Annotated in this window: 94 protein-coding genes and 1 tRNA gene (1 of these 95 only partly in view); 30 read left to right on the forward strand and 65 right to left on the reverse strand. The window is 66.3% G+C overall.

Annotated features, from left to right (window positions below):
* Positions 1-976: the 3' portion of an efflux transporter outer membrane subunit gene (locus tag FOZ70_RS12575; protein WP_219705972.1), read on the forward strand. Its footprint begins 461 nt before the window's first position; the window shows 976 of its 1,437 coding nt (coding positions 462-1,437); its start codon lies beyond the left edge, outside the window; the stop codon is at positions 974-976.
* Between the two features lie 50 nt (positions 977-1,026).
* Here the strand turns inward: FOZ70_RS12575 and FOZ70_RS12580 are convergent, their stop codons facing one another.
* From FOZ70_RS12580 to FOZ70_RS12640, 13 genes are all read right to left on the reverse strand, one after another.
* Positions 1,027-1,209, reverse strand: a complete 183-nt coding sequence (locus FOZ70_RS12580; protein WP_021157313.1) for a hypothetical protein — start codon at positions 1,207-1,209, stop codon at positions 1,027-1,029.
* 7 nt (positions 1,210-1,216) lie between these two features.
* Positions 1,217-1,840 carry a LysE family transporter gene (locus tag FOZ70_RS12585; RefSeq protein WP_219705974.1) on the reverse strand — a complete coding sequence of 208 codons (624 nt, stop codon included), beginning with the start codon at positions 1,838-1,840 and terminating at the stop codon, positions 1,217-1,219.
* 147 nt (positions 1,841-1,987) lie between these two features.
* Positions 1,988-2,620 carry a glutathione transferase gene (gene yfcF, locus FOZ70_RS12590; protein WP_219705976.1) on the reverse strand — a complete coding sequence of 211 codons (633 nt, stop codon included), beginning with the start codon at positions 2,618-2,620 and terminating at the stop codon, positions 1,988-1,990.
* 144 nt (positions 2,621-2,764) lie between these two features.
* The gene (locus FOZ70_RS12595; protein ID WP_048022468.1) at positions 2,765-3,175 is read right to left on the reverse strand and encodes a TIGR02594 family protein; all 411 of its coding nucleotides are present in this window, start codon (positions 3,173-3,175) and stop codon (positions 2,765-2,767) included.
* Positions 3,176-3,500: 325 nt separating this feature from the next.
* Positions 3,501-3,725, reverse strand: a complete 225-nt coding sequence (locus FOZ70_RS12600; RefSeq protein WP_021157316.1) for a hypothetical protein — start codon at positions 3,723-3,725, stop codon at positions 3,501-3,503.
* Between the two features lie 280 nt (positions 3,726-4,005).
* Complete coding sequence (locus FOZ70_RS12605) at positions 4,006-4,209, reverse strand: cold-shock protein (RefSeq protein ID WP_006485974.1); 204 nt, start codon at positions 4,207-4,209, stop codon at positions 4,006-4,008.
* A 266-nt stretch (positions 4,210-4,475) separates the two neighbouring features.
* Positions 4,476-4,931 (reverse strand): GNAT family N-acetyltransferase, encoded by a 456-nt coding sequence (locus FOZ70_RS12610; protein WP_059591647.1) that lies wholly within the window; start codon positions 4,929-4,931, stop codon positions 4,476-4,478.
* Between the two features lie 181 nt (positions 4,932-5,112).
* Positions 5,113-5,901, reverse strand: coding sequence for a hypothetical protein (locus FOZ70_RS12615; protein ID WP_104766472.1), 789 nt, complete (start codon positions 5,899-5,901; stop codon positions 5,113-5,115).
* Between the two features lie 104 nt (positions 5,902-6,005).
* Positions 6,006-7,868, reverse strand: a complete 1,863-nt coding sequence (locus FOZ70_RS12620) for a methyl-accepting chemotaxis protein (RefSeq protein ID WP_048022416.1) — start codon at positions 7,866-7,868, stop codon at positions 6,006-6,008.
* Positions 7,869-8,026: 158 nt separating this feature from the next.
* The gene (locus FOZ70_RS12625) at positions 8,027-8,692 is read right to left on the reverse strand and encodes an OmpA family protein (protein ID WP_219705977.1); all 666 of its coding nucleotides are present in this window, start codon (positions 8,690-8,692) and stop codon (positions 8,027-8,029) included.
* A gap of 39 nt (positions 8,693-8,731) precedes the next feature.
* Positions 8,732-9,496 (reverse strand): flagellar motor protein, encoded by a 765-nt coding sequence (locus FOZ70_RS12630; RefSeq protein ID WP_021157322.1) that lies wholly within the window; start codon positions 9,494-9,496, stop codon positions 8,732-8,734.
* 14 nt (positions 9,497-9,510) lie between these two features.
* Entirely contained in the window at positions 9,511-10,755 is a 1,245-nt protein-coding gene (locus FOZ70_RS12635; RefSeq protein WP_219705979.1) for a cyclic nucleotide-binding domain-containing protein, read from the reverse strand.
* 237 nt (positions 10,756-10,992) lie between these two features.
* Positions 10,993-11,655 (reverse strand): glutathione S-transferase family protein, encoded by a 663-nt coding sequence (locus FOZ70_RS12640; RefSeq protein WP_021157324.1) that lies wholly within the window; start codon positions 11,653-11,655, stop codon positions 10,993-10,995.
* Between the two features lie 288 nt (positions 11,656-11,943).
* Here FOZ70_RS12640 and phaZ point away from each other — a divergent pair, with 288 nt between their 5' ends.
* Entirely contained in the window at positions 11,944-13,299 is a 1,356-nt protein-coding gene (phaZ, locus tag FOZ70_RS12645) for a polyhydroxyalkanoate depolymerase (RefSeq protein WP_059859293.1), read from the forward strand.
* A gap of 108 nt (positions 13,300-13,407) precedes the next feature.
* Here the strand turns inward: phaZ and FOZ70_RS12650 are convergent, their stop codons facing one another.
* The 12 genes from FOZ70_RS12650 to kdpA form a co-directional block, all read right to left on the reverse strand.
* Positions 13,408-13,875: a hypothetical protein gene (locus FOZ70_RS12650; RefSeq protein WP_219705981.1), complete on the reverse strand. Its 468-nt coding sequence runs from the start codon at positions 13,873-13,875 to the stop codon at positions 13,408-13,410.
* A 61-nt stretch (positions 13,876-13,936) separates the two neighbouring features.
* Complete coding sequence (locus tag FOZ70_RS12655) at positions 13,937-14,074, reverse strand: HHHH-motif protein (protein WP_021157327.1); 138 nt, start codon at positions 14,072-14,074, stop codon at positions 13,937-13,939.
* A gap of 333 nt (positions 14,075-14,407) precedes the next feature.
* Complete coding sequence (locus FOZ70_RS12660; protein ID WP_021157328.1) at positions 14,408-14,842, reverse strand: cupin domain-containing protein; 435 nt, start codon at positions 14,840-14,842, stop codon at positions 14,408-14,410.
* A gap of 74 nt (positions 14,843-14,916) precedes the next feature.
* A complete protein-coding gene (locus tag FOZ70_RS12665; protein WP_042973307.1) occupies positions 14,917-15,684 on the reverse strand; it encodes an ATP-binding cassette domain-containing protein in 768 nt (255 codons plus the stop codon).
* Positions 15,685-15,717: 33 nt separating this feature from the next.
* A complete protein-coding gene (locus FOZ70_RS12670; RefSeq protein WP_011355969.1) occupies positions 15,718-16,431 on the reverse strand; it encodes an ABC transporter permease in 714 nt (237 codons plus the stop codon).
* Positions 16,428-17,117: an ABC transporter permease gene (locus tag FOZ70_RS12675; RefSeq protein WP_048022423.1), complete on the reverse strand. Its 690-nt coding sequence runs from the start codon at positions 17,115-17,117 to the stop codon at positions 16,428-16,430. The genes FOZ70_RS12670 and FOZ70_RS12675 overlap by 4 nt, the downstream gene beginning before the upstream one ends.
* A 175-nt stretch (positions 17,118-17,292) precedes the next feature.
* A complete protein-coding gene (locus FOZ70_RS12680) occupies positions 17,293-18,066 on the reverse strand; it encodes an ABC transporter substrate-binding protein (protein ID WP_021157330.1) in 774 nt (257 codons plus the stop codon).
* 300 nt (positions 18,067-18,366) lie between these two features.
* A complete protein-coding gene (locus FOZ70_RS12685) occupies positions 18,367-19,119 on the reverse strand; it encodes a response regulator (protein WP_021157331.1) in 753 nt (250 codons plus the stop codon).
* Positions 19,116-20,822 (reverse strand): DUF4118 domain-containing protein, encoded by a 1,707-nt coding sequence (locus FOZ70_RS12690; RefSeq protein ID WP_219705983.1) that lies wholly within the window; start codon positions 20,820-20,822, stop codon positions 19,116-19,118. Before FOZ70_RS12690 ends, FOZ70_RS12685 begins: the two co-directional genes overlap by 4 nt.
* An 80-nt stretch (positions 20,823-20,902) precedes the next feature.
* The gene (gene kdpB, locus FOZ70_RS12695; protein WP_059484196.1) at positions 20,903-22,927 is read right to left on the reverse strand and encodes a potassium-transporting ATPase subunit KdpB; all 2,025 of its coding nucleotides are present in this window, start codon (positions 22,925-22,927) and stop codon (positions 20,903-20,905) included.
* 83 nt (positions 22,928-23,010) lie between these two features.
* The gene (gene kdpC / locus FOZ70_RS12700; protein WP_196486195.1) at positions 23,011-23,709 is read right to left on the reverse strand and encodes a potassium-transporting ATPase subunit KdpC; all 699 of its coding nucleotides are present in this window, start codon (positions 23,707-23,709) and stop codon (positions 23,011-23,013) included.
* Between the two features lie 10 nt (positions 23,710-23,719).
* Entirely contained in the window at positions 23,720-25,423 is a 1,704-nt protein-coding gene (gene kdpA, locus FOZ70_RS12705; protein ID WP_021157335.1) for a potassium-transporting ATPase subunit KdpA, read from the reverse strand.
* On the opposite strand from kdpA, the gene FOZ70_RS38055 reads away from it, so the two are divergent.
* The 4 genes from FOZ70_RS38055 to hutC all read left to right on the forward strand — a co-directional run bounded on the left by FOZ70_RS38055 (position 25,403) and on the right by hutC (position 28,449).
* Entirely contained in the window at positions 25,403-25,768 is a 366-nt protein-coding gene (locus FOZ70_RS38055) for a hypothetical protein (protein ID WP_244114592.1), read from the forward strand. The genes kdpA and FOZ70_RS38055 overlap by 21 nt on opposite strands.
* 208 nt (positions 25,769-25,976) lie before the next feature.
* Entirely contained in the window at positions 25,977-26,291 is a 315-nt protein-coding gene (locus tag FOZ70_RS12715) for a hypothetical protein (RefSeq protein ID WP_081071587.1), read from the forward strand.
* Between the two features lie 152 nt (positions 26,292-26,443).
* Complete coding sequence (locus tag FOZ70_RS12720) at positions 26,444-27,571, forward strand: porin (RefSeq protein WP_060217920.1); 1,128 nt, start codon at positions 26,444-26,446, stop codon at positions 27,569-27,571.
* A gap of 182 nt (positions 27,572-27,753) precedes the next feature.
* The gene (gene hutC, locus FOZ70_RS12725; RefSeq protein ID WP_048022472.1) at positions 27,754-28,449 is read left to right on the forward strand and encodes a histidine utilization repressor; all 696 of its coding nucleotides are present in this window, start codon (positions 27,754-27,756) and stop codon (positions 28,447-28,449) included.
* Between the two features lie 15 nt (positions 28,450-28,464).
* Here the strand turns inward: hutC and FOZ70_RS12730 are convergent, their stop codons facing one another.
* Complete coding sequence (locus FOZ70_RS12730) at positions 28,465-29,706, reverse strand: glycosyltransferase (RefSeq protein ID WP_219705985.1); 1,242 nt, start codon at positions 29,704-29,706, stop codon at positions 28,465-28,467.
* A 94-nt stretch (positions 29,707-29,800) separates the two neighbouring features.
* Between FOZ70_RS12730 and FOZ70_RS12735 the strand changes: the two genes are divergently transcribed.
* Both FOZ70_RS12735 and FOZ70_RS12740 read left to right on the forward strand, forming a co-directional pair.
* On the forward strand, positions 29,801-30,421 hold the full coding sequence (locus FOZ70_RS12735; RefSeq protein WP_060309665.1) for a TetR/AcrR family transcriptional regulator: 621 nt from the start codon (positions 29,801-29,803) through the stop codon (positions 30,419-30,421).
* 250 nt (positions 30,422-30,671) lie between these two features.
* On the forward strand, positions 30,672-31,025 hold the full coding sequence (locus FOZ70_RS12740; RefSeq protein ID WP_021157344.1) for a hypothetical protein: 354 nt from the start codon (positions 30,672-30,674) through the stop codon (positions 31,023-31,025).
* A 106-nt stretch (positions 31,026-31,131) separates the two neighbouring features.
* On the opposite strand, the gene FOZ70_RS12745 is transcribed toward FOZ70_RS12740, so the two are convergent.
* From FOZ70_RS12745 to FOZ70_RS12785, 9 genes are all read right to left on the reverse strand, one after another.
* Entirely contained in the window at positions 31,132-32,103 is a 972-nt protein-coding gene (locus tag FOZ70_RS12745) for a hypothetical protein (protein WP_219705987.1), read from the reverse strand.
* Positions 32,090-32,692 (reverse strand): hypothetical protein, encoded by a 603-nt coding sequence (locus tag FOZ70_RS12750; protein WP_124468644.1) that lies wholly within the window; start codon positions 32,690-32,692, stop codon positions 32,090-32,092. Before FOZ70_RS12750 ends, FOZ70_RS12745 begins: the two co-directional genes overlap by 14 nt.
* Positions 32,693-32,764: 72 nt before the next feature.
* Entirely contained in the window at positions 32,765-33,667 is a 903-nt protein-coding gene (locus tag FOZ70_RS12755) for a hypothetical protein (RefSeq protein WP_059622305.1), read from the reverse strand.
* Entirely contained in the window at positions 33,664-34,224 is a 561-nt protein-coding gene (locus tag FOZ70_RS12760; RefSeq protein WP_046549398.1) for an NlpC/P60 family protein, read from the reverse strand. The genes FOZ70_RS12755 and FOZ70_RS12760 overlap by 4 nt, the downstream gene beginning before the upstream one ends.
* Complete coding sequence (locus tag FOZ70_RS12765) at positions 34,224-37,118, reverse strand: type VI secretion system Vgr family protein (RefSeq protein ID WP_081057292.1); 2,895 nt, start codon at positions 37,116-37,118, stop codon at positions 34,224-34,226. Before FOZ70_RS12765 ends, FOZ70_RS12760 begins: the two co-directional genes overlap by 1 nt.
* A 437-nt stretch (positions 37,119-37,555) precedes the next feature.
* Positions 37,556-38,401, reverse strand: coding sequence for an alpha/beta hydrolase (locus FOZ70_RS12770; protein WP_219705988.1), 846 nt, complete (start codon positions 38,399-38,401; stop codon positions 37,556-37,558).
* Positions 38,402-38,510: 109 nt separating this feature from the next.
* Complete coding sequence (locus tag FOZ70_RS12775) at positions 38,511-39,428, reverse strand: LysR family transcriptional regulator (RefSeq protein ID WP_021157347.1); 918 nt, start codon at positions 39,426-39,428, stop codon at positions 38,511-38,513.
* Positions 39,429-39,613: 185 nt separating this feature from the next.
* The gene (locus FOZ70_RS12780; RefSeq protein ID WP_042973317.1) at positions 39,614-39,859 is read right to left on the reverse strand and encodes a DUF3717 domain-containing protein; all 246 of its coding nucleotides are present in this window, start codon (positions 39,857-39,859) and stop codon (positions 39,614-39,616) included.
* A gap of 264 nt (positions 39,860-40,123) precedes the next feature.
* Positions 40,124-41,659: an amino acid permease gene (locus FOZ70_RS12785; RefSeq protein ID WP_042973318.1), complete on the reverse strand. Its 1,536-nt coding sequence runs from the start codon at positions 41,657-41,659 to the stop codon at positions 40,124-40,126.
* A gap of 599 nt (positions 41,660-42,258) precedes the next feature.
* Here FOZ70_RS12785 and FOZ70_RS12790 point away from each other — a divergent pair.
* The 5 genes from FOZ70_RS12790 to FOZ70_RS38060 all read left to right on the forward strand — a co-directional run bounded on the left by FOZ70_RS12790 (position 42,259) and on the right by FOZ70_RS38060 (position 47,596).
* Positions 42,259-43,791: a sensor domain-containing diguanylate cyclase gene (locus FOZ70_RS12790; protein ID WP_048022430.1), complete on the forward strand. Its 1,533-nt coding sequence runs from the start codon at positions 42,259-42,261 to the stop codon at positions 43,789-43,791.
* Positions 43,792-43,955: 164 nt separating this feature from the next.
* The gene (locus FOZ70_RS12795) at positions 43,956-45,026 is read left to right on the forward strand and encodes an FUSC family protein (protein WP_021157352.1); all 1,071 of its coding nucleotides are present in this window, start codon (positions 43,956-43,958) and stop codon (positions 45,024-45,026) included.
* A gap of 328 nt (positions 45,027-45,354) precedes the next feature.
* On the forward strand, positions 45,355-46,689 hold the full coding sequence (gene argG, locus FOZ70_RS12800; protein WP_021157353.1) for an argininosuccinate synthase: 1,335 nt from the start codon (positions 45,355-45,357) through the stop codon (positions 46,687-46,689).
* Positions 46,690-46,912: 223 nt separating this feature from the next.
* The gene (locus FOZ70_RS12805; protein ID WP_059814923.1) at positions 46,913-47,410 is read left to right on the forward strand and encodes a hypothetical protein; all 498 of its coding nucleotides are present in this window, start codon (positions 46,913-46,915) and stop codon (positions 47,408-47,410) included.
* A 51-nt stretch (positions 47,411-47,461) separates the two neighbouring features.
* On the forward strand, positions 47,462-47,596 hold the full coding sequence (locus tag FOZ70_RS38060; protein WP_258025616.1) for a hypothetical protein: 135 nt from the start codon (positions 47,462-47,464) through the stop codon (positions 47,594-47,596).
* A gap of 67 nt (positions 47,597-47,663) precedes the next feature.
* On the opposite strand, the gene FOZ70_RS12810 is transcribed toward FOZ70_RS38060, so the two are convergent.
* Both FOZ70_RS12810 and FOZ70_RS12815 read right to left on the reverse strand, forming a co-directional pair.
* Complete coding sequence (locus FOZ70_RS12810; protein ID WP_219705990.1) at positions 47,664-48,974, reverse strand: MFS transporter; 1,311 nt, start codon at positions 48,972-48,974, stop codon at positions 47,664-47,666.
* Between the two features lie 208 nt (positions 48,975-49,182).
* Positions 49,183-50,265 (reverse strand): tartrate dehydrogenase, encoded by a 1,083-nt coding sequence (locus FOZ70_RS12815; RefSeq protein ID WP_021157358.1) that lies wholly within the window; start codon positions 50,263-50,265, stop codon positions 49,183-49,185.
* A gap of 108 nt (positions 50,266-50,373) precedes the next feature.
* On the opposite strand from FOZ70_RS12815, the gene FOZ70_RS12820 reads away from it, so the two are divergent.
* The 3 genes from FOZ70_RS12820 (at position 50,374) to FOZ70_RS12830 (ending at position 53,272) form a co-directional block, all read left to right on the forward strand.
* The gene (locus FOZ70_RS12820; RefSeq protein WP_048022435.1) at positions 50,374-51,294 is read left to right on the forward strand and encodes a LysR substrate-binding domain-containing protein; all 921 of its coding nucleotides are present in this window, start codon (positions 50,374-50,376) and stop codon (positions 51,292-51,294) included.
* Positions 51,295-51,491: 197 nt separating this feature from the next.
* A complete protein-coding gene (locus FOZ70_RS12825; protein WP_219705992.1) occupies positions 51,492-52,004 on the forward strand; it encodes a helix-turn-helix transcriptional regulator in 513 nt (170 codons plus the stop codon).
* Positions 52,001-53,272 carry a HipA domain-containing protein gene (locus FOZ70_RS12830; RefSeq protein ID WP_021157361.1) on the forward strand — a complete coding sequence of 424 codons (1,272 nt, stop codon included), beginning with the start codon at positions 52,001-52,003 and terminating at the stop codon, positions 53,270-53,272. The genes FOZ70_RS12825 and FOZ70_RS12830 overlap by 4 nt, the downstream gene beginning before the upstream one ends.
* A gap of 25 nt (positions 53,273-53,297) precedes the next feature.
* Here FOZ70_RS12830 and FOZ70_RS12835 read toward each other — a convergent pair whose 3' ends face one another.
* The 3 genes from FOZ70_RS12835 to FOZ70_RS12845 form a co-directional block, all read right to left on the reverse strand.
* A complete protein-coding gene (locus FOZ70_RS12835) occupies positions 53,298-54,299 on the reverse strand; it encodes a LysR family transcriptional regulator (RefSeq protein ID WP_219705994.1) in 1,002 nt (333 codons plus the stop codon).
* 99 nt (positions 54,300-54,398) lie between these two features.
* Positions 54,399-54,818 carry an ATP--cob(I)alamin adenosyltransferase gene (locus tag FOZ70_RS12840; protein ID WP_069254284.1) on the reverse strand — a complete coding sequence of 140 codons (420 nt, stop codon included), beginning with the start codon at positions 54,816-54,818 and terminating at the stop codon, positions 54,399-54,401.
* 131 nt (positions 54,819-54,949) lie between these two features.
* Entirely contained in the window at positions 54,950-55,750 is an 801-nt protein-coding gene (locus tag FOZ70_RS12845; RefSeq protein ID WP_042973320.1) for a helix-turn-helix transcriptional regulator, read from the reverse strand.
* A 192-nt stretch (positions 55,751-55,942) separates the two neighbouring features.
* On the opposite strand from FOZ70_RS12845, the gene FOZ70_RS12850 reads away from it, so the two are divergent.
* Both FOZ70_RS12850 and FOZ70_RS12855 read left to right on the forward strand, forming a co-directional pair.
* Complete coding sequence (locus tag FOZ70_RS12850) at positions 55,943-56,569, forward strand: LysE family translocator (protein WP_021157365.1); 627 nt, start codon at positions 55,943-55,945, stop codon at positions 56,567-56,569.
* A 13-nt stretch (positions 56,570-56,582) separates the two neighbouring features.
* Complete coding sequence (locus FOZ70_RS12855; RefSeq protein ID WP_219705995.1) at positions 56,583-57,347, forward strand: class I SAM-dependent methyltransferase; 765 nt, start codon at positions 56,583-56,585, stop codon at positions 57,345-57,347.
* A 19-nt stretch (positions 57,348-57,366) separates the two neighbouring features.
* Here FOZ70_RS12855 and FOZ70_RS12860 read toward each other — a convergent pair whose 3' ends face one another.
* The 4 genes from FOZ70_RS12860 to FOZ70_RS12875 form a co-directional block, all read right to left on the reverse strand.
* The gene (locus FOZ70_RS12860; RefSeq protein ID WP_219705997.1) at positions 57,367-58,056 is read right to left on the reverse strand and encodes a DUF2848 domain-containing protein; all 690 of its coding nucleotides are present in this window, start codon (positions 58,054-58,056) and stop codon (positions 57,367-57,369) included.
* Positions 58,057-58,127: 71 nt separating this feature from the next.
* Positions 58,128-58,514: a hypothetical protein gene (locus tag FOZ70_RS12865; protein WP_059554557.1), complete on the reverse strand. Its 387-nt coding sequence runs from the start codon at positions 58,512-58,514 to the stop codon at positions 58,128-58,130.
* A gap of 48 nt (positions 58,515-58,562) precedes the next feature.
* Positions 58,563-60,041 (reverse strand): 4-hydroxyphenylacetate 3-hydroxylase N-terminal domain-containing protein, encoded by a 1,479-nt coding sequence (locus tag FOZ70_RS12870; RefSeq protein WP_048022441.1) that lies wholly within the window; start codon positions 60,039-60,041, stop codon positions 58,563-58,565.
* A gap of 36 nt (positions 60,042-60,077) precedes the next feature.
* The gene (locus tag FOZ70_RS12875) at positions 60,078-60,605 is read right to left on the reverse strand and encodes a flavin reductase family protein (protein ID WP_021157370.1); all 528 of its coding nucleotides are present in this window, start codon (positions 60,603-60,605) and stop codon (positions 60,078-60,080) included.
* A 276-nt stretch (positions 60,606-60,881) separates the two neighbouring features.
* On the opposite strand from FOZ70_RS12875, the gene FOZ70_RS12880 reads away from it, so the two are divergent.
* Complete coding sequence (locus FOZ70_RS12880; RefSeq protein WP_059493664.1) at positions 60,882-62,093, forward strand: IscS subfamily cysteine desulfurase; 1,212 nt, start codon at positions 60,882-60,884, stop codon at positions 62,091-62,093.
* A gap of 39 nt (positions 62,094-62,132) precedes the next feature.
* Here FOZ70_RS12880 and FOZ70_RS12885 read toward each other — a convergent pair whose 3' ends face one another.
* Positions 62,133-62,675: a MarR family winged helix-turn-helix transcriptional regulator gene (locus FOZ70_RS12885; protein ID WP_059484198.1), complete on the reverse strand. Its 543-nt coding sequence runs from the start codon at positions 62,673-62,675 to the stop codon at positions 62,133-62,135.
* Positions 62,676-62,803: 128 nt separating this feature from the next.
* Here FOZ70_RS12885 and FOZ70_RS12890 point away from each other — a divergent pair, with 128 nt between their 5' ends.
* Positions 62,804-63,394 carry a nuclear transport factor 2 family protein gene (locus FOZ70_RS12890; RefSeq protein ID WP_219706000.1) on the forward strand — a complete coding sequence of 197 codons (591 nt, stop codon included), beginning with the start codon at positions 62,804-62,806 and terminating at the stop codon, positions 63,392-63,394.
* Positions 63,395-63,419: 25 nt separating this feature from the next.
* Here the strand turns inward: FOZ70_RS12890 and FOZ70_RS12895 are convergent, their stop codons facing one another.
* Positions 63,420-63,935: an SUKH-3 domain-containing protein gene (locus tag FOZ70_RS12895; protein WP_346656401.1), complete on the reverse strand. Its 516-nt coding sequence runs from the start codon at positions 63,933-63,935 to the stop codon at positions 63,420-63,422.
* Positions 63,936-64,011: 76 nt separating this feature from the next.
* Complete coding sequence (gene rtcR / locus FOZ70_RS12900) at positions 64,012-65,631, reverse strand: RNA repair transcriptional activator RtcR (RefSeq protein ID WP_219706001.1); 1,620 nt, start codon at positions 65,629-65,631, stop codon at positions 64,012-64,014.
* Positions 65,632-65,967: 336 nt separating this feature from the next.
* Here rtcR and FOZ70_RS12905 point away from each other — a divergent pair.
* The 6 genes from FOZ70_RS12905 (at position 65,968) to FOZ70_RS12930 (ending at position 72,368) form a co-directional block, all read left to right on the forward strand.
* A tRNA-Cys gene (locus tag FOZ70_RS12905) sits at positions 65,968-66,040 on the forward strand.
* A 258-nt stretch (positions 66,041-66,298) separates the two neighbouring features.
* Positions 66,299-67,438: a slipin family protein gene (locus FOZ70_RS12910; RefSeq protein ID WP_048022446.1), complete on the forward strand. Its 1,140-nt coding sequence runs from the start codon at positions 66,299-66,301 to the stop codon at positions 67,436-67,438.
* A 62-nt stretch (positions 67,439-67,500) separates the two neighbouring features.
* Positions 67,501-68,724, forward strand: a complete 1,224-nt coding sequence (locus FOZ70_RS12915) for an RtcB family protein (RefSeq protein ID WP_059554548.1) — start codon at positions 67,501-67,503, stop codon at positions 68,722-68,724.
* Between the two features lie 55 nt (positions 68,725-68,779).
* Positions 68,780-69,592 (forward strand): nucleotidyltransferase domain-containing protein, encoded by an 813-nt coding sequence (locus FOZ70_RS12920; protein ID WP_219706003.1) that lies wholly within the window; start codon positions 68,780-68,782, stop codon positions 69,590-69,592.
* A gap of 261 nt (positions 69,593-69,853) precedes the next feature.
* Positions 69,854-71,002: a DUF1176 domain-containing protein gene (locus FOZ70_RS12925; protein ID WP_219706005.1), complete on the forward strand. Its 1,149-nt coding sequence runs from the start codon at positions 69,854-69,856 to the stop codon at positions 71,000-71,002.
* 61 nt (positions 71,003-71,063) lie between these two features.
* Positions 71,064-72,368 carry a nitrite reductase gene (locus FOZ70_RS12930; RefSeq protein ID WP_219706007.1) on the forward strand — a complete coding sequence of 435 codons (1,305 nt, stop codon included), beginning with the start codon at positions 71,064-71,066 and terminating at the stop codon, positions 72,366-72,368.
* Positions 72,369-72,404: 36 nt separating this feature from the next.
* Here FOZ70_RS12930 and FOZ70_RS12935 read toward each other — a convergent pair whose 3' ends face one another.
* Positions 72,405-73,073, reverse strand: coding sequence for an O-methyltransferase (locus FOZ70_RS12935; RefSeq protein ID WP_219706009.1), 669 nt, complete (start codon positions 73,071-73,073; stop codon positions 72,405-72,407).
* 132 nt (positions 73,074-73,205) lie between these two features.
* On the opposite strand from FOZ70_RS12935, the gene FOZ70_RS12940 reads away from it, so the two are divergent.
* Both FOZ70_RS12940 and FOZ70_RS12945 read left to right on the forward strand, forming a co-directional pair.
* On the forward strand, positions 73,206-74,501 hold the full coding sequence (locus FOZ70_RS12940; RefSeq protein WP_060376321.1) for an aminotransferase class I/II-fold pyridoxal phosphate-dependent enzyme: 1,296 nt from the start codon (positions 73,206-73,208) through the stop codon (positions 74,499-74,501).
* Between the two features lie 182 nt (positions 74,502-74,683).
* On the forward strand, positions 74,684-75,409 hold the full coding sequence (locus tag FOZ70_RS12945) for a hypothetical protein (protein WP_219706011.1): 726 nt from the start codon (positions 74,684-74,686) through the stop codon (positions 75,407-75,409).
* A gap of 22 nt (positions 75,410-75,431) precedes the next feature.
* Here the strand turns inward: FOZ70_RS12945 and FOZ70_RS12950 are convergent, their stop codons facing one another.
* Together FOZ70_RS12950 and FOZ70_RS12955 are read right to left on the reverse strand one after the other, a co-directional pair.
* Positions 75,432-75,935 (reverse strand): hypothetical protein, encoded by a 504-nt coding sequence (locus tag FOZ70_RS12950; protein WP_060058990.1) that lies wholly within the window; start codon positions 75,933-75,935, stop codon positions 75,432-75,434.
* Between the two features lie 65 nt (positions 75,936-76,000).
* Positions 76,001-76,276 (reverse strand): DUF4148 domain-containing protein, encoded by a 276-nt coding sequence (locus FOZ70_RS12955; RefSeq protein ID WP_021157383.1) that lies wholly within the window; start codon positions 76,274-76,276, stop codon positions 76,001-76,003.
* A gap of 317 nt (positions 76,277-76,593) precedes the next feature.
* Between FOZ70_RS12955 and FOZ70_RS12960 the strand changes: the two genes are divergently transcribed.
* Positions 76,594-77,754 carry a porin gene (locus FOZ70_RS12960; RefSeq protein WP_219706013.1) on the forward strand — a complete coding sequence of 387 codons (1,161 nt, stop codon included), beginning with the start codon at positions 76,594-76,596 and terminating at the stop codon, positions 77,752-77,754.
* A gap of 311 nt (positions 77,755-78,065) precedes the next feature.
* Here the strand turns inward: FOZ70_RS12960 and FOZ70_RS12965 are convergent, their stop codons facing one another.
* On the reverse strand, positions 78,066-78,368 hold the full coding sequence (locus FOZ70_RS12965; protein ID WP_346656402.1) for a hypothetical protein: 303 nt from the start codon (positions 78,366-78,368) through the stop codon (positions 78,066-78,068).
* A gap of 251 nt (positions 78,369-78,619) precedes the next feature.
* On the opposite strand from FOZ70_RS12965, the gene FOZ70_RS12970 reads away from it, so the two are divergent.
* Positions 78,620-78,907: a DUF4148 domain-containing protein gene (locus tag FOZ70_RS12970; RefSeq protein ID WP_219706015.1), complete on the forward strand. Its 288-nt coding sequence runs from the start codon at positions 78,620-78,622 to the stop codon at positions 78,905-78,907.
* A gap of 79 nt (positions 78,908-78,986) precedes the next feature.
* Here FOZ70_RS12970 and FOZ70_RS12975 read toward each other — a convergent pair whose 3' ends face one another.
* The 14 genes from FOZ70_RS12975 to FOZ70_RS38065 form a co-directional block, all read right to left on the reverse strand.
* The gene (locus FOZ70_RS12975; protein ID WP_219706019.1) at positions 78,987-80,411 is read right to left on the reverse strand and encodes a heavy metal sensor histidine kinase; all 1,425 of its coding nucleotides are present in this window, start codon (positions 80,409-80,411) and stop codon (positions 78,987-78,989) included.
* Positions 80,408-81,091 carry a heavy metal response regulator transcription factor IrlR gene (irlR, locus tag FOZ70_RS12980; RefSeq protein WP_021157388.1) on the reverse strand — a complete coding sequence of 228 codons (684 nt, stop codon included), beginning with the start codon at positions 81,089-81,091 and terminating at the stop codon, positions 80,408-80,410. Before irlR ends, FOZ70_RS12975 begins: the two co-directional genes overlap by 4 nt.
* Positions 81,091-84,315 (reverse strand): CusA/CzcA family heavy metal efflux RND transporter, encoded by a 3,225-nt coding sequence (locus FOZ70_RS12985; protein ID WP_219706021.1) that lies wholly within the window; start codon positions 84,313-84,315, stop codon positions 81,091-81,093. The genes irlR and FOZ70_RS12985 overlap by 1 nt, the downstream gene beginning before the upstream one ends.
* A 209-nt stretch (positions 84,316-84,524) precedes the next feature.
* A complete protein-coding gene (locus tag FOZ70_RS12990) occupies positions 84,525-86,000 on the reverse strand; it encodes an efflux RND transporter periplasmic adaptor subunit (RefSeq protein ID WP_060050773.1) in 1,476 nt (491 codons plus the stop codon).
* Positions 86,001-86,034: 34 nt separating this feature from the next.
* Positions 86,035-87,375: a TolC family protein gene (locus FOZ70_RS12995; RefSeq protein ID WP_219706023.1), complete on the reverse strand. Its 1,341-nt coding sequence runs from the start codon at positions 87,373-87,375 to the stop codon at positions 86,035-86,037.
* 370 nt (positions 87,376-87,745) lie between these two features.
* Positions 87,746-88,498 carry a hypothetical protein gene (locus FOZ70_RS13000; protein WP_219706025.1) on the reverse strand — a complete coding sequence of 251 codons (753 nt, stop codon included), beginning with the start codon at positions 88,496-88,498 and terminating at the stop codon, positions 87,746-87,748.
* A 13-nt stretch (positions 88,499-88,511) separates the two neighbouring features.
* Positions 88,512-89,198 carry a M35 family metallo-endopeptidase gene (locus tag FOZ70_RS13005; protein ID WP_081058622.1) on the reverse strand — a complete coding sequence of 229 codons (687 nt, stop codon included), beginning with the start codon at positions 89,196-89,198 and terminating at the stop codon, positions 88,512-88,514.
* Between the two features lie 5 nt (positions 89,199-89,203).
* Positions 89,204-89,746 (reverse strand): hypothetical protein, encoded by a 543-nt coding sequence (locus tag FOZ70_RS13010; protein ID WP_059484173.1) that lies wholly within the window; start codon positions 89,744-89,746, stop codon positions 89,204-89,206.
* A complete protein-coding gene (locus FOZ70_RS13015; RefSeq protein WP_219706027.1) occupies positions 89,743-90,426 on the reverse strand; it encodes a PAAR domain-containing protein in 684 nt (227 codons plus the stop codon). Before FOZ70_RS13015 ends, FOZ70_RS13010 begins: the two co-directional genes overlap by 4 nt.
* Positions 90,427-91,016: 590 nt before the next feature.
* Positions 91,017-92,207 (reverse strand): phosphotransferase, encoded by a 1,191-nt coding sequence (locus tag FOZ70_RS13020; protein WP_219706028.1) that lies wholly within the window; start codon positions 92,205-92,207, stop codon positions 91,017-91,019.
* A 36-nt stretch (positions 92,208-92,243) separates the two neighbouring features.
* Positions 92,244-92,876 carry a nicotinamide riboside transporter PnuC gene (pnuC, locus tag FOZ70_RS13025; RefSeq protein ID WP_021157393.1) on the reverse strand — a complete coding sequence of 211 codons (633 nt, stop codon included), beginning with the start codon at positions 92,874-92,876 and terminating at the stop codon, positions 92,244-92,246.
* A 59-nt stretch (positions 92,877-92,935) separates the two neighbouring features.
* The gene (locus FOZ70_RS13030) at positions 92,936-95,167 is read right to left on the reverse strand and encodes a TonB-dependent siderophore receptor (protein WP_219706029.1); all 2,232 of its coding nucleotides are present in this window, start codon (positions 95,165-95,167) and stop codon (positions 92,936-92,938) included.
* Positions 95,168-95,785: 618 nt separating this feature from the next.
* On the reverse strand, positions 95,786-95,989 hold the full coding sequence (locus tag FOZ70_RS13035; RefSeq protein ID WP_021164122.1) for a DUF2970 domain-containing protein: 204 nt from the start codon (positions 95,987-95,989) through the stop codon (positions 95,786-95,788).
* 123 nt (positions 95,990-96,112) lie between these two features.
* The coding region (locus FOZ70_RS38065; protein ID WP_258025619.1) for a 2Fe-2S iron-sulfur cluster-binding protein at positions 96,113-97,190 on the reverse strand (1,078 nt) is incomplete at its 5' end.

Genomic DNA, 97,190 nt, shown 5'->3' on the forward strand with positions numbered 1-97,190 from the left:
GAAGCATGCGGAAGACGCGATGCGGCTCGCGCTCGCAGCGGATGCGGCGTCCGCGTATGTCGATCTGCGCTGGGCACAGCAGGAACTGAAGATCCTTCAGGACAACGCGAAGATCCGGCAGCATGCGCTCGAACTCACGCACAAGCGACAGGCGTTCGGGCTGTCGACGGAACTCGACGTCACGCGTGCGCAGAACCAGCTCGACGCGCTCGAAGCGCGGATTCCGCCGACGCAGGCGCAGATCTCGCATCAGCTCAATCTCATTGCCGTGTATTCGGGGCGCACGCCGGAATCGGTCGATCGGCTCGTGCTCGCGCAGGCCGGCGACATTCCCGCGCCGCCGGCCGGCGCGCCCGGTACGTTGCCTTCGCAGGCGTTGCTGCGACGGCCCGATGTGCTGACTGCGTATGCGCAGGTCGAGCGGCGGGCGGCGCAAGTCGGCGTGGCGAAGGCCGAGCGGTATCCGAAGTTTTCGTTGAACCTGACGGACGGGATTCTCGCGGCTTCCTATCTCGGGTTGCCGACGTTGACCGACAACCTGTTCAGCGCGGCGTTGAGTGCGACGAGCCCGATCTTCAATGCGGGGCGGATTACGGCCGATATCTCGCAGAGCGAAAGCCGGATGCGCGAGTCGGAACTCGGGTTACGGCAGACGATGCTGCAGGCGTTGCGGGAAGTCGAGGATGCACGCGCGAATCTCGTCAGCGCCGACGAGGCGACGCGGCGGCTCGACAGTGCGCTCGCTGCGTCGGACAAGGCGCTCGGGCTGGCGAATCAGCTCTACAAGGGTGGCGCGACGGATTTTCTGGATGTGCTGTCGGCGCAGGAGGTGTATCTGCGCGATTCGGATTCGCTCAACCAGGTCAGGCGCGAGCATGCGCTCGCGGCGGTCGCGCTTTATCGGTCGCTTGGGGGCGGGTGGAGCAGGAACGACGCGACGGGTGGGCCGACGGTGGAGGCGGTGGCGAAGAACTGAACGTGATCACGATACGACGCCGGCCTCGACACTTGCCGGCGTCCCGCTCGTCAACCGCACGACCCCAGACATCTGACCGACGACAACGCGATCAGGTAAACCGCCAGCCACGCAATGCCCAGCCCCGCGATGACGGTGACGATACGCGTGATGCGCTTGTGCCAGAACCGGATCGCAGCGAACACGCCGGCAGCCAGCAGGAGCCCGATGAGGATCGGGCCGAGCACGTTCATCGCAGCGTTACCGATCCAGCGCCAGCTTCGCGCCGAGCCCCAACAGGATCGTCCCCATCACCGCATCGATCGGCTTGCGCAGTTTCGCGTAACCCGTCTGCACGCGGTTCGTCGAGAACAGCACGGCCACCGTGCAGAACCACGTCAGCGATACGGCGACGACCACGGCCAGCGTCGCGCCATGCACCCATGCCGGCGCATGCGCGGGCAGCAGCGTGACGAACAGGCTGCCGAAGAACGCCGCGGCTTTCGGGTTGGTCAGGCCGACCAGCAGCCCTTTCCGGTATGCGTGCACGCCGCCGCGAACGAACGGCTGGCTTGCCGCTTCAGCCTGCCTTGCCGACTGGCGCAGGCCCGACAGCGTCCTGATGCCCAGGTAAATCAGGTAAGCCGCACCGGCGATGCGGATCGCCTCGTACAGCCACGCGAGCTTCGCGACGATCAGCCCGAGCCCGAAAATCGCCATCGCCGCCCACACGGCATGCGACGACGCAATGCCCAACGCGGCCAGCAAACCCGCACGGCGATTGCCGAGCGCATGGGACGAAACAGCGATCAGGTCGGGGCCGGGGCTGACGCACGCCAGCAACATCACGCCGCCGACTGCGGCGAGTTGGGGAAGATAGCTCATGGCGGTTCGGGAGGATTCAGGTGAGGAGGAATGCCGGCTAACTCTAGCACGCCGACTTTGGTTGCATGCGGGACGATCTGAAACGCGGCGCGCCGGCAGCCGGCACACGTTTTTTCATGCCGCTGCCGCGCGCCTTGCACCCGCGGATTACAGCGGCGGCCGCTTCAGCTTCACCCAGCGCTGCACCGACGGCCGCTCCCACTGCACACGCGCATAGTCGGCGAGGCGCTGCGGCACCGGATCGTCATTCAGCACCAGACGGTTCAGCATCACCGCGAGGTCGACATCCGCGATACTCCACTCGCCGAACAGGTTTGCCGCCCCCGGTGCGAGCAGCTTGCCGGCGGCCGCGAACAGCTTCTGCGCGGCCGCCTGCGCCAGGCTCGACAGCGGCTCGCTCGACGGCCCGTAGAACAGCACTTCGGTCGACCGTTCCGTGCGGATCGCCATCAGGTCGCTGCGCAGCCACGCCTGCACCTGTCGCGCCTGCGCGCGCTGGCGCGGATCGGCTGGATAGAGCCGTGTGCCCGGGAAGATCTCGTCGAGATACTCGGTGATCGCCGACGATTCCGACAGCGCGAAATCGTCGTGCACGAGCGTCGGTACGCGTTGCGTCAGCGACGTCGCCGCGTAGTCGGGTGCGAAATGCGCGCGGTTGCCGAGATCGACGGTCACCCGTTCGTAGGTCAGCCCTTTTTCCTCGAGGGCGACGAACACCGACATCGCGTAAGGGCTCGCGTATTGCGTATCCGCATAGAGACGGAGATTTCCGGTTTGCACAACAGGCTCCTTGTCAGGGCGGAGATCGGCGACCGTGCGACGAGCGCGTCGGCGGGCTCCGCGTGGATCGATGCGGCGTGTGCGACGGATCAGCCGCCGCTTGAAAAGCGATGTTCGAAGTTTTGTTTGCGCTGCAGCGGTTGGTCAGACGGCGTGGGGCCAGCGGTAGCCGATCACTTCGTTCAACGGGTACGCGAGTTCGCGCACCTCTTCCAGTTGATTGCCGCCGAACAGATGTACGTGCTCGTCGTCGTGACGCAGGTAGAAACCGACATGCCCTTTCCAGCTCGCGGGATCGTCGCGCGTCAGGATCGCGATGCAGCCGTACACAGGGCGCTCCAGCGGCCGGCCCCATTCGAGCCACGAACGCGCGAGCGCGGAGCCCGTGCCGCGAATGCCGGCGTGCGTCATGCACCAGTTGACGAACGACGAGCACCAGGAAATCTTGTCATCGTAGCCGACCAGGTTCGTCTGGTTGTTGTATTCGACGATGCGCGGATTGACGCTGCCGGGCGGATGGCGGCGGATGCCGAGTTCCGCCATCGCGACGGGCATCCAGGGCGGGGGGGCGGTGTCCGGTTTGCGCTCGGGGTTGAATGAGGTCACGTCGTTCTCGGGCAGGCGAGTGTGATGTGCGGTCAATCTTCGCACGAATGATGCGCGGCGACGAGCACCTGTACGCGTGACCTCGCGTTGAACGAGCGCGTTCAAGTGTTCGCCGACCATGCTCGGCGACTGGCCGGCTTCGGAACCGGGAGAGCGTGGCGCGCCGATCGAATCGAAGCGTAACGAATCGATCGCGCGCAAGGGTTGGACGCGCATTGTCGTGCGCGCCCGGGTGACTCATCTGCGCGGGGTGTCGGCTACCGCGGCGTTACCGTTAACCGCGTGTGTCGATCCAGCGCCGTGCCCAGCGGGCCGAGTGCCGCAGTGCCTGCGCTTCGCTCGCGAAGTAATCGAGCGAATAGAACTGGTAGCGGCCTTCCGCGGGTGTGCTGTCGGTACGTTCGAGCACCAGGTTGGATGAAAAACTACCGTCGGGCAAACGATGCGCCGAGGGTTGGACGGCATAGCCGTTGTATTGTTGAATTCGTTTGTTTTGCATTTTTAATTTTAGTCATGTTCGAGTGCGCGCATGCCGTGCGCAATATGCACGGACGCGCCGATTCAAAGCCATTGCCAGCTGAATCTGAAGCTTTCGGAAAGCGAAAGTGCGGCGTTGCTGCCGGAGGGGGGAATGAAGTGCAACGAGGCGTGTGGCGCTTGGCGAGCTGCTGAATGAACAGATGCAGCTAAGAGCAATCGCGCCAACTTCAGGAGACGAAGCTCCGTGGGGGTGTCGCTGCGACCCGGCGTCCGTCGTGGGAGGCCGGGCCCTTCAAACTTTACAGCGGCTTGATGTTGGCCGCTTGCAGACCCTTCGGGCCCTGCTTCGTTTCGAAGCTCACTTTCTGGTTTTCAGCCAGCGTCTTGAAGCCGTCGGCACGAATTTCGGAGAAATGGGCGAACAGGTCGTCGCCGCCGTTATCCGGCGTGATGAAGCCAAAACCCTTGCTGTCGTTGAACCACTTGACGATACCGGTATCCATGAAGATTCCTTGAGAAAAAAATAGAGAGATGTGCGCTGTTGAAGAGCGCGTGAAGCGTCAAGGAGGGAGAGGACAACGAATACCGCTGCGGAGAGCGAGCAATTGATGAACAGCAATCGGACTTCTTGGACTTCGATGCGTACACTAACCGCCGGGCCGGCGCGCGTCAACTGCTAACTTGTAACTGTTTCCGCTGGCGCCCCGTTTTTCGGACAAAGCGATGCGACCCTACAGGTCGCCATGACCTGACCGTGCGAACCGAACGCTCAAGCCGCGATGGGTTTTTGCATGAACACGCTCAACGGGTCGTTCGTGTAACCGCCGAACGGCCCGCGGCGCTGATACCCCGCGGATGCATATAAAGCCAGCGCCTCGTGTTGATAGGGTCCGGTTTCGAGCGTGAGCAACGTGCAACCGAGATCGATCGCCCGTGACTCGAGCAGCGCCATGAGTTTTCTCGCGACACCCTGCCCGCGACCTTGCGGGCTGACGTACATCCGCTTCAGTTCGCCGAATTCGGGGTTGAGGACAACCGCGCCGCAACCGATCGCCTTGCCGTCGCTATCCCGCGCGACGGCAAACAGCACATTGGATTGATTCAGCGACGCGATATCCAGAGCGTGCCGGCTCTCGGGCGGGTACAGGGTGTCCTGATACGCATCGAGATCGGCGATGAGGGCGATCACGTCAGGCTGATCGGGGGACTCGAAGGCAATGGTCATGGCTGACGAAGCTGGGCACAGAAAAGGGAAACTGAAGTACCCGGCGACGAAGCGGTATTCGACATCGATGGCTGCCTGATCTTCAGTCGCCGATTGTCGGCGATGCTTCCGGTGCTGTCGAACGTGTCAAAAAGCGGGCGAATCCGATCGCCTCGCGATTCCGAGGCAATCGCATTCCGTCCTATTGAACGACGGCATCGACCATCGCTTGCGCTTCGGAAAGAAACCGCGAAAAGCGCCGCTGTTTGGGCAATTGCTGCGCGAAGCAGGCTGGCCGCTGTTCCTCTGGCACGTGCTCCGCACTGCAGGCGACGATCTTCGGCAATGTCGCGTCCCGCCACAGGATATAAATCCGCGCGCCCTGCCTGATCGACACGGCCAGCGTATTCGGGCCGTCCGGCATCCCGTCCTGGCTTTCCCCGAGCAACAACGCCTTCACCACCGCATCGGCCGGCTTCCGCTTCACCGGCAATTCGGCGAACCGGAATGCCGCGGCGTCGTGGCCGAACACGTCGGTGTAAAACGTCGCGTTATCGAAAATCGACGCGACATCATCCGTCGACCTGATCCCCGCATCCGCCGTCCTGGCCCAGGCCGTCAAAAGCGGAACCGTCGTCACGACGAGGTTCACCTTGCCGTCACCCGACTTCAGGAACAGTCCATCCGGCCCGGGCGTCATCCCGTCGTCGATGGAGAGACCGTCGACGGTGCTCCCCGCCGTCGCGGAAAAGCCTCTCGCCCTGACCTTCCCGACAAGCCTGGCCAGCCGCGCATTCACCTCCGACGTGTACTTCCTGTCCAGTTCCGCCTTGTCGTCCGGTTTGGCCGCCTCGATCGCGTCGACAGCGTGCTTCCGATACGCCAGGTAGGAATCGGTCGGCGACGCAATCACCTTCGCCCCCACACCGGCGATCACCGCAACGAGCACCACCGCCCCCACCCCGATCTTCCACCTGGAAAAACGCTTCATTTTTATGGACGTCACCGAATCCCGCACCGACATGCATAACGGCTGCCGTGAACCCACGGCAGCCGTCCCTCAGACACGCTCCATTCTAAAACGCGAATCAGCCTTTATTCATCCACCTTGAAAGCCGACACGAGCCTCGTCAGCTCCGCCGCCTGCTGTTTCAAGCTCGCCGCCGCCGCCGCGCTTTCCTCGACCAAAGCCGCATTCTGCTGCGTCATCTGATCCAATGACTGCACCGCATCGCCGATCTGGTCGATCCCGGCGCTCTGCTCCAGGCTGGCTTCGGCGATCTCGCTCATCATCGCGCTCACGCCCTGCACCTGCGACACGACATCGCTCATCACCTTCCCCGCCTCGCTGACCAGCCGCGATCCGGTATTCACCGTGCCCGCGCTGTGCTCGATCAGCGCCTTGATCTCCTTGGCCGCCTGCGCGCTGCGCTGCGCCAGATTCCGCACTTCCGAAGCCACCACCGCAAACCCGCGCCCCTGCTCCCCCGCCCGCGCCGCCTCGACGGCCGCATTCAGCGCGAGAATGTTCGTCTGGAACGAGATGCTGTCGATCATGACGATGATCTCGGAGATCCGCTGCGACGCGTTGCTGATCTGCTCCATCGTCGTCACGACCTCACCCACCACCTGCCCGCCGCGCGCCGCCGTATCCGACGCGCCGTTGATCATCTTCGCGGCCGTCGTGGCCGTCTCGGTGTTGTTGCGCACCACGGCCGTGATCTCTTCCATCGACGAAGCCGTCCGCTCCAGGTTGCTCGACTGCCCTTCGGTACGTTCGCTCAGATCGGCATTCCCCGACGCAATCTGCGCCGACCCCGTGGCAATCGACGCGGACGCCGCGCGAATGCTGTGCACCAGCGTCGACAGCGACGACACGAACCGGTTGAACGCATCCGACAACTGCCCGATTTCGTCCTGGCTCTCGACCGTCATCCGGCGCGTTAGGTCGCCCTGGCCGCTGGCGATCTCCGACAGCAGCGTCGCCGCGCGGCGGATCGGCGCGGCAATCGCGCGGCCCACCAGCCAGATCACGAGCAGCGCGACCGCGAGGCCCACCACCGCCGCGACCAGCGCCGCGCTGCGGATCGCGCGTGTCACCGGACCGAGCAGTTCGGCCTGCGGCACCTCGACGACGACATACGCGTTCAGCTCCGGAATGAACGACGTCGCGATGAAACGCGCGCCGCCGTCGCCGTCGTAGCTCAGGTACGCATACGGCTTGCCGGCCAGCAGCGTCGACGACGCATCGCCGGGCAACCCCTGCTGGTCCTTCATGAAATGCTTGCCGTCGATCAGCGACGAATCGCGATGCATCATGATCGCGCCGTCGGGACGCACGAGATACGCGAACCCGGTCTCGCCGATCCGGTAGGCGGCGATCCCCTTCGCGAGCGCATCGACGGACAGGCTCATGCAGGCCGCGCCGATCGGCACGCCGTCGAGCTCGACGCGGCTGTTGATGAACATCATGTAGCCGCCGACCGTCACCTCGCGATCCATGTTCACGTCGAACGCCTTGCCGGACGACAGGAAGCCGGTCAGCCACTGATCCTTGTCGGTCACCTTCCGCTGCAGGCCGGATTCGTTGTAGTAGTTGCCGCTCTTCACGGACACCCACTGCACCGACGCGGCCTTCTGCTCGTCCTTCACGTTCTTCGCGAGCTGGATCCAGTTGCGCGTGCCGGCGTCGGGTTCGCCGTCGGCTTCCCATTGCAGCAGGAACGCGTCGCGCGCGAGAATCCGCGACGCGGCGATCGGCCCGGCCATCTGCCGCTGCACGTCGGCGCGGATGCCGTTCACGGCCGTCGGCAGCTCCTCGCGGACGACACGGTCGCGCACCGCGTTGCCGATCAGACGGATGCTGAGTCCGCTCGAGATCGCGACGAACACGAGCAGGCAACTCGTCATGCTGAGAATCAGCTTGTTCTGAATGGAAAGCTTGCGCCAGAAATGCATGGGGAACCCTCGATAACCGCTCTGTCTGAGCCAGTTTGGGTTATCGGCATGCACGCGCGGAACCGCATCGCGGATTTCAGATGTTCATCATGCGAGATTCGTTATGTCGTTGTCAGGCGGGCATAACCGGCCGCCTGTCGACTCGCGATCAGCGCAGATCAGTATGCGACGAAGATCGTGACACGCCGATTCCGCGCCCGCGAAGCCGCATCGTCGCCCGCGACGAGCGGCTGCGTATCGGCCCGCCCGATCGCCGCCAGGCGATGCGGCGCCACGCCGCGCTCGGTCAGGTAGCGCACGACGCTCCCCGCACGCGCGGACGACAGCTCCCAGTTCGATTCGTATTTCGCGTTCGCGATCGGCAGGCTGTCGGTATGTCCTTCGACGAGGATGTCGCCGGTCGCGTGCTCGCTCAGTGCCTGCGCAATCTGGTTCAGCACCGGCGACGAATCAGGCAGCAAGCGCGCATCGCCGACGTTGAACAGGATCTTCGCGTCGATGCCGATCTCGACACCATGCGGCGCCTTCACGAGCGAAATCCGGCCGTTCGACTTCAACGAATCGAGCAACGCGAGCCACGGCGGCGCACGGTCGGGCGCAGCCGCATCGGCAGCGCTCGCGGCACCACCCGCCTGCCGCGCAAGCGTCTGGTACCGCGCGTCGAGCGCGTTGTATTTCGCGAGCTGGAGCACGTACAGCGCGAGAAACAGCACCATCAGCGTCGTGATGAGATCCGCGTACGAAATCAGCCAGCGGCCGGACTGCGCGCCTTCGAGCTCGTCGTCGCGATCGACGGCGGAAGCACCGTCAGTTCGAGCAGTCATGTTGTTGGGAATCCGGGTTGATCGTCCGACACACGCGCGTCACGCAAGCGATTCCACCGCGCGCCCGCGCACGTCGCCGGTCAGGCGCGTTTCGATCGTATGCGGCGATTCCTTGCGCGATATCGCCAGGAAACCGTCGAGATACAGCTTGCGAAACCGCAGCTCGCTATCGATCTGCGCGCGCAGCTTGCCGTAAAGCGGCAGGAACACGAGGTTCGCGAACGCCAGCCCGTACAGCGTCGCGATGAACGCGACCGCGATGCCCGGCCCGAGCTGCGCCGGTTCGAGGATGTGGCTCGTCACCTGCACGAGCCCGAGCACCGACCCGAGAATGCCGAACGTCGGCGCATATCCGCCCGCCTGCTGCCACACGCGCGCGGCCGCCAGGCGGCTGCGTTCGTAGGCATCGAGTTCGCGCTGCAACGCGTCCTCGAGCACGGCGGTCGACACGCCGTTCGCCAGCAGTTCGAGCCCGCGGCGCGCGAACGGATGGATGCCGCTCACGTCCATCGATTCGAACGCGAGCAGCCCGTCGAGCTTCGCGCGGTCGCCCCATTCGAGCAGGTCGGACAGGTTCTTGCGATCGACCTCGCGCGCCCGCACGAACGCGAGCCGCAACTGTTTCACCGCGTCGAAGAAGCGTGCCCAGGTGTTCTGGATCATCACCGCGCCGAGCGTGCCGCCGAGCACGATGACAAGCGCCTCGAACTGGAACAGCATCGGGAAATGCCCGCCTTCGAGCGCGAAGCCGAACACGATCGCCGCGCCGCCAAGCACCACACCGGCCAGGGTCAACAGATCCATGCGCGCCCCCTTGGTCATGCATCCGATGCCGATGTGACGGGCGCGGTGCCCGCCGCCGGCGCCTTCGCCGCGCGAACGGCATCCAGCACGCGCCGCTCGATGTCCTCGATCTCGACCGGATCGAGCTTGAGCTCGCGACGCATCACCCACGACACCTCGTTGCGCCGCGCCTCGGTCATCACGGAGAACAGCTTGTCGGCCACCGCGCGATCGTCGAGATTCGCGATCAGCTTCGCGAGATCGTAGGTGTCGAACGCGCTGATGACGTCGAACAGCGTGCGCGGGTCGATCCACACGAGATCCTCCAGCGCGCGCACGTCGCCTCCGCGACGCGCATTGCGCCGCGAGAAGTACGCGACGCCCTTCTGTTCGACGTAACTGAGCACCTTCGATTTGCGGAACGCGAACACTTCGTCGGCAATCTCGCCGTTCGACAGCTTGTTGAGCAGCATCGTCTTCTCGACGCCGATCAGCGATTCGAGATCGGCGAGCTCGATGAGCTCGAGTTCGCTGTTGATCGACAGGTCGAGATCGTGATCGGCCACCTGCTGCGCGCGATCGATCACGCGCGCGGCGTCGAACGTGACGACCTGGCGCGCATCCGACGACGCCGCATAATCGGTCGCCCCGCCGGCGTGGTCCGCCTGCGCCGCTTCGATCGTGACGAGATTGAGCTTCTCCATGCGTCGCAGCATCGCGAGCACGTGCGGCCGCGAGTGGCCGGCGATCGCGCGGCATTTGCGGATCACTTCGGCGAGCGGCACCGACGTTTCGGCCGCATGCGCCTGCATCGGCCGGCGCGTCCATGAGTCGCCGGCGTCGCGCGCGTCGGCGCCCGCCATCAGCGCCAGCACATGCGCATACGACAGCACGCCCGGCATGAAGTCGGCATGCGTGTAGGTCGCGAGCTGGTCGTCCTTGCGCTTCACGCGGCGGATCATCGTGCGCACGATATGACGCAGCAGCGCCGACACACGCTCGATTTCCTCGTCGAGCATGCCGGCCGGCACGACCGTCAGCTGGCAGAATGAAAGCGCCTTCGCGGTATGGGCACGCGGCTCGGCCGCGAGCAACGCCGATTCACCGAAGAACTCGCCCCGACCGAGCGTCGCGACGACGACGCGCTTGTCGTCGCATCGCGTGGACAGTTCGACCTTGCCGTCGGTGATCAGAAAGATGACGGGCTCGCCCGCAAAACCCTCGGAATAAATGATTTCCCCGGGCGCCGCCGTACGCGTCCACGATTGCTGACGATTCAAGTCGATTCCCCTGCTGCGCTGATTGTTGCGGACTGCGCGTCGCACGTCGGAAGCGTGCGATCGCGAGTCGTCCCCGTGACTCGTTTACGTCATCGCGCTCAACATCCTTTAGGGCATTCGTCCTCGCGTCGAACCGAAATCAAGGTAAAACGTTTGCGCGTTACGCGGCCAGATCGAAACGTTCGTTTCGATGCCGGTGCGTGTAGTGCAATTGAAAGCGACGGGCGATCCCGCGCGTCAGAACTCCATGTCGAGTTCGTCGATGTCTTCGTGCTCGGCCTTCGCCGCATCGATCCACTCCGCCACGAACGGATGCGCGAGCACCTGCATGCAGTACTCGGCGATATCGGGCTCCAGCTTCACGTCGTAGGTCAGGAAGCGCGTGACGACGGGCGCATACATCGCGTCGGCAATCCCGATCTCCGCGCCGAACAACCAGGGGCCGCCGTACGCGGCCAGGCACTCGCGCCAGATCGTCACGATCCGCTCGATGTCGTGCTGCGCGCGCGACCAGATCCGGAAGCCGGGGAAATGCGCGCGCAGGTTCATCGGCAGCGCGGATCGCAACGCGCTGAAACCGGAATGCATCTCGCCGCAGATCGACCGGCAGTGGGCGCGCGCGCGCCGGTTCTCGGGCAGCAGCCGCGCCTGCGGCCGGATCTCGTTCAGGTATTCGGCGATCGCGAGCGTGTCCCACACCGTGTTGCCGTCGTGCGTCAGGCACGGCACGAGAATCGACGGCGACAGCAGCAGCAGCTCCGCGCGCGACGCGGCATCGATCGGCACGCTGACCGTCTCGAACACGAGCCCGCTCAGCTTCGCGAGCAGCCAGCCGCGCATCGACCACGACGAGTAATTGCGGCTGCTGATGGTCAGCGTCGTCTGTCCGGTGGATTCCATGTCGCTCCCCTGCTGGTTGCCGTTCGTGCCCCTGCACCGAAACGGACGCGTCACGCCGTTACCCGCACCATGCCTGTGCGGCCCATTCGCCGAACTGGCGCAGTGCCGCACGGTGGCGCGCCATGAGTCATGCGCGGAACCGGTTCGGCAGCATGTCTCCTGCCCCCGTCCGTCGTCACGTGCCGCCTGCGCCGCCGCGTTCCCGAACTGCGTGCAACGCGCGTGCCAGCCGCACGCTGGCACACGGCTTGCCTCGTTCCCTGCATCGCGGCGCAACGAGCGACGGTCATGAACCTGCTTGCCTATCCGTTTTATCAATGGTCTGCGGAATGCCTGCGCCCGGCGCGTGCATGGGCGGCCACCACGCGCGCGACGATGTCGCTGTGGCCGCCCGCGACGTCGACGCCGACCGGCCGCATGCTCGACGCGCTGTGCGAACTGCTCGAGTGCTGCGCGTTCTCGCACCGGCGTCCGCCGTTCGGGATCGAATCGATCGTCGTCGACGGCGACACGGTGCCGATCGTCGAGGAAGCGGCGGCCGTCACGCCGTTCGCGACGCTGCTGCATTTCCGCAAGGCGCGGCCGGTCGCGCGCCAGCCGCGCGTGCTGATCGTCGCGCCGATGTCCGGGCATTTCGCGACGCTGCTGCGCGGCACGGTGCGCACGATGCTGGCCGATCACGACGTGTACATCACCGACTGGCACAACCCGCGCGACATTCCGTTGACGGCCGGGCGCTTCGGCTTCGACGAATACGTCGCGCACGTGATCGACTTCATCCGCCAGATCGGCCCGGACGCGCACGTGCTCGCGATCTGCCAGCCGACCGTCGCCGCACTCGCGGCGGTCGCGCTGATGGCGGCAGGCAGCGATCCGGCGCAGCCCGCGAGCCTGACGCTGATGGCCGGCCCGATCGACTGCCGCGTGAATCCGACCAAGGTCAATGCGCTCGCGACGAGCCAGCCGATCGAATGGTTCGCGCGCAACCTGATCAGCGTCGTGCCGCCCGGTTTCGTCGGCGCGCAGCGGTGCGTGTATCCGGGCTTCGTGCAGGTCGGCGCGTTCATGTCGATGAACCCGGACCGGCACGCGGCGTCGTTCGCCGACCTGTATTACGAGCGCGCGAAAGGCGATCCCGCGAAAGCGGACACGCTGCGGCACTTCTACGACGAATATTTCGCGACGGCCGACCTCACCGCGGAGTTCTACCTGGAAACGGTCGAGAAGGTGTTCCAGCAATACGCGCTCGCGCGCGGCGAGCTGACGGTCGGCGACCGGCTCGTCGAACCGGCGGCGATTCATCGCACCGCGCTGTTGACGATCGAAGGCGAGAAGGACGATATCTGCGCGGTGGGCCAGACGGTGGCCGCGCAGGAGCTGTGTTCGGGGTTGCCGCCGTATCTGAAGACGCACCACGTCCAGACGGGTGTGGGGCACTACGGCGTGTTCAACGGCAGCCGGTGGGAAACGCAGATCTATCCGATCGTGCGGGCGACGATCCATGACAACGAGCCGTACGATCGCACCGCGGGCGCGGAAGGCGATACGGACGGCACCCACTACGTCACGCTGCGTGCACTGCTCGATGCGCGCGCCACCGGGAGCGACGCGGCGGCGGAAACACGCTCGCATCACGCGCACTGAGCGCGGTTGGCGGCACAAATGCAGCGCCCCGCCGCAGAGGCGGGGCGACGTTGGCGGCTGCGTCCGGCCGACGCGCGCGTGCATGCACTCGCGCGCCGGCCCTGCGCGTTACGAGCAGGCCTTGCCGTGCGACGCGTGGTAGCCCTTCGCCTTCGCGTCGGCTTCCGACATGTAGCTGCCGTGCTTCGTCTTGCCGTAGTACTTGTCGGTCGAGCAGTGGTAGACCTTCGTGCTGTCGTTCGCCCACACCTTGCCCGCGCCGCCGCCCGGCGCTGCGGCCGCGGTCGTCGCGGCGGCGCTCTTCGCGGGAGCGGTGCCCGATGCCGGCGTAGCGGAAGCCGCCATGGCCGGCGCCGCGGCCGGTGCGCTCGCCGCCGCGGTGGCCGATGCGCCGTACCAGGTCTTCACGCCCTTGTGGCCCGCGCATGCGCCCTTCTTCGACGCGCCCGAGTAGAACGAGCCGTCCTTGCACAGACCGGTCGTGCCGGCCGGCGCGCTGGCCGGAACCTGCGCGAACGCACCGATCGACACACCCATGCCGGCGACCAGCGCGGCGATCAACATCGTTTTTTTCATGGTCCTCTCCTGATTTGCCTGACTGAAGAATGCATTCCGGGTCGCCCCGGATAATTCGCGCTTACCGCACCCAGCGGCACACGCGATGGTGGTGATGATCGACGTGGCACACACGATGCGAATGCGCTTCGGCAAGCGCCGGAACAAGAACCGCACATGCCACTGCGGTAGCCGTCAGGATCTTCGCGATGCGCTTCATGAAACTCTCCCGGGTAAGGTCAACCGGCGATCCGGCTGGTACCTCCTTAACGCCGGCCGTCGGCAAGCCGTGCACCGCCACCCCGCGCAATTGACGATCTTTGACATCGCGGCACGGCCAGCGCCTCGAAACTGACGAATGTCTTTCTTTTCTTTCCGGATCTTCAGCTTCCCAACCGTTCGGAATTCGAAAGAATGTTTCCGGGAAAGGGAAAACATGCAGCAGGCGTGATCGGTACGCACGGAAGCTTCCGGGAAGCGCTCAACAAAAAAACCGCCCGAAGGCGGTCCGATGCAGGCGTGCGCGTGACGCGCGCCCAGGGCAACCGGGCAGCTACGCGCCCGCTTCCCCCCACGGCGTCGGCGGTGGCACCGCGCACGGCCCGTCGACGTCGATCGACTTGAAATCGGCGGGCCCGACGATCTCCAGGTATTCCATGTCAGGCGAGTAGTCGAACAGGTAGTGGACGATCCCCGGCGCCTGATGCACGCAGTCGCCGGCCGCCACCAGCGTCTCCTGTTCGCCGTACATGAAGCGCGCCCAGCCCTTCAGCATGATCACGATATGGAACTCGGCCTCGTGACGGTGCCAGCCGGTGCCCGCCTCCGGTGCATGATTCGCCCTGACAAGCTGCGCGACGACCTTGCCGTTCGTCGCAGCCGCGATGCCGAGATCGCGATACAGGAAGAAGTCGCGCAGGCCTTCGCCGCGATACGCGGTGTCCTGCGGCTTCACATGGGAAAAAGCGGTGGTGGTCTGCTCGCTCATCGCGGTGCTCCTTCATCGAAAGGATTCCGCGTGACAAGCATTTAGCGTTCCACCCTGCACCACCGCCCGCCTGCTTACTTCAGCCGCCCCGACAGGAACTGCCCGAGCCGTTCGCTCTTCGGATTCACGAGAATCTCCTGCGGATTCCCTTCCTCCTCGATCTTTCCCTGATGCAGGAAGATCACGTGATTCGACACGTTGCGCGCGAAGCCCATCTCGTGCGTGACGACGACCATCGTGCGGCCTTCCTCGGCGAGCTTCTGCATCACCTTCAGCACTTCGCCCACCAGCTCCGGATCGAGCGCCGACGTCGGCTCGTCGAACAGCATCACCTCCGGCTCCATCGCGAGCGCGCGCGCAATGGCCACGCGCTGCTGCTGGCCGCCCGACAGGTGAGACGGATACATGCCCTCGACGCGCGGCGCGAGCCCGACCTTCTCCAGGTACTTGCGTGCGCGGGCGATCGCTTCGTCCTTGCCGATCCCGAGCACGGCCATCGGCGCTTCGATCACGTTCTCGAGCACCGTCATGTGCGCCCACAGGTTGAAGTGCTGGAACACCATCGACAGCTTGGTGCGCATCCGCTGCAGCTGCTTCTGGTCGGCCACGCGCAGCGAGCCGTTGCGGTCGCGCGTGGTCTGGATCGGCTCGCTGCCGATCGTGATCTGCCCCGAGCACGGCTGCTCGAGGAAGTTGATGCAGCGCAGGAACGTGCTCTTGCCGGAGCCGCTCGAGCCGATGATGCTGATCACGTCGCCGGCCTTCGCCTTCATCGACACGCCCTTCAACACCTCGTTGTCGCCGAACTTCTTGTGCAGGTTGTCAACGGTAAGCTTGTACATGCTGGGTCCTTCCTTGCGAATCTTGCGAATGCGTTAATGGCCGCGCGGCGAGAGGTACGCGAGCCAGCGCGTCTCGAGCTTGCGGAACGCCCAGATGAGCGTGAACACGACGACGGCGTACAGCACGGCCGCGATGCCGTAGGCCTGGAACGACATGTACGTCGCCGAATTGACGTCGCGCGTGACCTTCAGGATGTCGGGCACGGTCGCGGTGAACGCGAGCGTCGTCGCGTGCAGCATCAGGATCACTTCGTTGCTGTAGCTCGGCAGCGAGCGGCGCAGCGCGGACGGCAGGATGATGCGCGTATAGAGCTTGAAGCGCGACATCCCGTAGGCCATGCCGGCCTCGATCTCGCCGGCCGACGTCGCCTTGATCGCGCCCGCGAAGATCTCCGTCGCATACGCGCATTCGTTCAGCACGAACGCGAGCAGCGTGCAGTTCATCGCGTTGCGGAAGAACGTGTCGAGCAGCACGTGGTTGTGCACGACCTGCAGGCTGTAGATGCCCGTGTAGCACATCAGCAGCTGCACGTAGAGCGGCGTGCCGCGGAACACGTACGTATAGAGCCACACCGGGCCCGAGATCCAGCGGTTCGACGACGCACGCGCGATCGCGAGCGGCACGGCGAGCGCGAAGCCCAGCGCGATCGACACGACCAGCAGCCACAGCGTGATCGCGAGGCCGCTGAAGCGGTAGCCGTCGGTGTAGAGATAGCTTTGCCAGTACTGGCTGACGAGTTCGATCACAGTGCGAGCCTCCGGACGCCGACGGAATAACGCTTCTCGAGGTGATGCAGCACGACGTTCGACACCGTCGTGATCGCGAGGTAGATCGCGCCTGCCGCCAGCGTGAAGAAGAAGAAATCGAGCGTGCTCTTGCCCGCGTCCTGCGACGCCTTGACGACGTCGGCGAGGCCGATGATCGACACGAGCGCGGTGGCCTTCACGAGCACCTGCCAGTTGTTGCCGATGCCGGGCAGCGCGAAGCGCATCATCTGCGGGAACAGGATGCGGCGGAACACGCGCCAGCCGCTCATCCCGTATGCGAAGCCCGCTTCGAGCTGGCCGCGCGGCACCGACAGGAACGCACCGCGGAACGTCTCGGTGAAGTACGCGCCGTAGATGAAGCCGAGCGTGATGACGCCCGCCACGAACGGGTCGATGTCGATCTGGTCCCAGCCGAGCGCGTCGGTGACGTTGTTCAGCAGGATCTGGATCCCGTAGAACAGCAGCAGCATCAGCACGAGATCCGGCACCGCGCGGATCAGCGTCGTGTAGAAGGTGCCGATCGACTTGAGCACGCGGTTCGTCGACAGCTTCGCGCTCGCACCGATGAGGCCCAGAACGAGCGACGCGGCCAGCGACAGCACCGCGAGCTTCACGGTCTCGACCGTGCCGGCCCACAGAAGCGGGCCAAATCCTTGGAAGATCATAGAAGGGATCCAGAACGAAGTGGCTGGATTGTCAATAGCCATTAACCGCGCATCAAACGATATCTGCGCACTACCTGATGCGACCAGCTCATCAAGCCGGGTGCATCCCGCGAAGCGGATTGCACCCGGCAACGGATGCGGCGCGCGCCGCAGGCGATGCGCGCCGCACGAAAGGTCAGCCGCCGTAGACGTCGAATGCGAAGTACTTCTTCTCGAGCTTCTTGTACGTGCCGTCCTTGATGATGTCGGCGATCGCGTGGTCGATCTTCGCCTTCAGGTCGGCGTCGTCCTTGCGCAGTCCGATGCCGGCGCCGTTGCCGAGCGTCTTCGGATCGTCGATGTCCTTGCCGGCGAAATCGAAGCTCGCGCCGCGCGGCGTCTTCAGGAAGCCGATGTCGGCCTGCACCGCGTCCTGCAGCGCCGCGTCGAGGCGGCCCGACATCAGGTCCTGGTACACGCCGTCCTGGTTCTGGTAAGGCACGACCTGCACGCCCTTCGGCGCCCAGTACGTCTTCGCGTAGGTTTCCTGGATCGTGCCCTGCTCGACGCCGACCGACTTGCCCTTCAGCGATTCGGCCGTCGGCTGCAGGTTCGCGCCCTTCTTCGCGACGAGGCGCGTCGGCGTGTTGAACAGCTTGTCGGAGAACGCGATCTGCTCGGCACGCGCCGGCGTCATCGACATCGACGACAGCACGCCGTCGAACTTCTTCGCCTTCAGCGCGGGAATCATCCCGTCGAAGTCGTTCTCGATCCACACGCACTTCGCCTTCAGGCGGGCGCAGATCTCGTTGCCGAGATCGACGTCGAAGCCGACGACCTTGCCGCTTGCGTCCTTCGATTCGAACGGCGGGTAGCTGGCGTCGACGCCGAACCGGATCGTCGACCAATCCTTGGCGTGGGCACCGACCGCGATGCAGGCAAGGGCAATACTGAGCGCGAGTTTCTTCATGGCGTTCCTGTCGTAGGCGAACTGGGCAAGGGTCCCGTCGGACGGCCCGCACCGGCGCGGCCGGCACGGCGCCCCGCCGTGAACCCTTCCAACCCGGGTATCGCCTCGTCCGGCGACCGCCCAAGTTGTACATACAACTTTGCCCGCGCAGGCGCACCACCAGCAATCCGTGTTTATCTCTAATTGTCGGCGGATTGTGGCTGTGGGTCGCAAATTTCCTTCAATTTCAATTAATTACGAATTACATCAAGCTAAACAACGGCTTTCTCCGCGTGCAGGTTGGTGGCCGGGAGCGGGTTTTCACCTGTCTAGACCTGTCGACGCCGCATCACGCTGCCCGTCCGTCATGCCGACCGTTTCCAGACCGACCAGCCGGTAGCCGAACTGCAGTTCCGTCAACAGGTGCCGCGGGCGCGCCGGCACCGGTTCGAGCTTCTGCCGCAGGTTCGTCATGTACACGCGCACGTAGTGCGCGCGCTCCGCGTCGTGGATCCCCCACACCTCGGCCAGTAATTGCCGCGCGGCGACCACGCCGCCGCGCGCGCGAATCAGCGCGGCGAGCAGCCGGAATTCGAGGCGCGTCAGATGAACCGGCTCGCCGCCGCGGGCGACTTCGTGCTTGCCGAGGTCGACGGTCACGTCGCCGAAGCGCACGATCGACGACGATTGCCCGTCGGCCGACACGAACGCCGCGCGCCGCAACTGCGCGCGCGCCCGCGCGAGCAGTTCGGGCACGCCGAACGGCTTCGGCAGGTAATCGTCCGCGCCCGCGTCGAGCGCCGCGACCTTCTCCACCTCCTGCTGCCGCGCCGACAGCACGATCACCGGCACCGTCGACCATTCGCGCAGTTCGCGGATGAACGTCTTGCCGTCGTCGTCCGGCAGCCCGAGATCGACGATCACGAGATCGGGCTTGCTGCTCGACGCGTACATCCGCGCCTCGCGGGCCGTCGACGCCTCGCAGGTGTCGAGCCCCTCCTGTTCCAGTGCCATCCGCACGAAACGGCGGATGTCCGATTCGTCCTCGACGACAAGTACGCGCGATCTGATCATGTCCGGCTCTCGTGTTCGATGTCGGGTGGCGCACCCAGTGGCAGGCGAATCTCGAACCGCGCGCCGTGCGGATCGAGCGGCACCGCGCGGATCGAGCCGCCGTGCGCGTTGACGATGCTGCGGCACAGCGCGAGCCCGAGCCCCACGCCGCTGATCGACGATTCCTTGCGCTCGCGCTCGAACGGCTCGAACAGCGGCTCGGTGTTGCGCGCGACGAAGCCGGGCCCGTCGTCCTCGACGAACACGTACAGCGTTTCGCCGAACACGCGTGCGCGCACCACCACGACCGCCTCCGCGCCCGCGTACTTCGCCGCGTTGTCGAGCAGGTTCATCAGCACGCGCTCGATCAGCAGCGCGTCGACGTCGATCAGCGGCAGGTCGGCCGGCAGGTCGGCGCTCACGTCGCGGCCGGCCAGCACGCCGGCCGAATGCGCGAGCGCGCTGCCGACGATCTCGTCGAGCATGTGCCACTCGCGATTCAGCCGCACACCCTCGCTCTGCATCCGCGCGAGGTCGAGCAGGTTCACGACGAGCCCATGCAGCGCCTCGGCCTGGTTGCGGATCCCGTGCGCGAGCGCGGCCGGCTGCCCGTCGGCCAGCCGCTCGGGCCGCTCGAGAGTCTCGGCGAGCCCGCGGATCGCGGTCAGCGGCGTCTTCAGGTCGTGCGACACGGCGGCGAGCAGCGCGTTGCGCAGCCGCTCGCCTTCGATCCGGACGAGCGTGTGCTGCGCGACGCCGACGTAGTGCACACGTTCGAGCGCCATCGCGATCGACGAGCACAGCGCGTCGATCAGGCGGCGATCGTCGGGGTCCGTGGGTACCGGCTGCGCGTCGCCGAACAGCACGAGCACGCCGCGCACGCGCATCGGCGCCTTCAGCGGCAGGTACTGCGCGGCCGCGCGCTCGAACGGCGGCAGCCCGCACCCGGCTCCGCGCGCATGCTCGTAGGCCCAGCGCGCGATCGGCGCTTCGACGAACGCGGCGTGCGGCGCCGGCATCAGACGGTCGTCCGCGTCGGGCAGCACGAGCGCGACGCGCACGCCGAGCAGCGGCGCGATCGTGCCGGTGCAGATCGACGCGATCTGTTCGGTTTCGATCGCCGCCGACAGGTCGTGCGCGACACGCGCGAGCGCGGCCGAGCGCTTCTCGTTCGCGCGCGCGGCCCGCGCCTCCGCGCGCAGGCGTGCCGCGAGCTGGCCGATCGCGAGCGCGACGGCGAGCATCAGTGCGAACGTGAACACGTACTGCGTATCGGACACCGCGAACGACAGCCTCGGCTCGACGAAGAAGAAGTCGAAGCAGCCGACGCAGACGAACGCGGCCCACGCACCGGCCAGCCGGCCGAGCCGCAGCGCGATCAGCACGACGGTCATCAGGAACAGCATCACGACGTTCGACAGGTCGAACACGCGCAGCAGCGCGCTCGCCGCCAGCGTCGCCAGCGCGCACACGAGCGTGGCGAGCAGCAGCGGCACCGCGTACTGCGACACCCACGCGTGTGCGCGCGGGTACGCCTCGCGCACGGCCAGCGCCGGCCGCGTATCGGGCCCCGCGCCCGCGATGCGGTCGGCCAGCGCCGCGCACGCGCGCAGCACGGCTCGCCAGCGGTCGCGGCGCGCGCCGGCCCCGCTGCGGCGGGCAGCGGTGTCCCGCCGCCTCGTTGCCCGTCGATTCGCATCCTTCACGTTCACATTCACATCCATGATCGCTTCCGGCAATTGAAACGCCGAACGGCCCCGCGCACGCCGCGAAGGCGTGAGCGGGGCCGCGACGGCGCGTTCGGTCAGATAAACGGCGTCAACAGCATGTCGATCAGCTTGATGCCGATGAACGGCGCGACGATTCCGCCCACGCCGTAGATCAGCAGGTTGCGCCCCAGCAGCTTGGCGGCCGGCTCCGCGCGATACTTCACGCCCTTCAGCGCGAGCGGGATCAGCGCGACGATGATCAGCGCATTGAAGATCACCGCCGACAGGATCGCCGACGTCGGGCTGTGCAGGCCCATCACGTTCAGCGCGCCGAGCGCCGGATAGGTCGCGACGAACGCGGCCGGGATGATCGCGAAATACTTCGCGAGATCGTTGGCGACGCTGAACGTGGTCAGCGCGCCGCGCGTCATGATCATCTGCTTGCCGACCTCGACCACCTGCATCAGCTTCGTCGGGTTGCTGTCGAGGTCGACCATGTTGGCCGCCTCCTTCGCCGCCTGCGTGCCGCTGTGCATCGCGACGGCCACGTCGGCCTGTGCGAGTGCGGGCGCGTCGTTGGTGCCGTCGCCCGTCATCGCGACGAGATGGCCCTTCGCCTGGTGCTCGCGGATCAGCCGCAGCTTGTCCTCGGGCGTCGCTTCGGCCAGGTAGTCGTCGACGCCGGCTTCCGCCGCGATCGCCGCCGCGGTGAGGCGGTTGTCGCCCGTGATCATCACGGTCTTCACGCCGACCTTGCGCAGTTCGGCGAAGCGCGCGGCGATCCCGTGCTTGACGATGTCCTTCAGCTCGATCGCGCCGAGCACGCGGGCGCCGTCGGCGACGACGAGCGGCGTACCGCCGCGCCGCGCGATTTCGTTGACGGCCGTCTCGACCGCCTGCGGAAACGCACCGCCGAGCGCATCGACGTGCGCGCGGATCGCCGACGCCGCGCCCTTGCGCACCTGCCGCCCGCCGATATCGAGGCCGCTCATCCGCGTGCGCGCGCTGAACGGCACGGCAAAACCGCCGTCGATCGTCTTGCCCTCCAGCGCGAACCGCTGTTTCGCGAGCGCGACGATCGAACGCCCCTCGGGCGTCTCGTCGGCAAGCGACGACAGCTGCGCGGCCTCGGCCAGCGCACGCTCGTCCACGCCCGGCGCCGGCCGGAACTGCACGGCCTCGCGGTTGCCGAGCGTGATCGTGCCGGTCTTGTCGAGCAGCAGCACGTCGACGTCGCCGGCCGCCTCGATCGCGCGGCCCGACGTCGCGAGCACGTTCGCGCGCATCATGCGGCTCATCCCGGCGATGCCGATCGCCGACAGCAGCGCGCCGATCGTCGTCGGGATCAGGCAGACGAGCAGCGCGATCAGCACGGTCAGGCTCACCGCCGAACCCGACGCGTTCAGCAGCACGCTGAACTGCGAGAACGGCAGCAGCGTCGCGCACACGAGCAGGAAGATGATCGTCAGCGCGACGAGCAGGATCGTCAGCGCGACTTCGTTCGGCGTCTTGCCGCGCTTCGCGCCCTCGACCATCGCGATCATCCGGTCGAGAAAGGCCTCGCCCGGCTGCGCGGTGATCTTCACGACGATCCAGTCGGACAGCACGCGCGTGCCGCCCGTCACCGACGAGAAATCGCCGCCCGACTCGCGGATCACGGGCGCGGATTCGCCGGTGATCGCCGATTCGTCGACCGACGCGACGCCGTCGATCACTTCGCCGTCGGCGGGAATCGTGTCGCCGGCCTCGACGAGCACGATGCTGCCGGCGGCGAGTTCGTCGCTCGGCACGCGATGGCTGGTGCTGCCGTACCGCTTCGGCTCGTCGAGCACCTTCGCGTACACGCGCTTGCGCGCCGCGCGCAGTGCGTCGGCCTGCGCCTTGCCGCGCCCTTCGGCCAGCGCCTCGGCCGCGTTCGCGAACAGCACGGTGAACCACAGCCAGCACGCGACCGCGAAGATGAAGCCGGCCGGCGCATCGCCCGTGCCGGTCAGCGCCTGCAGCCACAGCACGGTCGTGACGATGCTGCCGAGATAGACGACGAACATCACGGGATTCTTCAACTGCACGCGCGGCGCGAGCTTGCGGAAGGCCTCGCGCAGCACGGCCGTCCGGCGCATCGGCGGCACGGCGCCGACCGGGATCGCCGCCGGATTGATCGGGGTTTCGATATGGGACATGAGTGACTCCGTGGTTCCTGCCATTACTTCGCGCCGGCCGCCTGGCCGAATGCGCGATCCAGCGCGAGGTTCAGGTCGAGCACGCGCACGCGCGGTTCGCCGAGCACGCCGAGCTGGCGCGGCGATGCGATGCGTTCGACCAGCGCCGCGACCTGCGCGGCATCGACGCCGCGTGCCTGCGCGACGCGTGCCGCCTGCAGCCGCGCGTTCGCCACCGAGATCTCGGGATCGAGCCCCGATGCCGACGCGGTCACGGCATCCGCCGGTACCGGCGTGCCGGCGGCGAGCGCGTTCTCCTGCCGGTACGCCCGTACCCGCTGCGCGATATCCGCGAGCAGCTTCTTGCTGGTTGCCCCCTGGTTGCTGGCGCCGCTGCCGGCCGCGTTGTACGGCTGGTCGACCGTCTTCGACGGATCGGCCGGATCGGTGCCGGTCGTCGCGCTCGGCCGCCCATGGAAGTAGCCGGCACGCGTGAAGTACTGCCCGATCACCGTCGAGCCGATCGTCGTGCCGTTGCGCTCCACGAGACTGCCGCGCGCCTGCGACGGGAACAGCACGTTCGCGACGCCCGTGGTGAGCAGCGGATACGCGATGCCCGTGACGAGCATGAACAGCACCGACGATGCGATCACGGGCCGCACGAGGCCGCGCGTCGCCGCGCCGAACGAAGAACCGGGTGCCGGCGCGGCCGCGGCCGCTGCCTGGCGATTGCCTTGCATCATGATGTTTTCCTCAGAACAGTTGGCCGCCCGACATCAGCAGGTGCTCGACGACCGGGCCGAGCGCGAGCGCGGGCAGGAACGTGAGGCCGCCGACGACCAGGATCACGAAGACCAGCAGGCCGGCGAACAGGCCCGTCGACGTCGACAGCGTGCCCGCGCTTTCCGGCACGCTCTTCTTCGCGGCGAGGCTGCCCGCGACCGCGAGCATCGGCAGCAGCGTCAGGTAGCGGCCGATCAGCATCGCGAAGCCGATCGTCGTGTTGAAGAACGGCGTGTTCGCGTTCAGGCCCGCGAACGCGGAGCCGTTGTTGGCGGTGCCCGACGTGTACGCGTACAGCACCTCGCTGAAGCCGTGCGGGCCGAGGTTCGCGAGGCTGTCCATCGTCGAGTGCAGCATCGCGGCCAGCGCGGTGAAGCCGAGGATGCTGAACGGATGCGCGAGCACCGCGAGCATCACGAGCTTCATCTCGCGCGCCTCGATCTTCTTGCCGAGGAATTCCGGCGTGCGCCCGATCATCATCCCGACCAGGAACACCGTGAGGATTGCGAACGTGAACAGGTTGATCAGGCCGACGCCGTCGCCGCCGAACACGTTGTTCAGCATCATCTGCGCGATCGGCACGAGGCCGCCGAGCGGCGTCAGCGAGTCGTGCATCGCGTCGACCGAGCCGGTGGTCGCGGCGGTCGTGACGGTGGCGAACAGGCTCGTCTGCGCGATGCCGAAGCGCATCTCCTTGCCTTCCATGTTGCCGCCCGGCTGCGCGGCGCTCATCTGCTGGTCGACGCCGAGCCCCGCCACGAGCGGATTGCCGTGCTGCTCGGCCGAATAGATCACGGCCAGGAAGCCGACGAACATCACGACGAACGCACCGAGGATCACCCAGCCCTGACGGCGCCGGCCGATCATCGTGCCGAGCGTATAGGTCAGCGCGGACGGAATCAGCAGCATCGACAGCATGTGCAGCGTGTTGGTGAGCGGCGTCGGGTTCTCGAACGGATGCGCGGCGTTCATGCTGAAGAAGCCGCCGCCGTTCGTGCCGATGTGCTTGATCGATTCGAGGCTGGCAACGGGCCCCGTCACGATCTGCTGGCGCGCGCCTTCGAGCGTGGTCGCCCACGCATCGGACGCGAGCGTCTGCGGCATGCCCTGCCACACGTACACGAGCGCCATCGCGAAGCTGAGCGGCAGCAGCACGCGATAGGTCACGCGCGTGAAGTCGACCCAGTAGTTGCCGATGTCCGCCGCGCTCTTGCGGCTCAGCCCGCGGATGAAGCCGCCCGCGGCCGCGACGCCGGTCGCCGCGCTGGCCACCATCAGGAACGTGATGACGGCCATCTGCGAGAAGTTCGACAGGCTGCTCTCGCCCGCATACGCCTGCCAGTTCGTGTTCGTGATGAACGACGCGGCGGTGTTGAACGCGAGGTCGGGGCTTTGCGCGGCGCGCTGCAGTGCGTCGAACGGCAGCGTGTCCTGGATGCGCAATAGCAGATAACCGAGCAGCATCATCCCGGCATTGCTGAGCAGCAGCACCATGCCGTAGCGCTGCCACGACATCGCTTCGTCGGGATTCACGCCGAGCAGCGCATAGGTACGGCGTTCGACCCACGCGTGGCGCGGGCTCGTAAAGGCGTGCGCGAGCCATTTCCCGACGACGGGCACCAGCGCCAGCATGATCGCGAGAACGATCGCGAATTGAATGAGATTGTTGAACATGTCGACGCTCGCTCAGATCCGGTCAAGGCCGGTGACGAAACCGGCCGTCAAGGCAAAGAACGCGAGCGTGAACAGAATGAAAAGCAGATCGCTCATGACATCCACCGATATTTTCGAATTCCTGTTGAATCGCGCCGATCAATACCGCTCGGGTTTGATCAAGGCATGAAACAGATAGATAAAGAGCGCGAGCGACAGCGCGCCGGTGATCCACAACATGGCTTTCCCCTTTTTTCGTATGCGCGGCGACGCCGCGCGATCGTCGGCGTGGCGGGCCTTGCCTTGCCGGCGCAGGCCCGTGTGACGCCCCCATGCTCGTCTGGCGAATGGGATGCGACAGTGTAGAAATCCGCGTATCAAAGCGGTGTTCAATTTCTTTACAGGGAATAAAAAAGCCGTAAAGACGAAAGCCGGCCGACGGGGCATTTTTATGCGTTCTTTTCAGGGCCCGCGCGAGTCTATACACCGTATCGTCACCGCGATTCCTAGAATGGGCGGCATGTTCAGGACGAGATCTCCGCGGTGCGGAGCACGATGTGACCGGGGTGCCAGCATGAAACCGACCAGAACCGAAACCACCGCTTCACGCGATCTGCCGCCCGTTCGTTCGCGGCGCCGGTACCCCGCCGACGAACGCGTGCTGCTGTCGATCCGCGTCGAATCCGACAACCTCGCCGTCGTGCGGCGCCTGCTGCACCAGGCGGTCGGCACCGCGCTCAATTTCTACACGGCCGCGATCGACGAGCGCACCGGGCGCGCCTGCATCGAGCTCGAGGTCGCACGGTCGCAGGCATCGCCGGCCATCCTGTCGATCCTCCGCCTGCTGCCGGCCGCCGAGTTCGGCACGATCCGCCTGTTGCAGCACTAGCGGCGTTCGCCGCGGCCGCGCGTGACACGCGTCACGCGCCGCCTCCCCTTTTCAACGATTCATCGATTCATCGATTCGAACGCGTGTTCCGGTGCGAACGCGCGACGAATCGTCGTTCCCGTCGCGACGGGCCTTTCCAGGAAGCACTCACAATGAAAAAAGCAGTCGTCGGTACCCTTTCCCTCGCATTCTTCGGCGCCGCCGCGCATGCGCAAAGCAGCGTCACGCTCTACGGGATGCTGGATGCGGGCATCGTCTATACGAACAACCAGTCGGGTAAAAGCGCGTGGCAGCAAGGCAGCGGCCTGCTGTCGAATACGGTCTTCGGCCTGAGCGGCAACGAGGATCTCGGCGGCGGCCTGCATGCACTGTTCCGCCTCGAGAACGGCTTCAACCTGAACAACGGCACGCAGTCCTACCGGAACACGATGTTCGGCCGCCGCGCGTACGTCGGCCTGCAGAGCGACCGGTACGGCGTGCTGACGCTCGGCCGCCAATACGATGCCGTGGTCGACTACCTCGGCCCGCTCGCGATGGCGAACAACGGCGACGGCAACAATCTCGCGTCCCATCCGTTCGACAACGACAACATCGACGATTCGTTCTACATCGACAACGCGGTGAAATACACGAGCCCGACGCTCGCCGGCTGGCAGTTCGGCGGCCTGTACGGGTTCAGCAACGCGGCCGGCGGCTTCGCGAACAACCGCGCGTACAGCGCGGGCGTGTCGTATGCGAACGGGCCGGTCAACCTCGGCGCCGCGTACCTGCAGCTCAACCGCGGCGGGCTGACGGCCGGCGGCGCGCTGTCGACGAACGACGGCCCGAACTTCCCGGCCGTGCGCCAGCGCGTGATGGGCGCGGGCGGCAGCTACGCGTTCGACCGGCTGACGGTCGGCGCGCTGTGGACGCACTCGATGTTCGACGAAACGGCCGCGTCGTCGCTGCCCGGCGCGCTGAACGCGCTGCGCTTCGACAACTTCGAGGTCAACGCGCGCTACACGCTGACGCCGGCCGTCTCGCTCGCGGGCGCCTATACGTTCACCGACGGCCGCTACGACGACGCCACCGGCAGCCACCGGCCGAAATGGCACCAGGTGACGCTGATGGCCGACTACGCGCTGAGCAAGCGCACCGACGTATATGCGGAGACGGTCTACCAGCACCAGTTCGGCGTGCCGTCGGGCGCGACGCTCGGCTTCGCGAACGTGACGGGGCTCGCGGCTTCGTCGACCAACACGCAGGTGGTCGCGACGGTCGGCATCCGGCACCGGTTCTGACCGCGCGCGGACTGCCGCGGGCCGGCCGCTCTGTGCAATCCCGCATGGACGCGCGCCGGCCGAACAGGGATCATTCGGGAAATCCGGGCCCGCACGCCCGCGAAACCGGTACACTCGGCGCCGGGCGCGCGCCGGATCGGCATTCGGCGGCGGGCCGCCGCCGACTCTCGAACCGTGATCCCATGACCACACCGATCTATCAGGAAATCAAGGACTTCATCCTCGCGCGCATTCATGCCGGCGAATGGGCGGAAGGCGACCAGGTGCCGTCGGAGAACGAACTCGCGCGCGAATTCAACGTCGCGCGGATGACCGTGAACCGCGCGCTGCGCGAACTGACGGCCGAGCAGGTGCTCACGCGCACGCGCGGCTCCGGCACGTACGTCGCGTCGCCGAAGTACGAATCGACGCTCGTCGCGATCCGCAGCATCTCGGACGAAGTCGCCGCGCGCGGCCACGGCTATCGCGCGCAGGTGCTGCTGGTCGGCGCGGCCGTCGCCGACGCGAAGCTCGCCGACGAACTGCAGCTCGACGCGGGCAGCCCGATCTTCCATTCGCGCGTGCTGCACTTCGAGAACGACACGCCCGTGCAGCTCGAGGAACGCTGGGTCAATCCGGCCTGCGCGCCCGAATACGCGTTGCAGGACTTCACGACGACGACGCCGAACCAGTACCTGACGCGCGTCGCGCCGCTGCAGCGCGTCGAATACCGGATCGAGGCCGCGATGCCCGACGCCGAAACACGCCGCCACCTGACGATGGACGACCGCGAGCCTTGCCTGCTGCTGCATCGGCGCACGTGGTCGCAAGGGATGGTCGCGTCGGTCGCCAACCTGTGGCACCCGGGCAGCCGCTATCGCTTCACCGGGCATTTCTGACGTCGACGCGCGGGCTCAGCGCGCGCCCGGCCGTCCCCAGCGCTCGATCGCGCTGACGGCCAGCGTCAGGCCGTCGTCCTGCGCGATGCGCGCGCCGAGTTCCGTTGCGCGCGCCTTCGTGTCGCCGCGCTCCGCGAACGCAATGGCCCGCGCCAGCGCGGCGGCGTCCACGCGCCGCCCCGCGACCGGCGCATCCGCGACGCCGAGCCGCTGCAGCCGGTTGGCCCAGAAGAACTGATCGCCCGCGAACGGCACGACGACGGACGGAATGCCGGCCCGCGCAGCCGAATGCGTGGTGCCCGACCCGCCATGATGGATCGCCATCGACACACGCGGGAACAGCCGGTCATGCGGCGTATCGCCGATCACATGAACGTGCGCGGGCAGCATCGACGCGTCGATGCCGCTCCAGCCCGGATGGAACAGCGCACGCCGGCCGCCGAGCGCGCGCACGAGCGCATCGACCATCCCGGCGCGATCGAAGCCGGCCATGCTGCCGAAACCGATGTACACGGGGGGATCGCCCGCGTCGAGAAACGCCGCGAGATCGGGCGGCGGTTCCCAGTCACGTGCATCGATTCGCCACTGGCCGCAGGCCAGCGCCTGCGACGGCCAGTCGGCCGGGCCCGACAGCAGTGCCGGCGACACGCCGTACAGCATCGGATGATCGGTCCACACCCGCCTGCGCGGCGGCAACGCGCACACGCTCGCGCGCGCCGCGTTCGTCGACTTCCTGAACGCCCGCCACAACAGCGCGTTCACGAACCGGTGGCTCGTGCGGTTCAGCCAGCGCGGCACCTTCCCCGGCGGCAGGAACGGCGACGCGAATTCCGCGGTGGGCGTAATCGGGATCATGCCGGCGCCGATCGCCGGCACGCCGCGATACTCGGCAACCGACAAGCCGACGAACGATACGAGCCCCGACACGAGGATCGCGTCGCACCCGGCCGACGCCTCCGCGACCTGCCGCATCCACGCGGCCGTGTTCGCGTTGGCGATCGCCGCGAGCGCCTTCGACGTGTCGTTGAAGCCGCCGCGCCCGCGCACCGCATCGGCCAATGCACCCTCCGGCGCAATCGCGCGGCGGATATCGCCGGACAACGCCGCCGACGGCACGCCGAGCATGGCGGCCGAGCCGAGCGTTGCCGCGTCGGCCAGCAGCCGGACGTCATGGCCGGCATCGATCAGCGCACGACCGAGCGCCGCGAGCGGGCGCGTGTCGCCTTCGGTGCCGTAGGTGGCAATGACGAGCTTCATGCGTGACTCCTTGCACCCGACGGAGGCAGGTGGATTCATAAAAATGCACGTCGTATACTAATGCAATTCGTGCACTTTTATCCGATCCCTCGCCATGCCGACTCCGACCGACGATCCGGGCCGCCGCGCGCGCAAGCGCATCCAGATGCTCGCGCATCTCGCCGCCACCGGCGCACGCCTCTTCGACGCGCACGGCTACGAAGCCGTCACGATGGAGCAGATCGCCGCGCAGGCCGATGTCGCGAAGCGCACGCTGTACAACCACTTCGCAACGAAGGAAGCCGTGCTCGCGCACTGGCTCGAAGGCGAACTCGCGCGCGATCTCGCCCATCTGCAGCGCGATGTCGCGCGGCGCAAGACGTTCGTGTCGCGCATCGGCTGTGTGCTCGATGCATCGGCCGCGTGGTGCGAGCAGCATCCCGCGTACCTGCTCGCGTATCTGCGCCATCGCTTCCTGAACATCGGCGTGACCGAACCGGAAAGCGGCAACGAGAACGGCAGCGATATCGCGTTCGTGTGGCAGCAACTGATCGCAGCCGGGCAGCAATCCGGAGAACTGAACGGCACGCTGCGAGCCGACCAGCTCGCGACGTGGTTCCATCACCTGTATCTCGCGGCGATGCTGCGCTGGCTGACCGTGCCGGGGCTGTCGCTGAAACGGGAGTTCCAGGCGGTCGCGAAGCTGTTTGTCGAGGGCGCGGAAGCGAAACGCTGAACGGCGCCGGTGATGCATCGAGCACGACAGAACCGGCCAGCGCAGCGCCTACGGTGAATACGGTGCGATAACCGCGTCGCGCGGCGCATACGCATTTTTACGACGAACACATGCATCGCATGCCAAATTTCCCGCGCGGCAGTATGCTGGCGACGTACGGCTGCGCACGACGCTTCGGGTAATCCCTGTATCGGCACATCGTCGCGCGGCCGTCGCGACCGCAATCATGCGTTGCAAGGAGGGATTCGTGATGGCAACCACGCATCAGCACTTCCACCTGGAACTACGGCACGCCACCGCGCCGACCTATTTCATCAGCTACCTGTTTCCCGCCTTGCTGTTCGTCTACGAGCTGCTGCGCGTGGGCCAATGGATCCGCGATCACGGGATGCAGTTCGGCGCGTTCAAGCAGATGGGTTACGAGTATCTGCTGATGCTGCTGTTCGTCGGGCTGCAGATCTTCGTCGAGGCGATCTTCCTGCTCGGCGCCGCGATGCGCCGCGACAATCGCGACTTCGAGCACCGGCTGCCGAACGTGATTCTCGGCATCGGTCTCTCGATCGCGCTGCTGGCGATCGATCTCGCGATCCAGCTCGCGTTCTGAATGCACGCTGCCCGCTCGGGGGCTCAGGCGCCCGAGCGGTGCAGGAGTTCGCAGACCGCGGCGAGCACGTCGACCGTCCGCCCGCATCGTCGCTCGATGACTTGTGTCAGCGAGTCTTGGACTCGTTCATGACAGGCTTGCTTCTAGAACGCATTTGCCCTTCCAGCCAGTATGGCGGGATACGGGACATCAAGCTGCTCTGCCACGTGAGCGGCGTCCATGTCTTGCCACCATCCTCCGAATACACGATCTCGGGATTGTCCTTGTCCGCCATATGCGCATAATTGGCTGCGAGCCAGACATGGTTCGGATCGGCAACGTACGCACTGACAGCCTGGGAAATCGTATCAGGCAATTGGGTCGTGACCCACGTGATGCCATCAACGGAGCGGATCAACGTTCCCTCGGTCGTGCCCGTTATCCACCAATGTCCGTTCGGTGTCCAACCCAGTTCAAACAGATAATCCGGGTTGCCGAGATCGGTCGATTTTACGGCGCATGTCTCGGGCGAAATACGGACGGCAAGATAACGAGTATCGCCGGCCTGATTGCCGCCCAACGTTACCAGGCCGACCAGCGGCCCGTCCGCATCAACGAAGCGGACGGCACCGCGCAGAAACTCGCTGGCACTTCCGTCTGCCGGATCAAGGCCCAGTTTCCTGACATTGACTTCGCACTCGTGCCCACCACGCCGGACCTTCACCGAATGACGAACATCGTCAGCAGACACGGTGTAATGAGCGCCGAGGACGATGGCTCGTCGATCTGCGTCGGCTTTTACCACACGACCATTGGCGCTATCGATGACCCTGTTGCCGATGTAGAAGCGCCCCTGCGTGTCGGCGCTCACCAATGGCCAATAGTAGCCCGCCGTATCGGTCACGGCGATTTGCCTGTCATCAGCCAAGACGAACCGCAGGTACTCCGAGTACTTCTGGAAAATCGTCAGCCGACCGATCTCCAGCTTGTGTACCGGATTGTCTGCGCCTGAATTCGCCGCATCAGCGACGCTTGCCGCGCCCCCGAATGCAAACAAGGCTGCAGCGAGCGTAGTCTTGATCCATTTAGCGCACTGCATCGGATTCTTCCTTACCCAATTCCGAAAGCCAAAACTTTGAGTTGCCGATAATCGTGCCACTATGACGCGAGGAGCGGGATCTGAAGTTATCGTATATATATTTCGAGTTCGGCCCACCTGCAATGAAAGCCTTCACTGCGTCGATCGATTCCTGCAAATCAGAACACTCGCTCTTCCCCAACGCCTTATACTTCGGATTTCCGGAATTAATGAATTTCGGCCTCGGCTTCGGCTGCAACGAGTCAAATTGACCAGCAGCATTGCAAACCATGGAAAACGTCTTAGCAATATAATCGTTTCTTGGATATCCCTTTCGATTCAATCTGAAATAGAAAACGTTCAACAGAGCCTCTTTCTCGATCCGGCGATCGCTTTCATCGGGCAGTATCCCTGCTCCGCTCGACTCCGCATACAACACCCGGGCCAGGTAATTAAGGTCTGCCCCAGAGAACGTCAGATTTGCCGTACGCGGAGGACTGTTGGCGATCTTGAACGTTTCTTGCTCATCGATCCATTGGGGCTGACAAATATTGACCTCAACGCCTGCCGAATCATTTTTAGGGGTGACCTTTCCTTGTGCCTGGGCCATTGCCTGTTTCTCCTGATGCACTTGCAGAACTGTAAGCCGTTCGTCGTACGATTTTTTGATTTGCAGCGATAGTTAACGTGCCGGGCTCGAAATAACCAGAATCGATAAATTCGCATCCGAATCGTCGATCCGGCCTGTTGCAGGAAGCGACGCACCGTCGCGCGGGGTCAAGCCGCACGTGAGCGACAACAACGGTCGTCCGCCCATCCAGTCGGGGCTTGGCTGCGACAGGCTCACTTTGACCGGCGCCCTGTTTATGAAGGAAACGGGCACCACGTATCGCTGAACCAGAATCTGTCCGGATCCCGCATCCATCGCGTGCAGCCTTTGTGTCACTTGCGCGACGTCGCCGCAGTGCTGCTCGACGAGACGGGCAAAACGCGCACTCGTCACCTCATCGAGACTGAACTGCGGCAGTGCCTGATAGCGGATGGTCAATACGCCCGTCGAATCAGCCGGCACTGGAATGACCCAGGAGTACGACACGAAACCTTCCCAATCGCGGCCATCGCTCAGTTTCATTCCCAACTGAGGTTTAATTCGAGCAACTTTCGCGAGATCGCTCTCTTCACTCGGAAGCGGATCCAGGCCTGCCGCCCTTACCTCGCCTGTCACGTCCTTGCCGAGAAAAAACGCGCGCCGCCCAGTGACGAGCGGAATCGCTTTTCCGTCGAAGGTCACCTTCAAATCAGAAAAGCTTTTGTCATAATTCTCCTCGCCAGCGCCAAGACGGTGAAACAGTGGTGTGTATGCGTAATACCCCCTCTTCACCAAAGCATGCGTTTCATTACTCAATCGTGCGGAAACGGTGACTGTTTTCCCATCCAGCGACACCTCGACGTCAGATGGCCGGGCGTTGCCCTGTATCGCGCCGATCGTCAGCGGCACCGCATCTTCGAACTCGAAGGCCTGTGTGCATGTGGCCGCCATCGTCATAATCGCCCCGATCAAAAATCGCTTCGCACTCTTCATCATTTGCAATCGTCGGCAGACGGTAGGATGTAGTATCGATACACCGTGTACGGATCGCTCCGAAATACTTCGATGTTGTACGGCCCGTATGGGTGGTGAGTCCGGCCATTGAACGCAGTGTACATGTTGTTGTACTTTTTCTGCCCGCGCTTGTACAGGTTTCCGTCATATTTCGGGCTGTCGGGCGTAAACGGCGCATAGATTGCCATATGGCCATCCCAGAGCAACACGTCTCCCGCCTGCAACTTCTGTTTCGCCGGATCAATTTTACGAAAGCGATTCGTGGTTCGCGCAAAAGCCGCAAATGACGCAGTCGTCTGATATGGATAGGGAAATCCGGCCTCCACATAAATCTTGTTCGTCGACCCCGAACAGTCTCCGAGAACGGACTTTTCCGACGCAGCGCCAACCATGCGATATGGCGTACCTTCCCATGTGGCCGCCACGTTCACGACTTTCCAACCTTCGTCTTCGGTGATGAATCTGCCAGCCGTGCAATCCTTGCCCGCTGTGATGGTCGTATCACTCGTCGCGGATGAGCTCAATGTAACTGGATCCATTAGTTCACTCCGGTGTCTGCGGGATAGTCATCATGATTGCCGGGCCTATAGAGCAAATCCACTTTTACGATCTTTTCGCTGGTAAACAATGAGGTTTTGCCTTCGTCATCGGTCATGCCCTCGATGAGGCGACCGTCCTCCGCACGTATCTGATAGGGCATGTTCGCGATCGGCTCGCCAAAAGCATCTCGCACGACGAAATGCTCGTCGTAGACGTCATCCACGATTTCAAAGTGGACGGGCTGTCCGACGTAGCCTTCCACGACTTGCGTTTTTCCGCTCGCATCGGTCGTGCCTTCGATTACGTCATCGCCGATCGACATTCGGTATTTCTGATTCGGGACGGGCTTACCGTCATGCGATCGAAGCACAAAGTGCTGGTCGCCGGATTCCTGCTTCGTTATTGGCATGACAGGCAGGGGCACCGTTGCGCTTGCTGCGCCAGTCTTTTCCCACGATGCACACTTCTCCAGGATCTGCCCGGGCGTGCCGTTTTCGATCCCGCTACCGCTGATCTTGATGTATGAGCCGCCCGCTCCGACCCAGATCTCCTTTTCAGCTGACAGCACTACTCTTCCATTGCTGCTTGTGATTGTGACGTCCTTGAGGGCGGCGAGTGCCATGGCATTTCCTTGCGCCTGGAGTTCCACCTTCCCGTGGGCCGCAAACAGCTTCATGCCAGCGTTCTGAACAAAGATACTGAGCTTTTCACCGATGGTCGCAAGCAGGGATTTGCCGGCCACAACGTGCGTACTTTCGCCGCTGACGAGGTTAACGTGCTGATCTGCTGCAACTTGCGTTGACTGTTGAGTGGACAACGCAATGCCCGCCGGGCTCGCCATCAGCAATATCGGCTTCGAGAATCCATTTGCATTGCCCATTCCGCCACCCGCAGTTCGACCGCCCGTCGAAGCGCCGGCGGTATTCTGCTCCATCGCAGCACTGAAGGCCTTGAGCGCACCATACCCCTCTTTCGTGCCTTCCGCGCGAGCCTGGACACTGGCATCCGATAAAGTCTCCATCAGACTCTCGGCGTTCACGAGTTGTCCTCGCGATTCGCCTGCATCCAATGCCTGGCTGCTCATTTCCTTCGAGTGTGTGCTCACGTAAAGCCCACGATTCGCTCGCACAGCACCGTAATGGTCCGTCTTCAAGTCAAAGCCGCTGCCGAGATACGAGCCGCGCATATTGCCGCTCTGCTCAACTAGGTACCCGAGATGCAACAGGCTGTTGCCGGTGCTGCTCATCAGCCGAACGCGGTTTTGTCCAGTAGCGTCGTCCAACGCTAGTTCGTTAAAGCCGGCCCCGGCGTATTCCTTAGTCCGGTAACCCGACAGAATGCCGTTGCTGTGCCACTGAGGCCGGACGGCGCCATTGAATACGCGATGCAAAACAATTGGGCGATCACAGTCCCCCCCGACATGCCCTACGATGACCTCTTCGCCGACACGCGGAACGTGAATACCGCCGTACCCTCCGCCTGTATCCGATTGCGCAACGCGCACCCAGCAAGAGGCCTTCTCGTCGCCAGGGTTGAGACGATCCCAAATGAACCGGATCTTGATCCGGTTGAGCGCATCCGTATAAACCTCTTCACCCTTTGGTCCAACCACCATCGCCGTCTCCAGATGCATCACCGGCTTCGTGTGCTCAAACGGACTGCGGTACGGGACCGTGACACGCTGCGCTTCGACCTGTACTAGGAAGAAACCTTCGCTGCCGTCGGAATGGCGAATCGTGAGCGACGCGTCGCCCGAGTAGCCGGCCATGGCTTCATCGACCCGCCCCTTCAGGCTATGCGGAAAGTTCTTTTCTTGTCCGGAAAGCGGCAGATTATTCTCGATATACCGGGAAACCTTGATCGCAGCGAATTCCCGTTGGCTCTCCGAATCGCTGTCGTGCTCGGGGTGATTCTCCAGACGGAAACGAAGCCCAGCATCAATGCCACGGACACCGCCCGCGCCATGGAAGCGCTTTGCGCGCGATTCCCATTCTTCAAGATGGATTTGGGTCAAATGATCGCCACGATCCTGATCCGAATAGGTGTACGCGCCCGTGTACGAATAGATCTCGAGCTGGCTGGGCAAGTCGCCTTGATCCAGCCGCGACGGCAACGACGTGCCTTTCGGGCTGAACGACGACGCGGGGGCCTTGTAGTCGAATGTTCGGGTCGTGTAGGTCACGCTTTGCAGCGTGCGCGATCCGGACCACTGGGTGAACGCGTTGGCCTCGCTATTCGCGCCTGAGCGGTAGAACCGCACGGTCTCCGGAGACATCTTGTCCAGATTGTGGATATCGTCGACGATCACGAACGTATGCGACTTGCCGTCGTTCGCCTGTCGCCAGAAGCCGTACAACCCCTCGGACTCCAGCAGCCGATGCACGAAATTCCAGTCCGTTTCGCTTTGCCGGCAATATGAGCGCGATGGCAGCGGCTTGGACAACACGAACTGGAATTGCCCTTGCGCCTGAGGATGCGCGTTGAACACATCCGTGACGATCTCGTCGACCGGTTTGTCCTGCCAATGCCGCATATCACTGCGGAACTTCAGGAAATGCATCCACGACGCGAAACTCAACTGATAGGCAGTCAAGCCGCCATCGGCGCCCAATCGGCGGGCCGTATGGATATAGCCGTTGATCGGCAGATAAGATTTGTCCTCTTGCTGAATCCACAACGTCATCTGTTGTGCGATAAGCGTCTTCAGTTCGATGTCGCCAGCCGTTGATACCATGTCAAGCTCGACGGCGAAATCCCGGCCTAATTCGACATGGGTAACCGCCCTGCGGGGTAATAACGTATTGCTGGGTAGACTCGGAATTTCAGATTTCAGCAGCCGGTCTTGCTGAATCAGGCCACCGCGAATGGCCTGTGCCAGTTCGATCATGTTCATGCGTCACTCGTTCGACATTCTTATTGGATACGCCCGCGCCCATGCCCGCACTTTGCTGCGAACAAATGGTTCCCCGACCTCACGTGCCGCCACAGAACCACCCCGGAAAGACTGGGAATTTACTACATGTTGATTCTTAAAGAAACGCTCGAGCGACATCTCCGGCCCATTTCCATTAGAGATCTAGCCCTAACTGCTCACAGCAAGGTAAAAACACCATCCGCTCAATATCGATTCAGAAAAAATACCGACACAGTGCGGTCACATACTCAACTCGGCGTCCGTGAGGTCGCCATTTCTTGTTTCAACCCGATGGTTGTCGTCTTATGCAGTCCCCCTCGTCGGTCTCGCGCGGGTCAACTGCACAGGCGCGAACGATTCCTCTGTTTTCAGGCCAGGACGGCGGATCAACAACTCATCGCACGACCATCCTGCGCTCACACCCCATGCCGCGTCAGGAAATCCTTCACCGCGTCGAGCACGTCGTCGGTCCGCTCGCGGTGCGGCATGTGCCCGCACCGGCCGAGCAACAGATAAGACGACGGCCCCGCGACGCGCGCGGCGATCCGCTTCGGATGCACGTCGGACCCGTATTCGTCGTCTTCGCCGTGAATCGCGAGCGTCGCGCATTGCACGCGCGGCAAATCCGCGTCGAGACTCCAGTCGCGAAACGCCGGCGACAGCCACGTGTCGACCCACGCGCGCAGCACCCATTCGGCCTTGTCGCCGTGATAACGCGCGAGCCGGTCGAGCTGGCCCGGTTCGTCGAACTGCTGCCCCGCATCGCGAATGCCGGCCAGCGTGCGATCCTCGACGAATGCCTGCGCGGCGATCGTCACGAGCGCACGGCAACGCGCCGGATAAGCGGCGGCACACCCGACCGCCATCCCGCCGCCGACGCTGTGCCCCAACGCGACGAACGCGTCGACATCGAGTTGGTCGAGCAATGCGGCGAACGCATGGTCGGCCTCGTCGCGCACGAACGTCGTGCCGAGTTTCCCCGGGTACCGGTCCGAGCGGCCGAAACCGAGGCGGTCGTAGGCGATCACGTCGCGCTGCGTGACGCTCGCGAGCTGCGCGGGGAAGTCGCGCCACAGGTCGACGCAGCCGAGCGAATCGTGCAGCAGCACGATCGGCGCGGCCGGCTTAGGTGCGGCCGGCTCAGGCGCGGCCGGCTCGCCCGCACCCGCTGCCCGTTGCGCCGGGCCACCGCGCCAGCGTTTCACGAAGAGGCGCCCTTGCGGCGTCTCGACGGTTGTCTCCTCGATCGGAATGTCGGTCATGTGCCTGTCGTCTGCATGAAAGCGGCCGCGCCTCGGCGGCCTTGCCGGATCCGGCGATGTTGGCCCGCGCCCGCGCCCAGCGTCAAGCAAGCCCCCACCGCCCGCGCGTTCATTCGGGCTGCGGCGGCAGATACTCCATCTGCGCCTCGTCGTACAGCCGGTAGATCAGCGCCTGCATCGCGCGGATGTCCTCCGATTCGTCGAGCATCCGCATGCTCATGATGATCGGCGACACGAGGTTCGGATCGTCGAGCGGCTTGTAGCTGATGTCGTCGCGCTTCAGCCCGTACACGCTGTGCGGCACCACCGACACGCCCTCGCCCATCGCGACGAGGCCGAGCGCGATCTGCAGTTCGCGCGTCTCGTAGATCTTGCGCGGCTGCAGCGCGCGATCGTGAAAGGCCGCGAGCACCTGGTCCGCATAACTCGGGCGCGGCGCCTTCGGAAAGATGATCAGCGTGTCGTTGACGAGATCGTGCAGCGACAGCACGGGCTTCGCGCTGTCGAGCACATGGCCGACCGGCAGCGCGACGATCATCCGCTCCTCGCGCAGCACGACGCGCCGCACGCTCGGGTCCTCGTGGCGGATGCGCCCGAACCCGACGTCGATGCGCCCTTCCTTCAGCGCCTTGATCTGGTCCATCGTCGACATCTCGTGCAGGCTCAGCTCGACGGCCGGATACTCGCTGCGAAAGCGCCGGATGATCTTCGGCAGCATCCCGTACAGCGTCGAGCCGACGAAGCCGACCGACATGCTGCGTTCGATCTTGCCGACCCGCTTCGTCATCGATTCGAGCTCGGTCGTCTGGGCGAGCAGCTGCACCGCGTGCGAATAGAAGAAGCGCCCCGCGTCGGTCAGCTTCAGCGGCCGCGCGTTGCGCTCGAACAGCGGCACGCCGAGCGCTTCCTCGAGCTGCTGGATCTGCCGGCTCAGCGGCGGCTGCGCGATATGCAGCCGTTCGGCCGCCCGCGTGAAATTCCGCTCTTCGGCAACCGCGACGAAGTAGCGGAGGTGTCTCAACTCCATGTTCGATGTCTCCCGGACAGCGATCCGGCGGTCAACCCCGGCCGGACGATGTCGTCACGATACCGCAGGCGGCGCAATCCGCCACGCACTGCCCCCGCCCGGCGCCGCCCAAAGCAAAACGGGAAGCCCGCGAGCTTCCCGTTGCCTGATCGACGCCGCGGCATGGCGACGTCACGCGCCGTCCGTCACACCTCGGTCGCGTAGAGCGCGTCGCGCTGTGCGTCGCTCAGCGAGTCGAGCGGCACGTCCGGCAGCTGGTAGCAGATCATCGTGCCGTACAGTTCCGCGAGGCAATTGCTGCCGGCGTCGAGCGCGTAGCCGTCCTCGCCGTCGGGGGCCGGCGGGTACACTTCGCGCCACGCGTTGATCGCGGCTTCGATTCGCACGATGGAAACGGGTCCGGCCTTCCGCTCGGCGGGTGATGCGCTCATGGATTCCTCTGGGTTGCGCGCTCCGCGGGCCGTATCGGCCCGGATGGAACGATGAAAACGCCGGGCATCTCGCCGGCCGCCGCACCGCGCGCGCGCCGGATACCGATCCGCGCTGCGCGCCCCGCGCCGGCCGGGCCATGGCCCGGTAGGGTCGGGCAATATAACCGGCTTTGACCCCGTGCAGGCAAAAGCCGGGCAAAAAAAACGGGAAGCGCGCGGCTTCCCGTTTCATCGCATGCCGCGCGGCTGTACGCCGCGCCCGCGTCAGCCCGCGGTTTCGCGGTTCGCCACCGGCTGCCGCTGCGCGCCGCGGCTCGCGGCGATCCACGGCGCGATTTCCATGTCCTCGTAGCGCACGAAACGGCTTTTCTTCAGGAACCGGAAGCCGAGCCACACGACGAGGAACAGCGGAATGCCGACATAGGTCGCGGCCACGCCGGCCCAGTCGATCCGGTTCGCGAGGAACGCCTGATAGTCCTGCCCGAGCGCGATCACGAGGCACAGCACGAACGCGAACAGCGGGCCGAACGGGAACCACTTCGACTGGTACGGCAGCTGGTCGAGCGCGTAGCCCTGCTTCACGTAGCCCTTGCGGAACCGGTAGTGGCTGACCGCGATGCCGAGCCATGCGATGAAGCCCGTCATCCCCGACGTGTTCAGCAGCCACAGGTACACGGTCTTGTCGCCGTACAGCGACGTGAAGAAGCACAGCGCGCCGACGGCCGTCGTCGCGTACAGCGCGTTGCGCGGCACACCGCCGCGCGACAGCTTCGCGAAGATCCTCGGCGCACGGCCTTCGGTCGCGAGGTTGTAGAGCATCCGCGTGGACGCGTACATGCCCGAATTGCCGGCCGACAGCACGGCCGTGAGGATCACCGCGTTCATCACGCCGGCCGCGAATGCGAGGCCCGCGTGGCGGAACACGAGCGTGAACGGGCTCACGCCGATGTCGGTCACGTCCGTCTTCAGCAGGTTCGGGTCGGTGTAGGGAATCAGCACGCCGATCACGAAGATCGCGAACACGTAGAACAGCAGGATCCGCCAGAACACCTGGCGCACCGCGCGCGGGATCGTCGTGCGCGGGTTTTCCGATTCGCCGGCCGCGACGCCGATCAGCTCGGTGCCCTGGAACGAGAAGCCGGCGATCATCGCGACGCCCATCAACGCCGGCAGGCCGCCCGCGAACGGGGCGTCGCCGATCGTCAGGTTGCCCCAGCCGTTGCTCGGCGCGCCCTTCAGAATGCCGAAGATCATCAGCAGGCCGACGCCGATGAACGCGACCACCGTGACGACCTTGATCAGCGCGAACCAGTATTCGGCCTCCCCGAAGCCGCGCACGGTCAGCGCGTTGAGCAGGAACATCACGCCGAGGAACGCCGCGCTCCACCACACGCCGGGCACGTCCGGAAACCAGTAATGCATCACGAGCTGCGCGGCGACGAGCTCCACCGCGATCGTCACCGCCCAGTTGTACCAGTAGTTCCAGCCGAGCGCGAAACCGAAGCCCTCGTCCACGTATTTCGCGCCGTAGGTCGCGAACGAGCCCGACACCGGCATGAACGCGGCCATTTCGCCGAGGCTCGTCATCAGGAAGTAGACCATCAGGCCGATCAGCATGTACGCGACCATCGCGCCGCCGGGGCCGGCCTGCGAGATCGACGCGCCGGACGCGACGAACAGGCCCGTGCCGATCGAGCCGCCGATGGCGATCATCGTCAGGTGGCGCGCCTTCAGCGCGCGATGAAGCTTGGGTGGGTTCGCGGACGAACCGGGTTGGTCGGATTTCGGAAGTGCGGACATAAACGAGACGAACGTTGAGCGGGCCGGCATCCGTAGCCGGCGCATGCGGAATCGGAGCGCGGGGCGCGTCCTGCGATGCATTCGATGCGGCCCCGATACGCGTTGCGCGGCGGGCGCCTGCGGCGAAGCGCGGATTCTACCTGATTCGTCACGGGGGGAGCTCAGGTGCCGCCGCCCGCGGCCGCTCCGGAGATTTCGCAGAATCAAGGGGTTGGCCGCGTCGCGACCGGGCCGGCCCGGCCGTCGCCGCGCGCCGGTGCAAAAAACCATGCGCGCGGGGTGGTCATCCGGTTTTCCGCTGCCACGGTGTTTCTCCGCCACCTTGTCGCAATCCGCCAGCTACCGCGGCGGCACACATAATCGCCGGGTAATCACGGGATTATTCAGACAAAATGACCGATATCGGCAATTGATTCAAATCAAATCACCCGCACCTAAAGCGGTAACGATGCGTAACCGTTTCAAATCGCCGCCCGGGCATGCATCTTTTGCATGCGCACACGAATGCCGCGAATTCGCGAGATAATGCGGCCCGATTCGAAATCAACAGCGAGCGGAATCGCCAACGACGCGATATCCGCCGCCCGCCGCCCTCGAGGATGAAGTCATTCACGCTGCCCGCCACGCTGCGCCGCCATACGGCGTCGATCGTGGCACGCATTCTGTCGCCCCGCGGCGTGCTCGTTGCGGGGATTTTGCTGCTGATGTTCAGCTGGGGGCTTTCCACGGCGCTTTTAATCGAGGCGCGACGCGATGCATATGACCATGCGGTCGAAAATGCACGCAACCTGATGCTGCTGATCGAACGCGATATCGCGCGCAATATCGAGCTCTACGATTTGTCGCTACAGAACGTCCTCGACGGCGTGGCCGATCCGGAACTGACCACATTGCCGCCCCGCCAGCGCCATCGGCTGCTGTTCGACCGCGCCGCCACCGGCGAATATCTCGGGTCGCTGTTCGTGATGGATGCGCACGGCAATATCGTGATCGATTCGAGCGCATCGCCCGCGCGGCAAGGCAACTTTGCGGATCGCGACTATTTCGCCGTGCACCGCAACGATGTCGCGCAGGGCCTCTATATCAGCCGGCCGTACGCATCCCGGCTGCGCGGCGGCGCGCTGACGATCGCGCTCAGCCGCCGGATCACGCTGCCCGACGGCTCGTTCGGCGGCATCGTCGTCGGCACGCTCAGCATCGACTACTTCCGCGCGCTGCTCGACGGCCTCGCGGTCGGCAAGCACGGGAGCGCGGCCATCGCCGAGCTCAACGGCACGCTCGTGAGCCGCCTGCCCTACGACGCGCGCGTGGTCGGCATCGACCTGCGCGGGTCGCCGCTGTTCATCGAGGCGCTGCGCAGGCGGGAAGGCGTGCTGTCGGGCGTCGGCAGCATCGACGGCGTGCGGCGCGTCTATGTTTACAAGCATCTTGCCGGCCTGCCGCTGATCGTCGACGTCGCGCCCGCCGAGGTCGACATCTACGCGTCGTGGCACCACCGCGCGATCTGGACCGTCGTGCTGATGTGCCTGTTCACCGGGTTCATCGCGTGGGGGTCGCTGGCGCTGTCGCGCGAACTGAAGCGCAGGCAGGTCGCCGAATCGAAGCTGTACCGGCTCGCGCACACCGATGCGCTGACGGGCCTCGACAACCGCGGCACGTTCGACACGGTGCTCACGAAGGAGGCGCAGCGTGCGTCACGCAGCGGCCGCCCGCTGTCGGTGCTGTTCGTCGACGTCGATCACTTCAAGGCGTTCAACGACTACTACGGCCATCCGGCCGGCGACGACGTGCTGCGGCGCGTCGCGCAAACCGCGTCGCGCTGCCTGCGTCGCGACAGCGATCACGTCGCGCGCTACGGCGGCGAGGAATTCGTCGTCACGCTGCCCGACACCGATGCGCAAGGCGCGGTGACCGTCGCCGAAGGTATCCGGCGCGCGATCGCGGAGCTCGGCATCGAGCACGTGAAAAGCCCGTACGGACGTGTCACGGCGAGCATCGGCGCGGCGACCGCGGCCGACGGCCGCCTGAATGCCGCGACGCTGCTGCAGCGTGCCGACGAGGCGCTGTACCGGGCGAAGTCCGGCGGACGCAACCGCGTGCTGGAAGCGCAGCCGGGCACCGCGGACGCATGACAGCGCGCTGACGTGACGCGAAGCCGCGCGGCGGCCGGCCCCGCCGGACGACCGCGCCCGTGGACAGCCCTGCCGCGTTCGGCTAGCGTTACGTCTGCTGCGCACGCGGCGCGGCGCCTGCCCGCGCAGGCCGCGATGCGCGTTCCGGCCACTCCAGCTCCGCCATGACCACCCCGTTCCCTGCCCGGCTGCCGCCGCTCCTGCGCAACGCGCTCCGCCCGCTGCTCGACCCGTACCGCCGCTACCGGCACGCGAAGCTGATCCATGCGGCGCGCGTCGCGCTCGCGATTCTCGTGTCGATCGCGCTGTCCACCGGCCTGAACGTGCCGCACGGCGAATGGTCGACGATTACCGTGCTGATCGTCGTCGGCGGGCTGCAGCATCACGGCAACATCCGCAAGAAGGCGGCCGAGCGCGCGCTCGGCACGTCGATCGGCGCGCTCGCGGGGCTCGGGCTGATCCTGCTGTATTCCGCCGCGCACGCGCCGATCGCGATCTACCTGCTGATGGCGCTCGCGTGCGGCGTCTGCGCGTATCACGCGATCGGCAAGGCCGGCTACATCGCGCTGCTGTCGGCGATCACGATGGTGATCGTCGCCGGGCACGGCGACAACGAGATCGTCGACGGCCTGTGGCGCGCGGTGAACGTGCTGATCGGCATCGCGATCGCGCTGGCGTTCTCGTTCGCGCTGCCGCTCTATGCGACCTATTCGTGGCGCTACAAGCTCGCCGACGCGCTGCGCGCGTGCGCGGCCGTGCATGCGCGGGTCGCGGGCGACCGCCAGGTGAGCGACGACGCGCACCTGAAGGAAATGGCCGCGCTGAGCGCGCTGCTCGTGCAGTTGCGCTCGCTGATGCCGTCGGTGTCGAAGGAATGCGAGACGTCGATGACGCAGCTCGAGGCGATCCAGCGCAGCCTGCGCCTGTGCATCGGCTACCTGGAGATCCTGTCGAGCGCGGTGCCGGCCCGCGACGACCTCGCGGCCCGCGAATACATGCGCGTCGACATGAAGGCCGTGAACCGGCGCATCCGCGATACGCTGGTGGGCGCGAGCCGCGCGCTCAAGTTCGGCACGCCGAGCCGGCTCGCGCCGCGCCGCCGGCCGGCCGAGCCAGCGCACGACGCACCGCCGCCGCAGCTGTCCGGCTACGTGTCGATCACGGCCAAGCTGGCCGGCGAAGTCGACCAGTTGCGCGAGAAGCTGCTCGATACCGCCCAGTCGTGGAATATCTGACGCTCGCGGGCATCCGGGCTTTACGCCGGCGTCTTTCATATTCCTTTCGACGCGACACACCGGCATCCCGACCGCCGCAGCCCGGCCATCCGGCCGATCCGGCCCCGGAAACACGGCCGGCGTCCGCGCTCATCGGCGCCTGATTTGCCGCGATTTCGCGCCGTCCCGGGCGGCGTTCTCCACCCGGTTAACCGCCCGTCAGGCCCGCCGCGACAGGCCCGGCGACGGTTCCGGACAAAAATCAACCCTTGCCCCAACCTCCCGGACAGCCGATACTCGCATATTCCGCGAAATACGATCCCACCGGCTTCAATCCACGGTAATTCCTATGAGCACGATTCTCGAAAGCCTCCCGACCGGCCAGAAGGTCGGTATCGCCTTCTCCGGCGGCCTGGACACCAGCGCAGCGCTGCACTGGATGAAACTCAAGGGCGCCGTCCCGTACGCATACACGGCGAACCTCGGCCAGCCCGACGAAGACGATTACGACGCGATCCCGAAACGCGCGATCGAATACGGCGCAGCCGGCGCCCGCCTGATCGACTGCCGCGCGCAGCTCGTCGCAGAAGGCATCGCGGCGCTGCAAAGCGGTGCGTTCCACATCACGACGGCCGGCGTCACGTACTTCAACACCACGCCGATCGGCCGCGCCGTGACGGGCACGATGCTCGTCGCCGCGATGAAGGAAGACGGCGTCAACATCTGGGGCGACGGCAGCACGTACAAGGGCAACGACATCGAGCGCTTCTACCGCTACGGCCTGCTCGTGAACCCGGATCTGAAGATCTACAAGCCGTGGCTCGACCAGACGTTCATCGACGAGCTCGGCGGCCGTGCCGAAATGTCCGAGTTCATGAACCAGGCCGGTTTCGCGTACAAGATGTCGGCCGAGAAGGCCTACTCGACCGATTCGAACCTGCTCGGCGCGACGCACGAAGCGAAGGATCTCGAAAGCCTCGAGAGCGGCATCAAGATCGTGAACCCGATCATGGGCGTCGCGTTCTGGCGCGACGACGTGAAGATCGCCGCGGAAGAAGTGACGGTGCGCTTCGAAGCCGGCCAGCCGGTCGCGCTGAACGGCGTCGAGTTCACCGACCCGGTCGAGCTGCTGCTGGAAGCGAACCGCATCGGCGGCCGTCACGGCCTCGGCATGAGCGACCAGATCGAAAACCGGATCATCGAGGCGAAGAGCCGCGGCATCTACGAAGCCCCGGGCCTCGCGCTGCTGTACATCGCGTACGAGCGTCTCGTCACCGGCATCCACAACGAAGACACGATCGAGCAGTACCGCGAGAACGGCCGCCGTCTCGGCCGCCTGCTGTACCAGGGCCGCTGGTTCGACCCGCAGGCGATCATGCTGCGTGAAACGGCCCAGCGCTGGGTCGCGCGCGCGATCACCGGCGAAGTGAAGATCGAACTGCGCCGCGGCAACGACTACTCGATCCTGAGCACGAAGTCGCCGAACCTCACGTACCAGCCGGAACGCCTGTCGATGGAGAAGGTGGCATCGACGTTCTCGCCGCGCGACCGGATCGGCCAGCTGACGATGCGCAACCTCGACATCACCGATACGCGCGACAAGCTGCGCGTGTATTCGCAAGTCGGGCTGCTGACGCCGGGCGAAGCATCGGCGCTGCCGCAGATCAAGGGCGACGACAAGTAAGTCGCGTCGCTCGACGCCGTGCCGCATCGCTGGATGCGGCACGGCCGGGCAGGCTGCGCGGGTCGATCCTCTTCTTCACGCACGCAGCCTGCCGCTCCCTTCCTCTCCCCCGCCTTTCCGCTTCCCCTTCCGCAGTTGCATCACGCCGCGTAGCGCACCAACGGCACTGCGCCGCCGCACCAATCGTGGCAAGCTGCGAGTCGTTCGATTTCTTCGTCGACTCATGACCACCCTGACCGTCATCCACCTGAACGGCCCGATCAACAGCGGCAAGACGACGATCGGTCTCGCGCTCACCCGCATGCTGCCCGATGCGCGCTTCATCGACGGCGACGATCACGACGCGCCCGAAGACGCACCGTTCGACGTGCAGTGGGCGATCGCGCTCGAGCGTCTCGTCACGCAGATCGCGAATGCGCGCGAGCGTCATCTGGTCATCGCCTATCCGATCGGCGACATGGAATTCGGGCGGCTGCGCGCCGCCTGCGAGGCGCGCGATGCGCGGTTGTTCGTCGTGACGCTTGCGCCGCCCGAAGCGATCGCGTCGTCGAATCGCGGCTCGCGCGCGCTGACTGACTGGGAGCGGAGCCGGATCGCCGAGATGTATCGCGAAGGTTATGCGTCGCGGCCATTCAGCCAAATGGTGCTCGATACGTCGGACGCGACGCCCGACGCCTGTGCGGCGCGTATCGCGCGGCACGTCGCTGCGACGGCGTCGTAGAGCGGCACGACGATCACCGTCACGGCGAACGGCACGACCGGGACCTTCACGATGGATTCGAGCTTCGTCGGCGAGCGCTTCTGTTTCAGGGCCGGCGACGTCGACCGGACGGTTGTGTCCGGCACGCCGCCGACGACGCCCGGCACGGTCGTGAAATTCCATGCGCTAACGTTCACGCACAGCTGATCGCGCCTCTCGGTGCACGAAGCCGGGCGGGCTCGCGATACGCGCCGTCCCGGCGCACCGGCCGCGCCTACGAGTGATGCCGCACGCCCGGCACGGCCGCTTCCTTCTCGCCCTTGCGGCTCAGCATCAGCGTGACGACCGCCGACACCGCGAGCGTGCCCGCCACCACGTAGAGCCCCGCGGCATAACCACCCGTCACGTGCTTCAGCCAGCCGATCGCGAACGGCCCGACGAACCCGCCGAGGTTGCCGATCGAGTTGATCATCGCGATGCCGGCCGCCGCGCCGGCCCCCGACAGGAACGCGCTCGGCATCGCCCACAGCGGCGCCTTCGCGGCACTGATCCCGATGTTGACGACGACCAGCGCGAGCACGGTGAGCAGCGCGGTGCCCGCCTGCCCGGCAAACACGAAGCCGATGCACGCGAGCACGCACGGAATCACGACGTGCCAGGTGCGCTCGCCGCTGCGATCCGAATGCCGCGCCCAGGCGATCATCGCGACGACCGCGGCGATGCTCGGGATGCCGGTGAGCAGGCCCGTCTGCAGCGCGGTGAAGCCGAACTGCTTGACCATCAACGGCGCCCACAGGCCGAGCGTGTACAGCCCCGCCGACGTGCCGAAATAGATCAGCGCAAGCGCCAGCACGCGCGGATCGCGCAGCGCCTGCCACGCGCCGGCGGTATGCCCGGCATGCGTGTGGCGCGCATCGGCTTCGGCTTTCAGCTTCGCGACCAGCCAGTCGCGCTCGTCCGCCCGCAGCCATGCGGCCTGCGACGGCGAATCGGTCAGGCACCTGAGCACGACGAAGCCGAGCGCGACCGCCGGCAGCGCTTCGACGATGTACAGCATCTGCCAGTCGGCGAGCCCGAACATCGGCGGCATCTGCATGATCGCGCCCGACAGCGGCGAACCGATCGCGGTCGAGATCGGCGCGGCCGCCATGAACCACGCGGCGGCCACCGCGCGCTGCTTCGCGGGAAACCACAGGCTCAGGTACAGGATGATGCCGGGGAAGAATCCGGCCTCGGCCATGCCGAGCAGGAAGCGCAGCACGTAGAAGCTCGTCGGCCCGGCCGCGAATGCGGACGCGGCCGACACGATCCCCCACGTGACCATCACGCGTGCGATCCAGATGCGCGCGCCGACGCGATGCAGAATCAGGTTGGACGGCACTTCGAACAGGAAGTAGCCGATGAAGAACAGGCCGCCGCCGAACCCGAACGCGGTCGGCGACAGGCCGATCGCCTTGTTCATCGTCATCGCGGCAAAGCCGACGTTGACGCGATCGAGAAAGCTGACGAAATAAAGCAGCATCACGAACGGAATGATGCGCCACATCAGTTTCCGCGCGACGCGGGTTTCCAGATCCGCTTGCATGTGTCTCCTCCTTCGAGGTCGAGCCGTGCTCTGTCCGTGAATGCTTGCCGGCGCCGCCGCGAAGCGGGCGGGCAGGCACCCGGCTCGCGTCGGATGCGCGAGTCGCGGGCAGGAAAACGAGGACGAAGAACGGGCAGCGGCCGCTTACCGGCTGCGCACGCGCGCCGCCGCTACGTCGCGGCCCGCCCGCCCATCGCCGCCCGTGTCGTCAGGCGGCGATCGCCGCGTTCGCGACACGCTCGCAGACAGCCGCCGTCACCTGCGCGGTCGTCGCGCTGCCGCCGAGATCGCGCGTGTGCAGCGACGGGTCGGACGTCACCGCCTCGATCGCCTGCATCACGCGCGCGGCGGCTTCCGCTTCGCCGAGGTGGTCGAGCAGCATCACGACCGACCAGAACGTGCCGACCGGATTCGCGAGCCCCTTGCCCATGATGTCGAACGCGGAGCCGTGGATCGGCTCGAACATCGACGGATAACGACGCTCGGGATCGATGTTGCCGGTCGGTGCGATGCCGAGGCTGCCGGCGAGCGCGGCCGCGAGATCGCTGAGGATGTCGGCGTGCAGGTTGGTCGCGACGATCGTGTCGAGCGACGCCGGCCGGTTGACCATGCGCGCGGTCGCCGCGTCGACAAGCTCCTTGTCCCACGTCACGTCGGGAAACTCCTGCGCGACCTGCTTCGCGATCTCGTCCCACATCACCATCGCATGCCGCTGCGCGTTGCTCTTGGTGATCACGGTCAGCAGCTTGCGCGGGCGCGACTGCGCGAGCCGGAACGCGAAGCGCATGATGCGTTCGACGCCGGCACGCGTGAGGATCGACACGTCGGTCGCGGCCTCGATCGGATGGCCCTGGTGCACGCGGCCGCCGACGCCCGCATATTCGCCCTCGGAGTTCTCGCGGACGATCACCCAGTTCAGGTCGCCGGGCCCGCAGCGCTTCAGCGGCGCGTCGATACCGGGCAGGATGCGCGTCGGGCGCACGTTCGCATACTGGTCGAAGCCCTGGCAGATCTTCAGGCGCAGCCCCCACAGCGTCACGTGGTCGGGCACGTCGGGGTCACCCGCCGAGCCGAACAGGATCGCGTCCTTGCCGCGCAGCGCGTCGAGGCCGTCGGCCGGCATCATCGCGCCGTGCTCGCGGTAATGATCGGCGCCCCAGTCGAAATCCTCGAACTCGAACGCGAAGCGGTCGCTGCCGCGGGCCAGCGCTTCCAGCACCTGCTTGCCGGCCGGCACCACTTCCTTGCCGATCCCGTCGCCGGGAATCGTTGCGATACGGTAGGTCTTCATGCGCACATCCTCGATTGATCGTCAGCGTGGAGGCACTTTACCGAACCAGGAGTGCGGGAACCGGTGCTAGACTCAAAGCATCTTTAACTTGAATTCATGAATCCCGTCATGGCGGATACCGTCCAGCCGGCCGATCTCGGCTTCTTCTCGACGCTCGCCGCGTCCGGCAGCCTCAGCGCGGCCGCGCGCGAACTCGGGCTGACCGCGGCGGCCGTCAGCAAGCGGCTCACGCAGATGGAGCGGCGCGCGGGCGTCACGCTGGTGAACCGCACGACACGGCGGATGATGCTGACGCCGGAAGGCGACGTGTATCTCGACTACGCGCGCCGGATCCTCGACCAGATGGACGAACTCGGCGAGTTGCTCGGCAGCGCGAAGCAGCGCCCGAAGGGGTTGCTGCGCGTGAATGCGACGCTCGGTTTCGGGCGCAGCCACGTCGGCCCGGCGATTTCGCGCTTCGTCGCGCGGTATCCGGAAGTGTCGGTGCAACTGCAGTTGTCGGTGATGCCGCCGCCGCTCACCGACGACACGTTCGACGTGTGCATCCGCTTCGGCGAGCCGCCCGATTCGCGCGTCGTCGCGCGGCGGCTCGCGCCGAACCGCCGGCTGCTGTGCGCGTCGCCCGCCTATCTCGCGCGGCACGGCACCCCGGGCGCGCCGCACGACCTGACGCGGCACAACTGCATCGGCATCCGCCAGGGCGACGAGGGTTACGGCGTCTGGCGCCTGACGAGCGGGCGCGGCACGGCGCGTAATACGGAAGCCGTGCGGATCAACGGCAACCTGACGACGAACGACGGCGAGATCGCCGTGAAGTGGGCACTCGACGGGCACGGAATCCTGATGCGCGCGGAATGGGATCTGCGCGACTACCTCGCCGACGGCCGCCTGGTCGTCGTGCTGCCCGATCACGAAACGCCGGGCGCCGACATTTATGCGGTGTATGCGCAGCGTCACCAGATGTCCGCGCGGATTCGGGCGTTCGTGGATTTTCTGGCGGAGGAGCTGGGGCGGTTGAGGGCGGTGTAGGAATCGGCACGGCACGCCCGGTGTCTCCGCGCACACGGCACGGAAACAAGAATGCCAGTATTTTGGCTATTTATTTGAGAAATAGCCAAAATATTGGCATCCCGCATAGTCGACCAGCCCACGAGACACCGATGAACCGCACCGATTGTGCTAATATTCTGGCATTTCCGTTAGCAAAACGTTGAAATATTAGCCTCATGGCAAAGAAGACCGCCCCGCTCCTGCCGGTATCGAACCAGCTGCTCGCCGAATTCGGCGAGCGGCTGAAACTTGCGCGCCTGCGCCGGAAACTGACGGCCAAGCAGGTCGCGGAACGCGCCGGCATGTCGCCGATGACGCTCCGTTCACTCGAAGCCGGCGGGTCGGGCGTCACCATGGGCGCGTATCTGTCCGTCATGCAGGTCCTGGGGCTCCAGAACGATCTGGAAAATCTCGCTGCCACGGACGAATTCGGACGCCAGCTTCAAGACGCGCGGCTCGTCAAACCGCGGCCCGATCGACGAACCGTGCCGCCGCCGCCTTCTGCCGCAGCATCGGAGCCCAAACGGCGCAATCGTGCAACCGCGTCTTCCACCACGAAAGCGACCGACACAGGCAGCGCCGCCTCCGACACCACCGACCACGGCGATGTTCGCGGCACCACGGCGGCCGACCTTGCCGCATTGCTGAAGCCGGCACGAAAGCGGCATGGGGAGCATCGAGGGAAATGACGACGATCGGTATCTACGCAGATTGGGACGGCTTGGCAGAACCGCAAAAGCTCGGACTCCTGCACAGCCGCAAGACGCGGGCGAGCGAGCGGTTCGAGTTCCAGTATGCGTCTGCCGCGCTGGCGGCACCCGAATTCGCGAACGTGCAGATCGATCCGGCAATCGGTTGCTTCGACGGCCCCCAATACCCGGCCCCACCGCGAGAGACGTTCGGCGCCTTCGCCGACTCCAGCCCCGATCGATGGGGCCGCATGCTGATGGATCGCAGGCTGGAGCGTGACATTCGCGCCGGCCTGCGACCGAAAGGCACTCGCCTGCACGAGTCGGACTACCTGCTTGGCGTGCACGACCTGTACCGTGTCGGCGCATTGCGTTACAAGCTCGACGACACCGGAGAATTCCTCGACGACCGTCACGATCTTGCCGCACCGCCGTTTGCCGAGATCCGTGAACTGGAGCGCGCGAGTCGCGCGCTGGAGGAAGACGTCGACAATACCGCCCCGAATGGCCGCGACTGGCTGTCGATGCTCATCGCCCCCGGCGGCTCGCTCGGCGGCGCAAGACCCAAGGCAAGCGTGGCCGACGATCAAGGCCGCCTTTATATCGCGAAGTTTCCGAGCGCGCGCGACGACTACGACGTCGGCGGTTGGGAGATGGTCGTCAATGCGCTGGCGGTGGGTTGCGGCCTCAACGTCGCGCACGCCGAAGCACGAAAATTCGCCAGCGAGCATCACTGCTTCCTGGTTCGGCGATTCGATCGGACGGCGGAGGGCCGACGCCTGCATTTCGCGTCGGCGATGACCATGACCAACCACGTCGACGGCGACGATGCGTCGACTGGCGTCAGCTATCTAGAACTGGCCGAAGTGCTCATGCGGCACGGCGCGCAGCCGAACGCCGACTTGCGCGAGCTGTGGGCGCGAATCGTCTTCAACTTGCTGGTCTCGAACACCGACGATCATCTTCGCAATCACGGCTTCATTCTGGTACCGGGTGCGGGGTGGCGGCTCTCGGCAGCCTACGACATGAACCCTGTCGCCGTCGCCGACGGGCTCAAACTCAACATTACGGAAGCCGACAACGCTCTCGACCTCGAACTTGCCCGCGAGGTATGCGAATATTTTCGGCTCAAGCTACAGGACGCCGACGAGATCATCGCCGACTTCAGCAGCATCGTCGGCCAATGGAGAACGCTTGCGACACGGCTCGCGCTCCCTGCAAGGGAACAGGAACGCATGGCCGGCGCGTTCCATCTCGCGAGCGCTTGATCGCGCTACATCCATCGCGCCTCCTTCACACCATCGCGGCCTCACTACCCTCGCGATCGTCGACCTCGATCGTTTCCGGCACCGGCCGCCGTAAAACGCCCCCCGCAACGACCAGCCCCTCCCCGTTTCGCGACGCTTCCGAGAACCGCTCGACCATCCAGTCGACGAACGCGCGCACGCCGGGCGACACATGCGGGCGCTTCACGTACACGGCCGACACCGCGATCGCACCCGGCCGCCAGCACGGCAGCACTTCCCGCAACCGCCCCGCGTCGATCAGCGGCTGCGCGGCGACGCGCGGCGGCTGGATCAGCCCGAGGCCATGCACACCGCACGCCAGGTACGCCCGCTCGTCCTCCACACTGACGATCCCGTCGAGCCGCACCTTGCGCACCGCACCATCGACGAGGAACTCGAGTTCGGCCGTACGCTGCCCCGGAACCGGCGACGTGCCGACCGCACGATGCACGGCCAGATCGTCGAGCGTGCGCGGCGCGCCGTGGCGGTCGAGATACGCGGGGCTCGCGCATGTCACGCGCTCGAGCGTGCCGAGCCGGCGCGCAACGAGCGACGAATCGGGCAGTTCACCAAGCTGGACGCTGCAGTCGATCGCGTCGCCGATGCGATCGGCCGGGCGCCCGGATACGCCCAGCGTCAGCGCCAGGTCGGGATGCCGTGCATGGAACTCGCCGAGCGCCGGCAGCACGATCGCGTCCGCGACCGCCGCCGGCAGCTCGACGCGCAGCGGCCCGCTCGGGTGCAGCGCGGCGCCGCGAATGCTGGCCTCGAGCTCGTCGACATCGGCCGTGATGCGCACGCAGCGCCGGTAATACGCGTCGCCTTCGGGCGTCGCCCGCAGCGCGCGCGTCGTACGCACCAGCAACGGCATGCCGAGTGCCGTTTCGAGCTCCTGCACGGTCCGCGTCGCGGTGGCGCGCGAAATGCCGAGCGCCTGCGCCGCGCGCGTAAAGCTGTTCATTTCGACGATGCGCGTGAAGATGCGCATCGCGCGGATCGGATTGTCCACCGGACACCCCTGCATGTTTGCCGCATGCCGCGGCGCACGCTTGCGCGCCCGCCGTGCCTGCGTATCGAGGAACGCCGCGCCGCCGGCGCGGCAGACGGTTCAGCCGTTCGCCGCCGCGGCGCGGCGCGCCGGTTCGTCGAGCAGCCGTTGCGCCAGCGCGAGTGCGTCGTCGCGGGTGGCGGCCGCGTTCAGCGGATAACCCCAGACCTTCTCGAACGCGCCCGAGAACGCATCGAGCGCCACGCGCCGCGCGGCGTCGGGCTCGATCGCGATCATCGCGGGAATCCATTCGCGCGACTGCGCGCGGTTGGCCTTGCTCCACTTCGCGAGCTGCTTGCGCAACTCGTGATCGTCGGCGCCGCGGTCATCGCCGGACGGCGCATCGTCGGTCAGAAGAACGAACGGTTCGCGACGCGCGAGCAACGCGTCGAGCTCGGCGATCAGGCTGGCGGGGTCGGTGTGCGTCGAACCGGTGTAACGCAACCAGACAAACGGGAATTCGGTCGTGGTGATGTGCATGTCGGCCTCCAGATGAGAACGATTCTCATTTTATGGATCGAGGCCCACGGCGTCATTTATCGTCCCGGCCAACCGCTTGCTCGATCCGGCCAATCGCGCCCGGATGGTGCGGATCGCGCGAGTCGCACCGTTCAGCGTTGCCGGTCGGTCAGGAATTGCGTCGGCGACTTGCCGGTCGCCTTGCGGAACATCGTCACGAAGCTGCTCGCGCTCTCGTAGCCGAGATCGATCGCGATCTGGTGCACGCGGCGGCCGGTCGTCAGCATCCGCAGCGACAGCGCGACGTGCAGCCGCCGGCGCCAGTCGCCGAGGCTCATCCCGAGCTCCTTCGCCGCGAGCCGCGTCAGGCTGCGCTCGCTGATGCCCGCGCGCCGCGCGAGTTCGGCCAGCGGCGACTTGTCGGCCGGATCGGCGAGCAGATGGTCGATCAGCTTGCGCAGCCGGCGATCGGCGGGCATCGGCAGGTACAGGTCCTCGACCGGTGCGGCGACGAGTTCGTCGAGCAGCGTCGCCATCAGCCGCCCCTGTGGCCCGTCGACGTCGTACAGGTTCGGAAAGCTCGCCGCCTTCAGCAGCAGTTCGCGCAGCAGCGGTGACACCGACAGCGTGCAGCAGCGCGCGGGGAGATCGAGGGCGGCATCCGGTTCGACCAGCACCGCGTAGAACGTCGCGCCGGCCGAGCCGCGCGCCGCGTGCGGGACGTCGCCCGGAATCCATACCGTGCATTGCGGCGGCGCGCTCCACACGCCGCCGTCGATCTCGCAATAGATGACGCCGCTCAGCGTGTAGAGCAACTGCGCCTGCGGATGGCTGTGCCGCTCGAGCCGCCATTCGGGCTCGACGACCGAGCCGCCGAACACGACGAGCGGACGCGGCACGTGGAAGACTTCGTCATCCGCTGCGGGATCGGTGGTCGGAGGAAGCTGGCGCATGAAACGGTGGACGATGGAGGAAGCCGGACGCCGTGCCCGCGCGTCCTTTCGTGCTTATACCAGAAAGGCGCCGGCGCGGCCCTGCCGCCCGGGCGGGTATCCGTGCGGGGCCCGTGCGGCGTCTGCAGCCGCCTGCCGAAGCGAATACAATGCCCCGATCCCCCGCCGCCGCACCCACCTGCCGGAGCCGTCATGTTCGACCTGACCACGCTGACCACCTTCACGGCCGTCGTCCTGGGCCTGTTCCTGATTCCCGGCCCCGCCGTGCTGCTCGTGCTGAGCCGCACCGTGCAGGGCGGCCGCAAGACCGGCATCCTGACCGGCCTCGGCGTCGCCAGCGGCGACTTCGTGCATACGCTGTTCGCGGCCGTCGGCCTGTCGGCGCTGCTGATGACGTCGGCGCTCGCGTTCAATGTCGTGAAGGTGATCGGCGCCGCGTACCTGATCTATCTCGGCGTGCGCGCGCTGCTGGAGAAGCAGTCCGATCCGTCGCTGCCGAGCGTATCGCCCGTCACGCCGCTCAAGGCGTACCTGCAGGCGATTCCCGCCGAGGTGCTGAATCCGAAGACCGCGCTGTTCTTCCTCGCGTTCATGCCGCAATTCGTGCATCCGGAACGCGGCTCGACGTTCGTGCAGTTCGCGGTGCTCGGGCTGATCTTCGTCGTGCTCAGCTCGCTCTACACGACATTGATCGCCTGCTCGATCCGTCCGCTCGGCCGCATCGTGAAGCGGCTCACGTGGCTCACGCGCTGGCAGGGGAAGATCATCGGCTCGATCTTCATCGCGCTCGGGCTGCGCGTGGCCGTGCAGCAGCGCTGACACGCGCGGCCGCATGACGTCCGCCGCCCCGCCCGCCGGCGAAGCGCTCTACACCGACCCGCGCCTCGTCGCGGTCTACGACCTGTTCAACGCGGGCGATCGGGATTTCGCGTTCTACGCGTCCGTGATCGGCACCGCACGCCGACGCATCCTCGACCTCGGCTGCGGCACCGGCACGTTCGCGCGCCGGCTCGCGGCAACCGGGCACGACGTCACGGCGATCGATCCCGCGCCGGCGATGATCGAATACGCCCGACGCCAGCCGGGCGCCGACGCGGTCCACTGGCTTGCGTGCGGGCTCGACGGCCTGCCGCCCGACGCGCCGCCGTTCGATGCGGTCGTGATGACCGGCCATGCGTTCCAGTGCCTGCTGACCGACGCGGAAATCGATATGACGCTGCGCGGCGCGCGGCGCGTGCTCGCCGACGGCGGCCGCTTCCTGTTCGAGACCCGCAATCCGCGCATCGCGCCGTGGCGTGCATGGACGCCGGCACATTCGGCACGCAGCGTCGAATCGCGCGAATCGGGCATCGTCGACCTTCATCATGCGGTGCGCTCCGTGGACGGCGCGATCGTCACGCTCGACACGCACTACCGCTTCCGCCGCGACGACACGGTGCTGACGAACACGAGCCGCCTGCGCTTCATCACACAACCCGACCTGCGGGAGCGCGTGATCGCGGCCGGATTCCCGTCGGCCGACTGGTACGGCGACTGGCAGCACGCGCCGTTCGACGCTGCGGCCAGCGCGGAGATCATCGCGATCTGCCGCGCGTGAGTGCGCGTTCCCGACCGCGTCAGCCCGCCACCGGCAGCGTGTCCACCGCATACGCATGCCGCAGCGTGCGGCCCAGCACCGGATCGTCCAGCTCGACTTCGAACCGCTCGGCCGGCCGGATGCCGCCGATCGCCGCGAGCGTGCCGCACAGCATCGCGGTGCCGTCGACGAAGCGGCCGCCGTGGCGCGCGAACTGTGCGAGCAGGTCGTCCGGTGCGCGCATCGCGCTCACCTTGCCTTCCTGGTACAGCACGCGCTCGCCGTCGATCGTCGCGTAGGCGCGCAGCACGAGCTGATCCCAGTGCCCGGCCACGTCGTCGAGCTTCCACAGCGTGTTCGCGCACGGCTTGCCGCACATCTGCTTCGACACCGTGATCCCGTACGTCTCGACCTCGCGGTCGGTGTGATCGGACGCGATGCCGACGAACGTCTCGCCGCCGTCGCGCACCAGCACGAATTCCGCTTCGCCGCTGCTCTGCCCGCCCGATACCTGGATTGCCGGCGACGGATCGAGGCGGTCGGCCGCGACGCGATAGAACACGGGCGTCGTCGCCGGGCGCTTGACGCCCAGTTCCTCCAGCTCGCGGATGTGCTTCTCCACGGCGGCCGTGTCGCGGCCGGTCCAGCCCGCGATCACGAGCGTGTCGATCGCGATCGCGCGCTCGGTGCGGCCGTCGCGACCGTCGATCGCGAACGTGATGGTTTTCATCGAATGCTCCTCGTAGCGGGCAGCGCACGCGCGATGCGGCGCCGCCCGCGTTGTGCCGTGAATGGCCGGGCTCAGGCCGGGTCGTAGTAGTGGATCTCCAGCAGCACGCAGCCGCCGTTCGACTTGAACGGGCCGTGCCATGCGCCGGGCGGGCGCACCGCATACGTGTAGCCCTTGAACGGCGTGCCGCCGTTGCCGTGTTCGTCGTTGCCGACGGTCAGGTCGCCTTCGACGAGAAACACCTCTTCCCAGTAGTCGTGCACGAACGGTTTCTTCGTATGCAGGCCGGCCGGCAGGCGCAGCAGGCGCGTGCGGCTGCCGCGTTTGCGCTCGGTGTCGAGCGCGCCGGACAGGATCAGTTCCTGCGCGCCGGATGCCGGGTCATAGCCTTCCGGCAGTTGCCAGTCGCGCTGCATGTCCAGCGCATGGAATTCGTCGTGAAGCTTGTTGATGGCCATCTGTCTCTCCTGTGGCGATAGCGGATGAGTCGAACGCGATGCGGCGCGTCAGGCGGCGTGCGGCGTCGACAGTTCCTGGTTCAGCGAATAGCTGCCGAGCATCGAATCGACGAGATGCGACGCGCGCTGCCAGTCGTACGTGCGATACGCATGCCCCTTCGTGACGAACGACGCGCCGGCGTAGAACAGTTCGTACTGGTTGTGGCGCGACGCGAATTCGGAGCCGACCGCATCCCACGCGAGCTTGAAGAACTTCACGCGCTCCTCGGACGAACACACCGGCGACTTCTGCGTCTTCTCGATGATGCGCAGCAGGTCGGGGTTCTCGAAATCGCGCACGCTGGACGGCAGCATGATCATTCCGCCGCCGGCGAGCTCGCGCAGCGTGTTGAGCACCTTCGAATAGAGCTGCTGGGTGACGACCTGCGAGCCGTACAGCATGTTGCGGTCGGGCACGTAGAAGCCGTTGACGACGGTACCCTTCGCTTCCATCCCGTAGACCCACGCCTCGACCATCGACGCTTCGGCCGCGAGCTGGCCCAGCGTTTCGCGCACCTGCGGGAATGCATTCGTGCCGTTGACCTCGGAGATCTTCAGGCCGAGCCCGACGAGGAAGCGCAGCTTCGTCATCAGGCGCACCTGGCATTGGTAGTTCTGGTACACGTGCGCGGGCGTCGCGTGGAACTGCTTCGCGCACATCGCCGTGTTGCCGGCAACGAAGATCCGTTCCCACGGCACCTTCACGTCGTCGAAATACAGCACCGCGTCGTTCTCGTCGAAGCGGCTCGACAGCGGGTTGTCGAACACCGACGTCGCGTTCTCCTCGTACGACTTGCGCGACAGGATCTTCATGCCCTTCGCGTTCATCGGCACCGCGAACGACAGCGCATACATCTCGTCGCCTTCGCGCAGCGGCTGGATGCAACTGCAGAACACCTCGTTCGCCATGATTCCGCTCGTCGCGAGCATCTTCGCGCCGCGCACCGTGATGCCTTCGGCATCCTGATCGACGATGCCGACCGCGAGGTACTTGTCCTCCTGCTCGTGCGCGGCCTTCGACTGGTTCGCCTGCGGATTCACGATCACGTAGGTCAGGAACAGGTCGTTGTCGCGTGCGTAGCGGTAGTAGTCGCGCAGCGCGCCCGCCCGCGCCGGATCGTATTGCTCGAACACGTCGGCGCCCATCACCATGCCGGCAAGACAGGACGCGACGTGATCCGGCGAGCGGCCCATGAAGCCGTAATGCAGCTCCGACCACGCTTCCAGCGCGGCACGGCGTTCGACGAGTTCGTCGTAGGAGGTCGGCAGCTGCCAGATCCGGCTCACGCGGTTTCCCGAGTCGGGCGACACGAACGTCATCTTCTCGACGTTCTCGTCGCGAGCCTGGTAGTCGTACAGGCTCGCGTAGCTGCGGATCGAATTGCGGAATGCCGCATGCGCGGTCACGTCGCCGACCGGCTGGCCGTTCAGGTAGACCTGCCGCCCGTCGCGCAGCGACGCGATGTGCTGGGTCCCGTTCTTGATCATGATGTCCTCCTGGGTGGAATGAAACGTGGATTGCATTCAGGCAGACGGCGCGTGCATGCCGTCGAGCGTGCGATAGCGGCCGCCGAAGAAGATCAGCGGGCGCCCTTCCGAGCGCGCGCGGTACCGCGTCACGCGGCCGACGAAGATCACGTGATCGCCGCCGTCGTACTGCGCATAGGGCTCGCATTCGAACGTCGCGAGCGCATCGGGCAGCAGCACCGCGCCGTCGTCATCGGCCGCGCCGGCACGCCAGCCCCACTTGTCGCCGTTCGCTTTCGCGAAGCAGTTCGACAGATGCTGTTGCGTCTCGTCGAGCACGTTGACCGCATAGCCGCCCGCACCGGCCAGGTCGCCGAGGCTCAGGCTGCGACGGTCGACCGAAAACAGGATCAGCGGCGGGTCCAGCGACACCGAATTGAACGACGCGACCGTGATACCGATCGGCGCCCCCTCCTTGCGCGGGGCGGTAATCACCGCGACGCCCGTCGCGAACATCGACAGCGCGGTGCGAAAGCGCCGCTGCGCGTCGGCACCCGCACCGGTTCCGGCATGGTTCTCGCTCATCTCGTCCTCCTTGGGTGGCATCGCCGGATTCCGCAGCGGAATCCGGCCCAACAAAGCACCGTTATTTAGCTTTGTTATTTAGCTTTTATTAAATGTAAACACAAAGGCGGGTTCAAGTTGTCGTAAACCCTGACCTAGAAAGCTTTGTTTGAAAGACAACCCTACTGACGGGATGGGTGTTGCGCGGCGCCCGCGAATGTCCACGTACACTGCGGCTACCCTGTTCCGCGGTGCTTTCGCGCACTGCGGGAGACACCGTTTTCCGGAGCCGCATCGATGCAATCCCGCCCGATCTACATGGACTACAGCGCGACGACGCCCGTCGATCCGCGCGTGGTCGACAAAATGGTGCCATTCCTGCACGAGCAGTTCGGCAACCCGGCTTCACGCAGCCACAGCTACGGCTGGGATGCCGAGCAGGCGGTCGAGGAAGCGCGCGCGCACGTCGCCGCGCTGCTCGGCGCCGATCCGCGCGAAATCGTGTGGACCTCCGGCGCGACCGAGGGCAACAACCTCGCGATCAAGGGCGCCGCGCACTTCTACCAGGGCAAGGGCAGGCATCTCGTCACGGTGAAGACCGAGCACAAGGCCGTGCTCGATACGTGCCGCGAACTCGAACGCCAGGGCTTCGACGTCACGTACCTCGACGTGCGCGAAGACGGCCTGCTCGACCTCGACACGGTGCGGCAGGCGCTGCGCGCCGACACGATCCTGGTGTCGGTGATGCTCGCGAACAATGAAACGGGCGTGATCCAGCCGGTGGCCGAGATCGGCGCGCTGTGCCGCGCGCGCGGCATCGTGTTCCACTGCGACGCCGTGCAGGCGGCCGGCAAGATCCCGGTCGACGTGAATGCGTTGAACGTCGACCTGCTGACGGTGACCGCGCACAAGGTCTACGGCCCGAAGGGGATCGGCGCGCTGTACGTGCGCCGCAAGCCGCGCGTGCGGATCGAAGCGCAGATGCACGGCGGCGGCCATGAGCGCGGGATGCGCTCGGGCACGCTGCCCACGCACCAGATCGTCGGGATGGGCGAGGCGTTCCGGCTCGCGAAGGAAGAGATGGCGGAGGAAAGCCGCCGCGTCGGCGCATTGCGCGACCGGTTGCTGGCCGGCCTGTCGACGCTCGACGAGGTTTACGTGAACGGCGATCTGGCCCGCCGGATTCCGCACAACCTGAACGTCAGCTTCAATTTCGTCGAAGGCGAATCGCTGATCATGGGGATCAAGGGTGTCGCGGTATCGTCAGGCTCGGCGTGCACGTCGGCATCGCTGGAGCCGTCGTACGTGCTGCGCGCGCTGGGCCGCAGCGACGAGCTCGCGCACAGCTCGATCCGCTTCACGCTCGGCCGCTTCACGACCGAGGCCGAAGTGGACAGCGTGATTGCGCAGGTGCGCGACACGGTCGGCAAGCTGCGCGCGCTGAGCCCGCTGTGGGACATGCATCTCGAAGGGGTCGACCTGAATACGATCGAGTGGGCCGCGCACTGAATGCGGTCGAGCGTCAGGCGGGCTGGCGGCGCGTGCGCGTCAGCCTTTTTCCTGGCGCGCGATCAGGTGCGCGAGATCGAGCGTCGCGCGGTCGCCGTTGGTGACGAGGCGGTCGATCACCGAGCAGAGCGCCTTGAATTCGGTCTTCGTCACGCCCTCGAACAACACGTTGTTGATGCGCTGCTGCGTATCCGTGAGCGCCTTCAGCAGCTTCGAGCCGGCCGGCGTGACCGTGAGACGCATCTTGCGCTTGTCGTCGGGGTCCGGGCGTTTGTCGATCAGGCCGAGTTTCTTCAGCTTGCCCGTCTCGATCGTGACGAATGCGCCGCTCAGGTGCAGGTGATCGGCGAGGCGGTTGACGGTCACGACGTCGTCGTGCGAAAGATGCGAAACCGATACGAGCAGCGAATACTGGATGCCGGTGAGGCCGACCAGCGAGCCGAAGCCGTCGCGTACCGACAGCAGGCGGGCCGCAAACGGCAGCAGCCCGTTGATCAGGTGGCGAAATTCCGTGTCCGTGCCGTCGATCAGGCAGGCCGGGTTGGTGATGGTCAGAACGGACTCCTCTTGCTGCTTGGCCATGACTTCGACGCTCCGTACGGTCATGCGAATTTAGCTTTGAAACGAAATTATACGGCAAAGGCACATGCGCCCCTGGCCAGGTCCGGCCGCTGCGCGTGACCCCATTTCCCGCTACAGGAGGCTCGTCCATGCCCTTCCCGCTTCATCCCGCATCGCTTCGCGCGCTACTCGAATGCTATCTGCGCGCAAAGGACCTGAACCGGCCCGCGCTGATCGCCGACTGCTTCGCGGCCGATGCCGAGCTGAGCTTTTCGCTCGCGAACGACGACATCGATTTTCCGCCGCGCGTGACGGGCGCGGCCGCGATCGCACGCACCCTGGTCGAGGAATTCGGCGAGCGGTTCGAGCGGTGCCGGACCTATTACGTATGCACGGAACCCGAAGTCGACCCGCATGGCGTCAGCCGGATGTCGTGGCTCGTCGTGATGCGGCAGAAGGACAACGGCGCGTTGCGGATCGGGCACGGCACGTACCGCTGGCAGTTCACACCCGACAGCGAAAGCGGTGCGCGGATCGCCGCGCTGCACATTCATGTCGCGCGCATGGATACGATCGACGATCCGAAGTCGACGAAACTCGACGCGCTGCATGCGGCGTTCGGGTATCCGTGGCTGCCGGCGCACGCGTTCGCGCGCGGGCTGGCGGATGTCGCGGCCGCGCAGCCGGAATGGGCATTCCTGGCGCCGTTTCACGAGGCGGCGGCAGAGGCGGCCGGTTGAAACACGGCTGAAGCGCGTCGCCGCTTCACGTGCGGGCAACGAGCTGACGGACCGTCATCACGCGCGGATCGTCGCTCGTCAGAACCTCGCCGTAATGGGCGATCGTCGCCCGGTGGTCAAGCAACAGCGGAATCGAGACGCGCCCGAGCAGCGTCCGCTCGACCGCTTCGCCGAACGTGAATCCGCACAGATGCACACCGTCGACCACGCAATTGGTCGAGAACACCCGGCCCTGCGCATCGACATAAAACTCGGCGTACCCGAGATCGTCTTCGGCGAAGCCGATCATCGTCGTCCCGAGCGCCTGTTCCCACGCGTCGATCTGGTGATCCTTGCGCGCCAGCGCATGAAAGGCGAGCCCCATTCGCGCGCAGGTCTGCCCGCTGGCGGAAGCGCCCACGATCAGCCCGCCGAATTCGCGCAGGATGGCATCCCCCGGATGCTCGCCATCGCCGGACGACACCCGGCAACCGGAATCGCCACGCCACCCCGAATCGGCAAACAGCGCCTTGACCGACGAAGGAATCGCGATCACCACCACCCTCCCAAGTTTGCGTGCACGATACCGCACGCGCTATCCACCATGCGCGACACAAAAAATGCATCGCGCGTGCCCGTCACCTCGACGCATCGAGCGTGCCCTTCACCCCCTCCCAATCCAGCCCGAACCGCGCGAGATACTTGCGCAGCCTGTCCGCGTCGTTCGGCTGCTTCTTGCTCTGCCGCGACACCGCGAACAGCGTGCGCCCCGCTTCCGACAGGCTTGCCGACACGCGGCACACGTCGAGCACGCGTTCGAGCTGCGCACGGTCGAACAGGTCGAGTTCCGCCGCGCGCGTGCCGAACACCGCTTCGACACACGCGTCGGACGATCCCGCGCCGCCCGGCTGCGACCACGTGCGCGTCAGCCGTTCGACTTCCTGTTCGGCCAGCGCTTCGGTAATCCGTCCCGCATCGGCCAGCGTCGCCATCCGCGTGACCGACGCGGACAGCTCGCGGAAGTTGCCGGCCCACGCCGCACGCGGCGACGCGGCGAACGCGAGATAGCGCCGCTTCGCCTCGACGTTGAAACGCACCTGCTCGCCCTGCTCGCGGCCGAACCGGTCGAGTTCGAATTCGAGGTTCGGCTCGATGTCCTCGCGGCGCTCGGCCAGCCCCGGCAGTTCGTACGTCCACAGGTTGATCCGCGCATAGAGATCCTCGCGGAAGGTGCCGGCCGCCACCATCTGCCGCAGGTCGCGGTGCGTGCCCGCGATCAGTTCGAAATCGCTGGTCGCCTCGACGTCCGCGCCGACCGGCAGGAAACGCTTCTCCTCGATCGCCTTCAGCAGCATCGCCTGTTCGTCGAGCCCGAGTTCGCCGATCTCGTCGAGAAACAGCAGCCCGCCGTCCGCTGCGCGCAGCAGCCCGGCCCGCGCCGACTGCGCGCCCGTGAACGCGCCCTTCACGTGGCCGAACAACGTCGACATCGCCGCGTCGCCGCGCAGCGTCGCGCAGTTGATCTCGATGAACGGCCCCGCGAGCCGATGGCGGCCGCGCTTCAGCTCGTACACGCGCTTCGCGAGAAACGACTTGCCGGCGCCCGTCGGCCCGACCAGCAGCATCGGCGCGCGCGAACGCACGGCCACGCGCTCCAGTTGCTCGATCAGCGCATTGAAGCGCGCGTTGCGCGTCGCGATGCCGGCCTTCAGGAACGACACCGTCTCGTCGCGCTCGCGCGTGAAGCGCTGCGCGATCCGGTTGTAGCGCGACAGGTCGAGATCGATCACCGACATCGTGCCGGGCCCGCTCAACCCCTCGTCGGTCTTCTGCGGCGGTGCCGTCTGGGCGAGACGCGCCGGCAGGTAGCGCGCCTCCGCCAGCAGGAACCAGCAGATCTGCGCGACGTGGGTGCCGGTGGTGATGTGGATCAGGTAGTCCTCGCGGTCGAGATCGAACGGGTAGGCGCGCGCGAAATCGTGCAGCGTCGCGTAGACCTCCTCGAAATCCCACGGATCGCGAATCTCCATCGGGACGAGCCGCACGTCGGTGTGCGGCGACACGCGCTCGAGGTCCTGCTTCACGCGGTTCGCGAGACGCGCGTAGTTCGGCGCGTGCAGCAGTTCGAGCCGGTCGACCGGCATGTCGCGCTGCTCGCACAGCGAAATCGTCGGCCGCCAGTTGCGCCAGCGGCGCTGCGAGCCGCCGCCCTGGTCGAGCACGGTACCGAGAAAACCGATCGCGACGGTCTTGCGCATGTTTATCCCACAAGATAAGAAGCGATCCGATTGTATCGAATTTTCCGGAACGAGCTATGGCCGAATTTCCATTCGTCGCTGGTCATGACAAATAACTTCCCCTTTTATTTCAAGTGCTTGCGATTTATTTCGCACATAGCCCCGCCCGCTGGCACGCTCCTCGCTAAATAGAGAGCGCCGGATGTCCCGCTGGCCCGCGAGCCAGGGTTCACAAAGCCCTGCTGGTGCGCCGCCGCCGAACCTGTTTCGTCGCGGTCGCGCATGCCGCCATGGGCAGACGAAGGCAAACGGGCGCGTACTGGAACTTCGCCCGGGTTCGAATCCCGGGGCGCCCTCCGTTCGGTAGCTCATTCGGGTAGAGCAGCCGGCGCAAGCCGGTGTGTAGCGGGTTCGAATCCCGCTCGAACGCTGTCCGCAAGGACAGCCTTGTAATGAAAGCAGTACCCGCCGGTGCGGGCCGCAAGGCCCGCCGCGCGTCGGACCGGTTGCGGTTCCGCGCGATCGGCCGGACGGCCGCACGGCCCGCGCAAAGGCGCACGACGACGCGAAGCAGGATGCGTCGCCGCGCACTTCGGCGCCGGGCCTGCGCGCCGCCCGCCCGGTTGCGTCGCCCCGCGATCCGCACGATGCGCGTCACCCGGCGGTCATCGAAGAAAAGGACAAGAATATGTGGATGCGACATGTAGTGAAAAAGAACGAACGCGCGCTGCTGATGAACGAGGGCGATTTCGTGAAGGTGCTCGAACCGGGCGTGTTCAAGGCCTTCGATCCGTTCAAGCGCCTGTCGGTGCAGACCGCGCGTCTCGACGCGCCGCTCGCCGACGCGGCACTGGCCGATTACCTGCGTCACGACGCACCGGACGTGCTCGCCCGGCACTTCGTCGCGATGGATCTCGCCGACGACGAAGCCGGCCTGCGCTACGAAGACGACGTGCTCGTCGAGATCCTGGCGCCGGGCACGCGCCGGCTGTACTGGCGCGGCCTGACCGCGCACCGTCTCGAGCGCGTCGATCTCGCGCAGGACAGCGTGCTGCCGGCCGCGCTCGTGAAGCGCATCGCGCAACCGGCACTGCGGGCGCGCGGCGTGGCGGGCCTGGCGGGCGTACTGCTGGCGCAGGTGCCGGCGTACCACGTCGGCGTGCTGAAGATCGACGGCAAGATCGAGCGGCTGCTGGACGCGGGTGTCTCGGCGTTCTGGCGCTTCAACCGCGACATCGCGGTCGAACTCGTCGACCTGCGCGTGCAGGCGCTCGAAGTCGGCGGACAGGAAATCCTGACGCGCGACAAGGTCGCGCTGCGGTTGAACCTGTCGGCGACGTGGTGTTATGCGGACGTGCTGCATGCGTTCGGCCAGCTGCAAAAGCCGGTCGAGCACCTGTATCGCGAGCTGCAGTTCGCCCTGCGTTCGGCCGTCGGCACGCGCTCGCTCGACGAACTGCTGGAAGACAAGCAGTCGATCGACGACGTCGTGATCACGCAGGTGCGTGCACGCCTCGGCAACTCGGGCGTGGACGTGCGCAGCGTCGGCGTGAAGGATATCGTGCTGCCGGGCGACATGAAGACGATCCTCGCGCAGGTGGTCGAGGCGGAAAAGTCCGCGCAGGCGAACGTGATTCGCCGCCGCGAGGAAACGGCGGCCACGCGTTCGCTGCTGAACACCGCGAAGGTGATGGAAGAAAACCCGACCGCGCTGCGGCTCAAGGAGCTGGAAACGCTCGAGCGCGTCGCGGAACGGATCGACCGCATCTCGGTGTTCGGCGGTCTCGACCAGGTGCTGAACGGACTCGTCAGCATCAAGGGCGCCTGACGGGCGCAACGGCGCGGCGCAAGTGTGCCGCGCCGCATGAATGAAGGAATCAGGTGAAGCAAATGAGTGCAATGGATTACCAGGTGATGGAATTGGCGAACGGCAAGCCGGTGAAGATGTGGACGCAAGGCGTCGCCGTCGAGGACGAAGCGCGCGCGCAGCTGCGCAACACCGCGCAGATGCCGTTCATCTTCAGCCACGTCGCGGTGATGCCGGACGTCCACCTCGGCAAGGGCTCGACGATCGGCAGCGTGATCCCGACGAAGGGCGCGATCATTCCGGCCGCGGTCGGTGTCGACATCGGCTGCGGGATGATGGCCGCGCGCACGACGCTGACGGCGTCCGACCTGCCGGATTCGCTCGCGGGCCTGCGCGGTGCGATCGAACGCGCGGTGCCGCACGGCCGCGCGCCGGGCCGCCGCGATCCGGGCGCATGGGGCGACCGCACGCCGGCCGCCGTGACCGAATCGTGGAAGTCGCTGCAACCGGGCTTCCAGCGGATCGTCGACAAGTATCCGAAGCTGGAAAAGACGAACCACTACGCGCATCTCGGTACGCTCGGCACCGGCAACCACTTCATCGAAGTGTGCGTCGACGAAGCGGACCACGTGTGGTTCATGCTGCACAGCGGCTCGCGCGGCGTCGGCAATGCGATCGGCAGCCTGTTCATCGAACTCGCGCAGGCCGACATGCGGCAGCACATCGCGAACCTGCCGGATCGCAACCTCGCGTATTTCACCGAGGGCAGCCGCCACTTCGACGACTACGTCGAGGCGGTCGGCTGGGCGCAGGACTACGCGCGGCGCAACCGGCAGGCGATGATGGATGCGGTGATCGGCGCGGCGCGCGGCGTGATCGCGAAGCCGTTCTCGGTCGACGAACACGCGGTGAACTGCCACCACAACTACGTGCAGCGCGAACGCCATTTCGGCGAAGACGTGCTCGTGACGCGCAAGGGTGCGGTGTCCGCGCAGAAGGGGCAGCTCGGGATCATTCCGGGCTCGATGGGTGCGAAGAGCTTCATCGTGCGCGGGCTCGGCAACCCGGAAAGCTTCTGCTCGTGCAGCCACGGCGCGGGCCGGACGATGAGCCGCACCGAAGCGAAGCGCCGCTTCACGGTCGACGACCAGGTGAAGGCGACCCAGGGCGTCGAATGCCGGAAGGATTCGGGCGTCGTCGACGAAATCCCGATGGCCTACAAGGACATCGACGCGGTGATGGCGGCCCAGCGCAGCCTCGTCGAAGTGGTGCACACGCTGCGCCAGGTGGTGTGCGTGAAAGGATAGCGCGGTGCGCGGTCGATGGCCGGCGGCCGCGCGCAACGAGAGAGAAACGACAATCATGAAAACGGAACAACTGACTGCCGTGCGCAGTGCGCACCCGGTCGACCCGGCCGTGCGGGCGCGCGTGATGGCGGAGCTCGCGGAAGTCGAGCGCCGCCACGACGTGACCGTGCTGTTCGCGTGCGAATCGGGCAGCCGCGGGTGGGGGTTCGCCTCGCCGGACAGCGACTACGACGTGCGCTTCGTGTATGCGCACCGGCGCGACTGGTACCTGAGCGTCGAAGCGCAACGCGACGTGATCGAGCGGCCGCTCGACGACGAGCTCGACGTCAGCGGCTGGGAACTGCGCAAGGCGCTGCAACTGCTGCGCCGCTCGAACCCGACGCTGCTCGAATGGCTCGACTCGCCCGTCGTGTATCGCGAAGACGCGCGCTGGGCGCCGCGGCTCAGGTCGCTGGCGTCGGCGTTCTTCTCGCCGGTGCGCGGGCGTCATCACTACCTCGCGATGGCGAAGAAGAACTTTCGCGGCTATCTGCAGGGCGACACGGTGCGCTACAAGAAATACCTGTACGTGCTGCGGCCGCTGCTCGCGGTGCGCTGGATCGACGCGGGGCTCGGGATGCCGCCGATGCGTTTCGCGGCGCTCGTCGACGGCACCGTGCACGAGCCGTCGGTGCGCGCGGAGCTCGACGCGCTGCTCGCGCTGAAGATGAGCGCGAACGAAAGCGAATACGGGCCGCGCCGGCCGGCGATCCACGCGCTGGTCGAGACGATGCTCGCTGATGCCGAACTCGATCGCGAATACAAGCGGCCGTGGGGCGACGTGGCGATGCTCGACGCGTTCCTGCGCGACGTGGTCGACGCCCGATGAAATGCGAACGGCGCGGTGCCTGCGGGCATCGCGCCGTTTGCGCATCCGTTCCGTACACGTGCGACCACACCGCCCAGCAACGCACGTGCCCGCACACAAAGCGTCGCGGCCGCGATCGGCGCGCTTTGCGGCGGTATACTCGACACCGTTCGGCAAAGCGCGCCGCTGCATGCGCCGCCGCCTTCGACCGCCCCGCTTGCTGACGATGCGCTTGCAGTCCGACGTCTTGCGCCCGCCCATTCACAGTCGATACGAACCGTCATGTCGCACCGCCTTTCGCTCGCCATCGCCGCCCTCCTCGCCGTTTCCCCGATCGTTGCCCAGGCCCGTCCGCTCGCGCGGCCGCCGGTCGAGCGCGACTTCAAGAACTGGTCGGTCGTCTGCGACAACGTCAATCGTTGCATTGCCGAAAGCCATGCCGACGACACCGACGATTCGCGCATCAGCCTCATCCTGCGCGTGACGCGCGATGCCGGCCCGGACGCGCAAGCGTCGCTCGCCCTCTATGCGTCGGCGCCGCTCGACCTGCGCACCGCGCGCGCGGACGGCCGCCCGTTCGACGCGATGGCGGCCCAGTGGCATGCGTTCGGCGGCAAACCGGACGACGACGAAGCACATCCGTTCCGGATCCGCACCAACGATCCGGCAACGGTGGCCGCATGGCTCGCCGCGTCGCGCAATGCGCAACTGCTGAGCTTCGGCGATCCGGCGTCGGCGCAAACCGCTCGAACGCCGTTGACGGGATTGAACGCCGCGCTGCTGCTGATCGACGACACGCAAGGCCGGGTCGGCACGACGACGGCGCTGCTGCGCACCGGCAACCGGCCCGCGTCGTCGGTGCCGGCCGCGCCGGCACTGCCGCCCGCCGTCGTGCCGGCGCCGGCCGTCGCGGACCTGCCGGCCGGCGGGCAGCGCCCGCTCGTCGACGCGGTGCTCGCGAAGTTCGGCGACGACATCAAGCAATGTGCGGCCGACGTCGAAGACGAAATGTCGGCCGGCGATCGCCGGAAGGCGTCGCGCGCCGTGGCGATTTCCGCCGACGAGGCGCTCGTCGCGATACCGTGCCAGACCAGCAGCATGTATAACCACACCGACCTGTGGTATCGCGTGCGAAGGACGGCACCGTTCACGCCGACGGCGATGAATTTCGGCGAGAACGCGAACGCGGGGCTCGACTCGGCGTCGTTCGCCAACGAACTGACGGAGGCCGCCTACGACCGTACCCGCGCGACGCTGTCGAGCAAGGTCAGGCTGCGCAGTGCCGGCGATTGCGGCTCGACCGCGTCGTGGATCTTCGACGGCCGGCGCTTCGTGCTCAGCGACATCGCCACGCACGGCACGTGCAACGGCCTGTTCGACGATCAATGGCCACGCCTGTATCGACGTGCCGATGCGCCGGGAAACCGCTGACGCGCGCATCGCACCGAAACACGCCGGCAGTCACACCCATAACAAACCGAGGGGCCGATCCATGCACCTCCCGTTCATCGACGCGTCGCGCAACGCGACCGCGACGCGGCGCACGCGCGGCTGGCGTGGCGCAATTGCGTTCGCGCTGCTCGCCGTCACCGCGTTCGCCTTTTCGCCAATGAAGGCAGCACGCGCGGCAAGCGCCGACGATACGGTCGAGATCCCGTTCTGGTCGCGCGACTGGGTCGGCACGATCGGCAACCGGCATGTCGAAGTCTCGCTGTCGCGCGTGGCCGGCACGGTATCGGGCTCGTACTGCTACGCGCCCTGCACGTCCGACAAACGCTACCGGCTCGCGCTGAAGGGGACGCTCGACGCGCACGGCGCCACGCTGTCGGAACGCGACAGCGGCGCGAAAGCCGGCGCCGATCGCGTAACGGGCACGTGGCGCGTGGCATCGCTCGACAATGCGGTGGCCGGCACGTGGGCGTCGCCGGACGGCAAACGCACGCTGCCCGTCTCGCTCGCAACGAAACAGGACGGCAGGCCGTTCCCTTACGAGATCCGCCTCGTCGCGGACAAGCTGCCGGACGACGACGGTTCGTGCAACGACCCGCCGCACGTCGCCGCGATCCGCCTGTACGATCGCGGCCGCCTCGTGCAGACGCTGCAGACCGATTCACGCGGCACCTGCGGCCTGTTCACGCCCGATTTCGCCGACGTGAATTTCGACGGCTGGCCCGACCTGATGCTCGCGCAATCGATGGGCGCGAGCCCGAACATGCCATACCAGACGTGGATCTTCGACCCGAAGACGCGGCGCTTCGTCGACGCGCCGCAGGGGCTGCAGGGCATCACGTCGCCGGAGTTCGATGCCGTGCACCGGATCATCTGGACGAGCTGGCGCGCGAGCTGCTGCGAGCACGGCGTGACGACCTACCGCTGGCAGGGCAACGACGTGAAGGAGGCCGACTCCGCCAGCAGCTACCTGCTGCCGGTGCTCGACGGGAACACGCGCCGCTATTGCTACGTCACGCCACGCTACAGCGACGGCTACATCGAGTTTCCGCAGCGCATCGAGCAGACCGGCACGGGGCTGCGCTCGACGCTGGGCACGCTGAAGGACTGCGAGGCGGACGCGTCACCGTGGATGGCGCGCGTGTACATCGGCATCTGGAAGCCGGGCGCGCCCGGCCACGCGCCGACGCTCGTCCGCACCGAAAGGGTCGCGTGGAAGCGCACGCCGACCCGCGCCGGCATGAAGTTCTGCCCCGACGTGCCGTTCTACGATAACGGCCGCATCCGCCGCATCGTGCTGCGCGACGATCCCGACCAGTGCAACGACAGGAATCCCGACCAGAACTAGCGCACGGGCCGACCGCACGCGCGTGCCGCCTTCACGTCATACGCCGACGATCGAGATCGAGAACCCGTCCCAGCCCTTCTGCCCGACCGTCTGCACGGCCGTCGTGGTGACATGCGGCGCGGCTGCGAGACGCGCGAACCCGTCGCGCACGCCGGCCACGTCGGGCTCGCGATTGTCGGGATCGGCCACGCGGCCGCCGCGCACGACGTTGTCGACGACGATCACCGTGCCGGGCCGCGACAGCTTCAGCGCCGCGTCGAGATAGACCGGGTTGTTGTCCTTGTCGGCATCGATGAAGATGAAATCGAACGGCGCTTCGCCCGCGTCGACGAGCCGCGCGAGGCTGTCCTTCGCGCTGCCGACCACCACCGTCACGACCTCCGCGAACCCGGCACGCGCGATGTTCCGCGTCGCGACCTTCGCATGTTCGGGGTTCAGTTCGAGCGTCACGAGCGTGCCGCCCGGCGGCAATGCGCGCGCGAGCCAGATCGTGCTGTAGCCGCCGAGCGTGCCGACCTCGAGGATCCGCCGCGCGCCGCGGATCGTCGCGAGCAGTTGCAGCAGCTTGCCCTGGTTCGGCGCGACGTTGATCGCGGGCAGCCCGGCCGCGTCGCTCGCCGCCAGCGCGGCGTCGAGCGCGTCGTCGGACGGCACGAGCGTCGCGGAGAAATACGCATCCACCTGGTTCCAGTGTTCCTGATTCATCGCGCCCCCCTTGTTTGCGGAAAGGGCATTCTATGCGCCGCACCGCCATAAGCAACAAACCATTCGTTCTAAGGGCCGCCGCGCACGTGCTCCTATAATCGCTCGACCACCACAACAACAGACGGAGCACCCATGACCGACCAGGCCTCTTCGAACTGGCGCCTCGAAACCATCGCCGTGCACGGCGGTTATCGTCCCGACCCGACCACGCGCGCGGTCGCCGTACCGATCTACCAGACCGTTGCGTACGCATTCGACGACACGCAGCACGGCGCCGACCTGTTCGACCTGAAGGTGCAGGGCAACATCTACACGCGGATCATGAACCCGACCACGGACGTACTCGAGCAGCGTATCGCCGCGCTCGAGGGCGGCATCGGCGCGCTCGCGCTCGCATCGGGACAATCGGCCGTCACGTACGCGATCCAGACGATCGCCGAGGCCGGCGACAACATCGTGTCCGCGAGTTCGCTGTACGGCGGCACCTACAACCTGTTCGCGCATACGCTGCCGCAATACGGGATCACGACGCGCTTCGCCGATCCGCGCGACCCCGCGTCGTTCGAGCCGCTGATCGACGCGCGCACGAAGGCGATCTTCGCGGAATCGGTCGGCAACCCGCTCGGCAACGTCACCGACATCGCCGCGCTCGCGGAAGTCGCGCGTCGCCACGGCATCCCGCTGATCGTCGACAACACGGTGCCGTCGCCGTATCTGCTGCGCCCGTTCGAGCACGGCGCGGACATCGTCGTGCATTCGCTGACGAAGTATCTCGGCGGGCACGGCACGAGCCTGGGCGGCGCGATCGTCGATTCGGGCAAATTCCCGTGGGCCGAGCATGCGGATCGCTTCAAGCGGCTGAACGAGCCCGACGTCAGCTATCACGGCGTCGTCTACACGGAAGCGTTCGGGCCGGCCGCCTATATCGGCCGCGCGCGCGTGGTGCCGCTGCGCAACATGGGCGCGGCCATCTCGCCGTTCAATGCCTTCCAGATCCTGCAGGGCATCGAAACGCTGGCGCTGCGTGTCGAGCGGATCAGCGACAACGCGCTGAAGATCGCGCAGCATCTCGCGCGTCACGAGCAGGTCGAATGGGTGAACTATGCGGGCCTGCCCGACCACCCCGACCATCCGCTCGTCGCGCGCTACCTGTCGGGCCGTGCGCCGGGCATCCTGACGTTCGGCGTGAAGGGCGGCCGCGACGGCGGGGCGAAGTTCCAGGATGCGCTGAAGCTGTTCACGCGGCTCGTCAACATCGGCGACACGAAATCGCTCGCGACGCACCCGGCATCGACGACGCACCGGCAACTGTCGCCGGCCGAACTCGCGAAGGCCGGTGTGAAGGAAGAAACGGTGCGGCTGTCGATCGGCATCGAACATATCGACGACCTGCTCGCCGATCTCGATCAGGCGCTCGCGCAGGTGTGACCGGCACGGGCGCGCCGGCTTGCCGGTGCGCCCTGCATCGAATGTGTTGACCTTGAAGCGGCTTCAGGGTGTTCAATCCCCGGTTGATGCCGGGGCAACGCCCGGCGTGCATGAACCGTACCCTGCGGCCGGGCAGCCGGACGCCGAGCCCGCTGCCGTACGCCAACCGTTCGAGAGGCCTCATGACACCGACCGCGAAGCTTGCGCTACTGACGTTACCGCCCGTGCTGGTGGCCTGTTTCGGCGCACTCGCCGCCGCGTGGCGCGCCCCCAGCCCGACCACGTCGAGCGTCATCCAGCATTTCACCGGCGGCATCGTGTTCGCGGCCGCGGCGCTCGAACTGCTGCCGCAAGATCGCGCGCATGCGCTGTTTCCGGTCGTCGTCGGCTTCGTGCTCGGCATCGCGCTGATGCTCGCGATCCGTGCGCTGTCCGGCGCGATCGAGACGCGCTTCGAGGACGCGCGGCTGCCCGTGAGCCTCGTCATCGTCACCGCGATCGACCTCGTCATCGACGGCCTCGTGCTCGGCATCGCCTTCTCCGCGAGCACCGAAAGCGGCATCATCCTGACCATCGCGCTGACGCTCGAGGTGCTGTTCCTCGCGCTGTCGGTCAGCGCTGCGCTCGCGGCCGCCGGCATCGGCCGCATGCTGTCGATCGTCGTGCCGGTCGGGCTCGCGGCACTGCTGAGCATCGCGGCCGTTGCCGGCAACGCGGCGTTCACAGGGCTTCCCGCCAATATCTACGCGGCGCTGCTCGGGCTCGGCACCGTCGCGCTGCTGTACCTCGTCACCGAGGAACTGCTGGTCGAAGCGCACGAGGTGCCCGAAACGCCGTTTGCGACGGCCGCGTTCTTCATCGGCTTCATCGTGTTCTTCCTGATCGAAGGATCGGTGAAGGCCGGATAAACCGGGCGCGGCCGCGCGCCGGTTACCACGTCGTCGCGCCCGTCGGATACGTATCGACGATGCGCGTGCCGTTGACCGGCGTCACGCCTTCGTCGCGCAGCGCGGCCCACAGGTCGATCGCGTGTTCGCGCGACTTGCGGCTGCCGTCGTCGGTCAACACGTTCAGTGCGATCACCTCGTCGCGGGTCGTCAGTTGCAGTTGCTCCTTCAGCTTGCGTGACTGATGCGACGCGGTGCGGATATCGCCGAGCAGGATCCGCTTCTCCGCGACATCCTGCCCGCCGCCTGCATCGGCCGGCACGAACGTCAGCCGTCCGTTTCCGACTTCGCATTGTCCGCGCGTGAACGTCGCGCTCCACTCGCCGGCCGGCACGGTCGCGAGCTCGCAGCGCATCCGCTCGTTCGCGCGGCGGCCGACCTCGTGCGCCGGCGCGTGCGACAGCGCGCGTTCCGGCCAGCCGGCCGCCATCGCAGCCGTCGACACCAGGCACGCCGCGAGCACGATTCCTTTCGCGAAATGGCGCATGGCACTCTCCTCTTCGTGTGGGGTGCGGCCGGCGGGCACCGTGCCGGCCGGCCGCGCATGAACGATCAACGAACCGCAAGACGGTTGTCGTGCGCATCGACCCGCGGCGCCGCCTCGCCGCGATGTACCGTCGCGCGATGGATTTCCTGGTTGCGCGCGACGGTGGCCGGGCTCGCCGGGTAGTCGTGGTTCGGGCTCGGGATCACGCCGTCGTGGCGCGCACGCACCAGTTCCTGACGGACTTCCTGACGGGTCTTCTGCTGCGCGGCCGCTGCCTGCGAGAGGGCCGCAATCGACAGGACGGCGGCGGCGACGACGATCATCGGTCGCGGAATGTTCATGTGGCTCGCTCCTTGCTGGAAAGATGTGACAGGAGCCTTCACTTTGATCCGGCGGCGGTGCGGAATCGTGATCGCAGCATGACGGTTTCGTCACTGCCCCGACCGCTTCTATATCGCACTCCCGATGAAAACGGGTCGCAAGTTTCCAGGCCGATGACGCGGCGATGACATTTTTCTCATTTGTCCCTCACCTTCACGATCCGAACGCTTTCCAGAATCGGCAGCGCGATTGCGACATTCCGCGCCTGCCGCACCGACGCGCGGCGTCGGAATCGACCGATGCACGGATCGATCCTCTTGAACCTCAGGGACACACCATGAAAACTCCAGTTCGGCTCGCGATGATGTCGGGGGCGATGCTCACGGCCGCCCAAGCGGCACACGCGTCGGAAGTCACGCTGTACGGCCTGTTCGATACGTCGTTGACCTACGTGTGGAATGCCGACGCGAACGGCACGAATCTCGTCGGCCTCGGCAACGGCAACCTGCTCGGCAACCGCTTCGGCGTGAAGGGCGCGGAAGATCTCGGCGGCGGGCTGAAAGCGGTCTTCACCCTGGAAAACGGCTTCAACCCGAACACCGGCGCGCTCGGACAAGGCAACCGGATGTTCGGCCGGCAGGCTTTCGTCGGCCTCGAAAGCGCGCGCTGGGGCACGCTGACGCTCGGCCGCCAGTACGACGCGCTCGCGGATGTCGCGTGGCCGATTACCGGCGATTTCTACTTCGGCAGCGTCTATGCGACACCCGGCGACGTCGACAACTACGATACGTCGTCGCGCACCGACAACGCGGTGAAATACACGTCGCCGGTGATCAACGGATTCCAGTTCGTCGGCATGTACGCGCTCGGCGGCGTGGCCGGCAAGAGCGGCGCCGGGCAAACCTGGTCGGCCGGCCTGTCGTACAGCAACGGCCCGGTCGACCTGGCCGGCGGCTACTACTACGCCGCCAATCGTTCAGCGCTCGCCAACGGCATCCGCACCGGCTGGAACGGCACCTCCGACGGCACGTTCGACGGGTCGCTGGTCAACGGCGGCTATCTCTCCGCGAAATCGATCGGCATCGCGCGCGGCGCGGTGCGCTACAGCTTCGCGCCGTTCGCGGTCGGCATCGACTACAGCAACGCGCAGTACAAGGCCGATGCGATGTCCGCATTCCGGAGCACGCAGAAGTACGACACCGCGCGCGGCTTCTTCAACTACCAGGCGACACCCAGCCTGCTCGTCGGCGTCGGCTACAGCTACACGCGCGCCCGCGGCGATACGGGCGCGACCTATCATCAGGTGTCCGCCGGCGCCGATTACGTGCTGTCGAAGCGCACCGATCTCTACGCGGTCGGTGCATGGCAGCGCGCGAACGGCGAACAGCGCACGCTCGACGGCGGCACGCAAACGGCGCAGGCGTCGATCGGTTCCTATGGTTATGGCGGAACGCGCACGCAGGGCATCGTCAATCTCGGGTTGCGCCACCGGTTCTGATCGCGGCGGCAATACACGCGCCGCGTGACGAAAATTTCATGTTCCGATCAGGTTAGCGAAGCGTCGCTTCGCTACGATCGGAAACGTGACGGGCAGCGCCCGTTCCAGACCACGCAAGCGGGTCGCTGCCGCACGGCACGTCACGCGTTAGGCCCGGACTCGTCGAGTGCCGGGCTTCTTTTTTGCTCGTCGCGAATCGACATCCTGTGTGTTCGGCAACGAACCCGCGACCGACCGCGCGCTATCCCGGACGACTCCCGCCGCCTACCCGGCAACCTGAGAGCGCGCAATCGCGTGCGGTGCGATCGCGGTCAACGCGTGCCGCTGCGCTGCGGGAACAGGCACACGTGCGTCTTGACGTACAGGTTCGGATTGCCGCAGCGATGCCCCGCATAGTCGATCTGCTCGCCGGGCATGAGGTCGGCCGCCAGCGGCTTGCGCGCGGCGGCCGGCGTGGTCGATGTGGCCGATACGTTGGGTGTTGGTCCGGAGCGCGTCGATGTGCAACCCGCGAACAACGGGACGATCAGGACTGCGATCAAGGCGAGGCGAACGGCGGGACGATGCAATTTTCGGTCCGGGGTGAAAGTCGGAAAGGGCCGCCCGCATTCCATGCTGCTGTCGCGGACGGCGCGACTGCCGTCGGCCAGGTCGACCATCGGCAGACTTCATGTTCCGCTTCCCGCTCATCGCGCCCATGACGCGAACATGACGATTGCATCATGTCGGCCGCGGTCGAACGGCACATCCCGGCATCACGCAATCTGACGCATTTTTCATCTCGCGATCACGATCACGCACGGCCGCTTTCGCATACTGGGTCCATGGTTCGCCACCCGGCGGCCCTGATCAAGGAGAGCACTCGATGAAAACCGCACAACTCGCAGCACTGTTCGTCACCGCCACGCTGTCGCTCGGCATGGTCACGCAGCCCGCGTCCGCGCAGACACAAACGCAGGGCAAGACCCGCACGCAGGTCGTCAATGAACTGAAGCAGGCGCAGCACGATGGCGTCGTGCCGACGAGCAAGACGCAGTACCCGCCGAGCGGCGAGCTCATCGCGCGCAACAAGGAGCTTCACGGGATTTCGGTGCATGGCGGCGAGAAGAAGCCGCAGACCGACAACCACGACGAACTGACCGCGCGGCAATGACGCCCGGCCGCACGATCGCGGGCAGCGCGCCACGCGCGGCCGCCACATGGCGAACGCGCGGGCGTGCCCGCCCGCGGTGTCAGGCGCCGGCGGCCGCCAGCCGCTTCGGCTCGGCCGGCTGGCGCGGAAAGCGCAGCCAGAACGTCGTGTGGCGGCCGGGGTCGCTGTCGACGCCGCATTCGCCGCCGTGATTGTCCATGATCGACCGGACGATCGCGAGGCCGAGCCCGGTACCCGACGCCGAATTGTGCCGCGACGGATCGACGCGATAGAAGCGCTCGAAAATCCGCCCGACATGCTCGGCGGCAATGCCGGGCCCCGTGTCCGACACGGCAATCGTCGTCGCACCGCCCTGCTCCACGCAGTCGATCGTCACGACGCTGCCGCGCGGCGCGTACCGCAGCGCATTGGACAGCAGGTTGCTCAGCGCGCGCTGGTACAGCGTCAGGTCCGCATCGACCCACGCGTGACCGTCGACCTTCACCTGCACGCCCGCATCCTCCGCGAGCGCCTCGTAGTAGCCGGCCACGCGCCCGGCCTCCTCCGCCGCATTCAATCGCCGCACGTCGATCGACGTGCCGGCCTGTTCCGAACGCGCGAGAAACAGCATGTCCTCGATCATCCGCGACAGCCGCTGGTATTCGTCGATGCTCGACTCGATCACGTTCCGGTATTCATCCGCGCTGCGCGGCTGCGACAGCACGACCTGTGCGGCCGCCTGCAGGTTCGTGAGCGGCGTGCGCATGTCGTGCGCGAGATTCGACGAGAACTGGCTCAGCCGCGTGAACGACTCGTTCAGCCGCCCGAGCATCCCGTTGAACGCGTGCTCGAGTTCCTTCAGCTCGCCCGCGGTATCGAGTTCCGGCAGCGGATGGGCGAGCCGGCTCGTCGACATCTGCTCGGCGCGCGCCGCGAACCGCCGCAGCGGGCTCAAGCCCAGCGCCGCGATGCCGTACGCGATCGCGGCCGCGAGCATCACGCCGAACACCTCGATCACGACGATCGTATAAGCGTGCGTGCGCAGCAGCAGCATGTCGGCGCTGCGGTCGTACTGCACCGCGACGCGTACCACCGGCGCGCCTGCGCCGGCGAGCGGCACGGTCGTCACGAGATACTGCTGCCGCGCGCCGGGCGGCGCGACGCCGACCGGCACGCGCCCCGCGTCGAGCGACAGCAGCGGTGCAACCAGCCGGAATCCGGGCGTGCCGACGAGGCGTGTGCCCGTCGCGTCGTAGATCGCGAGATCCATGTTCGGATGGCCGTGCAACTGGTCGATCCAGATATCGACGTTGCGCGTGACGTCTGCCGTCGAGCGCGCTTCGGCCAGGTGCGCGCCCAGCGCGGCGGAAATCCCGGCCATCTGCTCGGCGGCCGTCGTTTCGACGCGATTGCTGAGCGCCTCGTAAAGCGCGACCCCGCTCGACGCGAGGATCACCGACGTCGACAGGATGATCAGCGCGGTCAGGCGTCCGCGCAGCGTACGCGGCAGCAGTCGCGCGATCATGCGGCCGCGCCGCCGCGCGCTTCGAGCACGTAGCCCATCCCGCGCACGGTGTGGATCAGCTTCGGGTCGTACGCGTCGTCGATCTTCGAGCGCAGGCGCCGGATCGCCGAATCGACGACGTTCGTGTCGCTGTTGAAATTCATGTCCCACACCTGCGACGCGATCGTCGCGCGCGGCAGGATTTCGCCTTCGCGGCGCATCAGCAGCCACAACAGCGCGAATTCCTTCGCGGTCAGCAGGATCGTGTCGCCCTGACGCGTGGCCTTGCGGCGCGTCAGGTCGAGTTCGAGGTCCGCCACGCGGAGCGTGTTCGAATCGCGCGGCTGGCCGCGCCGCAGGATCGACTTGATGCGCGCGGTCAGCTCGACGAAATCGAACGGCTTCGCGAGATAGTCGTCGGCGCCGAGCTCGAGCCCCTTCACGCGGTCGCCGACATCGTCGCGCGCGGTCAGGAACAGCACCGGCGTCGACTTGCTGCGCCGCAGGTTCTGCAGCAGCGTCCAGCCGTCCTGCCCGGGCAGCATCACGTCGAGCACGAGCAGGTCGTATTCCTCGGTCTCGGCCTGGTGCTGGCCCGTGATGCCGTCCTCGACCCAGTCGACGACATAACCTGCTTCCGTCAGGCCCTTGCGCAGATATGCGCCCGTCTTCGGTTCATCTTCGACAATCAGAATTCGCATCACGCATTACCCTTGAAAAAACCCAGCCGGCGCAGCGCGCCCGACACGAAGCCGCCGCCGAAGCCGCCCGCCAGCGCGGCACGCCACGACACCGCATGGCTGACGCGGTACAGCACGGGCAGCACCAGCAGCGTCAGCGCCGTGGACGACAGGATACCGCCGATCACGACCGTCGCGAGCGGGCGCTGCACCTCGGCGCCGGTGCCGGTCGCGAACGCCATCGGCAGGAAACCGAGCGACGCGACGAGCGCGGTCATCAGCACCGGCCGCAGCCGCGTGAGCGCGCCTTCGCGCACGGCGGCCTCGAGCGGCGTCCCTTCGTCGCGCAGGTTGCGGATGAACGAGATCATCACGAGCCCGTTGAGCACGGCCACGCCCGACAGCGCGATGAAGCCGACCGCCGCCGTGATCGACAGCGGAATCCCGCGCAGCCACAGCGACACGACGCCGCCGCTCAACGCGAACGGAATGCCGGTGAACACGAGCAGCCCGTCCTTCACGTTGTTGAACATCACGAACAGCAGCACGAACACCATGAACAGCGCGAGCGGCACGACGAGCTTCAGGCGCTCGCTCGCGCTCTGCAGCTGCTCGAACTGCCCGCCCCACGACACCCAGTAGCCGGCCGGCACGCGCACGTCCTGCTGAAGCTGCTCGCGCGCGTCGGCGACGAACGAGCCGACGTCGCGCCCGCGCACGTTCGCGCTGACGACCACCCGCCGCTTGCCGTCCTCGCGGCTGATCTGGTTCGGGCCCGGTGCGACGTCGATCGTCGCGAGCTCCGCGAGCGGCACGTACGGCGCCGCCGCGAGCGGTGCGCTGGCGCCGGCCGCCGGCGCGGGCAATGCGATCGGCAGCCGCTTGATCGCCTCGATGTCCGAGCGCAGCTCGTCGGGCAGCCGCACGACGATGTCGAAACGGCGGTCGCCCTGGAACAGCGTGCCGGCCTTCTGCCCGCCGACGGCCGCGGCCACCGTATCCTGCAGGTCGGCCACGCTCACGCCGTAGCGCGCGAGCTTGTCGCGGTCGAGATTGACGGTCAGCACGGGCAGCCCCGTGGTCTGCTCGACCTTCACTTCGGACGCGCCCGGCACCTTCTGCAATGCCGCCGCGATCTGCTCGCCGGTCTGGTTCAGCACGGCCATGTCGTCGCCGAAGATCTTCACGGCGACGTCGCTGCGCACGCCCGAGATCAGTTCGTTGAAGCGCAGCTGGATCGGCTGCGAGAACTCGTACGCGTTGCCCGGCAGCTCGGCGAGCGCTTCCTCGATCTCCCGCACGAGCTGGTCGCGCGGCTTCTTCGGGTCGGGCCACCGGTCGACGGGCTTCAGCATGATGTAGCCGTCCGACAGGTTCGGTGGCATCGGGTCGGCCGCGATCTCGGCCGTGCCGGTGCGCGCGAACACGCGCTCGATCTCGGGGAAGCGCGCCTTCAGCGTCTTCTCGATCGACTTCTGCATCTCGACCGACTGCGACAGGCTCGTGCCGGGAATCCGCAGCGCGGCGACCGCCAGGTCGCCTTCGTTCAGGCTCGGGATGAACTCGCTGCCGAGCCGCGTGGCCAGCCCGAGCGTGACGAGCACGATCGCGCCCGCGCCGAGCATCACGCGCACCGGCCGCGTCATGAATGCCGCGAGGACCGGCTCGTATGCGCGCCGCGCCCAGCCCATCAGCCGGTTTTCCTTCTCCTCGACGCGCTCGCCGATGAACAGCGCGACGGCCGCCGGAATGAACGTGACGGTCAGCACCATCGCGGCTGCGAGCGCCATCACGACGGTGATGGCCATCGGATGGAACATCTTGCCTTCGACACCGGTCAGCGCAAAGATCGGCAGGTACACGACCATGATGATCAGTTGCCCGAAGATCAGTGCGCGCCGCGCTTCCTGCGACGCGCCGAACACTTCCGCAAAACGCTCGTCGCGCGTGAGCGGCCGGCCGGCGGCGGCCTGCGCATGCGCGAACCGCCGCACGCAGTTCTCGACGATCACCACCGCGCCGTCGACGATGATCCCGAAGTCGAGCGCGCCGAGGCTCATCAGGTTCGCACTCACCTTCGCGTTGACCATTCCGGTGAAGGTCATCAGCATCGACAGCGGGATCACGAGCGCGGTAATCAGCGCCGCGCGCATGTTGCCGAGGAACAGGAACAGCACGGCGATCACGAGGATTGCGCCTTCGAGCAGGTTCTTCTTCACCGTCGCGACGGCCTTCTCGACGAGCACCGTGCGGTCGTACACGGGAATTGCCTTCACGCCGGACGGCAGCGTGCGGTTCACGTCCGCCATCTTCGCGGCGACGGCCTTCGCGACCGTGCGGCTGTTCTCGCCCATCAGCATGAAGACCGTGCCGAGCACGACTTCCTCGCCGTTCGACGTCGCGGCGCCGGTGCGCAGTTCGCGGCCGATGTCGACTACGCCGACGTCCTTCATCCGCACCGGCACGCCGCCGACGTTGGTCAGCACGATGTTCGCGATGTCGTCGACCGTGCGCGCCTGGCCCGGCACGCGCACGAGATACTGTTCGCCGCGCTTCTCGATGTAGCCGGCGCCGACGTTGTCGTTGTTGCGTTCCAGCGCGCGCACGACGTCGGCGAGCGTCAGCCCGTACGACATCAGCTTCGCGGGATTCGGCGCGACACGGTATTCCTTCACGTAGCCGCCGATCGAGTTGACCTCGGTCACGCCGCGCACGTTCCGGAGCTGCGGCCGCACGACCCAGTCCTGCAGTTCACGCAGGTCGGCCGCCGTATAACGCGTGCCGTCGGGCTTGCGCGCGGCGGCATCGGCTTCGACGGTCCACAGGTAGATCTCGCCGAGCCCCGTCGACGTCGGCCCCATCGCGGGCGCGATGCCGGGCGGCAGCTTGTCCTTCGCTTCCTGGATGCGCTCGTTGACGAGCTGCCGCGCGAAGTAGATGTCGGTGCCGTCCTTGAAGATCACGGTGACCTGCGACAGCCCGTAGCGCGAGATCGAGCGCGTCTGCTCGAGGCCCGGCAGCCCGGCCATCACGGTCTCGACCGGATAGGTGATGCGCTGCTCGGCCTCGAGCGGCGAATAGCCGGGCGCGGCCGTGTTGATCTGGACCTGCACGTTGGTGATGTCGGGCACCGCGTCGATCGGCAGCTTCTGGTAGCTGAACACGCCCAGTGCGGCCACGGCCGCGATCGCCAGCATCACGAGCCAGCGGTGCGCAATCGCAAAGCGGATCAGGCGTTCAAACATGGCGGGGTTCCTTGAAGCGGGGCACGGTCACCCTCGACGGACGGGCCGCCCGGCCGGCCACCCGGCGGGCCGGAAATCTGGCCGGAAATCTGGCCGCGAATCTGGCCGCGAATCTGGCCGCGAATCTGGCTGCGAATCTGGCCGCAAATCGGGCTGCAGACCGGGCTGCGGACCGGGCCGTGATTCGCACCACGGCGCACACGTGCTGCTCATTCATGTTCCGCGCTCCCCTTGCCGAGTTCGGCCTTCAGCACGAAGCTGTTCGACGCCGCGTATTCCTGGCCCGGCTTCAGCCCCTTCAGCACTTCGGTCGCACGTTCGTCGCGCCGCCCCGTCTCGACGGCCTGCGCGACGAAGCCCTTCGGAGAACGCACGAAAACCGACGGTGCGCCGTCGACGTCCTGCAGCGCGTCGCTCGCGACCGCGAGCGGCACGCCCTGCTTGCCCGCGTCGACTGACACGTTCACGAACATCCCGGGCCGCCACACGCCGTCCGGGTTCGGCAGCACGACGCGCGCGGGCGCGGTGCGCGTCTGTTCGCCGAGCAGCGAACCCACGTACGCGATCGGGCCGCTCGAACGCGATTCGAACGCGGTCGCGACGACCGTCGCGTCGCGGCCCACCCGCACGTCGTTGAGCCGCTGCGCCGGCACGGCCATCTCGGCCCATACCGTCGACAGGTCGGAGATCACGAACATGCTGGCATCGGCGGCGATCGCTTCGCCGGGCGTCGCATGCTTCTCGACGATCGTGCCCGCGAACGGCGCACGCAGTTCGTAGCGGTTCAGCGCGCCCGCGCCGGCGGGCGCATTCAGCGCGGCGAGCTTCTGTCGCGCGTTCTGCACGGCGATCTCGGCTTCGCGCAACTGCACCTGCGCCTGCTGGTAGTCCTGCTCGGCCGAAATACGCTCCTGCCACAGCGTGCGTTCGCGCTCGTAGGTCGCGCGTGCGCCCGACAACCGGCGTTCGGCCGTCAGCAGCTCGCTGCGCCGGTCGGCTAGATCGGTGCTCGCGATCACGGCCAGCACCTGCCCCTTCGCGACGTTCTGCCCGAGCGACACCGACACCTGCTCGACGATGCCGGCCACGCGCGGCACCACGTGCGCGGTGCGATCCTCGTTGAACTTGATCTCGCCCGGCAACTGGAACGGCGTCGCGATCTGCGCGGGGCCGGCCTTCGCGAGTGCGATCTTCGAGGTCGCCAGCTGTGCGTCGGTCAACGCGATCGCACCGTCGGCGCGTGCGAACGGGAACGAGGCGGCGTCATTGCCCGCCTTCACGTCGATCGTCGCATCGAACACGTGCGGCTTGGCGATCGACTGCGCGGACACGAACTTCTGGCCGGCCGCGTCGAAACGCAACGGCTCGTGCGTGCGGTCGTAGCGGACCAGCGTGCCGGACACGGTGACACCCTTGCCGGCCGGCTTGCCGTCGACGAACGGATAGACGACGAGGCGCGCGTCGCCGGGCTTCTCCGTCATCACGATTTCGACGGACAGCTTGCCGCGCCTGAGCACGACACCGCCGCGCTCGCCGGCGGCTTCGGCGGATGAACCCGCTTCGGGCGCCGCCGACGCGGACGTGTCGTTGCCGCCGCCGTTGCGTGTGACACCGAGTGCGCCGAGGACGATCCCGGCGGCGCCGAGCACGACCGCCGCGATGATCAGGATTCTGCTGCGTGACATGATGATCCTTCAGGTAATGGAGGCGTCTGTTGCGCTATTGCGTGACAGGCACAAGCGGCACAAGCGGTACAAGCGGTGCAAGCGGCGTACCGACGAGCCGGCCGATGTCGGCACGCGCGGTATGGGCGTCGGCGAGCGCGCGCACGTATTGCGACTGGCCCTGGAACAGCGTGCGCTGCGCGTCGAGCACGTCGAGGAAGCTGAACTTCCCGAGTTCGTAGCCGCGCGACATCGCGTCGAGCGCGACGCGCGCGGCCGGCAGGATGTCGTCCTTCAGCCGCTGCGCTTCCTGCGCGGCGGCTTCGAAATTCGCGTAGGCCTGCGTGAGTTCCAGCCGCAGGCGCGTGCGTTCGCGATCGAGATCGGCGTTCGCCCGCGCGGCCTTGTGCGTCGCCTCGAGCAGCGCGCCCTTGTTCGTGTTGAACAGCGGAATCGGGATCGACACGCCGACCACGGCCTGGTTGTCCGGCACGCTGCCCGTGGTCACGCGTTTCACGCCCGCGCTGATCGTCACGTCCGGAATGCGCCGCGCGCGTTCGAGCGATACGGCCGCGTTCGAGCGCAGCATCTCGGCGCGCGCGATCCGCGCGAGCGGCGCGTCGTCGAGTTGCGCGGTGAGCGCGGGCAGCGACTCGACCGGCGGCACGGCTTCGAGGTCGCCGAGCACCGCCAGCCGGCCGTCGCGCGCCTCGCCCATCACCGCGTTCAGTTTCTCGCGTGCGACCTCGACACGGCCGCGCGCCGTCACGACTTCGATCTGCACACCGGCCGCCGCCACGTGCGCCTTGGTCGCCTCGACCGGCGACACCTTGCCGGCCTGTGCACGGCGGCTCGCGAGATCCGCGGAGCGCGCGGCGATCGCGGCCGACTCCTCGGTAACCTGAAGCTGGCGCTGCGCGGCGAGCAGCCCGTAGAACGCGGCGATCACGTCGGCGCGCACGACGGCGCCCTGTTCGTCGAGAGACGCATTGGCCGCCTCCCTGCCGTACGACGCGACGTCGAGCCGCGCGCCGCGCTTGCCGCCGAGTTCGATCGTCTGGTTCAGCAGCACGGTCGACGTGCGTTCGGCGCGACGGAAGCTTTCCTGCAGGAACGACACTTCCGGATTGGGGCGCGCACCGGCCTGCATCAGCGCGCCCGCGGATGCATCGACGTCCGCACGCGCGCCTCGCAGCGCCGGATTGTTCCGGGCCGCGGCCGCGAGCGCATCGGCAAGCGTCAACGAGGTGGAAGGGCGCGCGTCGGGTGGCGGTGCGCCGATCGGCGCGGCGCTGCCGGAGGCTGCCGGAGCCGGCCCCGGCGACAGCGACGGCTGCGCATGGGCCGTCGCGGCCATCGCGAAGACAACGGCCACGGCGAGGTTGAGCTTGAGCATGTTCGGTTCTGCGGTAACGGTTCGCGACCGATGCTACGGTCCGGCCGCAGTGCGAACATGAGGCGAAGATGACATTTCCGTCATCTTGGGGGCGGCCGCGCGCGAGCGTGCGACGCTTGCCGGCCGCGGCGGTGGGACGGCCACCACGCACGGTGATTGGATGAAGCGCCGTATCGCCTTACCGACTTGCTGGAACAACGTGATCCGCACGCGGATAGGTGAACAGATCACGTCTCACGAATCAAATACAGCAGATCTCCAGAAACGCCGACGAACAAGACGCGGAACCCACTGCGTCGCAAACCTCTCGGCGGCACCTCACTGTCCACGGGAGTGACCACATCCCGGCGGACATATCGGCCTTATCCGATCAATTCTTGGTCGCGTCGACCTTTACCTCAATCCTCGTATATTCCGGTCCCAGCAATTGCATTCGCTCAGTTTGTCCTCGCTCGTCCGTCATTCCGACATAGTGGTCCGCGCTCGTGGTAACTCGGTAGCAAACGTGCGCAAGCGGCTTCGAACGAGACCCAAGGAGCAACGCCTTGTCTTCGGTGCGCGCCGTCCATCTCTCCGTCGTGACGATACGAGCCGTTGCAGGCTGACGCTCGTCAGCACACGTAAAACGATCAACGTCATGTGTGGGACCCGGCGTAGCCGCCGTAACTGCATAGCTACTAACACCTCGCAAACTCGGGGTATTGCATAGATTTTGACAACCTTCCGACGGGCATTTCGGAACAAACTCCACGCCGACCTGATGCGCGTCATAGGGGTCGCGTTTGCCGTCCTTGCCCTGAATGATCCGCTCGTGAATCCACACATCTTGGGGATTCATTCCCAGTTGAACAAGGAAGGATTTCATCGCCTCACCACGCAATTTTGCCAACTCTTTCGGATTGCGTTCCCACGCAAACGCGGCTGCATCTACAGTTGCTGATGCCCCTTCACGTGTCCACTCTCTCGCAGTCAGGAAGTGTCTAACAAGACTCAACCGATCGCTGTTGCCAATCTCGATAGAATTCAACGCCAACTGCATATTGTCTTGTTCCAGAACCTTACATGCATAGGCCTGCGACGAGCAGAACGCAAACGCCAGGAGAATCGATATCGATCGTTTCATTCCTTTGGCTCGGTTAACGCGCCAAAACGAACCACGCGATGCTGTCTGCATTTCTAATAGCCTGTTCAGGATGTTCTTTCGCCAATCGTTCGCAAGCCCAACGGCCATACGCGCCCGGGTAGTCCTCGGAACCAAATGTATCTATGAAATGCGAACACTCGTGAACTATCGTAAGTTGCTTCGATGATAAGTTGCTCGCGGAGCGGTCAGGTAGCGAGCAGAAATTGATATTGATCGCAATGGTATGCGTCGCAGTATCCGGACGACAAACATGCGCCACTTCTCCATCGAGCCCCTTCATATTGGGCAAGCAGCCAGTAGCCAAGTCCGCGTCAGAGCCGGGACGTACAAAGTTCTTGGCGGTCAGGTTCGACATGACTGTCACGAGAGCCCCGAGACCCGCAGTCAACCGGGTTCTGACCGTGCTGTCAGACGAACCGAACCACTCGACAACGCGAGCCTGTGTATCGGGCGTCCATCGCGCCAGTGCGGCTATTCTCTGCTTAGTAATAACAACAGCCTCATCTCTCAACCCTAGAACAAGCTTCCTGAATTCTGCGTCAGTCATGTTAGGACAGATAGGCGGACCGTTCAGTGACAACGGAATTATGACTTTCGAACCGCGGACCGTATTCGATTCACCTTTCCCGACCTGAATCCAGTCACCGTTTCCTTGCGTACTTTCATTGCCCGTTACCATGTTCTTTACTCTTCCACATAAATTTCGATTTCCAATGCTTCCCGGCTCGTCGTAACAATTCGTTGGGTATGGCCGATAGCATCCGTAACACCGCTGAACACTTCTCCGGACGCGGTATGGATACGGTATTGCACGCGTGCCAGGGGTCGGCCGGTATCGGCATCGTGCAAAACAAACTGTTCGTCGTGTTTAGCGTGAATCGCCAACGACGAACGAGGAGTGGTCTGCCCCGTCAGCGCCACCGCTTCCTCTGCCGTGAAAATCATCCTCATGTTGCGCTCCGCGTAGAACACCGGCGGCGGACTGCAGCCACACACGTTGATATCACCGCTCAATGCCCATTGCTTGCCGTTCGGGCCCGTGCCGGGCCAGCGCGGCCCCTCCGGCGCAACGAATCCTTCTTGCTTGCAGGCCGTGCAGTAGGTTTTCATGCCGAGCGTGGCGATTTGTACTGCCGGCGGCGGATTAGAACAGGTCACGGAGTCGAGACCTTCGGTGATGATCGCGCTTCCGGCGCGGTCGCCCTGGGCGAGGAAGGACCGGATCACTTCGCTGCCTCTTGATCAGCCACGACCGCCAATTTCACCACCGTGAAGGTGTCGGCCCAGCCCCTTCCTTCACCTTCCGGGGAGTCCGTGACGATATCGCCGTTTGAGAGTTCGCTACCAACGAAGGCGAGCGGCGTGAAGTCGGGGGAATTCGCGATGCCAAGGCCGCTGATGATTCGAGCGGTTGAACCGTCCACATAGTGAACCATGTTTCCCACGACAGCGGACTTGCCGAGCGATTCGCCAACGTCCCACGTGCCGGTTGCTTCACGCAGCACGCCGCCCCTCGCGGTCGTCGCCCCTTTCACGGCCAGCCGGTAGCGTGGGCGAGCGGGCGGCGGTACGTAAGCAGGATCGAACAAGCCGGGAATCGGTTTGTCATCGGTCACCCGGATACCGGCTCCGTCTTGCAACGTTTGAGTGATGACGTCGCCGTTGCTTAGTCGCGAGCCGACTAGCGCCATTGGCTTGCCGTCGGACGTGGCGGAAAATCCTGCCCCGTCGACGACAACGGCCTTGGTGCCGTCGTCGTATTGAACGACGTCACCGACGCGGGCCAGCATCAGCCCACGATAGCTCGTCTTGCCAGCGACTTCGGCAACCCAACCGCCGCGCCTGGTACGCGAGCCGATGGTCGCGAAAAGATGGGTAAGCGCTTTTGCTTCTTGTTCGTTCGGCATCCTTCATCCCTTTCCGGTTAAGTAGGTGAAATGTGCTCCACGCCAACTTAAAGCCAACCTAACAGGGCGATCAATCGTCCGTGTACGAAAATTCGGCAACGATTATCTGGTATCCGAACGAATGTCATGAAGAATTATCGGACGCAAAGTTTTGAGTATGATTTCCAGGTATCGGGCGGTACGCTGTCGGGCAGGATGCCCGCACTCGTTGAACTTTTTGTCCGCAATGCCCATACGTCGCCCGCTCGTCTAAAACGACTGAACGCAGGGATTCGCGAATTCAGACGCCGGAAGCACGTTTGTAGCGCTCATCTTTATTGACCGCAGACTCTCGTCCGGATTCGCTGGGCGGCGGATTTCGTATTGAAGCTGTAAGGGACCGCGTGGCGCGAGGACAAGGCCCGCCATCCGAGGGTGCGTAGCGCGCCGCCGCAATCGGCCCTCAAGTTGCCGCGACCGTTTGCCACGGTGCGGAAACCAGGGCCGATCTCAAACTTGTGGGCGGCGACGTCAGGGGCAAGTTCAGGCGCGATGCCGCCGGCCCGATCCGGCAGCACCCACCACACACTTCCCAGTGCCAAACACGTCGCTCACGTTTTCCCGCTACTCATCATCCGGCGACGCTGCAACCAGTCGAGCAACTGCCGCCCGTCGCGCTCACCGAACCACCGCGCGTGCCCGATCAGATACCCGTCGTATGCGATATCGACGATGGCCGGCGCATCGATGATGCAGCCGAAATAAGCCACTTCCGACAGCGCGAACTCCATATGCACGATCGGCAGCATCGCGACCAGCGCCGCATAGGCTTCGTCGCCCAGCGGTTCGAGTGACTCATACCCGTCGAGCAGCGCGTCGATCTGCGCGTACTCGACGCGCCGCGCGTCGGCAGGCGCCATCCAGTCGACCGTATTGCGCTCGATCGCGAGCGCAAGGTCCATCACCGCGCAGGTGCGATCCGACAAACCGAAATCGAGCACCGTCCGCACCTGCGCGCCGGGCCCCGCCTCGGTCCACAGCAGGTTCGACGCGTGCCAGTCGCCGTGCGTCCACAGCGGCGGCAGCGCGGGCAGCAGCGGCACGAGGCGCGCGTGATACGGGCCGATCGCGTCGGCCACGTCGCCGCGCCAGTCGCGCGCGCCGAGTGCGCGCACGAGCAGCGGCTGCGCCTCGACCCAGCGTTCGAGCGCGCCCGCCAGATCGTCGGACGACAGCACGCGGAAGCTCGACAGCAGCGTGCGCAGGGGCCGCGCCGGCGCATCGTAGCCGGCCGACGCGCGATGCAGCTCGGCCAGCGCGCGGCCGGCCGCGTAAGCGTGCGACGCATGCGTGAACGGCTGCCACGACATCACGCCGCGATACGGGTCGACGCCGGGCGCGAGCACATGCACTTCGTAGGTCCAGTCGCCGGACGCGAATGCGGTCGCACCGTTGCGATCCGCGAGCACGTCGACCACCGGCATGCCGCGTTCGCGCAGGTGCGCGATGAAGCGATGCTCTTCCTCGAGCCCCGCGACATCGCGCAGGCTCGCGTGATGACGCTTGACGAACAGCCCGCGCCCGTCCGCCATCCGCACGAGCACGGCCGCCGCGAACTGTCGCGGGCTGTGCCACGTGAGCCGCTCGGGCTCGCCGGCGCCGTCGATGCGCGCGAGCACCGCCGCCACCTCGTCGTGCGTCATCAGCGGCCAGTCGCGTTCGGCCTGCTCGCCGTCGACACCGAATTGCGGCGGCGCGACGTCACGCGGCAGGGCGCCATCCGGCTCGAGTGGGAATGACATGAACGACGTTGCTCCGTAGTTGAATCGGCGCGTGAATCAGCGCGCGCCGCCGCCCGTTGCCAGCGCACCGCCGGCCGCCGCGCGCAGCGCCGCGGCCGTGCGGCTCCAGTCGCGCCAGCCGACGACGGCCAGCCCGATGAACAGCGCGTAGAGGCCGGCAGTCAGATACAGTTCCTTGAACACGAACATCCCGACATACACGACGTTCACGACGATCCACAGCCCCCACGATGCGATGTAGCGCCGCGCGGTCCAGTATTGCGCGACGAGGCTGAACGCGGTCAGCGAGGCATCGACGAACGGCAGTGCCGCATCGGTCCAGCGCGCCATCATGCCGCCGAGCAGCGCGCTGCCGACGACGGCCGCGATCAGGTCGGGCAGCATCTGCATCGGCCGCACGCCCGTGACGGGCGCCACATCGCCTGCCGGCGCCGCATTGCCGTCGGCCTCGCTCGCGCGCTGCGCGAGCCAGCGTTGCCAGCCGTACACCTGCAGCACCGCGAACGCGCCTTGCAGCAGCATGTCCGAATACAGCTTCGCGTCGAAGAAGATCCAGCCGTACAACGCGACCGACACGAGCCCGACCGGCCAGCACAGCATGCGCCGCTTCGCGGTCAGCCAGATCGCGAGCGCGCTGACGATCACGCCGGCGATTTCGAGTGGGGACATCGTCTGTGCTCTCCAGGTTAGCTGCCGGGGCTGCGGGTCACGCGGCCGGTTCCGGACAGTCAGAAATCATAGGTCAACGACACGCGGGCGGTGCGCGGCGCACCCGGGAACAGGTACGCATCGCCCTGCTGCTCGCCCGCATCGCGCCAGTAGAACTTGTTGAACAGGTTGTCCACCGACACGCGCAACACCGTGCGATGGCCGCCGATCTTCGTCGTATAACGCGCGCCGAGATTGAACACGAACCACGCCGGCACCTGCGCGGTGCCCTCCTCGTTCGCGTTGCGGGCCGCGCTGTACTCGACGCCGCCCAGCACGTTCAGACCGGCCACGCCCGGCACCGCGTAGTCCGCATACAGCGACGCGCGCAGCGCGGGCACGTTGATGACCTGGTGCCCTTCGTAGGCCGGCGAACCCGAATCGTACGCGCGCGCACGAATCGCCGCGACGCTGGCCGTCAGCCCCAGACGCTCGGTCACGCGCCCGGCCGCGCCGAGCTCGATCCCCTGGTGCCGCTGCGTGCCGCGCTGCACGAACGTGTAGCGCTCGCCCGATGCGTCCGGATCGGCGAACTGGAACGGCTTGCTGATCGAGAACACGGCGGCCGTGAGGCTCAGCCGGTCGAGCCAGTCGTATTTCGCGCCGACCTCGATCTGGTGCGATTCGACGGGCGGCAGGAACGCATACGCGTTGGTCGCGCGCACGGGCGCCTGGTCGCCGAGCGACAGCGCCTTGCTGTACGACGCGTACAGCGACAGCACGTTCACCGGCTTGTAGACGAGCGCAACCTGCGGCAGGAACACCGAGCGGTCGGTGTGCGTCGCGTCGCCGTCGAGGCTGCTCCAGCTGCGCTGGCGCAGCAGCACCTCCTTGCCGCCCGCGAGCACCTGCCAGTGTTCGCCGATGCTGATGCGGTCGAGCCCGAACACGCCGTACTGCCACGAATCGAGCTGCGGATACGACGGGCCGGGCGTATTCGGCGACGGTGCGAACGTGACGTCGGGTCCGTAGATGTTCTCGCTGCCGACATAGTCGTACACGGCGGTCGCCATGTGCACGACACGGCGCTGCACGCTCACGCCGAGCGTCAGCTCGTGCCGCAGCGGCCCCGTCGCGAACTTGCCGGTCGTGACGGCACGCAGGTCGTCGTTGCGCCGGTATTCGCCGGGGCTGCGGAAGTCGTACACGTCGTAGTCGCCGTTCGCGCCGAAGAAGAACGGCGACGTCGCGCCGGCCGTGCAGCTCGCCGCATACGAGCAGCCGTACGCGAACGCGCTGTTGTCGTCGATCATCGTGCGGCTGCGGCCGGCGGCGATATACGCCTTCCAGTCGTCGTTGAACTGGTAGTCGAAGCGCGCGTTCAGGTTCAGCGCGTCGGTCGTCACCGGTTTCGCCCACGGCTGCGTGCCGAGCGCCTTCGACGTCGTCTTGACCGACGGCACGACGGTGCCGCCGAGCAGCTGGTAGCCGGGTGCGGAGCGCTGGATCCACTGCTGGAATTCGGCGTTGAGCTGCAGGCTCGCGCGCGGGCTGATGTCCCAGTCGGCGGCGATCGAGCCGAACGTGCGCCGTCCGTTCGTGCCGTCGATGTAGGAGTGCATGTTCTCCTTCGCGGCATTGATCCGGAAACCGAACTGATTGTCGGGGCCGAAGCGGCGGCCGAGATCGACGGCCGCCGACGTCGAGCCGCGGCTGTCGACGCCCCCCGTCACGCTCGCGACGTTCGCCGAACGCTTCGTCACGAAGTTGATCACCCCGCCGGGCGCGACGACGCCGCTGTCGATGCCGGCAAGCCCCTTCAGGATCTCGACGCGCTCCTTGTTCTCGAGCGGCACGTTCTGTTCGCCGGACACCGTCAGCCCGTCGATCCGGATCGCGCTCGCGAGATCGACCGGAAAACCGCGGATCGCAAAGCCTTCGAAATAACCGACCGGCGCATAGTCGTTGACGACCGACGCGTCGTTGCGCACGACGTCGCTCAGCCGCTTCGCCTGCTGGTCGTCGAGCTGCGCGCGCGTGACGACGCTCACCGACGCCGGCGTATCGCGCAGCGGTGCGTCGTCGAGCCCCGCGACGGATGCCGTGCGTGCGCGCAGCGCGTTGCCGCGCTCGCCGCTCACCGTGATCGTCGGCAGCGTCGCGCTGCCGGCCGCGCCGGCGTCCGGCGCCGGCGTGTCGCCCTGCGCCGCGGCGGCCTGGGCCGCGAAAAGTGTGATGCCGACGCCGACACCAAGCCCGACCTTCGCGCGCCGCCGCCGTGCGGGCGACGCTGTTGTTCTATTCACCGTCATTGCTCTGGATGGAAAACTCGCCACTCGACCCTGTCGAAACCCGTTACGAAGCTGCGAAGCGTGCCCGCGACCGGGTCTGCCTCCGCCGGACGCACGCGCCGGCACGACATTCGTCAGACGAACCGGGCGAACCAGACGATCCGGCACGCAAGCGGGCCGCTCGGTCGGGAAGACGCAGGATGGGACATCGGATTCAGGTGACGCACCGGGAACCGACGCTGCCGTCGACCGGTTCGTCGGGGCGTGTCGGGCGGCCGGCTGCATCGCGCGGTCTTGTCATGCGGGGGACGCTTCGAACGCCCCGGTACGGGCGCGACGGTCTGGTGCGCGCCGTTCGCTGGAACGGCGGCGTGCCCGTCGCGCACGACATCGCGGCGCGGCGCGCATTTTACCCCGGGCGGGGCGGGCTGCCCTGGAATCGGGCGAATCGGGTGAATCGGGCGAATCGGATGGGCGGGGAAGGCGGGAACGGGAACCGCGCGATTCGCGCGGCACGGCGACGGTGCCGATGTGCGCATGACTGGCGTCGTGCGCGGCCACCTCGATGACCGGCACCGTCGGGTCACGCGGCCGGAAACCGGAGCGGGAACGTTCGCCCGCTCGCGATCCGGCGGCCGGTCAGAATCCCTGCATCGTCGCGGTCGGGTCGACGACCAGGTGCACGACGCCGTAGATCACCGCGCCGACGAGCAGCGCGAGCACGATCGCCACGAACGGCAGCAACGTGTAGTTGACGTTCGCGAGGTCGGCCGCGTGCGCCTTGCTGTTGCGTACGCCGAAGAAACTCCACAGGACCAGCTTGATCATGCCGAGCAGTTTCATGGTTGTGCTCCTTTTATCGAATCGGTTGACGCTATCGTCGATCCGACCGGCATCCGAAAAAAGAAGCAGTTGCGCGCGCTTTTCGCGCAGCAGGCCGTCTGCGGCCGCATGTCGCAGGGCGCGTCAGCAGTCGAGCACGAGCGGCTCCGACCCTTGCGCGGGCCGCGCGACGCACAACAACGCGCAGCCGGGTTCGACCGGTGCATCGGGTGCCTGCTCGTAGTCGACCGCGCCCGACAGCACGCGCGTCGCGCACGTGCCGCACGACCCGGAGCGGCATTCGGACGGCACGGCCACGCGCTGCCCTTCCGCGAATTCGAGCAACGTGCCGCCGGCGGGCGTCCATGCGGCATCGCGGCCCGTGCGCCGGAATACCACCGGCACGCTCGCGACCTGCGCCCCGGTCGTGCGGGTCGCGCTGCGTGCCACGCTCGACGGCCCGAACGCCTCGAAGCGGATGCGTTCATCCGGCACGTTCAGCGCGCGCAGCCCGTCGTACAGGTCGCGCATGAACGCCGACGGCCCGCACAGGTAGAAGTCGTAATCGTCGAACGTCAGGAGCCGCTTCAGTTGCGCGATGTCGATGCGGCCTGCCTGCGCTGCCGAGCCATCGTGAGGATGGCTGTCGAACCAGTGGACCGACAGCCGTGCGTCGGCGGCCGCGATGCGTGCCAGCTCCGCCGCGAACGGCCGGTCGGCCGCGTCGCGCGCGCCATGCACGAACACCACGCGGCGCGATGGCCGATCGTCCGCCAGCGCGCGGCGTAGCATCGCGATCATCGGCGTGACGCCGATGCCGGCCGACACGAGCACGGCCGGGCGCGGGCTCGCGAGATCGAACGTGAAATGCCCGCGCGGCATCTGCGCGTCGAGCGTCATGCCCGCCTGCGCGCGATCGTGCAGCCATGCCGATACGCGCCCTTCGCGCTTCACGGTGATCCGGTAATGCGTGCCGCCCGGCGCATCGGAGAGCGTGTAGCTGCGGATCGACGGCGCGTCGCTTCCCGGCAGCGCGACGCGCAGCGTCAGGTGCTGCCCGGCTTCGTAGGCGGGCAATGCGCCGCCGTCCACCGGCTCGAAATGGAACGAGCGAATCGCGCGCGCTTCGTCGACGATCTTCGCGATGCGCAGCGGCCGCCATGCGGGTGCCGATGCGGGTGCCGATGCGGATGTCGACGCGGATGCCGATGCCGATGCCGAT

The organism is Burkholderia sp. COPS (genome assembly GCF_019425585.1).
GTDB lineage: Bacteria > Pseudomonadota > Gammaproteobacteria > Burkholderiales > Burkholderiaceae > Burkholderia > Burkholderia cepacia.

Coding starts and splice junctions, on each gene's coding strand:
- FOZ70_RS12580 (WP_021157313.1), bottom strand. CDS start 1,209: ATGAACGTGCTCGGCCCGATCCTCATCGGGCTCCTGCTGGCTGCCGGC.
- FOZ70_RS12585 (WP_219705974.1), bottom strand. CDS start 1,840: ATGAGCTATCTTCCCCAACTCGCCGCAGTCGGCGGCGTGATGTTGCTG.
- FOZ70_RS12595 (WP_048022468.1), bottom strand. CDS start 3,175: ATGCCCGTCGCGATGGCGGAACTCGGCATCCGCCGCCATCCGCCCGGC.
- FOZ70_RS12600 (WP_021157316.1), bottom strand. CDS start 3,725: ATGCAAAACAAACGAATTCAACAATACAACGGCTATGCCGTCCAACCC.
- FOZ70_RS12605 (WP_006485974.1), bottom strand. CDS start 4,209: ATGGATACCGGTATCGTCAAGTGGTTCAACGACAGCAAGGGTTTTGGC.
- FOZ70_RS12610 (WP_059591647.1), bottom strand. CDS start 4,931: ATGACCATTGCCTTCGAGTCCCCCGATCAGCCTGACGTGATCGCCCTC.
- FOZ70_RS12615 (WP_104766472.1), bottom strand. CDS start 5,901: ATGAAGCGTTTTTCCAGGTGGAAGATCGGGGTGGGGGCGGTGGTGCTC.
- FOZ70_RS12620 (WP_048022416.1), bottom strand. CDS start 7,868: ATGCATTTCTGGCGCAAGCTTTCCATTCAGAACAAGCTGATTCTCAGC.
- FOZ70_RS12625 (WP_219705977.1), bottom strand. CDS start 8,692: ATGACTGCTCGAACTGACGGTGCTTCCGCCGTCGATCGCGACGACGAG.
- FOZ70_RS12630 (WP_021157322.1), bottom strand. CDS start 9,496: ATGGATCTGTTGACCCTGGCCGGTGTGGTGCTTGGCGGCGCGGCGATC.
- FOZ70_RS12640 (WP_021157324.1), bottom strand. CDS start 11,655: ATGGAATCCACCGGACAGACGACGCTGACCATCAGCAGCCGCAATTAC.
- phaZ (WP_059859293.1), top strand. CDS start 11,944: ATGAACCTGCTTGCCTATCCGTTTTATCAATGGTCTGCGGAATGCCTG.
- FOZ70_RS12650 (WP_219705981.1), bottom strand. CDS start 13,875: ATGAAAAAAACGATGTTGATCGCCGCGCTGGTCGCCGGCATGGGTGTG.
- FOZ70_RS12655 (WP_021157327.1), bottom strand. CDS start 14,074: ATGAAGCGCATCGCGAAGATCCTGACGGCTACCGCAGTGGCATGTGCG.
- FOZ70_RS12660 (WP_021157328.1), bottom strand. CDS start 14,842: ATGAGCGAGCAGACCACCACCGCTTTTTCCCATGTGAAGCCGCAGGAC.
- FOZ70_RS12665 (WP_042973307.1), bottom strand. CDS start 15,684: ATGTACAAGCTTACCGTTGACAACCTGCACAAGAAGTTCGGCGACAAC.
- FOZ70_RS12675 (WP_048022423.1), bottom strand. CDS start 17,117: ATGATCTTCCAAGGATTTGGCCCGCTTCTGTGGGCCGGCACGGTCGAG.
- FOZ70_RS12680 (WP_021157330.1), bottom strand. CDS start 18,066: ATGAAGAAACTCGCGCTCAGTATTGCCCTTGCCTGCATCGCGGTCGGT.
- FOZ70_RS12685 (WP_021157331.1), bottom strand. CDS start 19,119: ATGATCAGATCGCGCGTACTTGTCGTCGAGGACGAATCGGACATCCGC.
- FOZ70_RS12690 (WP_219705983.1), bottom strand. CDS start 20,822: ATGGATGTGAATGTGAACGTGAAGGATGCGAATCGACGGGCAACGAGG.
- kdpB (WP_059484196.1), bottom strand. CDS start 22,927: ATGCGCCGGACGGCCGTGCTGCGCGAGGCCTTCCGCAAGCTCGCGCCG.
- kdpC (WP_196486195.1), bottom strand. CDS start 23,709: ATGATGCAAGGCAATCGCCAGGCAGCGGCCGCGGCCGCGCCGGCACCC.
- kdpA (WP_021157335.1), bottom strand. CDS start 25,423: ATGTTCAACAATCTCATTCAATTCGCGATCGTTCTCGCGATCATGCTG.
- FOZ70_RS12715 (WP_081071587.1), top strand. CDS start 25,977: ATGAAACCGACCAGAACCGAAACCACCGCTTCACGCGATCTGCCGCCC.
- FOZ70_RS12720 (WP_060217920.1), top strand. CDS start 26,444: ATGAAAAAAGCAGTCGTCGGTACCCTTTCCCTCGCATTCTTCGGCGCC.
- hutC (WP_048022472.1), top strand. CDS start 27,754: ATGACCACACCGATCTATCAGGAAATCAAGGACTTCATCCTCGCGCGC.
- FOZ70_RS12730 (WP_219705985.1), bottom strand. CDS start 29,706: ATGAAGCTCGTCATTGCCACCTACGGCACCGAAGGCGACACGCGCCCG.
- FOZ70_RS12735 (WP_060309665.1), top strand. CDS start 29,801: ATGCCGACTCCGACCGACGATCCGGGCCGCCGCGCGCGCAAGCGCATC.
- FOZ70_RS12740 (WP_021157344.1), top strand. CDS start 30,672: ATGGCAACCACGCATCAGCACTTCCACCTGGAACTACGGCACGCCACC.
- FOZ70_RS12745 (WP_219705987.1), bottom strand. CDS start 32,103: ATGCAGTGCGCTAAATGGATCAAGACTACGCTCGCTGCAGCCTTGTTT.
- FOZ70_RS12750 (WP_124468644.1), bottom strand. CDS start 32,692: ATGGCCCAGGCACAAGGAAAGGTCACCCCTAAAAATGATTCGGCAGGC.
- FOZ70_RS12755 (WP_059622305.1), bottom strand. CDS start 33,667: ATGATGAAGAGTGCGAAGCGATTTTTGATCGGGGCGATTATGACGATG.
- FOZ70_RS12760 (WP_046549398.1), bottom strand. CDS start 34,224: ATGGATCCAGTTACATTGAGCTCATCCGCGACGAGTGATACGACCATC.
- FOZ70_RS12765 (WP_081057292.1), bottom strand. CDS start 37,118: ATGAACATGATCGAACTGGCACAGGCCATTCGCGGTGGCCTGATTCAG.
- FOZ70_RS12770 (WP_219705988.1), bottom strand. CDS start 38,401: ATGACCGACATTCCGATCGAGGAGACAACCGTCGAGACGCCGCAAGGG.
- FOZ70_RS12775 (WP_021157347.1), bottom strand. CDS start 39,428: ATGGAGTTGAGACACCTCCGCTACTTCGTCGCGGTTGCCGAAGAGCGG.
- FOZ70_RS12780 (WP_042973317.1), bottom strand. CDS start 39,859: ATGAGCGCATCACCCGCCGAGCGGAAGGCCGGACCCGTTTCCATCGTG.
- FOZ70_RS12785 (WP_042973318.1), bottom strand. CDS start 41,659: ATGTCCGCACTTCCGAAATCCGACCAACCCGGTTCGTCCGCGAACCCA.
- FOZ70_RS12790 (WP_048022430.1), top strand. CDS start 42,259: ATGAAGTCATTCACGCTGCCCGCCACGCTGCGCCGCCATACGGCGTCG.
- FOZ70_RS12795 (WP_021157352.1), top strand. CDS start 43,956: ATGACCACCCCGTTCCCTGCCCGGCTGCCGCCGCTCCTGCGCAACGCG.
- argG (WP_021157353.1), top strand. CDS start 45,355: ATGAGCACGATTCTCGAAAGCCTCCCGACCGGCCAGAAGGTCGGTATC.
- FOZ70_RS12805 (WP_059814923.1), top strand. CDS start 46,913: ATGACCACCCTGACCGTCATCCACCTGAACGGCCCGATCAACAGCGGC.
- FOZ70_RS38060 (WP_258025616.1), top strand. CDS start 47,462: ATGGATTCGAGCTTCGTCGGCGAGCGCTTCTGTTTCAGGGCCGGCGAC.
- FOZ70_RS12810 (WP_219705990.1), bottom strand. CDS start 48,974: ATGCAAGCGGATCTGGAAACCCGCGTCGCGCGGAAACTGATGTGGCGC.
- FOZ70_RS12815 (WP_021157358.1), bottom strand. CDS start 50,265: ATGAAGACCTACCGTATCGCAACGATTCCCGGCGACGGGATCGGCAAG.
- FOZ70_RS12820 (WP_048022435.1), top strand. CDS start 50,374: ATGGCGGATACCGTCCAGCCGGCCGATCTCGGCTTCTTCTCGACGCTC.
- FOZ70_RS12825 (WP_219705992.1), top strand. CDS start 51,492: ATGGCAAAGAAGACCGCCCCGCTCCTGCCGGTATCGAACCAGCTGCTC.
- FOZ70_RS12830 (WP_021157361.1), top strand. CDS start 52,001: ATGACGACGATCGGTATCTACGCAGATTGGGACGGCTTGGCAGAACCG.
- FOZ70_RS12840 (WP_069254284.1), bottom strand. CDS start 54,818: ATGCACATCACCACGACCGAATTCCCGTTTGTCTGGTTGCGTTACACC.
- FOZ70_RS12845 (WP_042973320.1), bottom strand. CDS start 55,750: ATGCGCCAGCTTCCTCCGACCACCGATCCCGCAGCGGATGACGAAGTC.
- FOZ70_RS12850 (WP_021157365.1), top strand. CDS start 55,943: ATGTTCGACCTGACCACGCTGACCACCTTCACGGCCGTCGTCCTGGGC.
- FOZ70_RS12855 (WP_219705995.1), top strand. CDS start 56,583: ATGACGTCCGCCGCCCCGCCCGCCGGCGAAGCGCTCTACACCGACCCG.
- FOZ70_RS12860 (WP_219705997.1), bottom strand. CDS start 58,056: ATGAAAACCATCACGTTCGCGATCGACGGTCGCGACGGCCGCACCGAG.
- FOZ70_RS12865 (WP_059554557.1), bottom strand. CDS start 58,514: ATGGCCATCAACAAGCTTCACGACGAATTCCATGCGCTGGACATGCAG.
- FOZ70_RS12870 (WP_048022441.1), bottom strand. CDS start 60,041: ATGATCAAGAACGGGACCCAGCACATCGCGTCGCTGCGCGACGGGCGG.
- FOZ70_RS12875 (WP_021157370.1), bottom strand. CDS start 60,605: ATGAGCGAGAACCATGCCGGAACCGGTGCGGGTGCCGACGCGCAGCGG.
- FOZ70_RS12880 (WP_059493664.1), top strand. CDS start 60,882: ATGCAATCCCGCCCGATCTACATGGACTACAGCGCGACGACGCCCGTC.
- FOZ70_RS12885 (WP_059484198.1), bottom strand. CDS start 62,675: ATGGCCAAGCAGCAAGAGGAGTCCGTTCTGACCATCACCAACCCGGCC.
- FOZ70_RS12890 (WP_219706000.1), top strand. CDS start 62,804: ATGCCCTTCCCGCTTCATCCCGCATCGCTTCGCGCGCTACTCGAATGC.
- rtcR (WP_219706001.1), bottom strand. CDS start 65,631: ATGCGCAAGACCGTCGCGATCGGTTTTCTCGGTACCGTGCTCGACCAG.
- FOZ70_RS12910 (WP_048022446.1), top strand. CDS start 66,299: ATGTGGATGCGACATGTAGTGAAAAAGAACGAACGCGCGCTGCTGATG.
- FOZ70_RS12915 (WP_059554548.1), top strand. CDS start 67,501: ATGAGTGCAATGGATTACCAGGTGATGGAATTGGCGAACGGCAAGCCG.
- FOZ70_RS12920 (WP_219706003.1), top strand. CDS start 68,780: ATGAAAACGGAACAACTGACTGCCGTGCGCAGTGCGCACCCGGTCGAC.
- FOZ70_RS12925 (WP_219706005.1), top strand. CDS start 69,854: ATGTCGCACCGCCTTTCGCTCGCCATCGCCGCCCTCCTCGCCGTTTCC.
- FOZ70_RS12930 (WP_219706007.1), top strand. CDS start 71,064: ATGCACCTCCCGTTCATCGACGCGTCGCGCAACGCGACCGCGACGCGG.
- FOZ70_RS12935 (WP_219706009.1), bottom strand. CDS start 73,073: ATGAATCAGGAACACTGGAACCAGGTGGATGCGTATTTCTCCGCGACG.
- FOZ70_RS12940 (WP_060376321.1), top strand. CDS start 73,206: ATGACCGACCAGGCCTCTTCGAACTGGCGCCTCGAAACCATCGCCGTG.
- FOZ70_RS12945 (WP_219706011.1), top strand. CDS start 74,684: ATGACACCGACCGCGAAGCTTGCGCTACTGACGTTACCGCCCGTGCTG.
- FOZ70_RS12950 (WP_060058990.1), bottom strand. CDS start 75,935: ATGCGCCATTTCGCGAAAGGAATCGTGCTCGCGGCGTGCCTGGTGTCG.
- FOZ70_RS12955 (WP_021157383.1), bottom strand. CDS start 76,276: ATGAACATTCCGCGACCGATGATCGTCGTCGCCGCCGCCGTCCTGTCG.
- FOZ70_RS12960 (WP_219706013.1), top strand. CDS start 76,594: ATGAAAACTCCAGTTCGGCTCGCGATGATGTCGGGGGCGATGCTCACG.
- FOZ70_RS12965 (WP_346656402.1), bottom strand. CDS start 78,368: ATGGAATGCGGGCGGCCCTTTCCGACTTTCACCCCGGACCGAAAATTG.
- FOZ70_RS12970 (WP_219706015.1), top strand. CDS start 78,620: ATGAAAACCGCACAACTCGCAGCACTGTTCGTCACCGCCACGCTGTCG.
- FOZ70_RS12975 (WP_219706019.1), bottom strand. CDS start 80,411: ATGATCGCGCGACTGCTGCCGCGTACGCTGCGCGGACGCCTGACCGCG.
- irlR (WP_021157388.1), bottom strand. CDS start 81,091: ATGCGAATTCTGATTGTCGAAGATGAACCGAAGACGGGCGCATATCTG.
- FOZ70_RS12985 (WP_219706021.1), bottom strand. CDS start 84,315: ATGTTTGAACGCCTGATCCGCTTTGCGATTGCGCACCGCTGGCTCGTG.
- FOZ70_RS12990 (WP_060050773.1), bottom strand. CDS start 86,000: ATGTCACGCAGCAGAATCCTGATCATCGCGGCGGTCGTGCTCGGCGCC.
- FOZ70_RS12995 (WP_219706023.1), bottom strand. CDS start 87,375: ATGCTCAAGCTCAACCTCGCCGTGGCCGTTGTCTTCGCGATGGCCGCG.
- FOZ70_RS13000 (WP_219706025.1), bottom strand. CDS start 88,498: ATGAAACGATCGATATCGATTCTCCTGGCGTTTGCGTTCTGCTCGTCG.
- FOZ70_RS13005 (WP_081058622.1), bottom strand. CDS start 89,198: ATGGTAACGGGCAATGAAAGTACGCAAGGAAACGGTGACTGGATTCAG.
- FOZ70_RS13015 (WP_219706027.1), bottom strand. CDS start 90,426: ATGCCGAACGAACAAGAAGCAAAAGCGCTTACCCATCTTTTCGCGACC.
- FOZ70_RS13020 (WP_219706028.1), bottom strand. CDS start 92,207: ATGTCATTCCCACTCGAGCCGGATGGCGCCCTGCCGCGTGACGTCGCG.
- pnuC (WP_021157393.1), bottom strand. CDS start 92,876: ATGTCCCCACTCGAAATCGCCGGCGTGATCGTCAGCGCGCTCGCGATC.
- FOZ70_RS13030 (WP_219706029.1), bottom strand. CDS start 95,167: ATGACGGTGAATAGAACAACAGCGTCGCCCGCACGGCGGCGGCGCGCG.
- FOZ70_RS13035 (WP_021164122.1), bottom strand. CDS start 95,989: ATGAAACTGCTCGGCATGATCAAGCTGGTCCTGTGGAGTTTCTTCGGC.